Origin of the sequence: Escherichia sp. 94.0001 (genome assembly GCF_013369155.2) — a bacterium.
Taxonomy (GTDB): Bacteria; Pseudomonadota; Gammaproteobacteria; order Enterobacterales; family Enterobacteriaceae; genus Escherichia; species Escherichia coli_F.
The window spans coordinates 1-115,343 of sequence record NZ_JABWMS020000003.1 but is presented as its reverse complement, the minus strand read 5'-3'; the positions used below and the strand labels follow the sequence as shown (position 1 = coordinate 115,343).

Annotated in this window: 115 protein-coding genes, 1 tRNA gene, 1 pseudogene and 1 other annotated feature (1 of these 118 running past the window's edge); of the genes and pseudogenes, 52 read left to right on the top strand and 65 right to left on the bottom strand. The window is 50.0% G+C overall.

Translation table 11 applies throughout. From position 1 onward, the window contains the following. The 3 genes from ogt to uspE all read left to right on the top strand — a co-directional run. On the top strand, nt 1-137 hold the 3' portion of the coding sequence (gene ogt / locus HEN33_RS02690; RefSeq protein ID WP_039020832.1) for a methylated-DNA--[protein]-cysteine S-methyltransferase. 379 nt of this gene lie to the left of the window's left edge; only the last 137 of its 516 coding nucleotides appear in the window; its start codon lies beyond the left edge, outside the window; the stop codon is at nt 135-137. Nucleotides 138-331: 194 nt separating this feature from the next. Next, complete coding sequence (fnr, locus tag HEN33_RS02685; RefSeq protein ID WP_000611911.1) at nt 332-1,084, top strand: fumarate/nitrate reduction transcriptional regulator Fnr; 753 nt, start codon at nt 332-334, stop codon at nt 1,082-1,084. Between the two features lie 151 nt (nt 1,085-1,235). Continuing rightward, a complete protein-coding gene (gene uspE, locus HEN33_RS02680) occupies nt 1,236-2,186 on the top strand; it encodes a universal stress protein UspE (RefSeq protein WP_001262123.1) in 951 nt (316 codons plus the stop codon). Nucleotides 2,187-2,235: 49 nt separating this feature from the next. Here uspE and HEN33_RS02675 read toward each other — a convergent pair whose 3' ends face one another. Continuing rightward, entirely contained in the window at nt 2,236-2,493 is a 258-nt protein-coding gene (locus tag HEN33_RS02675; RefSeq protein WP_000605090.1) for a DUF2534 family protein, read from the bottom strand. Nucleotides 2,494-2,736: 243 nt separating this feature from the next. Here HEN33_RS02675 and ynaI point away from each other — a divergent pair, with 243 nt between their 5' ends. Beyond that, nucleotides 2,737-3,768 (top strand): low conductance mechanosensitive channel YnaI, encoded by a 1,032-nt coding sequence (gene ynaI / locus HEN33_RS02670; RefSeq protein WP_176262625.1) that lies wholly within the window; start codon nt 2,737-2,739, stop codon nt 3,766-3,768. Between the two features lie 45 nt (nt 3,769-3,813). On the opposite strand, the gene mppA is transcribed toward ynaI, so the two are convergent. Next, on the bottom strand, nt 3,814-5,427 hold the full coding sequence (gene mppA / locus HEN33_RS02665; protein ID WP_176262626.1) for a murein tripeptide ABC transporter substrate-binding protein MppA: 1,614 nt from the start codon (nt 5,425-5,427) through the stop codon (nt 3,814-3,816). Between the two features lie 182 nt (nt 5,428-5,609). On the opposite strand from mppA, the gene mpaA reads away from it, so the two are divergent. Next, nucleotides 5,610-6,338: a murein tripeptide amidase MpaA gene (gene mpaA, locus HEN33_RS02660; RefSeq protein WP_001353227.1), complete on the top strand. Its 729-nt coding sequence runs from the start codon at nt 5,610-5,612 to the stop codon at nt 6,336-6,338. Here mpaA and ycjG read toward each other — a convergent pair. Beyond that, on the bottom strand, nt 6,313-7,278 hold the full coding sequence (ycjG, locus tag HEN33_RS02655; RefSeq protein ID WP_176262627.1) for an L-Ala-D/L-Glu epimerase: 966 nt from the start codon (nt 7,276-7,278) through the stop codon (nt 6,313-6,315). The genes mpaA and ycjG overlap by 26 nt on opposite strands. A gap of 118 nt (nt 7,279-7,396) precedes the next feature. Between ycjG and tpx the strand changes: the two genes are divergently transcribed. Together tpx and HEN33_RS02645 are read left to right on the top strand one after the other, a co-directional pair. Then, a complete protein-coding gene (gene tpx / locus HEN33_RS02650; protein ID WP_032184040.1) occupies nt 7,397-7,900 on the top strand; it encodes a thiol peroxidase in 504 nt (167 codons plus the stop codon). Nucleotides 7,901-8,052: 152 nt separating this feature from the next. Continuing rightward, the gene (locus HEN33_RS02645; RefSeq protein ID WP_176262628.1) at nt 8,053-10,095 is read left to right on the top strand and encodes a hypothetical protein; all 2,043 of its coding nucleotides are present in this window, start codon (nt 8,053-8,055) and stop codon (nt 10,093-10,095) included. Nucleotides 10,096-10,132: 37 nt separating this feature from the next. Here the strand turns inward: HEN33_RS02645 and tyrR are convergent, their stop codons facing one another. From tyrR to HEN33_RS02630, 3 genes are all read right to left on the bottom strand, one after another. After that, on the bottom strand, nt 10,133-11,674 hold the full coding sequence (gene tyrR / locus HEN33_RS02640; protein ID WP_176262629.1) for a transcriptional regulator TyrR: 1,542 nt from the start codon (nt 11,672-11,674) through the stop codon (nt 10,133-10,135). A 147-nt stretch (nt 11,675-11,821) separates the two neighbouring features. Then, the gene (locus HEN33_RS02635; RefSeq protein ID WP_000138728.1) at nt 11,822-12,883 is read right to left on the bottom strand and encodes a YcjF family protein; all 1,062 of its coding nucleotides are present in this window, start codon (nt 12,881-12,883) and stop codon (nt 11,822-11,824) included. Beyond that, nucleotides 12,880-14,277, bottom strand: coding sequence for a YcjX family GTP-binding protein (locus tag HEN33_RS02630; RefSeq protein ID WP_176262630.1), 1,398 nt, complete (start codon nt 14,275-14,277; stop codon nt 12,880-12,882). The genes HEN33_RS02635 and HEN33_RS02630 overlap by 4 nt, the downstream gene beginning before the upstream one ends. A gap of 144 nt (nt 14,278-14,421) precedes the next feature. Between HEN33_RS02630 and HEN33_RS02625 the strand changes: the two genes are divergently transcribed. Next, entirely contained in the window at nt 14,422-15,420 is a 999-nt protein-coding gene (locus HEN33_RS02625) for a LacI family DNA-binding transcriptional regulator (RefSeq protein ID WP_176262631.1), read from the top strand. A gap of 110 nt (nt 15,421-15,530) precedes the next feature. Here the strand turns inward: HEN33_RS02625 and ompG are convergent, their stop codons facing one another. The 16 genes from ompG to pspA all read right to left on the bottom strand — a co-directional run bounded on the left by ompG (nt 15,531) and on the right by pspA (nt 30,305). Further along, nucleotides 15,531-16,436: a monomeric porin OmpG gene (ompG, locus tag HEN33_RS02620; RefSeq protein WP_000735245.1), complete on the bottom strand. Its 906-nt coding sequence runs from the start codon at nt 16,434-16,436 to the stop codon at nt 15,531-15,533. A gap of 45 nt (nt 16,437-16,481) precedes the next feature. Continuing rightward, nucleotides 16,482-17,564 carry an ABC transporter ATP-binding protein gene (locus HEN33_RS02615; RefSeq protein ID WP_000057969.1) on the bottom strand — a complete coding sequence of 361 codons (1,083 nt, stop codon included), beginning with the start codon at nt 17,562-17,564 and terminating at the stop codon, nt 16,482-16,484. A gap of 13 nt (nt 17,565-17,577) precedes the next feature. Next, nucleotides 17,578-18,237, bottom strand: a complete 660-nt coding sequence (gene pgmB / locus HEN33_RS02610; RefSeq protein WP_039020825.1) for a beta-phosphoglucomutase — start codon at nt 18,235-18,237, stop codon at nt 17,578-17,580. After that, nucleotides 18,234-20,501, bottom strand: a complete 2,268-nt coding sequence (locus HEN33_RS02605) for a glycoside hydrolase family 65 protein (protein ID WP_176262632.1) — start codon at nt 20,499-20,501, stop codon at nt 18,234-18,236. The genes pgmB and HEN33_RS02605 overlap by 4 nt, the downstream gene beginning before the upstream one ends. Continuing rightward, complete coding sequence (locus tag HEN33_RS02600) at nt 20,498-21,553, bottom strand: Gfo/Idh/MocA family oxidoreductase (RefSeq protein WP_176262633.1); 1,056 nt, start codon at nt 21,551-21,553, stop codon at nt 20,498-20,500. Before HEN33_RS02600 ends, HEN33_RS02605 begins: the two co-directional genes overlap by 4 nt. Before the next feature lie 9 nt (nt 21,554-21,562). Then, nucleotides 21,563-22,351 (bottom strand): sugar phosphate isomerase/epimerase family protein, encoded by a 789-nt coding sequence (locus HEN33_RS02595; protein ID WP_176262634.1) that lies wholly within the window; start codon nt 22,349-22,351, stop codon nt 21,563-21,565. A gap of 16 nt (nt 22,352-22,367) precedes the next feature. Further along, nucleotides 22,368-23,420: a zinc-dependent alcohol dehydrogenase gene (locus HEN33_RS02590; protein ID WP_105278515.1), complete on the bottom strand. Its 1,053-nt coding sequence runs from the start codon at nt 23,418-23,420 to the stop codon at nt 22,368-22,370. A 30-nt stretch (nt 23,421-23,450) separates the two neighbouring features. Beyond that, nucleotides 23,451-24,293, bottom strand: coding sequence for a carbohydrate ABC transporter permease (locus HEN33_RS02585; RefSeq protein ID WP_032302944.1), 843 nt, complete (start codon nt 24,291-24,293; stop codon nt 23,451-23,453). Continuing rightward, nucleotides 24,280-25,161: a carbohydrate ABC transporter permease gene (locus HEN33_RS02580; RefSeq protein ID WP_001080777.1), complete on the bottom strand. Its 882-nt coding sequence runs from the start codon at nt 25,159-25,161 to the stop codon at nt 24,280-24,282. Before HEN33_RS02580 ends, HEN33_RS02585 begins: the two co-directional genes overlap by 14 nt. 20 nt (nt 25,162-25,181) lie before the next feature. Beyond that, the gene (locus HEN33_RS02575) at nt 25,182-26,474 is read right to left on the bottom strand and encodes an ABC transporter substrate-binding protein (protein WP_176262635.1); all 1,293 of its coding nucleotides are present in this window, start codon (nt 26,472-26,474) and stop codon (nt 25,182-25,184) included. A gap of 13 nt (nt 26,475-26,487) precedes the next feature. Beyond that, a complete protein-coding gene (locus HEN33_RS02570; protein WP_176262636.1) occupies nt 26,488-28,167 on the bottom strand; it encodes a sugar phosphorylase in 1,680 nt (559 codons plus the stop codon). A gap of 213 nt (nt 28,168-28,380) precedes the next feature. Continuing rightward, a complete protein-coding gene (pspE, locus tag HEN33_RS02565; protein ID WP_000473128.1) occupies nt 28,381-28,695 on the bottom strand; it encodes a thiosulfate sulfurtransferase PspE in 315 nt (104 codons plus the stop codon). A gap of 74 nt (nt 28,696-28,769) precedes the next feature. Further along, the gene (gene pspD, locus HEN33_RS02560) at nt 28,770-28,991 is read right to left on the bottom strand and encodes a phage shock protein PspD (RefSeq protein ID WP_001295585.1); all 222 of its coding nucleotides are present in this window, start codon (nt 28,989-28,991) and stop codon (nt 28,770-28,772) included. An 8-nt stretch (nt 28,992-28,999) separates the two neighbouring features. Beyond that, nucleotides 29,000-29,359 carry an envelope stress response membrane protein PspC gene (pspC, locus tag HEN33_RS02555; protein ID WP_000907386.1) on the bottom strand — a complete coding sequence of 120 codons (360 nt, stop codon included), beginning with the start codon at nt 29,357-29,359 and terminating at the stop codon, nt 29,000-29,002. After that, nucleotides 29,359-29,583, bottom strand: coding sequence for an envelope stress response membrane protein PspB (pspB, locus tag HEN33_RS02550; RefSeq protein ID WP_001274958.1), 225 nt, complete (start codon nt 29,581-29,583; stop codon nt 29,359-29,361). Before pspB ends, pspC begins: the two co-directional genes overlap by 1 nt. A 53-nt stretch (nt 29,584-29,636) precedes the next feature. Beyond that, nucleotides 29,637-30,305 (bottom strand): phage shock protein PspA, encoded by a 669-nt coding sequence (gene pspA / locus HEN33_RS02545; protein WP_000511019.1) that lies wholly within the window; start codon nt 30,303-30,305, stop codon nt 29,637-29,639. 166 nt (nt 30,306-30,471) lie between these two features. Here pspA and pspF point away from each other — a divergent pair, with 166 nt between their 5' ends. Continuing rightward, the gene (gene pspF / locus HEN33_RS02540; protein WP_000852835.1) at nt 30,472-31,449 is read left to right on the top strand and encodes a phage shock protein operon transcriptional activator; all 978 of its coding nucleotides are present in this window, start codon (nt 30,472-30,474) and stop codon (nt 31,447-31,449) included. A gap of 119 nt (nt 31,450-31,568) precedes the next feature. Here the strand turns inward: pspF and puuE are convergent, their stop codons facing one another. From puuE to puuD, 5 genes are all read right to left on the bottom strand, one after another. After that, entirely contained in the window at nt 31,569-32,834 is a 1,266-nt protein-coding gene (puuE, locus tag HEN33_RS02535) for a 4-aminobutyrate transaminase (RefSeq protein WP_176262637.1), read from the bottom strand. 37 nt (nt 32,835-32,871) lie between these two features. Continuing rightward, nucleotides 32,872-34,152, bottom strand: a complete 1,281-nt coding sequence (gene puuB / locus HEN33_RS02530) for a gamma-glutamylputrescine oxidase (protein WP_176262638.1) — start codon at nt 34,150-34,152, stop codon at nt 32,872-32,874. A gap of 1 nt (nt 34,153) precedes the next feature. Beyond that, the gene (gene puuC, locus HEN33_RS02525) at nt 34,154-35,641 is read right to left on the bottom strand and encodes an aldehyde dehydrogenase PuuC (RefSeq protein ID WP_176262639.1); all 1,488 of its coding nucleotides are present in this window, start codon (nt 35,639-35,641) and stop codon (nt 34,154-34,156) included. Nucleotides 35,642-35,790: 149 nt separating this feature from the next. After that, nucleotides 35,791-36,348, bottom strand: a complete 558-nt coding sequence (gene puuR, locus HEN33_RS02520; RefSeq protein WP_001278727.1) for an HTH-type transcriptional regulator PuuR — start codon at nt 36,346-36,348, stop codon at nt 35,791-35,793. 26 nt (nt 36,349-36,374) lie between these two features. Further along, the gene (gene puuD / locus HEN33_RS02515) at nt 36,375-37,139 is read right to left on the bottom strand and encodes a gamma-glutamyl-gamma-aminobutyrate hydrolase (RefSeq protein ID WP_001307158.1); all 765 of its coding nucleotides are present in this window, start codon (nt 37,137-37,139) and stop codon (nt 36,375-36,377) included. Between the two features lie 211 nt (nt 37,140-37,350). Here puuD and puuA point away from each other — a divergent pair, with 211 nt between their 5' ends. The 9 genes from puuA (at nt 37,351) to sapF (ending at nt 46,431) form a co-directional block, all read left to right on the top strand. Beyond that, the gene (puuA, locus tag HEN33_RS02510) at nt 37,351-38,769 is read left to right on the top strand and encodes a glutamate-putrescine ligase (protein ID WP_176262640.1); all 1,419 of its coding nucleotides are present in this window, start codon (nt 37,351-37,353) and stop codon (nt 38,767-38,769) included. A 148-nt stretch (nt 38,770-38,917) separates the two neighbouring features. Beyond that, nucleotides 38,918-39,082, top strand: coding sequence for a YmjE family protein (locus tag HEN33_RS02505; protein ID WP_123058307.1), 165 nt, complete (start codon nt 38,918-38,920; stop codon nt 39,080-39,082). Further along, nucleotides 39,072-40,457: a putrescine/proton symporter PuuP gene (puuP, locus tag HEN33_RS02500; RefSeq protein WP_032184027.1), complete on the top strand. Its 1,386-nt coding sequence runs from the start codon at nt 39,072-39,074 to the stop codon at nt 40,455-40,457. Before HEN33_RS02505 ends, puuP begins: the two co-directional genes overlap by 11 nt. A 133-nt stretch (nt 40,458-40,590) precedes the next feature. After that, complete coding sequence (locus tag HEN33_RS02495; protein ID WP_001015099.1) at nt 40,591-40,836, top strand: YmjA family protein; 246 nt, start codon at nt 40,591-40,593, stop codon at nt 40,834-40,836. A 312-nt stretch (nt 40,837-41,148) separates the two neighbouring features. After that, nucleotides 41,149-42,792, top strand: a complete 1,644-nt coding sequence (sapA, locus tag HEN33_RS02490; RefSeq protein ID WP_088542054.1) for an ABC transporter substrate-binding protein SapA — start codon at nt 41,149-41,151, stop codon at nt 42,790-42,792. After that, nucleotides 42,789-43,754 (top strand): putrescine export ABC transporter permease SapB, encoded by a 966-nt coding sequence (gene sapB, locus HEN33_RS02485; protein WP_000583271.1) that lies wholly within the window; start codon nt 42,789-42,791, stop codon nt 43,752-43,754. The genes sapA and sapB overlap by 4 nt, the downstream gene beginning before the upstream one ends. Continuing rightward, entirely contained in the window at nt 43,741-44,631 is an 891-nt protein-coding gene (gene sapC / locus HEN33_RS02480) for a peptide ABC transporter permease SapC (protein WP_001146166.1), read from the top strand. The genes sapB and sapC overlap by 14 nt, the downstream gene beginning before the upstream one ends. Beyond that, nucleotides 44,631-45,623, top strand: a complete 993-nt coding sequence (gene sapD / locus HEN33_RS02475) for a peptide ABC transporter ATP-binding protein SapD (protein ID WP_001128858.1) — start codon at nt 44,631-44,633, stop codon at nt 45,621-45,623. Before sapC ends, sapD begins: the two co-directional genes overlap by 1 nt. A 1-nt stretch (nt 45,624) precedes the next feature. Then, nucleotides 45,625-46,431, top strand: a complete 807-nt coding sequence (gene sapF, locus HEN33_RS02470; RefSeq protein ID WP_000573407.1) for a peptide ABC transporter ATP-binding protein SapF — start codon at nt 45,625-45,627, stop codon at nt 46,429-46,431. 48 nt (nt 46,432-46,479) lie between these two features. Here sapF and HEN33_RS02465 read toward each other — a convergent pair whose 3' ends face one another. From HEN33_RS02465 to HEN33_RS02445, 5 genes are all read right to left on the bottom strand, one after another. After that, nucleotides 46,480-47,643: a multidrug effflux MFS transporter gene (locus HEN33_RS02465; protein ID WP_176262641.1), complete on the bottom strand. Its 1,164-nt coding sequence runs from the start codon at nt 47,641-47,643 to the stop codon at nt 46,480-46,482. An 8-nt stretch (nt 47,644-47,651) separates the two neighbouring features. Then, complete coding sequence (locus tag HEN33_RS02460) at nt 47,652-49,025, bottom strand: efflux transporter outer membrane subunit (RefSeq protein WP_000946226.1); 1,374 nt, start codon at nt 49,023-49,025, stop codon at nt 47,652-47,654. 3 nt (nt 49,026-49,028) lie between these two features. Further along, nucleotides 49,029-52,136, bottom strand: a complete 3,108-nt coding sequence (locus tag HEN33_RS02455; protein WP_000492814.1) for an efflux RND transporter permease subunit — start codon at nt 52,134-52,136, stop codon at nt 49,029-49,031. Next, nucleotides 52,136-53,257: an efflux RND transporter periplasmic adaptor subunit gene (locus HEN33_RS02450; RefSeq protein ID WP_000873802.1), complete on the bottom strand. Its 1,122-nt coding sequence runs from the start codon at nt 53,255-53,257 to the stop codon at nt 52,136-52,138. The genes HEN33_RS02455 and HEN33_RS02450 overlap by 1 nt, the downstream gene beginning before the upstream one ends. A gap of 148 nt (nt 53,258-53,405) precedes the next feature. After that, nucleotides 53,406-53,972, bottom strand: a complete 567-nt coding sequence (locus tag HEN33_RS02445; protein WP_000202113.1) for a TetR/AcrR family transcriptional regulator — start codon at nt 53,970-53,972, stop codon at nt 53,406-53,408. Nucleotides 53,973-54,448: 476 nt separating this feature from the next. Here HEN33_RS02445 and fabI point away from each other — a divergent pair, with 476 nt between their 5' ends. The 3 genes from fabI to rnb all read left to right on the top strand — a co-directional run bounded on the left by fabI (nt 54,449) and on the right by rnb (nt 58,510). Continuing rightward, a complete protein-coding gene (gene fabI / locus HEN33_RS02440) occupies nt 54,449-55,237 on the top strand; it encodes an enoyl-ACP reductase FabI (protein ID WP_000506490.1) in 789 nt (262 codons plus the stop codon). A 143-nt stretch (nt 55,238-55,380) separates the two neighbouring features. After that, nucleotides 55,381-56,508 carry a carboxymuconolactone decarboxylase family protein gene (locus tag HEN33_RS02435; RefSeq protein ID WP_176262642.1) on the top strand — a complete coding sequence of 376 codons (1,128 nt, stop codon included), beginning with the start codon at nt 55,381-55,383 and terminating at the stop codon, nt 56,506-56,508. A gap of 67 nt (nt 56,509-56,575) precedes the next feature. Further along, a complete protein-coding gene (gene rnb, locus HEN33_RS02430; RefSeq protein ID WP_176262643.1) occupies nt 56,576-58,510 on the top strand; it encodes an exoribonuclease II in 1,935 nt (644 codons plus the stop codon). A 76-nt stretch (nt 58,511-58,586) separates the two neighbouring features. On the opposite strand, the gene HEN33_RS02425 is transcribed toward rnb, so the two are convergent. Next, nucleotides 58,587-58,691, bottom strand: coding sequence for a hypothetical protein (locus HEN33_RS02425; RefSeq protein WP_000221855.1), 105 nt, complete (start codon nt 58,689-58,691; stop codon nt 58,587-58,589). 53 nt (nt 58,692-58,744) lie between these two features. Here HEN33_RS02425 and pdeR point away from each other — a divergent pair, with 53 nt between their 5' ends. After that, the gene (pdeR, locus tag HEN33_RS02420) at nt 58,745-60,730 is read left to right on the top strand and encodes a cyclic di-GMP phosphodiesterase (protein ID WP_176262644.1); all 1,986 of its coding nucleotides are present in this window, start codon (nt 58,745-58,747) and stop codon (nt 60,728-60,730) included. On the opposite strand, the gene ymiD is transcribed toward pdeR, so the two are convergent. Further along, the gene (gene ymiD / locus HEN33_RS26250) at nt 60,712-60,840 is read right to left on the bottom strand and encodes a protein YmiD (protein WP_213160361.1); all 129 of its coding nucleotides are present in this window, start codon (nt 60,838-60,840) and stop codon (nt 60,712-60,714) included. The genes pdeR and ymiD overlap by 19 nt on opposite strands. A 37-nt stretch (nt 60,841-60,877) precedes the next feature. Between ymiD and HEN33_RS02415 the strand changes: the two genes are divergently transcribed. From HEN33_RS02415 to osmB, 3 genes are all read left to right on the top strand, one after another. After that, entirely contained in the window at nt 60,878-61,051 is a 174-nt protein-coding gene (locus tag HEN33_RS02415; RefSeq protein ID WP_001288368.1) for a YciZ family protein, read from the top strand. Between the two features lie 89 nt (nt 61,052-61,140). Further along, nucleotides 61,141-61,890, top strand: a complete 750-nt coding sequence (gene yciT, locus HEN33_RS02410) for a DNA-binding transcriptional regulator YciT (RefSeq protein WP_001088604.1) — start codon at nt 61,141-61,143, stop codon at nt 61,888-61,890. A 268-nt stretch (nt 61,891-62,158) separates the two neighbouring features. Further along, the gene (gene osmB / locus HEN33_RS02405; RefSeq protein ID WP_000498253.1) at nt 62,159-62,377 is read left to right on the top strand and encodes an osmotically-inducible lipoprotein OsmB; all 219 of its coding nucleotides are present in this window, start codon (nt 62,159-62,161) and stop codon (nt 62,375-62,377) included. Between the two features lie 125 nt (nt 62,378-62,502). Here osmB and yciH read toward each other — a convergent pair whose 3' ends face one another. The 5 genes from yciH to pgpB all read right to left on the bottom strand — a co-directional run bounded on the left by yciH (nt 62,503) and on the right by pgpB (nt 66,155). Further along, the gene (gene yciH / locus HEN33_RS02400; protein WP_001353236.1) at nt 62,503-62,829 is read right to left on the bottom strand and encodes a stress response translation initiation inhibitor YciH; all 327 of its coding nucleotides are present in this window, start codon (nt 62,827-62,829) and stop codon (nt 62,503-62,505) included. After that, complete coding sequence (gene pyrF, locus HEN33_RS02395; RefSeq protein WP_176262648.1) at nt 62,829-63,566, bottom strand: orotidine-5'-phosphate decarboxylase; 738 nt, start codon at nt 63,564-63,566, stop codon at nt 62,829-62,831. The genes yciH and pyrF overlap by 1 nt, the downstream gene beginning before the upstream one ends. 191 nt (nt 63,567-63,757) lie before the next feature. Further along, nucleotides 63,758-64,927 carry a lipopolysaccharide assembly protein LapB gene (gene lapB / locus HEN33_RS02390; protein ID WP_000891336.1) on the bottom strand — a complete coding sequence of 390 codons (1,170 nt, stop codon included), beginning with the start codon at nt 64,925-64,927 and terminating at the stop codon, nt 63,758-63,760. 6 nt (nt 64,928-64,933) lie between these two features. Beyond that, complete coding sequence (gene lapA, locus HEN33_RS02385; RefSeq protein WP_000876284.1) at nt 64,934-65,242, bottom strand: lipopolysaccharide assembly protein LapA; 309 nt, start codon at nt 65,240-65,242, stop codon at nt 64,934-64,936. 148 nt (nt 65,243-65,390) lie between these two features. Further along, the gene (gene pgpB / locus HEN33_RS02380; protein ID WP_105288039.1) at nt 65,391-66,155 is read right to left on the bottom strand and encodes a phosphatidylglycerophosphatase B; all 765 of its coding nucleotides are present in this window, start codon (nt 66,153-66,155) and stop codon (nt 65,391-65,393) included. A gap of 169 nt (nt 66,156-66,324) precedes the next feature. Here pgpB and ribA point away from each other — a divergent pair, with 169 nt between their 5' ends. Continuing rightward, nucleotides 66,325-66,915, top strand: coding sequence for a GTP cyclohydrolase II (ribA, locus tag HEN33_RS02375; RefSeq protein ID WP_001176295.1), 591 nt, complete (start codon nt 66,325-66,327; stop codon nt 66,913-66,915). A 63-nt stretch (nt 66,916-66,978) separates the two neighbouring features. On the opposite strand, the gene acnA is transcribed toward ribA, so the two are convergent. The 6 genes from acnA to topA form a co-directional block, all read right to left on the bottom strand. Further along, nucleotides 66,979-69,654: an aconitate hydratase AcnA gene (gene acnA / locus HEN33_RS02370; RefSeq protein ID WP_176262645.1), complete on the bottom strand. Its 2,676-nt coding sequence runs from the start codon at nt 69,652-69,654 to the stop codon at nt 66,979-66,981. A 163-nt stretch (nt 69,655-69,817) separates the two neighbouring features. Further along, complete coding sequence (ymiC, locus tag HEN33_RS02365) at nt 69,818-69,913, bottom strand: small membrane protein YmiC (protein ID WP_001310756.1); 96 nt, start codon at nt 69,911-69,913, stop codon at nt 69,818-69,820. Nucleotides 69,914-70,026: 113 nt separating this feature from the next. Then, nucleotides 70,027-70,194 carry a protein YciX gene (gene yciX / locus HEN33_RS02360; protein ID WP_001353237.1) on the bottom strand — a complete coding sequence of 56 codons (168 nt, stop codon included), beginning with the start codon at nt 70,192-70,194 and terminating at the stop codon, nt 70,027-70,029. A gap of 2 nt (nt 70,195-70,196) precedes the next feature. Continuing rightward, nucleotides 70,197-70,337, bottom strand: a complete 141-nt coding sequence (locus HEN33_RS02355) for a YmiA family putative membrane protein (RefSeq protein WP_001300896.1) — start codon at nt 70,335-70,337, stop codon at nt 70,197-70,199. A 318-nt stretch (nt 70,338-70,655) separates the two neighbouring features. Further along, complete coding sequence (cysB, locus tag HEN33_RS02350) at nt 70,656-71,630, bottom strand: HTH-type transcriptional regulator CysB (protein ID WP_000776253.1); 975 nt, start codon at nt 71,628-71,630, stop codon at nt 70,656-70,658. A 209-nt stretch (nt 71,631-71,839) separates the two neighbouring features. Then, entirely contained in the window at nt 71,840-74,437 is a 2,598-nt protein-coding gene (gene topA, locus HEN33_RS02345) for a type I DNA topoisomerase (protein ID WP_176262646.1), read from the bottom strand. Between the two features lie 379 nt (nt 74,438-74,816). Here topA and HEN33_RS02340 point away from each other — a divergent pair, with 379 nt between their 5' ends. Further along, nucleotides 74,817-75,068: a YciN family protein gene (locus HEN33_RS02340; protein WP_001031527.1), complete on the top strand. Its 252-nt coding sequence runs from the start codon at nt 74,817-74,819 to the stop codon at nt 75,066-75,068. Nucleotides 75,069-75,103: 35 nt separating this feature from the next. On the opposite strand, the gene sohB is transcribed toward HEN33_RS02340, so the two are convergent. After that, nucleotides 75,104-76,153: a protease SohB gene (gene sohB / locus HEN33_RS02335; RefSeq protein ID WP_000422059.1), complete on the bottom strand. Its 1,050-nt coding sequence runs from the start codon at nt 76,151-76,153 to the stop codon at nt 75,104-75,106. 219 nt (nt 76,154-76,372) lie between these two features. On the opposite strand from sohB, the gene HEN33_RS02330 reads away from it, so the two are divergent. Continuing rightward, on the top strand, nt 76,373-77,167 hold the full coding sequence (locus HEN33_RS02330; protein ID WP_176262647.1) for a YciK family oxidoreductase: 795 nt from the start codon (nt 76,373-76,375) through the stop codon (nt 77,165-77,167). Next, a complete protein-coding gene (gene cobO / locus HEN33_RS02325; protein WP_001278877.1) occupies nt 77,164-77,754 on the top strand; it encodes a cob(I)yrinic acid a,c-diamide adenosyltransferase in 591 nt (196 codons plus the stop codon). The genes HEN33_RS02330 and cobO overlap by 4 nt, the downstream gene beginning before the upstream one ends. A gap of 52 nt (nt 77,755-77,806) precedes the next feature. On the opposite strand, the gene HEN33_RS02320 is transcribed toward cobO, so the two are convergent. From HEN33_RS02320 to rnm, 5 genes are all read right to left on the bottom strand, one after another. After that, nucleotides 77,807-78,115, bottom strand: coding sequence for a hypothetical protein (locus HEN33_RS02320; RefSeq protein WP_001000709.1), 309 nt, complete (start codon nt 78,113-78,115; stop codon nt 77,807-77,809). A gap of 11 nt (nt 78,116-78,126) precedes the next feature. Next, nucleotides 78,127-79,128: a hypothetical protein gene (locus tag HEN33_RS02315; RefSeq protein WP_183083413.1), complete on the bottom strand. Its 1,002-nt coding sequence runs from the start codon at nt 79,126-79,128 to the stop codon at nt 78,127-78,129. Nucleotides 79,129-79,297: 169 nt separating this feature from the next. Continuing rightward, nucleotides 79,298-80,173 carry a 23S rRNA pseudouridine(2605) synthase RluB gene (gene rluB / locus HEN33_RS02310; protein WP_001291206.1) on the bottom strand — a complete coding sequence of 292 codons (876 nt, stop codon included), beginning with the start codon at nt 80,171-80,173 and terminating at the stop codon, nt 79,298-79,300. Nucleotides 80,174-80,273: 100 nt separating this feature from the next. Beyond that, nucleotides 80,274-80,894: an L-threonylcarbamoyladenylate synthase gene (locus tag HEN33_RS02305; protein WP_001295575.1), complete on the bottom strand. Its 621-nt coding sequence runs from the start codon at nt 80,892-80,894 to the stop codon at nt 80,274-80,276. Then, nucleotides 80,891-81,772 (bottom strand): RNase RNM, encoded by an 882-nt coding sequence (gene rnm / locus HEN33_RS02300; RefSeq protein ID WP_176263120.1) that lies wholly within the window; start codon nt 81,770-81,772, stop codon nt 80,891-80,893. The genes HEN33_RS02305 and rnm overlap by 4 nt, the downstream gene beginning before the upstream one ends. A gap of 136 nt (nt 81,773-81,908) precedes the next feature. Here rnm and trpL point away from each other — a divergent pair, with 136 nt between their 5' ends. The 9 genes from trpL (at nt 81,909) to HEN33_RS02255 (ending at nt 90,274) form a co-directional block, all read left to right on the top strand. Further along, on the top strand, nt 81,909-81,953 hold the full coding sequence (gene trpL, locus HEN33_RS02295) for a trp operon leader peptide (protein WP_001700591.1): 45 nt from the start codon (nt 81,909-81,911) through the stop codon (nt 81,951-81,953). Next, nucleotides 81,930-82,023: a sequence feature (Trp leader region), on the top strand. (Overlaps the previous gene by 24 nt.) 21 nt (nt 82,024-82,044) lie before the next feature. Next, entirely contained in the window at nt 82,045-83,607 is a 1,563-nt protein-coding gene (gene trpE, locus HEN33_RS02290) for an anthranilate synthase component I (RefSeq protein ID WP_176263119.1), read from the top strand. Then, nucleotides 83,607-85,202 carry a bifunctional anthranilate synthase glutamate amidotransferase component TrpG/anthranilate phosphoribosyltransferase TrpD gene (gene trpD, locus HEN33_RS02285; protein WP_000763525.1) on the top strand — a complete coding sequence of 532 codons (1,596 nt, stop codon included), beginning with the start codon at nt 83,607-83,609 and terminating at the stop codon, nt 85,200-85,202. The genes trpE and trpD overlap by 1 nt, the downstream gene beginning before the upstream one ends. Continuing rightward, on the top strand, nt 85,203-86,564 hold the full coding sequence (gene trpCF / locus HEN33_RS02280; RefSeq protein WP_176263118.1) for a bifunctional indole-3-glycerol-phosphate synthase TrpC/phosphoribosylanthranilate isomerase TrpF: 1,362 nt from the start codon (nt 85,203-85,205) through the stop codon (nt 86,562-86,564). 11 nt (nt 86,565-86,575) lie between these two features. Beyond that, nucleotides 86,576-87,769: a tryptophan synthase subunit beta gene (trpB, locus tag HEN33_RS02275; RefSeq protein ID WP_000209509.1), complete on the top strand. Its 1,194-nt coding sequence runs from the start codon at nt 86,576-86,578 to the stop codon at nt 87,767-87,769. After that, a complete protein-coding gene (gene trpA, locus HEN33_RS02270; protein ID WP_176263117.1) occupies nt 87,769-88,575 on the top strand; it encodes a tryptophan synthase subunit alpha in 807 nt (268 codons plus the stop codon). Before trpB ends, trpA begins: the two co-directional genes overlap by 1 nt. A 381-nt stretch (nt 88,576-88,956) precedes the next feature. Then, the gene (locus HEN33_RS02265) at nt 88,957-89,136 is read left to right on the top strand and encodes a con-10 family general stress protein (RefSeq protein WP_000134812.1); all 180 of its coding nucleotides are present in this window, start codon (nt 88,957-88,959) and stop codon (nt 89,134-89,136) included. A gap of 85 nt (nt 89,137-89,221) precedes the next feature. Further along, complete coding sequence (locus HEN33_RS02260) at nt 89,222-89,722, top strand: YciE/YciF ferroxidase family protein (protein ID WP_001056440.1); 501 nt, start codon at nt 89,222-89,224, stop codon at nt 89,720-89,722. A 45-nt stretch (nt 89,723-89,767) separates the two neighbouring features. Next, nucleotides 89,768-90,274 carry a ferritin-like domain-containing protein gene (locus HEN33_RS02255; RefSeq protein WP_176263116.1) on the top strand — a complete coding sequence of 169 codons (507 nt, stop codon included), beginning with the start codon at nt 89,768-89,770 and terminating at the stop codon, nt 90,272-90,274. A gap of 59 nt (nt 90,275-90,333) precedes the next feature. On the opposite strand, the gene ompW is transcribed toward HEN33_RS02255, so the two are convergent. Further along, entirely contained in the window at nt 90,334-90,972 is a 639-nt protein-coding gene (gene ompW, locus HEN33_RS02250; RefSeq protein ID WP_000737226.1) for an outer membrane protein OmpW, read from the bottom strand. Nucleotides 90,973-91,209: 237 nt separating this feature from the next. On the opposite strand from ompW, the pseudogene HEN33_RS02245 reads away from it, so the two are divergent. The 4 genes and pseudogenes from HEN33_RS02245 to yciA all read left to right on the top strand — a co-directional run. Continuing rightward, nucleotides 91,210-91,299, top strand: a pseudogene (locus HEN33_RS02245) (YkgJ family cysteine cluster protein); the annotation flags it as partial. A 27-nt stretch (nt 91,300-91,326) separates the two neighbouring features. Next, nucleotides 91,327-92,070, top strand: coding sequence for a YciC family protein (locus HEN33_RS02240; RefSeq protein WP_000028542.1), 744 nt, complete (start codon nt 91,327-91,329; stop codon nt 92,068-92,070). A 29-nt stretch (nt 92,071-92,099) separates the two neighbouring features. Continuing rightward, nucleotides 92,100-92,639: a septation protein A gene (locus tag HEN33_RS02235; protein ID WP_176263115.1), complete on the top strand. Its 540-nt coding sequence runs from the start codon at nt 92,100-92,102 to the stop codon at nt 92,637-92,639. Nucleotides 92,640-92,743: 104 nt separating this feature from the next. Beyond that, nucleotides 92,744-93,142 carry an acyl-CoA thioester hydrolase YciA gene (yciA, locus tag HEN33_RS02230; RefSeq protein ID WP_000108160.1) on the top strand — a complete coding sequence of 133 codons (399 nt, stop codon included), beginning with the start codon at nt 92,744-92,746 and terminating at the stop codon, nt 93,140-93,142. A 39-nt stretch (nt 93,143-93,181) separates the two neighbouring features. Here the strand turns inward: yciA and tonB are convergent, their stop codons facing one another. Continuing rightward, a complete protein-coding gene (gene tonB / locus HEN33_RS02225) occupies nt 93,182-93,901 on the bottom strand; it encodes a TonB system transport protein TonB (protein WP_176263121.1) in 720 nt (239 codons plus the stop codon). 223 nt (nt 93,902-94,124) lie between these two features. Here tonB and HEN33_RS02220 point away from each other — a divergent pair, with 223 nt between their 5' ends. Together HEN33_RS02220 and kch are read left to right on the top strand one after the other, a co-directional pair. Next, nucleotides 94,125-94,421, top strand: coding sequence for a YciI family protein (locus HEN33_RS02220; protein WP_000967595.1), 297 nt, complete (start codon nt 94,125-94,127; stop codon nt 94,419-94,421). 300 nt (nt 94,422-94,721) lie between these two features. Next, on the top strand, nt 94,722-95,975 hold the full coding sequence (gene kch / locus HEN33_RS02215) for a voltage-gated potassium channel protein (protein WP_039020804.1): 1,254 nt from the start codon (nt 94,722-94,724) through the stop codon (nt 95,973-95,975). Nucleotides 95,976-96,029: 54 nt separating this feature from the next. On the opposite strand, the gene HEN33_RS02210 is transcribed toward kch, so the two are convergent. Further along, complete coding sequence (locus HEN33_RS02210; protein ID WP_001309467.1) at nt 96,030-96,203, bottom strand: YciY family protein; 174 nt, start codon at nt 96,201-96,203, stop codon at nt 96,030-96,032. A gap of 142 nt (nt 96,204-96,345) precedes the next feature. Here HEN33_RS02210 and cls point away from each other — a divergent pair, with 142 nt between their 5' ends. Both cls and HEN33_RS02200 read left to right on the top strand, forming a co-directional pair. Then, nucleotides 96,346-97,806 (top strand): cardiolipin synthase, encoded by a 1,461-nt coding sequence (gene cls / locus HEN33_RS02205; RefSeq protein ID WP_000214516.1) that lies wholly within the window; start codon nt 96,346-96,348, stop codon nt 97,804-97,806. A gap of 34 nt (nt 97,807-97,840) precedes the next feature. After that, nucleotides 97,841-98,170, top strand: a complete 330-nt coding sequence (locus HEN33_RS02200) for an HI1450 family dsDNA-mimic protein (protein WP_000366959.1) — start codon at nt 97,841-97,843, stop codon at nt 98,168-98,170. 52 nt (nt 98,171-98,222) lie between these two features. Here the strand turns inward: HEN33_RS02200 and oppF are convergent, their stop codons facing one another. The 5 genes from oppF to oppA form a co-directional block, all read right to left on the bottom strand. Beyond that, nucleotides 98,223-99,227: a murein tripeptide/oligopeptide ABC transporter ATP-binding protein OppF gene (gene oppF / locus HEN33_RS02195; RefSeq protein ID WP_000994905.1), complete on the bottom strand. Its 1,005-nt coding sequence runs from the start codon at nt 99,225-99,227 to the stop codon at nt 98,223-98,225. Continuing rightward, nucleotides 99,224-100,237, bottom strand: coding sequence for a murein tripeptide/oligopeptide ABC transporter ATP-binding protein OppD (gene oppD / locus HEN33_RS02190; protein ID WP_032184011.1), 1,014 nt, complete (start codon nt 100,235-100,237; stop codon nt 99,224-99,226). The genes oppF and oppD overlap by 4 nt, the downstream gene beginning before the upstream one ends. 11 nt (nt 100,238-100,248) lie before the next feature. Then, nucleotides 100,249-101,157, bottom strand: a complete 909-nt coding sequence (oppC, locus tag HEN33_RS02185; protein ID WP_000979659.1) for an oligopeptide ABC transporter permease OppC — start codon at nt 101,155-101,157, stop codon at nt 100,249-100,251. Nucleotides 101,158-101,171: 14 nt separating this feature from the next. Beyond that, entirely contained in the window at nt 101,172-102,092 is a 921-nt protein-coding gene (gene oppB, locus HEN33_RS02180) for an oligopeptide ABC transporter permease OppB (protein ID WP_000911112.1), read from the bottom strand. An 85-nt stretch (nt 102,093-102,177) separates the two neighbouring features. Beyond that, a complete protein-coding gene (gene oppA, locus HEN33_RS02175; protein WP_176263114.1) occupies nt 102,178-103,809 on the bottom strand; it encodes an oligopeptide ABC transporter substrate-binding protein OppA in 1,632 nt (543 codons plus the stop codon). Between the two features lie 418 nt (nt 103,810-104,227). Between oppA and HEN33_RS02170 the strand changes: the two genes are divergently transcribed. Beyond that, a complete protein-coding gene (locus HEN33_RS02170) occupies nt 104,228-104,389 on the top strand; it encodes a hypothetical protein (RefSeq protein WP_176263113.1) in 162 nt (53 codons plus the stop codon). A gap of 157 nt (nt 104,390-104,546) precedes the next feature. On the opposite strand, the gene ychE (HEN33_RS02165) is transcribed toward HEN33_RS02170, so the two are convergent. Both ychE (HEN33_RS02165) and ychE (HEN33_RS26245) read right to left on the bottom strand, forming a co-directional pair. Further along, the gene (ychE, locus tag HEN33_RS02165; protein WP_000616773.1) at nt 104,547-105,194 is read right to left on the bottom strand and encodes an NAAT family transporter YchE; all 648 of its coding nucleotides are present in this window, start codon (nt 105,192-105,194) and stop codon (nt 104,547-104,549) included. A gap of 30 nt (nt 105,195-105,224) precedes the next feature. Further along, nucleotides 105,225-105,278 carry a protein YchT gene (gene ychE / locus HEN33_RS26245; protein WP_211180492.1) on the bottom strand — a complete coding sequence of 18 codons (54 nt, stop codon included), beginning with the start codon at nt 105,276-105,278 and terminating at the stop codon, nt 105,225-105,227. A 392-nt stretch (nt 105,279-105,670) separates the two neighbouring features. Here ychE (HEN33_RS26245) and adhE point away from each other — a divergent pair, with 392 nt between their 5' ends. Continuing rightward, entirely contained in the window at nt 105,671-108,346 is a 2,676-nt protein-coding gene (gene adhE, locus HEN33_RS02160) for a bifunctional acetaldehyde-CoA/alcohol dehydrogenase (RefSeq protein ID WP_000301634.1), read from the top strand. Nucleotides 108,347-108,648: 302 nt separating this feature from the next. Here adhE and tdk read toward each other — a convergent pair whose 3' ends face one another. Next, nucleotides 108,649-109,266, bottom strand: a complete 618-nt coding sequence (gene tdk / locus HEN33_RS02155; protein ID WP_000068076.1) for a thymidine kinase — start codon at nt 109,264-109,266, stop codon at nt 108,649-108,651. A 603-nt stretch (nt 109,267-109,869) separates the two neighbouring features. Here tdk and hns point away from each other — a divergent pair. After that, nucleotides 109,870-110,283, top strand: coding sequence for a histone-like nucleoid-structuring protein H-NS (hns, locus tag HEN33_RS02150; RefSeq protein ID WP_001287378.1), 414 nt, complete (start codon nt 109,870-109,872; stop codon nt 110,281-110,283). A 143-nt stretch (nt 110,284-110,426) separates the two neighbouring features. Here hns and galU read toward each other — a convergent pair whose 3' ends face one another. From galU to rssA, 3 genes are all read right to left on the bottom strand, one after another. Continuing rightward, a complete protein-coding gene (gene galU / locus HEN33_RS02145; RefSeq protein ID WP_000718995.1) occupies nt 110,427-111,335 on the bottom strand; it encodes a UTP--glucose-1-phosphate uridylyltransferase GalU in 909 nt (302 codons plus the stop codon). A 201-nt stretch (nt 111,336-111,536) separates the two neighbouring features. Continuing rightward, nucleotides 111,537-112,550 (bottom strand): two-component system response regulator RssB, encoded by a 1,014-nt coding sequence (rssB, locus tag HEN33_RS02140; RefSeq protein ID WP_000193447.1) that lies wholly within the window; start codon nt 112,548-112,550, stop codon nt 111,537-111,539. A 91-nt stretch (nt 112,551-112,641) separates the two neighbouring features. Continuing rightward, nucleotides 112,642-113,547 carry a patatin-like phospholipase RssA gene (rssA, locus tag HEN33_RS02135; RefSeq protein ID WP_001226476.1) on the bottom strand — a complete coding sequence of 302 codons (906 nt, stop codon included), beginning with the start codon at nt 113,545-113,547 and terminating at the stop codon, nt 112,642-112,644. Nucleotides 113,548-113,659: 112 nt separating this feature from the next. On the opposite strand from rssA, the gene HEN33_RS02130 reads away from it, so the two are divergent. The 3 genes from HEN33_RS02130 (at nt 113,660) to HEN33_RS02120 (ending at nt 115,255) form a co-directional block, all read left to right on the top strand. After that, on the top strand, nt 113,660-114,118 hold the full coding sequence (locus HEN33_RS02130; RefSeq protein ID WP_001602321.1) for a YchJ family protein: 459 nt from the start codon (nt 113,660-113,662) through the stop codon (nt 114,116-114,118). Between the two features lie 49 nt (nt 114,119-114,167). Continuing rightward, the gene (gene purU, locus HEN33_RS02125; protein ID WP_000555849.1) at nt 114,168-115,010 is read left to right on the top strand and encodes a formyltetrahydrofolate deformylase; all 843 of its coding nucleotides are present in this window, start codon (nt 114,168-114,170) and stop codon (nt 115,008-115,010) included. Between the two features lie 160 nt (nt 115,011-115,170). After that, a tRNA-Tyr gene (locus HEN33_RS02120) sits at nt 115,171-115,255 on the top strand. Nucleotides 115,256-115,343: the final 88 nt, after the last annotated feature.

Here is a 115,343-nt window from a genome sequence, read left to right as displayed (position 1 = left end):
CTAACGGATCGAATCCCATCAGCATTGTTGTACCTTGCCATCGGGTTATTGGCCGAAACGGCACCATGACCGGATATGCAGGTGGAGTTCAGCGAAAAGAGTGGTTATTGCGCCACGAAGGTTATCTTTTGCTGTAAACATTAAACAATTTGTGCCAGCTTGTTCACACTTTTATGTAAAGTTACCCTTAACAACTTAAGGGTTTTCAAATAGATAGACATATATTTACATCTAATATCGGAATTCTCTGCTGTTAAGGTTTGCTTAGACTTACTTGCTCCCTAAAAAGATGTTAAAATTGACAAATATCAATTACGGCTTGAGCAGACCTATGATCCCGGAAAAGCGAATTATACGGCGCATTCAGTCTGGCGGTTGTGCTATCCATTGCCAGGATTGCAGCATCAGCCAGCTTTGCATCCCGTTCACACTCAACGAACATGAGCTTGATCAGCTTGATAATATCATTGAGCGAAAGAAGCCTATTCAGAAAGGCCAGACGCTGTTTAAGGCTGGTGATGAACTTAAATCGCTTTATGCCATCCGCTCCGGTACGATTAAAAGTTATACCATTACTGAGCAAGGCGACGAGCAAATCACTGGTTTCCATTTAGCTGGTGACCTGGTGGGATTTGATGCCATCGGCAGCGGTCATCACCCGAGCTTCGCGCAGGCGCTGGAAACCTCGATGGTATGTGAAATTCCGTTCGAAACGCTGGACGATTTGTCCGGTAAAATGCCGAATCTGCGTCAGCAGATGATGCGTCTGATGAGCGGTGAAATCAAAGGCGATCAGGACATGATTCTGCTGTTGTCGAAGAAAAATGCCGAGGAGCGTCTGGCTGCATTCATCTACAACCTGTCCCGTCGTTTTGCCCAACGCGGCTTCTCCCCTCGTGAATTCCGCCTGACGATGACTCGTGGCGATATCGGTAACTATCTGGGCCTGACGGTTGAAACCATCAGCCGTCTGCTGGGTCGCTTCCAGAAAAGCGGTATGCTGGCAGTCAAAGGTAAATACATCACCATCGAAAATAACGATGCGCTGGCCCAGCTTGCTGGTCACACGCGTAACGTTGCCTGATTTTTCCGCATCACTCACTATCCTTCTGTCATATCATTAAATTTTTCTGATTTATTGATCTGACAGAAGGTTCATCACTGTTTCATTCACCAGATATGGGTTAATCTTTTAATTACAAACTGCGTTGACAGTTGTTGTAAGGAGACCCTGTATGGCTATGTATCAGAACATGCTCGTTGTTATCGATCCTAACCAGGACGACCAACCAGCATTGCGGCGAGCTGTTTATTTACATCAACGGATTGGTGGCAAAATTAAAGCCTTTTTGCCGATCTATGACTTCTCATACGAAATGACCACCCTGCTCTCCCCGGACGAACGTACCGCTATGCGTCAGGGCGTCATCAGCCAGCGAACAGCCTGGATCCACGAGCAGGCAAAATATTATCTCAATGCTGGCGTTCCCATTGAAATTAAAGTGGTCTGGCATAACCGTCCATTCGAAGCCATCATTCAGGAAGTGATCAGCGGCGGGCACGATTTGGTGCTAAAAATGGCGCACCAACATGACCGTCTGGAAGCGGTGATTTTTACGCCAACGGACTGGCATCTGTTACGCAAATGCCCAAGCCCGGTGTGGATGGTGAAAGACCAGCCGTGGCCGGAAGGGGGTAAGGCGCTGGTGGCGGTGAATCTCGCCAGTGAAGAGCCGTACCATAATGCGCTCAATGAAAAACTGGTCAAAGAGACGATCGAACTGGCGGAACAAGTCAACCATACCGAAGTTCATCTGGTTGGCGCTTATCCGGTAACGCCAATTAATATCGCGATTGAACTGCCGGAATTTGATCCGAGCGTTTATAACGATGCCATTCGTGGGCAACATTTGCTGGCAATGAAAGCCCTGCGGCAGAAATTCGGTATTAATGAAAACATGACACACGTTGAAAAAGGTCTACCAGAAGAGGTGATTCCTGATTTGGCGGAGCACTTACAGGCGGGGATTGTGGTTCTGGGTACGGTCGGACGCACCGGTATTTCAGCAGCATTCCTCGGCAACACGGCGGAACAGGTGATTGATCATCTTCGCTGCGACCTGCTGGTCATTAAACCTGACCAGTATCAGACACCCGTTGAACTGGATGACGAAGAAGACGATTAACGACTCTTCAATAACTTACAAGGCCCGAGTTAACGGGCCTATTTTTTACTTACTGCTCTTCGCCGCCAAGGAAATAAATTCCCAACGGGATTGCCAGCAACACAGTAAAGACCAGGCTATAAACAAAAATCATTGATGACTGAATCACATACATTGATGTCGTCCACTCAGACAGCGGAATATTGTACTGTTCTATCACGCCGCCGATGGTCGCGCGAGTCACAACCGACGCCGCAATAATGAAAACCGCCAACAAACCAAAGAGAAATTTCTTCCCTTTCGCTGACTTCAGTTTCGCCATAATCATGATGTAATCCTTGTGCAGACAAATTTCTTGTTACCTAACCGTAACAATACCATGACATTTCACCGTTGTCTGCTCTGAAAACCTCACCTCTTAGCTGGATTTACAATCAACGCATTGATTAGTTAGCTAATGTTGCTACTTCCTTCCCTGACTATTGATGATCTGAATGAATTGTCGCGGTAAAATAGCCCCGCCAGGGGTTTCCGGCATGACGACAATTATCTGGAGGAGCCTGATAAAACAATGATCGCTGAACTGTTTACAAATAATGCGCTTAATCTGGTCATTATTTTCGGTAGCTGCGCAGCATTGATTCTGATGAGCTTTTGGTTTCGCCGCGGAAATCGTAAAAGAAAAGGATTTTTATTCCATGCGGTGCAATTTTTAATCTACACCATAATTATCAGTGCTGTTGGTAGCATCATTAATTATGTTATAGAAAACTATAAACTCAAATTTATCACCCCAGGCGTTATCGATTTTATCTGTACGTCCCTGATTGCGGTTATTCTGACGATTAAACTATTTCTGCTGATAAATCAGTTTGAAAAACAGCAGATTAAAAAAGGTCGCGATATCACCAGTGCGCGGATTATGTCGCGCATTATCAAAATCACCATTATTGTGGTGCTTGTTCTGCTTTATGGCGAACATTTCGGCATGAGCCTTTCTGGCTTGCTGACCTTTGGTGGTATTGGTGGTCTGGCTGTCGGTATGGCCGGTAAAGATATTCTGAGTAATTTCTTTTCCGGGATCATGCTCTATTTCGACCGTCCTTTCAGTATTGGCGACTGGATCCGTTCGCCGGACAGAAATATCGAAGGTACAGTAGCGGAAATTGGCTGGCGAATTACCAAAATTACGACCTTTGATAATCGTCCATTGTACGTACCGAACTCGCTGTTTTCGTCGATCAGCGTAGAAAACCCAGGACGAATGACCAACCGGCGCATTACCACGACCATTGGTTTACGTTATGAGGATGCGACAAAAGTGGGCGTTATTGTCGAAGCCGTACGTGAGATGCTGAAAAATCACCCGGCCATCGACCAGCGACAAACCTTACTGGTTTATTTCAACCAGTTTGCTGACTCGTCATTGAATATTATGGTTTATTGCTTTACCAAAACCACAGTATGGGCTGAATGGCTTGCCGCCCAGCAGGATGTTTATTTGAAGATTATCGATATTGTACAGTCACACGGCGCGGATTTCGCGTTCCCAAGCCAGACGCTGTATATGGATAACATTACACCACCAGACCAGGGTCGTTAATTCAGACATCACTGGCGTTACCCACAAGGGTAACGCCAGTTCACATCAATGTTTCACAATATACATAGTCCGGCTATACGCCACATCTTCCGGGTTATTAATGGGATAACCTTTCAGCCACGGCTTGATTAATCGTCCATTGGTATATTGATAAATTGGTGCAATCGGTGCCTGCTCCATGAGGATTTTTTCTGCCGCGTTGTAATCGGCATTACGCGCTTTAACGGTATTTTCCGTCGATGCCTGGGCCAAAACTTTGTCGTAGGCCGGGTTGTTAAAGCGTGAAATGTTGCCTGAATGCGTTGACGTTAATAATGTCAGGAAAGTGGAGGGTTCATTATAATCCCCCACCCACGAGGCGCGGATAACATCAAAATTACCTGTATTACGACTATCGATATAGGTTTTCCATTCCTGATTTTGCAGTTTGACATCTACGCCAAGGTTCTTTTTCCACATCGATGCCACAGCAATCGCAATTTTTTGATGGTTTTCTGAAGTATTATACAAAAGCGTCAGCTTCAGCGGTTTTTGCGGACCATAACCGGCTGCGCTCAACAAAGTTTTTGCCTGCGCATTCAGTTCTTCCTGACTCATTTGTTCAAACGGCGAAGGCTCCGGCGTGAATCCGGCAGTAACATCTGGCGTAAAATGCCACGCTGGTTTTTCGCCCGTCCCCAACACTTTTTCGGTCATCAGGCGGCGATCTATCGTCATACTTAATGCCAGACGAACGCGCTGATCTGCCGTCGGCCCTTTTTGCGTGTTGAACGCATAATAATAGGTCCCGAGCTGCGGCGGTGTATAAACCTGCCCCGGAATATCCTTCAACAGCTTCTGATACATATTTTTCGGGAAGGATTCGGTGATATCAATATCCCCCGCGAGGTAACGCTTAGTGGCTGCGGATTCCTGATTAATTGGCAGGAAGGTCACTTTTTGCAACACCGTTTTGGCGTTATCCCAATAATGGGTATTCGGTACCACGACCAGTTTTTCATTGACTACACGCTCTTTAAGAACATAAGCGCCATTGCCGATCAGATTTCCGGGTTTCGTCCACTCTTTACCGCTTTCTACGTTGTCTTTTTGCACCGGGAAGAAGGCAAAGTTAGCGGTTAAATTCACAAACCACGGCAACGGTTTATCAAGCTGAATTTTCAAAGTATGGGCATCAACTGCGGTGACGCCAAGCTGGTCAGGCGTAGCTTTACCATCAATAATCGCCTGTGCGTTGTTGATTCCCGCCAGCGCGGCAAACCATGCAAATGGCGATAGAGTTTTCGGGTCCACCAGACGCTGCCAGCTGTAGACAAAATCTTGCGCCGTTACCGGTGTGCCATCCGCCCATTTTGCGTTATCGCGCAGGGTAAAAGTCCAGATACGGTTGTCATTACTTTTCCACTGAGTCGCAACGCCGGGAACAATCTCCCCTTTCTCGTTCTGATTCACCAGTCCTTCAAACAGATCGCGAATGACCTGAATCTCTGGCAGGCCCACGGCTTTAGCGGGATCCAGCGACGCAGGCTCATCTTTAATGTGGCGCACCAGCTCCTGCTTCTCTGCCAGTACTGTGCCGCTCGGAACTTCTGCAGCATACGAAAGAGAAATGCTGCTGACCAACAGCGCACAACACGTGACTGAAACAGAGTGCTTCATAAGTTTCCCTCAAACCTGCGTTAATAATCATGCGTAATTATTTGTTTCGCCTTAAAGAAATGCAAACAACTTCCGGCAAAAAAGTGATACAAGATCGATAACATAGCGTTGAAGAAAAGGATTTGATAATCCGCAAAATTTGCACAACACTGCCTGTAATACTTCCTGAACCAGAGACGATCATGACCGTAACTCGCCCACGCGCCGAACGCGGCGCATTTCCGCCCGGTACAGAACATTACGGACGTTCATTATTGGGCGCGCCTTTGATCTGGTTTCCGGCCCCAGCCGCCAGTCACGAAAGTGGTTTGATTCTGGCTGGCACCCACGGTGATGAAAACTCTTCGGTCGTGACCCTCTCCTGTGCTCTGCGGACATTGACACCTTCTTTGCGCCGCCATCATGTGGTGCTGTGTGTGAATCCTGACGGCTGCCAGTTAGGGTTACGGGCCAATGCTAATGGCGTGGATTTAAATAGAAACTTTCCGGCAGCAAACTGGAAGGAAGGTGAAACAGTTTATCGCTGGAACAGCGCCGCTGAAGAACGTGATGTCGTTTTACTGACAGGTGACAAACCTGGCTCCGAACCTGAAACTCAGGCGCTGTGCCAGCTTATACATCGCATTCAACCTGCCTGGGTGGTCTCATTCCACGATCCACTGGCCTGTATTGAAGACCCCAGACACAGCGAATTAGGTGAATGGCTGGCCCAGGCGTTTGAATTGCCACTGGTCACCAGCGTCGGTTATGAAACGCCTGGCTCTTTCGGCAGTTGGTGTGCGGATCTCAACCTGCATTGCATCACCGCAGAGTTTCCGCCCATCTCCTCCGACGAAGCCAGCGAAAAATACCTCTTTGCGATGGCTAACTTGCTGCGCTGGCATCCTAAAGATGCAATGCGCCCGTCGTGAATTGAAGCGCCGGTTCCACATCTACCGCCAGCCAGGTCGGTCCGTCAAGATCAGCAAAACTGACCTGCGGCACCAGCGGTAAAGCGGCGTTAATGGCACGAGAGGTACACAACATGCAGCCCAGCATCAGACTGAAACCTTGTGCACGCGCTTCGGTCGCCAGCGCCAGCGCCTCCGTCAGGCCACCCGTTTTATCGAGCTTGATGTTAACCATCTCATAGCGCCCTTGCAGCGCCTTCAGATTGCTACGGGTATGACAACTTTCATCAGCACAAATCGGTAACGGATGAATAAAATTCTCCAGTGCCGCATCGTCCTGCGCAGGAAGCGGTTGTTCAAGCATCGCAACGCCTAAATCCGCGAGCAGTTGGCAACGCGCTGCCAACCCTTCTGCACGCCAGGATTCATTTGCATCAACGATTAGCGTCGCATCGGGTACAGCCGTGCGAATTGCTACCATCCGCTCACTGATAAGATGGTTATCCAGCTTCACTTTCAGTAATTTCGCGCCTGCCTGCCACAGTGTTGATGCACTATTGGCCATCTGATCAGGCGTACCGATGACTACCGTCTGGGCAGTGGTGACTGTCTCGGGAAGCGTTATGCCGATCAAATCAGCCAGCGATTGCTGCTGTTTTCGCGCCGCCAGATCCCACAATGCACAATCCAGCGCATTACGTGCTGCGCCGGCAGGGAGAATTTTTTGCAACTCCTCCCGTGTCAGCCCTTTCTCTAATTGCGGCACGACGCTCATAATTTGCGCAATTACCGAGGCATCACTTTCTCCATAACGCGGATACGGCGTGCATTCACCGGTGCCTTTAATACCTTCTTCTTCCAGTTCAACCACCACCACGCGCGCTTCACTACGACTTCCCCGAGCAATCACAAACGGGGTATGTAAGGGCCAGGCTTCCTCAAATACCTTAACGGTTCTCATCTTTACTCCTTGTTGTCGCGGTGGTCTGCGGATTAAGCGCAAATAGCGTTTGCTGTGTTATTGACAGTTAGCATAAACTAGGTGTGACGTTAACTATATGTAAACAGGAAAGATAATCATGTCACAAACCGTTCATTTCCAGGGCAACCCGGTTACAGTCGCCAATTCCATCCCGCTGGCGGGTAGCAAAGCGCAGACTTTTACTCTCGTGGCAAAAGATCTGTCTGACGTCACCCTCGGTCAGTTTGCGGGTAAACGCAAAGTGCTGAACATTTTCCCGAGTATTGATACCGGTGTTTGCGCCGCATCAGTACGTAAGTTTAACCAACTGGCAACCGAGATCGACAACACCGTTGTGCTGTGTATTTCTGCCGATCTGCCGTTCGCCCAGTCTCGTTTCTGCGGCGCAGAAGGTCTGAACAACGTTATCACCCTCTCCACTTTCCGTAACGCTGAATTCCTGCAAGCCTACGGTGTGGCAATTGCTGATGGCCCACTGAAAGGTCTGGCAGCGCGTGCCGTTGTGGTTATTGATGAAAATGATAATGTGATTTTCAGCCAGCTGGTGGATGAAATCACCACCGAGCCGGATTACGAAGCAGCTCTGGCTGTACTGCGCTAAACAACTGTGCCATTCACTGAATCACCACCGGTGAACGGCAGTTTTGATCTACCAGTCCCATTATTTTCCAGAGTTCCTGCCACTATTCCCCCTAACCGTTGTGCATTAAGATTGCTCTTTGCCATTATTAGCCCAGCGGAGTGATGACTATTATGGATGATAAACAAATTACGGTCTGGCTTAAACACAATTGCTGTTCAACGGACATTCCTGCCATTGCCGAGGCACTAACGAACCATGCAGAATGGCTTTTAGAGCTAGCGCCAGATCCTATTGAACAAGGTAGTTCATGTTTACCGCCGGCAGCTGCAGCCGGTATTTTTCTTGGCGCAGCGGCGATGGTTCACTGCAGCGAGGCTAGTGGTGCAGAAACCTGGCTCGAAGCAGCCATTACTGATTACCATTTCTTTAATCCAAATGGATATAGTTCATGGAGAGGCAGTACGCCTGTTTTTACAGCATTATCGCGTTACCCGGCATTAAGAATGGTGTTATTTAACGCCGCTTGCGCAATGGAAGACTGGAATAAAGCATCCGCTGTTCTTGAATCGCTTTTCCATGCCAGCGATGTCCCGGAAGATAACCCTGTCGCCCCAAATTTTACCCCTTATGCGCTGAAAGCGTTTATCGCGGATTACCACCCGTTAGGACCAGCTCATTATGATGAAACCTGGTTGCTGGCAAAACAAGCGTGGTTAATTAATGCGGGCGTTCTGGATGAGCGAACATGCAATACCTGGAAGCAATATACCCGCCATTTGCGCCATTTGATCCACAATGCACAGTTTTCCGATGCGATCTCTTTTGTACGCAGTAAAAAAGAACCATTAAATCATATCCATACCTACTCAGACTTTTATCTCTATGCGATTGGTTTATTTTCTTCTACTGATCAGCTAAGTGAAGCGCTAACCTGGGTAAAACAATTAATCCGCAACAATGATGGTCATTTCCATGATCATTTCGTTTCAACTGGCGCAAAGCGCCGAATAAAGCCTGAACTTAGTACCTTGCTGAATAATCTCTTGCACAGCGCAGAGTTTCAGGCGTTGCAGGATAAATATCTCACCGTCGGACATGATGTTGTGCATTCTGGTCCCTTCATGTCACTTTATGAAAAGGTTCTTGGCGGTAAGTCCCGAAAGCGCTGCGCGATTAGTCGAAAATTAATCTCGCCCGGCGAAGCGGTTTATGAATATCGTCAGCTGGATAGTGTGGAATATATTGCAGCAAAAGCGGCCTTTCAGACATCTGAGCTAAATAATATCGCCCACCGGCATCATAATGATAGTTATCAGTGGCATGAATTTGCTGCCCAATGGCCTCGTCGGGGTTCACTTTCTCACCCAGATATTGCCCGTTATTTGTTTGAGCGCCAGGAAGGAAAATGCTTTGATGCCGCAGAGTTTATACAACTGATTGCGGAACCGTTTGTCTTTCCGATGCGTTTCATATGGGTTGCCGGGTTGTCCTTTGAATTACATCAGTATCCGGATGCCTATTTCGTAAATGACAATATGGCGGGTGAATTTGTTAATCTCTGCTGGATGGCTATGAAATGCGGACATGCTGGCGACATTTTCAAACAACTGGCCCACGAGCCGCATGACGTTGCTGACCCTATTTACGCCATGCTCGCCACGTTTGACCGCGCTGATTGCCGTAGCGCCGCCGCCGCGCACTTTGGACAACCGGAACTACCGGAAATAATGGCACTGGCTTTCAGTTCGAGGTTATCGCTCGACAGCGTCCTTACCATCGCTGAGTTTGGTAAAAATCAGCCGCGATTTTCACATGCGCTAGCAACGGCCCTCCTGCGTTACAACCTGCACATCTACTCAAACTATATGCCGCAGGTTAACTGGTTCCTTCAGGGGCTGGAACACTATGCTTTGGCAAAAGGCGGTCAACTTTTAAATTTCTTTGTGCATATTCCAGAACAAATTCCCGTTCTGGCGACCATGCTGGAACATGGCGTATTAGTGCGTGGGATCGGTGAAGGTGCCTATGATGGTTATGATAATTCAGCAAATTCATTTCATCATGCCGCCGTGATGCACTGCCTCACGCACGCGCCGGAAAAAGTCCGCTACTGGATGGAAACACCCTGGATTCAGAACTATTTAGTGAATGCGCCGCTGCGTCAAACGGCGCGCCATGTGGAAGCCTGGCATAAAAAGTTTGGCATCAAATGAACGTTGCCGCTGCGCCTGAACGGCGCAGCCAGCACAATCACTCTTCGCTTTTCTTCTGGTTTAAGCCATATTCCCGCAACTTATTGGCAATCGCGGTATGCGAAACGCCGAGACGTTTTGCCAGTTTGCGCGTGCTGGGATAATTGCGATAAAGCTGAGTTAATACCGAGCGTTCAAAACGGCTGGTAATTTCGTCCAGCGAACCTTCCATCGCATCTTCGCCCACGGCTACCGTTGCGGCGTCATAATCCGGCAACAAAATATCCTGAGGACGCAGCTCATAGCCGTCCAGTTGTGTCAGTGCGCGATAGATAGCGTTCTTTAACTGCCGCACATTTCCCGGCCACGCATAACGCGTAAGTACAGTATTCAGGTCAGCGGCCAGTTTCGGACGCGGCACGCCCTGCTCGTCGGCAAAGCGAGCGACGAACAGTTCAGTTAACGGCATGATGTCCTGCGGACAGTCACGTAACGGCGGCAGATTGAGCGTCAACACGTTCAGACGATAATAGAGATCTTCACGGAACACGCCTTTTTGCACCAGTTCGACCAAATTCTTCTGCGTAGCGCAAATAACCCTTACATCGACATGCACTTCATGATCTTCACCAACTCGACGGAAAGTACCATCATTAAGGAAACGCAGTAATTTCGCCTGCATCCTTGGCGACATCTCGCCTATCTCATCTAACAGCACCGAACCACCGTTCGCCTGCTCAAAGAACCCTTTTTTACCTTCCGGAGCATGACCAAACAGTTCACTCTCGACCGCATCTTCCGGTATAGACGCGCAGTTCAGCGCCAGGTAAGGTTTGCCCGCTCGTGGGCTTGCCTGATGGCAGGCGTAGGCAAAGAGATCTTTACCTGTACCGGTGTCACCCGTAATCAGCAACGGCGCGCTTAGCATCGCTAGTTTCTGCGCCTGTTCGACAACATGCTTCATTTTCGGGCTGACGGCGACAATTTGACTGAAGGCACTGACGTCCTGTGCAGCGACATTCTGCAACTGACGGCCCATACGAATCGTCGAGCGCAACATCACCACCGCACCGGTCAGAACGTGTTGATCATTTTCATCCTGAAGATAAACAGGCGTAATCTCCATCAGGAAATTCTGCCCATTAATAACGACATGCTCGTTATGCGAGTCTTGCGGTTCGCTTTCCAGCCAGCGTAAAAAATTAAAGCCGTTAATTAATTGCGCGGCGGTATGGTTGCGCAGGCGATCCAATTTTTGCCCAAAAAGCTGACAGCTCGCCGGGTTCGCCATATCCACTTTGCTTTTCATATCAACAGAAAGCACAGGCTCAGGCAACGCCTCCAGTAACGCGCTCAACGCCAGATGCTCACGTTCGGAAGGCATCCACGGAACAGTGCGCACATCGGTAACACCTGAAATACGGCGTATTTCGGCCATCAGACTGCTGAAACTTTCAAATTCCAGTTCGGCAAAATTGAGGTAGATTCGCCCAATGGGGTCAATCTCAATACCGCGTAAATCAATGCCTCTCAGCACCAGTAGATCGAGTAATTCGCGGGTCAGACCAAGTCGGTCTTCACAAAAGACTTCCAGACGCATGGGAACCTTCACCTGAAAAAAGAACAATTAATATGATGATATGACACTATTTGGATAGCAGGAAGGTTTCTGTCAACAATCATTGACACAAAGACGGAAAAACGGGCACTTCGGCGTAAAGATATCCGGTCAGCACCCGATATTGCATTATTTTTCGCTGGGCGTTTTGCCTTTTTGCAGCGTCTCTTTCACCTGACCGATAAGCTGACGACGGAAATCCCCGAGGCGAGGTTTGTCATCGTCAATCCACGGCAGCGGGCGGCAAAGCTCCATAGCTTTAATCCCCAGTCGTGCCGTCAGAAGTCCAGCACCAATCCCCTGAGCTGCGCGGGTAGACAAACGCGCAGCGAGATCTTGCGACATCCAGTCCATCCCCACTTCGCGCACCAGTTCGCTGGCTCCGGCAAAAGCGATATTCAGCAATACCAGCTTAAACAGGCGCAAACGGCTGTAATATCCCAGTTCAATGCCATACAGCGTGGCGATACGATTGATCAAACGCAGATTGCGCCAGGCGATAAATGCCATATCCACCAGCGCCAGCGGGCTAACGGCGATCATTAACGTTGATTCCGCCGCTGAGCGACTGATTTCGCGCCGCGCCTGAGCATCTAAAACCGGCTGGACCAGATGAGCATACAGGCTGACCACTTCACGATCGTTCTGCGTTTCATGGATTGAGGCATACCAGCGTTGCAGCGCCGGATGGGACTGATCAATACCAGCCTGCTGCGCCAGTTTTTCGCAAAATGCGCGGCCTTTGCCCGTGCCGTGGCTGTGCAACAAATCGCGCGCTTCATCGCGTTCATGAGCACGCTGGCGCAAGCGCCATAAGCGCCGCCACTCTGTCACCACAGACCCTACGCCTGCACCAATAATCAATGCTCCTGCGGCACAGCCGCCCAAGGCCACCCAGTCCTGAGTTTGCCAGGCATTCATCGTCCACTGCACGCCCTGTCCGACAACGCTTGCACCAAACAGAGCCAACCCGCCCATCACCATTTTGCGCCACAGGCTGCGTTTCGGACGTAACGCTGCGTCCATCACCGCTTCAACTTGCCCCTCTTCTTCCTGCGCTTCGTCGAGCGTGGCCGGGGCAAAATTTTGCGCCTGATTTTCGTCAAAGGTCTGCTGCGCCCTGAATTTTGGATTCTGATCGACCTCCAGTGGACCGTCGAAATCAATACGTGGTTTTAACGGTTCGGTCATCGCAATTTATCTCCTATTAAAAATTCCAGCGCAGCATCAAGGCGAATATGCGGCAACGGTTTGTCGACATCCATCACCTGCGGGCGAAACGCCTCAAACTGGAAGCCTTGCTTATCCCAGAACGCCTGGCCAGGCAAACGTGCGGGAACTTCGCCAGGATACACAGTGAGCGGTGCGCCATCGCTGAGTCGATTACCGCGCAGCGCCGGGATTTTCTCACCGTTAACATCAATAATGCCGCTGGTGGTCGCCTGAACTGACGCCAGCCCCAGGCAGTCCATGCTGATCCCTTCGAACGCCGCATTTTGCCAGGCATCCTGAATCAGTTGTTGCAGTAATGAAACCATATTGGCGTGCTGATCGATGGTCACATGATCCGCTTTAGTGGCAGCAAACAATAGCTTATCGATAACCGGCGAAAACAAGCGCCGGAACAAGGTACGCTGCCCGTAGTGGAAGCTTTGCATCAGCTGCGTCAGCGCCAGACGCATATCATTGAATGCTTGTGGTCCACTGTTGAGAGGTTGCAGGCAATCCACCAGCACAATCTGCCGATCAAAACGCAGGAAGTGATTTTTATAGAACCCCTTCACCACTTTCTCGCAGTAATAATTAAACCGCTCGCGCAGCATTCCGGCATTGGTATGCTTACCGGCCTGCGCCAGTTTGGACTCGCCCCAGGCATCGACATCTGGCCACGGGAAGAATTGCAGCGCGGGCGCACCTGCCATATCGCCCGGCAAGACAAAACGCCCAGGCTGAATAAAGTGCAGCCCCTGCTGTTTGCAGTGGTGGAGATAATCGGTCCATGCGGCAGCAATGTCTGCAAGACGGTTTTCGTCGGCAGGTGCTAGTGGGTCCAGCCCTTCGCACATCATTCGCCATTTTGCCGACCATTCGCCGCGCTGACCATTGAGTAAGCCCGTCATCTGGCGCGACCAGCTTAAATAGTCCTGCGCCAACATCGGCAAGTCGAGTAACCATTCGCCAGGATAATCCACTATCTCCAGATACAACGTGGAAGTGTCTTTGAAGTGACGCAACAGCGAATCGTTCGATTTATAGCGTAGCGCCAGGCGAATCTCACTGACACCGCGTGTTGGGGTCGGCCAGGCGGGAGGATCGCCATATAACTGCGCCAGCCCTTCATCGTAGGTGAAGCGCGGAATGCCAAAGTCACGCTGGGGAATGCGTTTTACGCCCAGCAGGCGCTCTTCACGCACCGCACTTAATAGCGGCAAGCGTGCACCGGCATGAATATTGAGCAACTGATTGACCATCGCAGTGATAAACGCGGTTTTGCCGCTGCGGCTAAGTCCGGTTACAGCGAGGCGCAGATGTCTGTCGACACCCCGATTCACCAGCGCATTAAGTTCATTTTTAAGTCGCTTCATTGCTGTCCTGTGGACCAGAAAAAAATCATGTTTAAGAATATGAATGTGGGGGCCATGCCCTTGATTATCAACTGCCCGTGTTGTCATCTTGAGGCGAACTCCATAAGATGTGCAGCATTCACGTTCGGACGGAGTTCCTGACCTATGTCCCCTACTATTTATGATATTGCCAGGGTTGCCGGCGTATCAAAATCCACCGTATCACGCGTGCTGAATAAGCAAACCAATATCTCCCCGGAAGCGCGCGAAAAAGTGTTACGGGCCATTGAAGAATTACAGTATCAGCCAAATAAACTGGCCCGCGCGCTGACCTCTTCGGGCTTTGATGCCATTATGGTGATTTCTACCCGTTCGACTAAAACTACGGCGGGTAACCCGTTTTTCTCCGAAGTTTTGCATGCCATTACCGCCAAAGCGGAAGATGAGGGTTTCGACGTGATATTGCAGACGTCGCACAACCCGGCTGAAGACTTACAAAAATGTGAAAGCAAAATTAAGCAGAAAATGATTAAAGGCATTATTATGCTAAGTTCGCCAGCAGATGAGTCTTTTTTCGCCCAACTCGATAAATACGATATTCCGGTGGTAGTAATTGGCAAAGTTGAAGGTCAGTACGCCCATGTTTATTCTGTCGACACCGATAATTTTGGCGACAGTATTGCGCTGACCGATGCGCTAATTGAAAGTGGACATAAAAATATTGCCTGCCTGCATGCTCCGCTTGATGTCCATGTTTCGGTTGACCGCGTTAATGGTTATAAGCAGAGTCTGGAAGATCATAATATTGCAGTGCGCAATGAGTGGATCGTTGACGGCGGTTATACCCATGAGACAGCACTGCAAGCCGCGCGGGAATTATTAAGCCAGTCACCGTTGCCTGAGGCAGTGTTTGCTACTGACAGCCTGAAATTAATGAGCATTTATCGTGCGGCGGCAGAGAAAAACATTGCTATTCCGCAGCAGTTAGCGGTGGTGGGTTATAGTAATGAAACGCTGTCGTTTATATTAACGCCTGCACCGGGCGGCATCGATGTTCCGACGCAGGAGTTAGGTCAACAAAGCTGCGAGTTATTATTCCGCTTAATTGCCGGAAAACCGTCACCACAAAATATTACCGTTGCCACGCATATGTCGTTGAAATAAATGCCAGCTACGTTGCCTGAATGCCGGATGCGATGCTGGCGCATCTTATCCGGCCTACATTTATAAACCGGATAAAGTACTCGCGCCGCATCCGGCAATTTAGCACATTATCAGAACGCGTAATTCACACCGACACCTGCATAATGGAATTTATCGCTGTCGCCTTCATCGTGATCCTGCCACTCAAACGCGTATTCCAGCGAAACGGAAAGACCATTCTGGAAATCATAACCGTAAAACAAACCAAGACGGTTAAAATCATGGCCTTCACGTTCGATATCATCCTGCCAGTCCCAGTTACTCCAGCGATCCAACCCAATGCGCGTATACGGTGTTACCGAGTGATTGCCGAGCGTCAGCGGTAAATAGGCGCGAATTTCTTGCGTGGAGAATTCACCGTTATTGCGGCTGTCGTCCATATTGAAGCCGCGCTCGAGATAATAGTTCACCCGCAAGGCAACCGTTTCGTTGAAGGTATATTGCAGACCCGTTTCCGTTTCGACACGGGTATCAGCATAACCGGTCGTATTCAGATCGTTGGCAAATTTATACATCGACAGCCAACCGTTGAAACGTAAATCGTCAGTCAGTTTCACATCCCAGTCTGGCGCGATTTTCCAGCGCTGCATATTTGCCGTGTCTTTACCCGGTTCATCAACGTAGTGATAACCATAGTTACGGAAACCACCGGTCAGGCCGAAACTGAAATCATCGCTTTCGAGAAACTGATAATGCACTTCCAGTTCCGGGCGATCAAACCAGGTTCCACGTTTACCCGCGCTATAATCTACCGGCCCTTCCTGGTAATAAGCCAGCGATATTCTCCACGGCCCATTGGCAGCATTAAAATAGACGGAAGGCTCCGCCAGCCCGTCCATATCTTCGCCATAACCCTCGACGTTTTCTATTTCGTACATCGCGCCGATATTAAAGTGCCAGTCGTTTTTTTCCTCAGCCTGTGCGCAGGCCATTCCCGCACACATCACCAGTGCGGTACAGGGTAATAACTTTTTCATTATTGTTCCTTGTATTATCCTGGGGGAATGCCTTCCCCCCTGTATTTAGCGAATTGCTATTTCCGTTTCTGCATCAAAGAAATGACATTTGGTCATATCGAAATGAATAGTGACGTTTTCTCCTGCATGATAATCATTTAACGCACCGGCACGGACCACTAACTCGTGCCCCCCAACCGTGGTGTAGAGCATAAATTCCGCACCGGTTAATTCCGCCACGCTAATTTTGGCGGAAATGTTATTTTCCTCTTGCGCATCCGGATGAATATCCTCCGGGCGTATTCCCATCACAATGGGTTTATGCAAACTTTCCTGCGTTTTCAGAACCGCTAATTTATCTTCGGGAATGGTTAATTTAAGCGTTTCCGTAACGAATTTATCGCCATCGATCGTGCCGCGAATAAAATTCATTGCAGGTGACCCAATAAATCCGGCAACAAACATATTCGCCGGTTGGTTATAGACCGTTTTCGGCGCACCGACCTGCTGAACAATCCCATCCTTCATAATGACAATCCGCGTCGCCATGGTCATCGCTTCGGTCTGATCGTGGGTCACGTAGATCATGGTGGTGTTCAGTTTCTGGTGCAGCTTGCTGATTTCCGCGCGCATTTGTACGCGCAGCTTGGCATCCAGGTTAGAGAGCGGTTCATCCATCAAAAACACGCCCGCTTCGCGCACAATCGCCCGTCCGAGCGCCACACGCTGGCGTTGCCCGCCGGAAAGCGCGCCCGGCTTGCGTTTCAGGTACTCACGCAGGCCAAGGATTTGCGCCGCCCAATTAACCCGCTCATCTATCACCTCTTTGGCGATTTTTTGCATCTTCAGGCCAAACGCCATGTTGTCGTAGACCGTCATATGCGGATACAGCGCGTAGTTCTGGAACACCATCGCGATATTGCGTGCTTTGGCCGGAACGTCATTCATTCGTTTACCGTCGATCAACAGATCGCCGCCGCTAATCTCCTCAAGCCCGGCAATCATACGCAGCGTCGTCGATTTACCACAGCCCGACGGGCCGACAAATACAATGAACTCTTTATCGGCAATTTCCAGGTTGAAGTCCTTCACCACATGCACCTGGTTATCGTAGATCTTTTGAATATGTTGTAACGAAAGCTGTGCCATGTTGATTCCTTTGCTATACGTTTTGCCAGAAGGCCGATAACCGCGGCCAGGTCAGGGACTCCGTTGAGGGCAACAGTAATTGCGCCCCAGTTAAGCCCGCGCCGATCCCCACCGAGCGCATACCGCTGGCGTTAATGGCGTCAATGCCCGCCTGCGCATCTTCAATGCCGATACATGCCTGCGGCGGCACGCCCAGCCCGGCACAGGCGGCGAGAAAGATTTCCGGATCCGGTTTCGAGTGTTTAAGTTGGGAGGCGTCCGCGCAGAAGGTGAAAAACTCGCGCAGCTCCAGCGCCGCTAAAATTGTTGGGGCATTCAGAGAGACGGAAGCCAGCCCTACCGGGATGCCTTGCGCCCGAAGATCTGCCAGCAAAGGCCGAATTCCCGGCAGAACAGCGTTAACCGTCAGTTCGCGCAGTGAGTGGACGTAGAGCAGATTTTTGCGATACGCCAGTTGCGCCCGCTCTTGCACGTTAAAGTCGCCCTCTTTGCCCCCGTGTTGCAGAATGCGTCGCAGGGACTCATCGCGGCTGATCCCTTTTAACGTCTCGTTAAATTGCGCATCGATGCTGATGCCGATTTCGGCGGCAATTTGCTGCCATGCCTGGAAGTGCAGATGTGCGGTGTCGGTGATCACGCCATCCAGATCGAAAATTACCCCTTGTAGTTTCATTCATCCTCCTGATGCGTGGTAACGGTCCCATTGAAGGGCAAAATAAAATCACCCAAACAGAAAACAGATTCTTCAGTCACGGAAATAAGTTGACCGTTCAACCGCAGTGAAACGGGCGCAGAAGTTCGAATCGCAATACGCTGCGCATCGAGAGTGACCTGTAATTCGCAGCCCTGCCAGAACAGAGGGAAAGACAACTGTTGCCACTGTTCAGGTAACGCCGGATTGAGATGTAATTCACCGTCACGCACGCTGACTCCGGCAAAACCCTGAATCGCCCCCAGCCAGATAGCGCCAGTTGCGGCGGCATGGATACCGTCATCGCAGCTATGCGGATCAGCACCAAGATCGATTTCACTCCCCTCGCGCCAGAACGGGTAACTCTGCGCAAGCAAGCCACAACGCGCGGCAACAATGCCGTGGATCGCTTTACTCAATGACGAGTCGTGAATGGTGCGCGGTTCATAAAATTGCAGATTGGCGAGACACGAGGCCGCTGAAAATTGTTCCGGTAGCATGTAATTGAGCATCACCACATCGGCCTGCTTGAGGATCTGCATCTCGTTCACTTCTGCGCGTGAATAATCCAGCAGAATGGTTTGTTTGCCTGCCGCCGCTTTGTATTTCGCCAGATCTATCGCCGGTTTCGCCATAAACGAATCATCCTGCGGCAAAACGCCGTCGGGCTGAATTTCTGGCACCCACAGCTCTTTGAGGAACATGTCGGCACGATGAATAAACGCGTCGTCGCTACAGCCAAACTGGCGAGCAATATTCAGCGCCTGTTGGACGTTGTAGCAGGCCATATAACTGGTGTATGCGTTATTATTAACGTGTTCGGTATATTCGTCTGGCCCAATAACATCATGAATTTCCAGACGATCGTTAACCCTTACCGCGCGGCTAATCCAGAACTTTGCAGTCTCCAGCAGTAACGCCATGCCTTCGTGAGCAATGAAGCTTTCATCTCCCGTTACCTGCCAGTATTGAATAACCGCCCAGGCGATATCGGCAACCAGATGATGTTCCGCCTGCGCTGAGGCCACTTTTTGCCGCAGTCCGGTACGAATGTTAATGGCGGCAAATTCCGGCGTTTCTTCTTCGCCGCTACGTGCGCTCTCCCACGGAAACAGCGCGCCCTGCCAGCCATTGCGTCGCGCTTTCTCCTGCGCGCCAGGCAAGTTGTGCCAGCGATAGCGCAGTAAACTTCGGGCAATCGTCGGTTCGCTAAACAGATGGAACGGCAGCAGAAACACTTCCGTATCCCAGAAAACGTGGCCTTTGTAGCCTTCGCCGGTTAAGCCTTTCGCCGCAATGCTGCTACGCTCGTCATGGGCGGGCGTCATAATACGCAAATGATAAAGCGCATAGTCTAACGCCCGCTGATCGTGCACATCGCAACTGTTTACCGTGATACGACGTTTCTGCCACCATTGCTGCCAGTTTTCTGTCGATGCTGCAAGAAGTTGGTCATAACTCTGTTGTGTACACATTTCGAGCTGGCGAAGCGACGCACTGCCCCACTCGTCTAAAGCGGCATGTCGGTTGTCCCGCCAGTCAATCCACACCCGCTTTTGCAGGGTCAGTGTTTCACCTGTGCGAAGTTGCGCGCTGGTGTGTTGTAGCAAGCGGCGCTCTTTGGCGGTATAACACTGCTGAACGTCACCACTCGCCTGACAGTGGCAACTGATTGCCACATCACTGCGCCCATCCTGGGTGGTGTAGATCCCCTGCATCAGGTGCTGACCAAACACCCGCACCTGGGTTTCGTCCAGATGCTGGCGACCGTGGTTGGTTTGCGTGGCGTTAATGCCTGTTGAGATCAGCACTGACGCGTCGGCGTCCAGCGGGGTAATACTGATTTCCAGCGCGATCAACGGCAGTTGATCTGTCGAAACAAAGCGACGACTTGCAAGGGTAAACCCTGCGCCGTCGCTCGTGCGCCAGGTAACACTGCGGCGTAATTCTCCACTGGCAAAGTCAAGCTCACGCTGCCACGCTTCGCGGGATAACGAAAAAATCTCGCCGTTTAGGGTAATTTCCATTCCCACCACGTCTGGCAGATTCACCAGTTCGTTGATTTCACCTTTCCCGGCTCGATGATAAAGCCCCGCCAGATACATGCCGCGCGTCTGCCGCGTGTAATCTTCTTCATGGCTGGCACGAAGCCCAAGATAGCCGTTCCCCTGCGCCATTAATGAGGCATATTTATTCAGGGTATGCTGGCTGAATTGGGGTTCCGTTAATGTTACTGGCCTGGTCATAATTCCACACGCGTCCCTGTTTCTGCGGATTGATACAGCGCCGCCACCAGTTGCTGGATGATGTACCCTTGCTCGGCGTCGGCAATCATCACTGGCATGCCCTGTACGTGATTGATAAAGGCTTCCATGCTGCGCAAATGACGGTTGTCGTCGGCCAGTTCCCGTTGCATCAGCGTCATTAATTCACCGTTGTTATCGGTATAGATATGCGCCGGAAACAGCGTGGCTCCCGCTTTATCACCGCAAAAGCTGACGTTCATAATCGACTGTTCGCGGATGTTGAGTGCAAATGATGTCTCGAGCCAAAGAATGCCGCCGTTATGAAATTCAATGGTGCCAAACAGTGAATCTTCGACGCTGTAGGTTGCCGGGTCCCACTCACCAAATTGACCACAGCTCTTTTGCGGGCCGATCTTTTGAAAGCTATGCGCATTCACGCTTTTCACCGCCGGAAAGCCCAGCACATACATCGCGGCATCCAGCATATGAATGCCAATGTCGATCAGCGGGCCGCCGCCCTGCAGTTCTTTATTGGTAAACACACCCCAACCGGGAACACCGCAGCGACGCAGGGCTCGGGCGGTCGTGACGTAAATCTCACCCAAAACGCCGTTGGTCACCTGTTCACGCAGTTGTTGCGTATCAAGGGCAAAACGATGGTGAAAATCGTAGGCCAGCACCTTACCCTGTTTGCGCGCGGTATCACACATCTCCCGCGCCTGTTCTGGCGTCATGGCGGGTGGTTTCTCGCACATCACATGGCAGCCTGCCTCCAGCGCCATCAGGGTATGCTCGTAATGAAAACGGTTGGGTGAACAGACGCTTACCACGTCAGGTTTTACCGCCAGCAGCATGGCCTGCGGATCGTCCCACACGGATGCGTTCCCGTATTTCTCTGCCAACGCCTGCGCCTGGGAAAGGTGGCTGTCACAGACAGCCACCAGTTCCAGATCGTTGCGGGTGCAGTAGTACGAAGCATGAACCTTATCCGCCACCTGGCCCGCGCCTATTATCGCGACCCGCAGCGGAGAGCTTGTCATTGCACTTTTCACAAAGACCTCTTAGCAGGTGCGCAACCAGGCCAAAGAATCACGGTACGCCTGAGCAGGATCTTCTGCCCGAATGCGCCCTTCATACACCACATAGCCCTGATAGTTATCGGCGCGCAGCTGTTCAAACAGCGCGTGGAAATCGAGGGTACCGCTGCCCGGCTGATAGCGATGGTTATCGGCAATATGCACATGACCAAGCAGGTCACGGTTGTCATGCAGCGCCTGCGCCAGGTTATCCTCTTCGATGTTCATGTGATAGAAATCGCCGATAATCTGCACATGTTTAAGGTTGTTTTCGACGATGTAACGACGAGCATCGGCGAGCGTGTTGATCATGTGGTCCTGATAGCGGTTTAGCGGTTCGAGATACACCACCGTTCCGGTACGCGCGGCCACCTTTTCCAGGAAACGCAGGGAATCGCTCACCATTTGACGATCGCCGTCCAGGCTGCGCGGTGAGGTCATCGGCGGTAAGCGGAAGGTAAACATGCCCCACGCAGCCGGAACGACAATACCTTTACCGCCCACTTCCGCCAGCGCTTCGAGAATGCGTTCAATCTGCTTTAAACCATTAAGACGACGTTCTTCGAAAAAGTCGCCAATCCAGCCGTCATAGCCGCCGCAGGCGGTGGTCACCGGTAAACCGGTTTCTTTGATCGCTGCTTTGACTTCTTCGATATTGTTAACCAGCAGTTTGCCGTCAATCTCAAAGCCATCAAAACCCATCTCTTTGATATAACGAAATTTCTCCAGAATATTTTCCGGAAAGAAGGCCTGATTCTGTGTACCGATTTTCATTTTTCCGTCCTTAGAATTAAAAAGTTACGCCCATTTTGATGCTCTGTTCCGGATGCTGGTCGACATACTGCATGTAGCTTTCCGGGCTTTTAGCAAAGGTCACCACTGGGTCGATTAAATCTTCACAATTGAGATAACCGTTCATCAGCAGTTCCCAGCAGGTTTCTTCAATACGCTTGCGGCTCCAGCGCGGATAATCCGGGTTCGGTTCACTGCACGCACGAGAGAAGACAATTTTGGCGTTGTTGAAATGCGCTTCACGTCCGAGGTTGAAACCTTCGGCAAATGGTTTGGCAAATGCGACATACGAGATGGTGCCGCCATAAGCCAAGCCGCGCAGTGCCGATTGCAGCGCGTCGGCGTAGCCGCTGGTTTCGATAATCACATCGGCACCCTGCTTGCCGGTCAGCGTTTTAATCTCTTTGCCTACATCTGTGCCAATGGGGTTAAGGCAGAAATCCGCCCCGTGGCGACGGGCAATATCACAGCGATGGGCGATAGGATCGACACCAATCACCACCGACGCACCAGCGCGTTTTGCCAGTTGAATGGCAATTTGACCAATCGCGCCAAGCCCTACCACCACCACAAAATCGCCCACGCGCACGTTGGCATCGCGCACGCCGCTCATGGCAAACTGCGCCGGGTCGTAACAGACGGCGTTTTTCCACGAGCTACCTTGCGGCATCTTGCGCAGTTTGTAGTTATTCACCGCGTTAATGATGACCGTTTCGGAAAGCGGGCCGTAGCCGCATACGCTGTCGCCCACCGCGTAGTCGGTAACCTCGCTGCCGCACTCGATAATGTCGCCAACCACCATGTTGCCAAGCTGGAACTTGCCAAACTCAATGCCGCGTGGCGCATCTGCCGGACGGGGGGTGAACATCTGCCATTCGCCATTAAAGTCTTCATTAATAAACGGGCTGGCGGCGCGGAAATCGACCACTTCCGTCCCGTGTTTCGGCGCGCCGAACCGCACGCGGATCTTCACTTCATTGGCTGAAATCGCCCTGTCTTCATACTCCACCAACGCGGCAACGCGCGGTGCTGTGGCTACTAACTTTTTCATGTAAAACTCCTTGTCAAGAAACTGGCCGCTTTAGCCCTTCACGCCACCGGCGGTCAAACCACTCTTAATAAAACGTTCCGAAAGTGCATACATAATCACCACCGGCAATGCGGTCACCAGCGAGGCCGCCATCATTCGGCCCCAGATGTAATCAGGGGTACTGAACAGCGCGTTCAGGCCCACCGGTAAGGTGAAATTGCTGGCGCTGGAGAGGAAAATCGACGCAAACAGATAGTCGTTCCACGCCACCATAAAGCAGTAGACGAACACGGATATCAGGCCCGACATCGCCAGCGGTACCGTGATGCGGAAGATGATTTGCAGCCGGTTGAGGCCATCCATCATCGCCGCTTCTTCGATTTCATCGGGGATGGTGTCGAAGTAGCTTTTCAGCATAAACACGGCGGTAGGCAGGGTTTGCGTCACCATGGTGATGATCAGCGCCATCTCGGTGTCGTAAATGCCAAGCGCAGTGATGATTTTGAACAGCGGCACCACCAGCAAAATGCCGGAGAACATGTACACCGTGTAAAAGCTGGCGTTGATGGTCATTCGCCCTTTAAAGCGCAGGCGGGAAAGCGCGTAAGCCCCGAGAATGCCGAGAAATACTGCTATCACGGATGAAACTACCGACACCACCAGGCTGTTACGGAAATAATCGACAAACGGAAAAATCACCGGGTTAAAAATGTCGACGTAATGCTCCAGCGTCCACTGCTGTGGCAGCAGCGTAGGATGCAGCGAGATCGCCTCTTTCGCGCTTTTGAACGAGGTCATCAGCATCACAAAAAAGGGAAACAGCGTGATGATGAGAAACAGCGCCAGCCCGCAGTAAAAACCGATGCGACTGAGTGTGCGTTTATTTGTTGCCATTGAGGTTCACCCGTTTTCTGGTCAGCAGAATGACAGCGAAAATAATGATGAAGAGCACCACTGAGATCGCCGCCGCTTTCCCTAAGTCATTAAAGGCAAAGGCGGTTTTGTAGAGATAGACGCCGAGAATATCGACCTTGGTCGTCAGCAAGTAAACGTCAGCGAACATATAGAACATCCAGATGGTACGCAGAGTCACCACCGTCGCCAGGACCGGCATAATCGCGGGCAGCGTGACGATGCGAAACCGTTGCCAGGCATTCGCGCCGTCCATCTCTGCCGCTTCGTACAACGATTTATCAATGGTCTGCAAAATCGCCAGAAACGAGATAAAGGCATACGGGAAGTAGCGCCAGATGGCGAACAGCACCACCAGCACAAAACTACTGCCCGGGTTATCGAACCACAGCGGCGCCTGCTCATAGAGATGCAGAAGATCGACGCCGAGGTAGTTCACAATGCCGTAGCCGTTGTTGAACATGTATTTCCAGGCGAACACCAGCGAAATGGACGGCGTTACGTAGGAGAGGATTACCAACGAACGCGCGGTTTTGCGCAGGCGAAACTCGCGGTTGAAAAACATCGCCACCGCCAGGCCGAGCACGGTGCTACCTGCCACCACCAGCGCGGTATACCAGACCGTCATCCACAGCGAGTGCCAGAAGCCGGGATCGGAGAGAATACGCACATAGTTGCTCACCCCAACAAACGTTGCCTCGATGTTGGGATTGAGCGGCAGACGTAAAAAACTGATTTCGATATTCGACACCATTGGCCACGCCACCAGACCGCCCAGCAGTAATAAGCTGGGCGCGAGAAGCAGCAGCGCAAAGGGCATATCGGAACGACCTGAAAAAAGCCTGTTCATTGCGGATTCCTGTCCTGGGATTAGTGCTGTTCGATCAGTTCATCCAGCTTTTTCTGGCTCGCTTGCAGCGTGGTTGAGAGATCGGCTTTCCCCACGGTGACGTTATGCACCATTGAACTCACCACACCAGACCCCGTGACATCGCCCATGCGGGTAAAGTTTTTGTCCCCTACCGCGCCAAAGACCTGAATGTTTGGCAGTTCGCTAATCAACTGATTCGGCAAGTCTCCCAGCGCCTTAATCACGTCGTTATCTTTCCAGGTGGCAGTCGTCACAACCGCTTTGTTCACCGGCAGCGCCGCGCCTGGCGACATCATCACCCAGTCGGCAATGTTGTCTGCCTGCTCCATAAAGGTGACAAATTTTTCTGCCGCTTCCGTCTCTTCGCTCTTTTGCCCGGCGGTAATGGTCAGCGAGGTCAACATGCCGTAGACCGCCGAGTTTTTCTCGGTTGGCACCACGAAACCGACATTTTTCGGGTCACCTTCTTTAATCACAGCCGGAAGGATATAGGTGGAGTAAATCGCCATCGGCGCGGTGCCGTTCATAAAGGCGTCTTTCACTTCCATAATGTCGTTAGAACCCGGCATGGTGTTGGCAGCAAGGTCGCGGTAATAGGTCAGCACCTGCATCATCTCCGGCGTATCAAGGGTGATTTTGCCTTCGGCGTTAAAAACGTTGGCCTGATTGGATAACGCAAACTGAGAGAACGATTGTTCGGTTAGTACGCTTTCTGCCGTCGGCAGTGCAATACCGTATTTTTTATTCGCCGGATCGTTCAGTTTCTGTGCGACATCCAGCAACTGTTGCCAGTTTTTCGGCTCATCCAGCCCGGCTTTTGCCAGCACATCTTTGCGATACCAGATACCGCCAATCCATGCGCTGACAGGAACACCGGTCCAGGCGCTACCATCTTCGGTGCGCACAATCCGCAGAACGCCGTCATAAAACGCGCCTTCACCGACATTACTGATGACCGTAGCAACCGCTTTGCGATCGATAAGCTGTTCTTTGTCCATCACTTTCGCGTAGTCATGGCTGGTTTCGATCACTTCCGGCAGCGAGCCGCTACGGGAAAGGGTGATGACTTTGGTGTTATAGGCATCTTCTTCCACCGGCACTTGTTTAACAGTGATGCCTGGGTTTTCTTTTTCAAAACGCGCAATTAACTGACTAATTACCGCCTGGCGTTCCTGTTCCACCGAAGAATGCATAAACTCGATGGAAACATTCGTTTTATTTTCTTCTTTACAACCTGAAATCAGGGCGCAGGAAACCAGTGCTGATAACAGCACGATTTTTGATTTAATCATGAGATGTTCCTTTTTATTTAATCCACATAACCTGCCAGGGGCGCAGCGTTATATCATTACCCACTATATCAACTTCACTAATCAGATCCCGACCGTGCAGATCAGTAATATTTATATGCTGAATATTTTCACTGACATTAAACAAACCCGTCAGACAATCACCGGTTGCAGTGCTTCTTCGAATACGCATTACAGATGAATTAATTATATCGATGGTAAAACTATTATCCGGATGAAATTCTTTATGACGGCGACGAAGCGTAATTAAATGCGACAGCTGATGATATACTGCGTGCCTGAGTGTCGTTTCATCGTTCAGTTCACTGGCTATCTCTTCACTACGATATTTCTTACGGTTAATCGCGCGGTTATATCCCAGCTTTTCGACACCAGCGTAATCATTACGTGAACCCAGAATACTTTGAATATAGACAGCAGGCACACCGGGAAAGGTTAACAATATGGCATGAGCAAGAATAAACCGGGCACAGCGTTCTTCGTCACTGCAATCGCGATGGCTCAATGCGTCCATGTAGGTCACATTCATTTCATACGGACTGCGCGTACCATCGGGATTATTTTTCCAGTTTACTAATGCCCCTTCCTGCTGTAATGCCTCGACCAGCGCTAATATTTCGCTTTCGGGTAGCAAGCCACGCAGTGGGTTAAGCCCGATGCCATCGTGAGAGGCGAGGAAGTTAAACCAGGTGGTGATGCTGGAAGGTAGTGTCAGGTTTTGCGCCCACGCACAAAGCGCCTCAACGTTCTGTTTTTGCACCGCATGCAGCACCAGCGGCGGCAGCGAGAACTGGTACACCATATGCGCTTCGTCATCACCGTTTCCAAAGTAAGCAATGTTGTCTTTGTGCGGAACATTGGTCTCGGTAATGATCACTGTACCTGGTGCTACGTCATCAATAATCGACCGTAACAGCTTGATAATCAGATGTGTTTTTACCAGATGGATGCAGCTTGTTCCCGGCTCTTTCCACATAAAGCCAACGGCATCCAGGCGGACATACTCAGCACCTTTCTCAAGGTAACACAGTAAAACATCCACCATCGCCAGTAACACTTCAGGGCTACGGTAATTCAGGTCAATTTGATCGTCGCTAAAGGTGGTCCATAAATGGCGCGTTGAATGATCGCGCATCTGGAATGGCGTTAATAACGGTAACGCACGCGGGCGAATGACGGCGCTGAGATCGGTTTGCGGGTCAACGGCAATAAAAAAATCTTCAAAACCTGGCTGCTGTTGTAAATAGTTTTTAAACCATTCACTTTTTGCCGACATATGGTTGCAGACAAAATCAAACATTAAATGACTGCATTCACCGAGTTGCTGAATATCCTGCCACTCCCCTGCTTCACTGGCGACCTGATGATAATCAATTACCGAAAAGCCATCATCAGATGACCATGGGTAAAATGGCAACAAATGGACATGTGAAAAAATGCTTTGCAGCCAGTGATGGTAAAACTGATTAAATGTGGGTAGTGGTTTTAAATCATTACTGTGAAATTGATCGGCATAGGTAATTAACACGACATCACTTTCATCCCAGTGTTTTTTACGTCGTTGTGTAATTAATCTTTTCGCACTCTCAAGACGCGTTACAAGTTTCTGTAAATGAGTCGCGGTAAATGTTCCACCGTAGATTTCGTCCAGGTAATCCGTAATTTTCTGTTTCATGTTGCCTTTCCGTGGTAGCGATCCCATGAAGCGAGAGACTACTCCGCAGAAAATAAACTGTCAATTGAGCACAAGGGTTTTAGTCACGCAGGAAATCATTTTTTACCAGGGAAAAAGCGTATTTGTGAGCTGACGCAAATAATCTATGGGGATGTAAATAAGGTGTGACAGAAAAAGTAAACGGCGCATAAGCGCCGCTTAGGGTGGATTCTTTTAACCTTTGACCTTCGGCATTGCGATGTCTTTCAGGCCGCCAGCGTTCTCAACGTGGGTATATCCCATCTCGCTAAGGATCTCTTTTGCCTGCCCTGACTGGCGTCCGGCATTGCAATACACTTTCACGGTGTCGTTTTTATCCGGAACGGCGGTGGCAATGCGCTCTTTCACTTCCTTCAGGGGAATATTGATGGCTCCCTGAACGTGCTCTTGCTGATACTGCTCTGGAACACGAACATCGATCCAGTGTTCAGCGGCGAAAACGGGCAGTGAAAACACCAGTGTCAGAGCAAGTAAGCCTTTTTTAAACATGTAAGCGTCCTTCTATGGATGAAAATTGCCATCCATAATACGCCTTAGCTTTAACAATTTTTGCGAAACTCCCCTCACCTTTTATAACGCTGCGCCAGTTTATTGGCAGCCCGACTTAACAGCGGTTCCAGCGCCACGGCCAGCAACATTTTCAGCGGTCGGCGAGCAACTGATTTTATCGCCCAACCAGCTACACCCGCCGGGCCATAGCGCAGTGCGGTAAGAAGTACCAGCTTGCCTGCTAATTTGAAACCAGGCTTCACCTTTTGCCCGGCCTGTTGCCAGCGAGTATTCATAACTTTCCTCACAGTTGACGGAAACGGCTACGTAACGTGAAAGTATCGGAAGTGACATAACGTTCCATCTCGCGTAAACGCGTTTCACTTGCCGCCAGTTCACGGTCGACATCATCCAGCAATTCGCTGCTGGAAGGTAGCTGCTCACCAAAGGCCATGTTGTCCGGCATTGGATCAAGCGCAAATGACAAAATGATGTAAGCAACCAGGGTAAACAGCGCCAGACCGAAGAAAATCGACAGCACCACCAGGATACGCACCAGTTTTACCGGTACATCAAAATAGTTGGCAATCCCGGCGCAGACGCCGCGTACCATGCCCTGCTGTGGAATACGCCATAATTTTTTATTGAGATTAATGCCCGCCATTAGCGATCCCTCCAGTTCGGATGTTCTGCATCAAGAATGGATTCCAGTGCCTGAATACGTTCGCGCATCCGTTTTGCTTCATCAGCCAGTTGCGCTAATCGTTGCTGCTCACTTTGCGACAATTCACCGCGACCGGAACGATTGCTGTAATGCAGCCATAACCAGATCGGTAAAACAAACAGCACAAAAATGGTTAACGGAATAGCCAGAAATAGCGCGCTCATAAGTACTCCTTAGACGATGAGCGGCGGCGCGTTCAGACGCCGCCTGGATGTTATTATTGATTGTCTTGCTTCATTTTGGCTTTTAATTGTGCCAGTTGCTCGCTGATTGCATCATCGGCTTTCAGTTCGGCAAACTGATCGTCCAGCGATTTTTGTTTACCGAAGCTGTGGCTTTCTGCTTCCGCTTCCATCTGGTCAATACGACGTTCGAAAGATTCGAAACGAGCCATTGCTTCATCCAGTTTGCCACTGTCCAGTTGACGACGCACATCGCGCGACGAGTTTGCCGCCTGATGGCGTAACATCAATGCCTGCTGGCGAGCGCGTGTTTCACTCAATTTGTTTTCCAGCTCGCCGATCTCTTTCTTCATACGCACCAGCGTATCGTCCACCAGCGTCACTTCATGTTCCAGGCTCTTAATCAGATCGGTCAGTTTCTGTTTTTCAATTAACGCCGCACGCGCCAGGTCTTCTCTATCTTTCAGCAGTGCCAGTTCGGCTTTTTCCTGCCATTCAACTTCACGCGCCGACGCTTGTTCAATACGGCGAGTCAGCTGTTTCTTTTCTGCCAGCGCACGCGCCGAAGTAGAACGTACTTCAACCAGTGTATCTTCCATCTCCTGGATCATCAGACGCACCAGTTTCTGTGGATCTTCCGCTTTCTCTAACAGAGCGTTGATGTTGGCATTCACGATGTCGGCAAAGCGAGAAAAAATACCCATAATGTTGTCCTCTTTATTTCTGCGTTCAGGATTGTCCTGCTGAACTGTTAATACAATTTGCGTGCCAATTTTTTATCTTTTTGATTTATAAAGATCTGATTGAAAAATCAACAGCAACATGCCAGGATGAGTTAGCGAATTACACTAACAAGTGGCGAATTTCATCATGGCAGAATACAAAGATAATTTACTCGGTGAGGCGAACAGCTTTCTCGAAGTGCTGGAACAGGTTTCGCATCTCGCACCGCTGGACAAACCGGTGCTCATCATCGGCGAGCGCGGAACAGGTAAAGAGCTGATTGCCAGCCGTCTGCATTATCTCTCCTCCCGTTGGCAGGGGCCGTTTATTTCCCTTAACTGCGCGGCGTTAAATGAAAATCTGCTGGATTCCGAACTGTTTGGTCACGAAGCGGGCGCGTTTACCGGTGCGCAAAAACGTCATCCAGGGAGATTTGAACGTGCCGATGGCGGTACGCTATTTCTTGATGAACTCGCTACGGCACCGATGATGGTACAGGAGAAATTATTGCGCGTGATTGAGTACGGTGAACTGGAGCGCGTTGGCGGCAGCCAGCCATTGCAGGTGAATGTGCGGTTGGTATGCGCGACGAATGCCGATCTCCCGGCGATGGTCAATGAAGGTACTTTTCGCGCTGACCTGCTCGACCGGCTGGCTTTCGATGTAGTGCAACTGCCGCCCCTGCGCGAGCGCGAAAGCGACATTATGCTGATGGCAGAACACTTTGCCATTCAGATGTGTCGGGAAATCAAGCTGCCTCTGTTCCCGGGTTTTACGGAGCGCGCCAGAGAAACATTGCTGAATTATCGCTGGCCGGGAAATATTCGTGAATTGAAAAACGTGGTGGAGCGTTCAGTGTATCGCCACGGCACCAGCGATTATCCGCTTGATGACATCATTATTGATCCCTTTAAACGGCGTCCGCCTGAAGACGCTATCGCCGTTTCAGAAACCACCTCGCTTCCAACGCTGCCGCTGGATTTACGTGAGTTTCAGATGCAGCAGGAAAAAGAGTTGCTGCAACTCAGTTTGCAACAAGGGAAATATAACCAGAAGCGCGCGGCTGAATTACTGGGGTTAACCTATCATCAGTTCCGCGCGTTGTTGAAAAAGCACCAGATTTAGCGAAGTTGAGCAATACAACTTGCCGGATGCGGCGTGAACGCCTTATCCGGCATACATAATCAATACGTCGTTTGCAGGCCTGATAAGCGCAGTGCATCAGACATTATTGCGTTGGGCTATTAATCGCTCAGCGCATCCTGCAATATTTTCATTGCCGCATCGAATTGCGCATCCGGGATGGTCAGCGGATACAGGAAGCGAATCACGTTGCCGTATGCGCCACAGGTCAGCAGGAGCAGCCCCTGCGCCAGCGCGCGTTGCTGGATTTTCTGTGCAATCGCCGCTGACGGCTCGCCCGTTTGCGGATCGTTAAACTCTGCCGCAATCATCGACCCCGGACCGCGTACCGCCGCGATGGCCGGAACGCTTTCTTTGGCATCAATCAACGTATTTGTCAGACGCTGGCCCAGTTGATTAGCGCGTTCACAGAGTGATTCTTTGTCGATAATGTTGAGCACCGCGTGCGCGGCAGCCACCGCCAGCGGGTTCCCGGCGTAGGTACCACCAAGCCCGCCCGGCGCGGGCGCGTCCATAATATTCGCGTTACCGACCACGCCCGAAAGCGGCATCCCGCCCGCGAGGCTTTTCGCCATCGTCATTAAGTCCGGCTTATCGGCGTAGTGATCCATGGCAAACAGTTTACCGGTACGCGCAAAGCCGCTTTGCACTTCATCGGCAATCATCACAATACCGTGCTCGTCGCACAGGCGGCGAATGGCGGCAACCAGCTCTTTTGGCGCAACGTTGAAACCGCCTTCGCCCTGCACCGGTTCGAAAATAATCGCCGCCACCTGCTTCGCTTCAATGTCCGATTTAAACAAGCGTTCGATGGCATCGAGGGAGTCCTGCGTTGAAACGCCATGTAAATCTGACGGATAAGGTACGTGATACACCGAACCGGGGAACGGGCCGAAGCCGATTTTGTACGGCGCGACCTTTCCGGTCAGCGCCATGGTCATATATGTACGACCGTGGAAGCCGCCGCTAAACGCAATCACGCCAGGGCGTCCGGTATGGGCGCGGGCGATTTTCACCGCGTTCTCCACCGCTTCCGCACCGGTGGTGAAGAACGCAGTTTTAGCCTGCCCGCTCACCGGGGCAAGGGCGTTGATTTTCTCCGCCAGGGTGACGTAGCTTTCATACGGCACAATCTGATACGCCGTGTGGGTAAACTGTTGCAATTGCTGCTCCACCGCCGCGACCAGATCAGGGTGGCGATGCCCGGTATTCAGCACCGCAATGCCTGCGGCGAAATCGATATATTCGTTGCCCTCTACATCCTTCAGCGTGGCGTTTTCTGCCGACTGGGCGAAGAAGTTACACATCACGCCAACCCCGCGAGGGGTAGCAGAAAGACGACGCTGATGGAATTCATTGTTGCTCATGTTTCACACCTTTTGACTCTTCACTGTTAATCGGAAATTAAACGCCCAGACGATCGCGCAGGCTGTAATAAGCCGCACCCATCGCGGTAAACGGCACGCGCAGCGTGCGCCCGCCGGGGAACGGGTAATGCGGCAGATTGGCGAAGGCGTCGAAGCGTTCGGCGTCACCGCGCAGCAGTTCAGCAATCAAACGCCCGGCAAGATGGGTACAGGTGACGCCGTGGCCGCTGTAACCCTGCATGTAATAGATGTTGGTATCAAGGCGACCGAACTGCGGCATGCGCGACAAGGTCAGCAGGAAGTTGCCCGTCCAGCGGTAATCAATTTTCACGCCCTTCAGCTGCGGGAAGGTTTTCAGCAGTTTCGGCACAACAAGACGCTCAACGTCATCCGGGTCGCGCGCGCCGTAGACCACGCCGCCGCCGTACAGCAGGCGGTTATCGGCAGTCAGGCGGTAGTAATCAAGAAGATAGTTACAGTCTTCCACACAGTAGTTTTTCGGGATCAGCGAACGGGCTAAATCTTCCGACAGCCGCTCGGTGGTGATCACCTGCGTGCCGCACGGCATGCTGCGTTTCGCCAGTTCCGGCTCTACTTTATCGCCCAGATACGCGTTGCCTGCGACAATCACATACTTCGCCGTCACCTGACCATTGGCCGTGCGCACAACGGCGGGCGTGGTGTGCTGGATCTGCGTCACCGCAGAAAGTTCATACACGCGCCCGCCGTTCAGGCGGATGGCATCGCCTTCACCAATGGCGAGGTTTAGCGGATGAATATGCCCACCGCTGTGATCCAGCAGCGCACCCGTGTAGCGATCGCTGGCGACCTCGCGGCGAATAGCGTTGGCGTCCAGCAGCTCCAGCTGTTTATTGCCGTAGCGTTCCCAGTTCTCTTTCTGCTCTTCGAGTGTGGCGAGTTGTTTATCATTCATCGCCACAAACAGGCCGCCGGGGCGATAGTCGCAGTCAATCTGATAACGTTTGATACGTTCGCGGATGATCTCGCCACCCTCGAACATCATGCTGCCGAGCATACGGGCGGTATCCATGCCGTAGCTTTTTTCGATAACGTCGATGTCGCGGCTGTAGGAGTTCACAAGCTGCCCGCCGTTGCGTCCGCTTGCGCCGAAGCCGATGCGTGAGGCTTCAAGAACCACCACGTCAAAGCCCGCTTCCGCCAGATGCAGCGCGGAGGAAAGCCCGGTATAGCCGCCGCCGACCACGCAAACGTCGCAGGAAATCGACTCATTCAGCGTGTCGAATGGCGCGTATTTATTCGCACTGGCGGCGTAATAACTGCTGGTATGTTCGGTCATTTCAGGCCTCCAGGCTTATCCAGATGGTTTTCAGTTCGGTGAATTTTTCAAGGGCGTGCAGGGATTTGTCGCGACCGTTGCCGCTCTGCTTATAGCCGCCAAACGGCACGGTCATATCACCGTCGTTGTAGTTATTGACGAAGACGGAACCGGCTTTCAGGCGGCGACTCATGCGGTGCGCGCGGGAGAGGTCGCGTGTCCATACCGCCGCGCCAAGTCCGTACTGGCTGTCGTTGGCAAGCTGTAGCGCCTGTTCTTCTGATGTGAAACGCGTGACCACCAGCACCGGGCCGAAAATCTCTTCGCGGCTTAAGGACGCATTCGGGTCTACATCCACAAAGATGGTCGGGCCGATGGCGGCAGCCAGCTCGGCGTTACGACCATCCAGCAGCAGTTGCCCTGTGCTTTCGCCTTCGCGAATAAAGCTATGCACCGAGTCAGCGTGGGCGCAGTCGATTAAGGTGCCCATGGTGGTCGCGGGATCAAGCGGATGCCCCGGCTGCCAGTTTTGCGCCTGCTGTTTTAACAGGGCTAAGAACTCATCGGCGATGCTCTCTTCCAGCAACAGGCGCGTTCCGGCGATGCACACCTGGCCCTGGTTATAAAAGATGCCCGCGGCGGTGGCACTCGCTGCCTGTTGCAGATCCGGGCAGTCGGCGAAAACGATGTTGGCGCTTTTGCCGCCTGCTTCCAGCCAGACGCGTTTCATGTTGCTGTCGCCCGCATCTTTCAGCAGCTGTTTGCCGGTACGGGTCGAGCCGGTAAAGGCGATGGCATCGATATCGTTATGACGCGACAGCGCCTGCCCCGCTTCATGACCAAAACCCGTCACCACGTTCAACACGCCATCCGGCAGACCTGCTTCTTTCGCCAGCCCGGCGAGACGAATCGCACTGAGCGGTGATTTTTCAGACGGTTTTAGAATCACGCTGTTTCCCGCCGCCAGCGCCGGGCCGAGTTTCCAGCAAGTCAGCAGCAGCGGGAAGTTCCACGGCACGATGGCGGCAATCACGCCGACCGGTTCACGCACGATCATCGCCAGCTCATGGCTACTGGTGGTCGCCACTTCGCCATACACTTTGTCGATCGCTTCGGCGTACCAGCGAATGGCGCGCGCCGCGCCGGGAATATCATCACGCAGACTGTGACGAATCGGTTTGCCGGTGTCGAGAGTTTCCAGCAGTGCCAGCTCTTCGGCGTTGGCTTCCATTAAATCGGCGAGTTTATTCAGTACCGCTTTACGTTTTGCCGGAGAAGAGTGTGACCAGTCGCCGCGTTCAAATACGCCGCGTGCTGCGCTCACCGCACGGTCGATATCGACGCTCTTGCCGCGGGCAATTTTCGCCAGCGGTGCCTGGGTGACCGGATCAACGGTTTCAAAAGTTTCATTTTCCGCCGCAGCAGTATATTCACCGTTAATAAATAAGCGGGTTTCAATGGCGAGACTTAACGCTTTATCCTGCCAGTAAGCCAGATGATGAAAATTCATTATGACTCCTGTTTCACGTGTATCAGATATATGCAGTTTGTGAACGTCAGGGCGCAGAGATCCCCGGGCCGCATGCCCGCTTATTTCTGGCGACATTCTTTATGGATTGCCGGGCGCATTGCGCTTACCCGGCTTACAGAACAAAAAGATTAAAACGTGGTGGGCGTATGGGCGCTGATAATTCGGCAAATACCTGCCGACGTATTACTGAAACTGTGCGGGATGCCGGTATTAATGGCATAACTTTGCCCCGCGACGAGGTGGTAATCCTGACCATTAATCGTCAGAACAATTTCACCTTCCAGTACAGTGCCTATTTCCTCACCCTGATGCTTAATTCTTTCCCCAGTGGTTGTGCCTGGCTGGTACGTTTCAAATATCATCGCCAGCGTACGATTCGGGTTACCGTTATGAACCAGCTTCATTGACACACCCTGACTACCCATTTCAATTAAGTCGTCCTGATTAATGACGACCTGTGGCTCATCAGGTTTTTCCGGCTCGGAAAAGAATTCCGAGAGTGACAGACCATACACCTTCAGCAGCTTTTGCAGCGTACTGATGGCAGGGCTGACTTTATCTTGTTCTATCGTACTGATAGCACTGTGAGTCAGCCCGGAGAGTTCGGCGGCACGACGTTGTGAAAGCCCCTGCTGCTGGCGGATTTCCGACAAGCGTTTTCCTGGCGCCAGTCCCTCATCACTCATATTTGCATTTCCTTAAACTGTAGTGGTCAGAGTCGCTGTTTTTCAGCGATATGGTGCTGACAAGCGGTGATAAAGCCCTCGAACAATATACGCGAAAGCGCGTACTCGCTACTGTTCCATTCCGGGTGCCACTGTACGCCCAGCGCAAAAGGATGATTGATGACGCTAACCGCCTCAACTAAGCCATCCGGCGAGCGAGCTTCAACACGCAACCGTGGGCTAACGACCTTCGCCCCTTGTCCATGCAGAGAGTTTACCCAAAAGTTGCTACATTCAGGTAACAACGCAGACAGCAATCCCCCCTCTTCAACCTGAACTTCATGCGACGGTGCATATTGCTGTTCCACCGGCAGTTCGGGATCTTCCCGATGTTCCAGCAATTCAGGCTGTTCGCACAGCTTGCGATGCAACGAACCACCGGTTGCCACCACCAGTTCCTGTAAACCCCGGCAGATGGCGAAAATGGGGATGCGCCTTTCGAGTGCGGCATTAATTAACGCCATGCTCAGAAGATCACGCCCGGGATCGGCGTCAGGCTCATCGCCGTTTTCACCATATAGGTGCGGCTGCACATTGCTGGGACTACCAGGAAGATAAATACCATCGAGTTTCGGCAAAAGTTGTTCAAGTAATGACGGTTCCGCCAGCGCATGTGGCAGCGCAATTGGCAAGCCGCCTGCGTGGATGATGGCATTCAGGTACTTTTCTTGCAGAGTCTGGGTCGCATGACCCTTAAGCCTGTTCCTGCACATTACGACACCGATAACCGGATTGTTCATTATATTTTCCATGCTCAATCTCACAAAGTGGACTAAATTATCGCCATTACTGCGCTTTAAATGACCTTTATGTTCAATATTTTTTCAATCTAGCAGTGGGTTTTCATTTTTGCAAACTCAATTTAACATTTGACAAACATTTAGTTTGCATACAGATTCGAAGAGTGGTCATTATATTTTACGCTTTGATAACGAGCGGAAAACAAACCAAAGGCGAAGAATCATGGAAACCAATATCGTTGAAGTAGAAAACTTTGTTCAGCAGTCAGAAGAGAGGCGGGGTAGCGCCTTTACGCAGGAAGTGAAACGCTACCTGGAGCGCTACCCGAATACGCAATATGTTGATGTTTTACTTACCGATCTGAATGGTTGTTTTCGTGGGAAACGTATTCCTGTTTCAAGCCTGAAGAAGCTCGAGAAAGGGTGTTATTTCCCGGCCTCGGTGTTTGCAATGGATATTCTGGGCAACGTAGTAGAAGAAGCGGGCCTGGGTCAGGAAATGGGCGAGCCGGATCGTACCTGTGTTCCTGTTCTCGGTTCCTTAACCCCATCTGCTGCAGATCCTGAGTTTATCGGTCAGATGCTCCTGACCATGGTCGATGAAGATGGCGCTCCCTTTGACGTTGAGCCGCGGAACGTTCTTAACCGCCTGTGGCAGCAGCTGCGCCAGCGCGGCTTGTTCCCGGTCGTAGCGGTAGAGCTGGAGTTCTATTTACTGGATCGCCAGCGCGACGCTGAAGGGTATCTGCAACCGCCCTGCGCGCCCGGCACCGATGACCGCAATACACAAAGTCAGGTTTACTTCGTTGATAACCTCAACCACTTCGCCGACGTGCTCAATGATATTGATGAGCTGGCGCAGTTACAGCTGATTCCGGCAGATGGCGCGGTCGCCGAGGCCTCGCCAGGTCAGTTTGAAATCAATCTTTACCATACCGATAACGTGCTGGAAGCTTGCGATGATGCGCTGGCACTAAAACGCCTGGTGCGTCTGATGGCAGAAAAGCATAAGATGCACGCCACTTTTATGGCGAAGCCGTATGAAGAGCACGCGGGCAGCGGGATGCATATCCATATCAGTATGCAAAATAATCGTGGCGAGAACGTGCTTTCTGACGCGGAAGGCGAAGATTCGCCGCTGCTGAAAAAGATGCTCGCCGGGATGATTGACCTGATGCCGTCATCAATGGCGTTGCTGGCACCAAACGTGAACTCGTATCGCCGCTTCCAGCCGGGGATGTATGTACCGACGCAGGCGTCGTGGGGCCATAACAACCGCACCGTCGCCCTGCGTATTCCCTGCGGCGATCGCCATAATCACCGCGTGGAATATCGCGTGGCGGGTGCCGATGCCAACCCGTATTTGGTGATGGCAGCGATTTTTGCCGGTATTTTGCACGGTCTTGATAACGCGCTGCCGTTGCAGGAAGAAGTCGAAGGCAACGGGCTGGAGCAGGAAGGCTTACCCTTCCCGATTCGCCAGAGCGATGCCCTGGGTGAGTTTATCGAGAATGATCACCTGCGCCGCTATTTAGGCGAACGCTTCTGCCATGTCTATCACGCCTGTAAAAATGATGAGCTGTTGCAGTTTGAGCGCCTCATCACAGAAACAGAAATTGAGTGGATGTTGAAAAACGCGTAATACCCCTTGCGGGGTTGTTTCAGCGGCCTGAGCGGAGCCAGGCCTGACATTTGCTGGTAATCCAGACATTTCCCGGATGTCGCGTTATGGAGCGCAGGCGGCAACGGGCTTCCGTTAACGATTAAGACTGTGACGAGGAAATGAGATGATGCCGATGATTAAATCCCCGCATGGCGAGGGAGGCTGCGTATGCGCCCCTCCTGCGACTGACTGGACTCCGCCCCCTTTGCTTCCCTTGCTAAACAGGTTTGATTTCAGGTCGATACGACCGCAAACCTTATTACGCAGGGGAGGCAGCAATTATGGCTATTAATTCACCACTGAATATTGCTGCGCAACCCGGCAAAACCCGTCTGCGAAAATCACTGAAATTGTGGCAGGTGGTGATGATGGGTCTGGCCTATCTCACGCCGATGACTGTGTTCGATACCTTTGGCATTGTTTCCGGCATTAGCGACGGTCACGTTCCGGCGTCCTATTTGCTGGCGCTGGCGGGTGTGCTGTTTACCGCGATCAGCTACGGCAAACTGGTTCGCCAGTTTCCGGAGGCCGGTTCGGCCTATACCTACGCGCAAAAGTCGATTAACCCGCACGTCGGATTTATGGTCGGCTGGTCATCGCTGCTGGATTATCTCTTTTTGCCGATGATCAACGTTTTGTTGGCGAAAATCTATCTCTCCGCCCTCTTCCCGGAAGTGCCGCCGTGGGTGTGGGTGGTAACCTTCGTCGCCATTTTAACCGCCGCGAATCTGAAGAGCGTCAACCTGGTCGCTAACTTCAATACCTTGTTTGTACTGGTGCAAATCTCCATCATGGTGGTGTTTATCTTCCTGGTGGTTCAGGGACTACATAAAGGAGAAGGCGTTGGCACCGTCTGGTCACTTCAGCCGTTTATCAGCGAGAACGCGCACCTGATCCCGATTATTACCGGGGCGACGATTGTCTGTTTCTCGTTCCTCGGTTTCGATGCGGTGACCACGCTTTCGGAAGAGACGCCGGACGCCGCACGCGTGATCCCGAAAGCCATCTTCCTGACGGCGGTATACGGCGGCGTTATCTTTATCGCGGCGTCGTTCTTTATGCAGCTGTTCTTCCCGGATATCAGCCGCTTTAAAGATCCGGACGCCGCACTGCCGGAAATCGCACTGTACGTTGGCGGCAAGTTGTTCCAGTCGATTTTCCTCTGCACGACGTTTGTGAACACGTTAGCGTCTGGCCTGGCGTCACATGCCAGCGTGTCGCGTCTGCTGTATGTGATGGGGCGCGACAATGTGTTTCCGGAACGCGTGTTTGGCTATGTGCACCCGAAATGGCGGACTCCGGCACTGAATGTCATTATGGTCGGGATTGTCGCGTTGTCAGCGCTGTTCTTTGATTTAGTCACCGCGACAGCATTGATTAACTTCGGTGCTCTGGTGGCGTTTACCTTCGTTAACCTGTCGGTGTTTAATCATTTCTGGCGGCGTAAAGGAATGAATAAAAGCTGGAAGGAACACTTTCACTATTTGCTGATGCCGCTGGTTGGCGCGCTGACGGTGGGTGTGCTGTGGGTTAACCTCGAGTCAACGTCACTGACACTCGGTCTGGTATGGGCTTCATTAGGCGGCGCATATTTGTGGTATCTGATCCGCCGCTATCGCAAAGTGCCGTTGTATGATGGTGACAGAACGCCGGTGAGCGAAACGTAATAGTCGGATGCGCGGCGCATTATCCTGCCTGAGGGTAATGCGCCGCGCCATTAACTATAAAAAGATGTATGACCCGGATCACGAGTGCTATCATCCGCCCTTATGCTTAGCGCATTAACCCCAGGGGCAAATAATGAACCACGATATCCCGCTAAAATATTTTGATATTGCCGATGAGTACGCGACCGAATGCGCAGAGCCTGTCGCAGACGCTGAACGCACACCGCTGGCCCACTACTTCCAGTTACTGCTCACCCGTTTGATGAACAATGAAGAGATCAGCGAAGAAGCCCAACATGAAATGGCTGCTGAAGCGGGGATTAATCCCGTACGCATTGATGAGATCGCAGAGTTTTTGAATCAATGGGGTAATGAGTAATTATTTCATTGCAGACGCTCGGTCAGTATCGTTTCCCGGATAAAGCGTTCACGCCGCATCCGGCTAAAAATGACACGCACTGCAGCGTGCTTTAATGGGTTTCTCACGATCGTACCGCTCTGCTCCTCGCTAAGTTGTTCTGTGAGTTATAGTTATAGAGAAATCACGGGTACGAATGTTGAACAGATGGCGACGTCACCTGTTCAACGACCAACCACACGGCCCTCATTACGACCCCTGAACACAAACGGTAATGGCAAATGTCATTAAATATTAGTAAGATAGCCTCTTTACATAAAATCCCTTAATATTATGCGCCAGGTATTATCGTCTCTTTTGGTGATTGCTGGACTTGTGAGTGGTCAGGCAATCGCCGCGCCTGAATCCCCCCCGCATGCTGATATCCGCGACAGCGGTTTTGTCTATTGCGTCAGCGGGCAAGTCAACACCTTTAACCCATCCAAAGCGAGCAGTGGGTTAATTGTCGATACCCTTGCCGCCCAGTTTTATGATCGACTGCTGGATGTCGATCCCTATACCTATCGCCTGATGCCGGAACTTGCCGAAAGCTGGGAAGTGCTCGACAACGGCGCGACCTATCGCTTCCACCTGCGTCGCGATGTTCCGTTTCAAAAAACCGACTGGTTTACTCCCACTCGTAAAATGAATGCCGACGATGTGGTGTTTACCTTCCAGCGAATTTTTGACCGTAACAACCCGTGGCATAACGTCAACGGCAGCAACTTTCCCTACTTCGACAGCCTGCAATTTGCCGATAACGTTAAAAGCGTTCGCAAACTGGATAATCATACCGTTGAGTTCCGACTCGCCCAGCCAGATGCTTCTTTTTTGTGGCACCTGGCGACCCATTATGCATCGGTCATGTCGGCAGAATATGCCCAGAAGTTAGAGAAAGAAGATCGCCAGGAACAACTCGACCGTCAGCCGGTCGGCACTGGACCGTATCAGTTATCGGAATACCGCGCCGGGCAATTTATTCGCCTACAACGTCATGATGACTTCTGGCGCGGCAAACCGTTAATGCCGCAGGTGGTGGTGGATTTAGGCTCCGGCGGCACCGGACGTCTTTCGAAACTTCTGACAGGTGAATGCGACGTTCTGGCCTGGCCTGCTGCCAGCCAGCTATCTATTTTGCGTGACGATCCGCGCTTGCGTTTAACGCTGCGTCCGGGGATGAATGTCGCCTATCTGGCATTTAACACCGCCAAACCGCCGCTTAATAATGCCGCCGTGCGCCATGCGCTGGCTCTGGCGATCAATAACCAACGCCTGATGCAATCCATCTATTATGGTACGGCTGAAACGGCGGCCTCTATTTTACCGCGCGCCTCGTGGGCCTATGACAACGAGGCTAAAATTACTGAATACAATCCGGCGAAATCGCGCGAACAGTTGAAGGCGTTAGGGCTGGAAAACTTAACGCTGAAACTGTGGGTGCCCACACGTTCGCAGGCGTGGAACCCCAGTCCACTGAAAACCGCCGAACTGATTCAGGCGGATATGGCGCAGGTTGGCGTAAAAGTGGTGATTGTGCCGGTAGAAGGTCGTTTTCAGGAGGCGCGGTTGATGGATATGAGCCATGATCTGACGTTATCCGGTTGGGCGACAGACAGTAACGATCCGGACAGTTTCTTTCGTCCGCTACTGAGCTGCGCAGCAATACATTCCCAGACCAACCTCGCCCACTGGTGCGATCCGAAATTCGACAGCGTGTTGCGTAAGGCGCTCTCCTCGCAGCAGCTAGCGGCGCGTATTGAAGCCTATGACGAAGCGCAAAGTATTCTGGCGCAGGAATTGCCCATTTTGCCGCTGGCGTCGTCATTGCGCTTGCAAGCCTACCGTTACGATATCAAAGGGCTGGTTCTTAGCCCGTTTGGTAACGCCTCCTTTGCTGGTGTGTATCGCGAGAAACAGGATGAGGTGAAAAAACCATGATTATCTTCACCTTACGCCGCATTTTGTTATTGATTGTCACCTTGTTCCTGCTGACGTTCGTTGGCTTTAGCTTGAGCTATTTCACCCCACATGCGCCGTTACAAGGCGCGTCACTGTGGAATGCCTGGGTATTCTGGTTTAACGGCCTGATCCACTGGGATTTTGGTGTTTCCAGCATTAACGGTCAACCGATTGCCGAACAGTTAAAAGAGGTCTTCCCGGCGACGATGGAACTGTGCATCCTCGCCTTCGGTTTTGCGCTGATTGTTGGCATCCCCGTAGGAATGATTGCCGGGATTACGCGCCATAAGTGGCAGGATAACTTGATCAACGCCATCGCCTTACTGGGCTTTTCAATCCCGGTGTTCTGGCTGGCGCTTCTGTTGACGCTGTTTTGTTCACTCACGCTAGGTTGGTTGCCCGTTTCAGGGCGTTTCGATCTGCTCTACGAAGTGAAACCGATTACCGGTTTTGCGTTGATTGATGCCTGGCTTTCGGACTCACCGTGGCGGGATGAAATGATCATTAGCGCAATCCGTCATATGGTATTGCCCGTGATCACCCTGTCGGTTGCGCCAACAACTGAAGTGATCCGACTAATGCGTATCAGCACTATCGAAGTGTATGACCAGAATTATGTAAAAGCGGCGGCGACCCGCGGTTTGTCACGCTTTACTATTTTGCGTCGCCACGTTCTGCATAACGCGTTACCTCCGGTTATTCCTCGCCTGGGCTTACAGTTTTCCACCATGCTAACGCTGGCAATGATCACCGAAATGGTCTTTAGCTGGCCGGGTTTAGGGCGCTGGTTAATTAACGCCATCCGCCAGCAAGATTACGCGGCCATTTCCGCCGGAGTGATGGTGTGTGGCTCACTGGTCATTATTGTTAACGTGATTTCTGATATTTTGGGTGCCATGGCTAACCCTCTGAAACATAAGGAATGGTATGCCTTACGATAGCGTATACAGCGAAAAGCGCCCGCCGGGCACGCTGCGTACCGCCTGGCGCAAATTTTATAGTGATGCCTCTGCGATGGTCGGTCTGTACGGCTGCGCGGGACTGGCTGTACTGTGTATTTTTGGCGGCTGGTTTGCGCCTTACGGAATCGATCAGCAATTTCTCGGCTATCAATTATTGCCGCCTTCATGGTCACGCTATGGCGAAGTTTCTTTCTTCCTGGGGACTGACGACCTCGGACGCGATGTTTTAAGTCGTTTACTGAGTGGAGCTGCACCAACCGTGGGGGGGGCATTTGTGGTGACGCTTGCAGCGACAATCTGTGGCCTGGTACTTGGCACCTTTGCCGGGTCGACGCACGGTCTACGCTCAGCAGTACTAAACCATATTCTGGATACCTTACTGGCGATCCCTTCTCTGCTGCTGGCAATTATCGTTGTAGCGTTTGCCGGACCGAGTTTGTCGCACGCCATGTTTGCCGTCTGGCTGGCGCTGCTGCCTCGTATGGTACGTTCGATTTACAGCATGGTGCATGACGAACTGGAAAAAGAGTACGTTATCGCCGCCCGTCTGGATGGCGCATCAACGCTGAATATTCTCTGGTTTGCTGTGATGCCAAACATCACCGCCGGGCTGGTCACCGAAATCACCCGCGCACTGTCGATGGCAATTCTTGACATCGCCGCGCTGGGCTTTCTCGATCTCGGCGCACAACTCCCCTCACCTGAATGGGGGGCGATGCTCGGTGATGCGCTGGAACTGATTTATGTCGCCCCGTGGACGGTCATGCTGCCAGGTGCGGCAATTATGATTAGCGTACTGTTGGTAAACCTCCTGGGCGACGGTGTCCGTCGTGCGATTATTGCGGGGGTGGAATAATGCCATTACTCGATATTCGTAACCTGACCATTGAATTTAAAACCGGTGATGAGTGGGTTAAAGCCGTCGACCGCGTAAGTATGACCTTAACCGAAGGTGAGATCCGCGGTCTTGTTGGCGAATCCGGTTCCGGCAAAAGTTTGATTGCGAAAGCGATTTGTGGGGTGAATAAAGATAACTGGCGTGTTACTGCTGACCGTATGCGTTTTGATGATATCGATTTGCTGCGTCTCTCCGCACGCGAACGGCGCAAGCTGGTTGGTCACAACGTGTCGATGATTTTCCAGGAACCGCAGTCGTGTCTTGACCCTTCAGAACGTGTGGGTCGCCAGTTGATGCAAAACATCCCAGCCTGGACCTATAAAGGCCGTTGGTGGCAGCGTTTTGGCTGGCGCAAACGCCGTGCCATTGAACTACTGCACCGTGTGGGGATTAAAGATCACAAAGATGCGATGCGCAGTTTTCCCTATGAGTTGACCGAAGGTGAATGTCAGAAAGTGATGATAGCCATTGCACTGGCGAATCAACCGCGTCTGCTGATTGCTGACGAACCGACAAACTCAATGGAGCCAACAACCCAGGCGCAAATCTTTCGCCTGCTGACGCGTCTCAACCAAAACAGCAATACCACTATTTTGCTTATCAGCCATGACTTACAAATGCTTAGCCAATGGGCGGATAAAATTAACGTGCTTTACTGCGGTCAAACGGTGGAAACCGCGCCGAGTAAGGAGTTGGTGACGATGCCACACCATCCTTATACCCAGGCGCTGATCCGCGCGATACCAGACTTCGGCAGCGCGATGCCGCATAAAAGTCGCCTCAATACGCTGCCCGGCGCTATCCCGCTGCTGGAACAGTTACCGATTGGTTGTCGTCTGGGGCCACGTTGCCCGTATGCACAACGAGAATGCATTGTGACGCCACGTTTGACGGGGGCGAAAAATCATCTCTATGCCTGTCATTTCCCACTGAACATGGAGAAAGAGTGAGATGATCGAAACGCTACTTGAAGTGCGTAATTTAAGTAAAACGTTCCGCTACCGGACCGGCTGGTTTCGTCGTCAGACCGTAGAAGCGGTAAAACCCTTGAGCTTTACGCTACGTGAAGGCCAGACACTGGCGATTATCGGCGAGAATGGTTCGGGTAAATCCACGCTGGCAAAAATGCTGGCGGGAATGATAGAACCTACCAGCGGCGAGTTATTGATTGACGATCATCCGCTGCATTTTGGCGATTATTCCTTCCGCAGTCAGCGTATTCGCATGATTTTTCAGGATCCTTCGACCTCGTTGAATCCCCGTCAACGTATCTCGCAAATTCTGGATTTTCCACTGCGCCTGAACACCGACCTGGAACCGGAACAGCGTCGCAAACAGATTATTGAAACGATGCGGATGGTTGGGCTGCTACCGGATCACGTCAGTTACTATCCGCATATGTTGGCACCCGGGCAAAAACAGCGTCTGGGGCTGGCGCGCGCGCTGATATTGCGCCCAAAAGTCATTATTGCCGATGAAGCCCTCGCCTCACTGGATATGTCGATGCGTTCGCAGTTGATTAATCTGATGCTGGAATTACAGGAAAAACAGGGCATTTCGTATATTTATGTCACCCAGCATATCGGGATGATGAAGCACATTAGCGACCAGGTACTGGTGATGCATCAGGGCGAGGTTGTCGAGCGAGGCAGCACCGCCGATGTGCTGGCATCGCCGCTGCATGAACTCACCAAACGGCTTATTGCCGGTCATTTTGGCGAGGCATTGACGGCAGATGCGTGGCGTAAGGACCGTTAGTGTTTTGCACCTCATCCTGACAGGGCCCCCCTCAGGATGAGGTGTTCATTACTTTTGATTGTCGATTCTGGTGAGAGCAACCAGCAATGCCAGCGTATAACACACCGTAATTGCCAGACTCATTTTTAACAGTGTTTCTCCGCCAATTCCCGACAATGGCGCGGCTATACCGCCGAAGACAAACATGCTCATCCCCATCAACGCAGACGCCGTTCCAGATTCCTGCGTCCCTACTGCACTCATAGCCTCTGCCCCGCCAACAGTGCCGATGCCGCTACAAAATGCGATGGTGAAAAATAATGCCACCAGTGCCGGAATGGGCAATTGTACCCATGCGCATAAGACCGTGAGCAATGCACACAAAATTGCCGCTATCAGGCCACCTCGCAACAATGTCATCGCGTTAATCCGTCGCGCCAGGCGCGAGAAGATCCATGAAGCAATGATAAGTCCGATGCCGTTAAGGCCAAACACCAGGCTAAATTGTATTGGACTAAAGCCAAATTCCTTCTGCAACACGAACGACGAAGAGCCGATATACGCAAACAAACCGGCCAGCATAAAACTTTGAATCAGGCAAAAGCGCATAAAAAGGCGGTTCTGCACCACGCTTCGTCCGGTTAATAGCAATGATGAGCCCCTTTTATTTTCTGGCAAGGTCTCATTAATAAATAACAGGCAGCCCAGCAACAGTACGGTGCTAATTTCAGCCATTACCCAGAATAAAGTGCGCCAGTCAAAAGTGCTAACAATGTACCCGCCCAGCACTGGCGACAACACCGGTGCCAGGCCATTCACCGTCATTAACAGCGCAAAAAACTGGGTCAACGTTACTCCCTGATATTTGTCACGAGCAATAGAACGAGAGAGCACCGAACCACCCGCCCCCGCGATCCCTTGAATAAAACGCCAGACCACCAGCCAGTAAATATTGTTCGTTGTCGCGCACAAAATGGAAGAAACAATAAACAATAGCAACGACAAGATTAACGGACGTTTACGCCCTATTTTGTCGCTCAGAGGGCCAAATAACAGTTGTCCGACGCCAAGACCAATCAGTGATGCGGTCAGGGTTAATTGCGTTATGGCCGTGGTTGCCGCCAGTTGCTCAGACATCTCCGGCAAAGCCGGCAAATAAAGATCGGTACACATCGGGCCGATACCGGCTAAAAGACCAAGAATCAATGCCCATGAAAGAGAGACTCTAGCCATATTATTCCTTACTTGAGTGATGACATGCCGCCGCCCAGCGACTGCCAGAGCGTGATTCGGTTTGTAAAATCAGTCAGTTGCAGTGCCAGCAGCTCCTGCTGTGCGCTCCACAAGCTGCGCTGCGCCGTCAACACGGTCAGGTAATCACCAACACCCGCCTGATAGCGACGCAAGCCAACATCGACCGTTTGTTGCTCAGCTTTAACATACTGGCGCTGTGCATCCAGTTGCTCTTCAAGCGTGGTCCGCCGCGCCAGTGCGTTAGCGACATCTTTAAATGCGCTCTGAACGGTTTTTTCATAGGTGGCAATGAGCCCACGCTTTTGTGCTTCTGCGTAACGAAGCTGCGCCAGATTACTTCCGCCAGTGAACAGCGGTAATGTGACCGATGGTGCAAATGACCAGATCTGCATTCCGTGGCTGAACAACGACGACAATGCGTCACTGCCCACACCGGCACTGGCAGTCAGCGAAATCGTCGGGAAAAAGTTAGCCCGCGCCGCGCCAATATCTGCATTGGCGCTCTTCAAATTATGTTCCGCTTCCTGGATATCCGGGCGACGCAGCAGAACATCAGATGATACTCCCGCAGGAACCAGACTTATCATTTGTTCCGGCAGGCTTTCCAGTGTTCCCGGTAGCAGATTTTCCGCAAGCGTTGTACCTGCCAGTAAGTTCAGCGCATTTTTATCCTGCATCACTTGTGTCTGATAGCTGGCAACGCTGGCGCGCGCTTGCTGATAAACACTCATCGCCTCACTGACATCTGTCGCTGCCGCCGTGCCAACCTGTTGCTGGCGCTGGATAATTTTCAATGAGTTTTCTGCACTGGCCATCGTTTCTTTTGCCAGGGCCAGGTTGCTGTTATCAGCCGCCAGTGTCAGCCAGGCGGTGCTGATTTCAGCAATCAGCGTTAAACGAGTGTTCTGGGCTGTAAATTCACTGGCAAGCCAGGTTTCCCGCGCCGCCCGAGATAAACTCTGATTACGACCAAACAGATCTAACGTATAACTGGACACCGTGCCGTCAGCCTCGGCAGTTGTTCCCGTACCATTCGCCAGCGAACGACTGCGAGTCGAACTTAAGGCCGCATTCACCGTCGGAAATAACGACGCATTAGTTTGCCCATAGAGCGCCCGTGCTGAGTCAATATCAGCAATCGCTTTTTGCACATCGCGGTTACTGTTCAGTGCAATGGTTACTACCTGCTGCAATCGGGGATCGTGGATCACCTGCTGCCAGTCATGGCTGATTGCCTTCCCCTGGCCCTGTGCTCCCGGCAAGGTCGCCGGGATTGGGGATTCAGGCGTACTGTAGTGAGGATCGAGCGAGACACATCCCGCACTCAACAACACCAGAAAAATAAGAGAACGACGCAACATAACTTACTCCTGACGGCGCGGTTTACCGGCAAACAAACGTTTCACCAGTACAAAAAACAGAGGAACGAAGAAAATGGCCAGTAATGTAGCGGTCAGCGTGCCGCCAATAATGCCCGTACCAATGGCGATGCGGCTGTTCGCCCCTGCGCCGGTTGCTATCGCCAGCGGCATTACCCCCGCAATAAACGCCAGCGAGGTCATGATGATTGGGCGTAAACGAGTCTGCGCCGCGCGTAATGCCGCACGACTCAAGGAATAGCCCTCTGCAACCGCCGCTTCAGCAAATTCCACAATCAGAATGGCGTTTTTCGACGACAAGCCGATAGTAGTTAATAGCGCTACCTGGAAGTAAACGTCGTTGTTTAAATCACGCATCCAGGCCGCCAGCGCCGCGCCAAGAAGCCCCAGAGGGATCACCAGAATGACCGAGAACGGGACTGACCAGCTTTCGTACAGTGCTGCAAGGCAGAGGAAAACCACCAGAATAGAAACTGCATACAGACTTAATGCCTGACCGCTGGCCAGTTTCTCCTGCAATGACAAACCACTCCAGGCCCATGTTGTTCCCGCAGGAAGACTGTTTGCCAGTTCCTCCATTTTTGTCATTGCATCGCCGGAACTAAAGCCAGTCGCGTTTTCGCCCTGAATTTCATAGGCTGCCGAGCCGTTGTAGCGCACCAGTCTTTCCGGTCCATACAGCCAGCGGGTGGTCGCAAAAGCAGAGAATGGTGTCATGGCGTTATCGCTGCCGCGCACAAACCATTTACCTAAGTCTGACGGCGCGGAACGAAATTCGCTGTCGCCCTGAATGTAGACTTTTTTCACACGACCACGGTCAATAAAGTCATTCACATAAGTACCGCCCCACGCACTGGACAGGGTGTCGGTGACATCATTCAAACTCAACCCTAATGACACCGCTTTATTACTATCAATATCTACCTGCAATTGCGGCATTTGTGGCAAATCATTGGCGCGTACAGAATGTAACTCCGGACTTTGATTCGCTTTTTCTATCAACTGATTACGCATTTGCAGCAGTGTTTCACGATCGGTTCCACCGTTAGCTAACAATTCAAACGTAAAACCATTGCTTTGGCCCAGCCCATCAACGGCTGGCGGCGTCATCGCAAATACCGTGGCATCACGAATTGTGCCCAGCTCTTTGGTAGCCCGTAGGGCGATAGCCTGGGCGGTGTTTTCTGCCCCTTTACGTTGAGACCAGTTTTTCAACGAAACAAACGCCATCCCGGTGTTCTGTCCGCTGCCGCTAAAACTGAAACCATCAACGGTAAAGATGACATCGGTATTTGCTTTCTCATTAATCAGGAACCAGTCAACAATCTGGCGATTCACTTCTGCTGTACGGGCAGCGGTCGCCCCGGCCGGCAGCGTGTACTGCACCATGATTTCGCCCTGGTCTTCAGTGGGTAAGAAACTGCCCGGCAGTTTCCACATCATCAGGGCCATTCCACCACCCAGTACGACATAAAGCCCCATCGTTCGAGCAGCACGGCGCAGGACATAAATTACGCCTCGCTGATATTTATCTTCAGTACGGCGATAAAAGCGGTTAAATGCGCCGAAAAAGCCTTTTTTATGTGGCGGAACATGCTGGAGGACGGAACCGCACAGGGCGGGAGTCAAGGTCAATGCCACTACCACGGAAAGCAGCATTGCGGAGATAATGGTTATCGAAAACTGACGATAAATTACCCCCGTAGATCCCCCAAAGAAGGCCATAGGCAGGAATACGGCTGACAACACCAGCGCAATGGCAACCAGTGCGCCAGAAATCTCGCCCATTGATTTTTCCGTGGCTTCACGCGCGGGCAACCCTTCGTCACGCATAATGCGTTCGACGTTCTCCACCACCACAATGGCATCGTCCACCAGCAAGCCGATCGCCAGCACCATTGCAAACAACGTCAGGGTATTAATCGAATAGCCAAACAACGCAAGAACGCCGAATGTGCCCAGCAAAACGACGGGGACAGCTAACGCCGGAATCAGTGTGGCACGCAGGTTTTGCAGGAATAAATACATCACGCAAACCACCAATACGATGGCTTCAAACAGCGTCTGAATTACGTCCTCTACAGAGATTTTAATAAATTCAGTGCTGTCTTTCGGGTATGCGATGTCGTATCCCTGCGGCATGTTCCGCTGGAATTCGGCAATCTTATCCTTGACCAGCGTCGCCGTATTCAGCGCATTCGCACCGGGCGAAAGCATTACAGCAACCCCGGCAGACGGGTGACCGTTAAGTTTGCCGATAGCGGTATAATCTTCACTGCCCATCTCAACGCGAGCCACATCTTTTATACGAACAACTGCGCCGTCTGACTGGCTTTTCACGATAATATTTTTGAACTGATCCACCGTCTGCAAGCGAGACTGCGCACGTACCGTTGCGGTCAGTTGCTGAGTATTCGGTGAAGGCAATGCCCCTATTTTCCCGGCAGTAACCTGCACGTTTTGCGCTTCAATAGCACTTTGCACGTCTGAAGGCATTAGCGAGTAAGACGCCAGTTTGGCCGGGTCAAGCCAGATGCGCATAGCGTATTCCGCGCCAAAGACTTGCAGACTCCCCACACCTTCAACACGCGCCAGGGGGTCCTGAACGTTACTGACCAGCCAGTCGGCGATATCCGAACTGGAGGCTTTGTCAGTGGTGTCATACACGGCAGCAATCAGCAAAAAGTTGCTTTGTGATTTCTCCACCGTAACACCCGTTTGCTGCACTTCGCTGGGTAGGCGCGACTCCGCCTGCTGAATTTTATTCTGCACCTGAACCTGTGCAGTATCTGGATCGGTACCTTGTTCAAAGGTCACATTAATACTGACCGAACCATCAGAGCTACTGGTTGAGCTGAAATAGAGTAAATTATCAAGCCCAGTGAGTTGTTGCTCGATAACCTGAGTCACGCTGTTCTCCAGCGTTTCGGCAGAAGCACCAGTATAAGTGGCTGAAATTTTAATGGTCGGTGGCGCAACGTCAGGATATTGCGCGACGGGCAATGTGCGAATAGCCAGAATCCCCGCCAACATAATCAAAATGGCGATAACCCAGGCAAAGACCGGGCGGCGAACAAAAAAGCGCGAAAACATCAGGCGTTGCCTCCATTAGCCTGAACTTCAACAGCCTTGACGGTCTGCCCTGAAGTGACTTTGGCAGAACCTTCAACAATCAGTCGGTCGCCGTTGTGCAGGCCGTTCAGCACCAGCCATTTATCACCATACGTTTCTCCCGTTTCGAGCGTTCGCTGCTCTACTTTATTGTCTTTATTCACCACCAGCGCAGTTGCATTGCCTTTAGCATCGCGCGTGACGCCCTGTTGCGGCGCGAGAATAGCGTCTTCCATCACGCCTTCATCGACACGAGCGCGAACAAACATTCCCGGTAATAACTGCTGTTGTGGATTGGGGAAAATCGCCCGTAATGTCACCGAACCGGTAGACTCATCTACAGCGACTTCGGTGAGTTCCAGACGCCCTTTTTCGCTGTAGGTTGTGCCATCTTCCAGAATAAGTGAGACGCTCATGGTGTCACTGTTGGTCGCCAGTGACTGTTTACGCAGACGTAATAAATCGACACTGGAGCGAGTGAGGTCGACATACATTGTATCCAGACCACGAATAGTCGTTAACGCTGTATCCTGCGACGCGGTCACCAGTGCGCCAGGGGTTACCGACGAAATACCAATACGCCCCGAAATCGGTGCGGTTACCGTGGTCCAGTCAAGATTAATGCGCGCAGTTTCCAGTGCGGCTTTTTTCGCCTCTACACTGGCTTTATCTTGTGCACAGGTAGACTGAGCATCATCAGCATCCTGTTGTGAAACACCATTCTCTTTCACCAGTCGGGCATAACGCTGCGCTTTCTGGCAATCGGCTTTTACCAGTGCCTGTGCTTGTTGTAATGCTGCCCGGGCTTCATTCCATGCAGCCTGATAACTGGCCGCATCAATCTGGTAGAGAGGTTGTCCAGCCTTGACCAGATCACCTTCCTTAAATAAGCGTTTCTGGATAATTCCCCCAACCTGCGGACGTACTTCAGCACTGAGCGCAGCACTGGTGCGTCCGGTTAATTCACTGACTACCGAAACCGGTTGAGATTTGAGCGTAACAACGCCGACTTCTGTTTCTGACGGGGATGAATTGTTACTTTGCGTATTATCACAACCCGATAAGAGCAGCATTGCCACTACAGATGTTGCTATATACTTCATTATTTTCTCCAGGGTGAGAAATACCCTCCTCATTGAAATTAATGAGGATATGTCAGGGATATTCAGTTATAACGAACCCGCATCGCGAAATGAATTTCGCAATGAAATAAGGGGGATTAATATCCCCCGCTATTGGTTAATTCTGTTCTTATTTATTTATCAACATACTAACAATATCCTGATATATTTCCTGCAGATGTTGTGGATCGCTTTTTTGCGGTGTTAAACGACGATAAACCGTACCTTCCATCATGGTAGCAAACACTTCAACGCAGCAACGAATGTGCTCGTCGCTAAGATGGGGATGCATTCTTTTCATATGTGCACAACCGTTAGCGAACATTCTGGCGTCAGCTTCTTCAAGCATTGCCATAACCCGCGGGTTGCGTGTGGCTTCTGCAGCCACTTCCAGCATCAGCGCGTCGTCGTCCTCATTTAAGGATTTACGCAAGGCAAGGACTTCCGGGAAGTGATCGGTACGCGCGTCAATGTCCATTTGGGCAATACGAAAGTCGATGATACGGCGAACCATCTCTTCAATAATGGCGTCTTTGTTGGCGAAGTAGCGATATATCTGACCCACGCTAAGCTGAGCTTCACTGGCAATTTGCGACATACTGGCGGCATGAAATCCGCAGCGACGAAAACACCGACGGGCGGCGTTAATGATTTCATCCTGACGCTGTTTGTGGCGTATCTCCAGCTTGCTGGTCATTTCTGTCTCCTGGCCTATCACTTAGTGAGAATGATCATTCTCATTTTTGCTAATTATACGTTTCTCCAAAGTAATGGAAAGTATTTTTATTTATTCATGATGCATATTCTGATAATGAAGAGATTGTGGAGATTCTGTGAAGATAGTTGACAATATTAAGTTGGAGTCAATTCATCAGAAAGACAGCGACTTGTTGTCGCCAGTTCTGTTTTCATCATCAAACTTATCGGAGCTAATACGAATAGTTTCAAAGTCAGATTCTATAAGATATTTCCCCAACCTCCCCCTTGCAGGCGTCAGGAGTAGATAACGCAAAATGCTCTGTACCGCAGCTTCTCTCCGCTACAGAAAGCGCAACTATAGCCACCCACAGCCAGGTTGATTATAATAACCGTTTATCTGTTCGTACTGTTTACTAAAACGACGAATCGCCTGATTTTCAGGCACAACAAGTATCAACAATAAGGATTAAAGCTATGGGTTTTCTTTCCGGTAAGCGCATTCTGGTAACCGGTGTTGCCAGCAAACTGTCCATCGCCTACGGTATCGCTCAGGCGATGCACCGCGAAGGAGCTGAACTGGCATTCACCTACCAGAACGACAAACTGAAAGGCCGCGTAGAAGAATTTGCCGCTCAATTGGGTTCTGACATCGTTCTGCAGTGCGATGTTGCAGAAGATGCCAGCATCGACACCATGTTCGCTGAACTGGGTAAAGTATGGCCGAAATTTGACGGCTTTGTACATTCCATTGGTTTTGCACCGGGCGATCAGCTGGATGGTGACTATGTTAACGCCGTTACTCGTGAAGGCTTCAAAATTGCCCACGACATCAGCTCCTACAGCTTCGTTGCAATGGCAAAAGCTTGCCGCTCCATGCTGAATCCGGGCTCTGCCCTGCTGACCCTTTCCTACCTTGGCGCTGAGCGCGCTATCCCGAACTACAACGTTATGGGTCTGGCAAAAGCGTCTCTGGAAGCGAACGTGCGCTATATGGCGAACGCGATGGGTCCGGAAGGTGTGCGTGTTAACGCCATCTCTGCTGGTCCGATCCGTACTCTGGCGGCTTCCGGTATCAAAGACTTCCGCAAAATGCTGGCTCATTGCGAAGCCGTTACCCCGATTCGCCGTACCGTTACTATTGAAGATGTGGGTAACTCTGCGGCATTCCTGTGCTCCGATCTCTCTGCCGGTATCTCCGGTGAAGTGGTCCACGTTGACGGCGGTTTCAGCATCGCTGCAATGAACGAACTCGAACTGAAATAATCGTTCTGTTGGTCAAGATGGGCGGCGTTCTGCCGCCCGTTATCTCTGTTATACCTTTCTGATATTTGTTATCGCCGATCCGTCTTTCTCCCCTTCCCGCCTTGCGTCAGGATAACGATTTCCTTTACGACCAAGGAGCGCCCATGGAACAACGCCACATCACCGGCAAAAGCCACTGGTATCATGAAACGCAATCCAGTACTGCGGAGAATGACGTTCTGCCTCTGGTCCCGGAAGCCGCAAAGGTTCGCGATCCCTTTCTGCTCGACGTGATCCTTGATGAGGAAACGCTGGCCCCCTTCCTTTCATGGATGGTCCCGGCGCGCATTCTTGCAGCGGAGTTGTTCCCTGACCAGCTTACTGTGACCCGTTCACAGACCTTCACCGCTTATGAACGCTTGTCGACGGCCCTGACGGTTGCTCAGGTTTGCGGCGTCCAGCGGTTATGTAACTACTATTCGGCGCGACTTACGCCGCTCCCCGGTCCTGATTCCTCCAGGGAAAGTAATCATCGGTTGGCACAAATCACGCAATATGCCCGCCAACTGGCCAGCTCGCCTTCTATTATCGACAACCGATCGCGCCAACATCTGAATGACGTCGGTCTTACTGCCTGGGACTGTGTGATAATCAACCAAATAATTGGTTTTATTGGCTTTCAGGCGCGGACAATTGCGACATTTCAGGCTTATCTCGGGCATCCGGTACGCTGGTTACCCGGTCTGGAGATACAAAACTACGCCGACGCGTCACTGTTTACGGTTGAATCAATACGCTGGCGAAGCTGCTATGAGGTGGAAAAACTCCCTGAAGAACAGACAAAAAGTTCAACTGCAGAACTGTGCCAACTGGCTGAAACGCTCTCTCTCCACCCTATTTCACTTTCCCTTCTCGAAAAGTTGTTAAACAGCACACGGGTCAATACACAGCCGGATAATAAGCTTGCGGCGTTGTTATGCGCGCGTATTAATGGCAGTCCTGCTTGTTTTGCCGCCTGTATGAATTCATCAAATGAATATAAAAAAATCAGCCCCCTTCTCCGTAAGGGCGAAAATGAAATTAACCAATGGGCTGACCGTGATTCTGTTGAGCGCGCTACCGTTCAGGCGATACAATGGCTGACCCGAGCACCCGATCGCTTTAGCGCCGCCCAGTTCAGCCCATTACTCGAACACGAAAAATCATCAACGCAGATTATTAATCTGCTGGTATGGAGCGGGCTGTGTGGCTGGATAAATCGCTTAAAAATCGCGTTGGGTGAGACATATTAACCTTGCCGCGTCAGACAGATTCGCGTAAAACTGTCAGCAGCTCTAATGGCCACCAAAATAGACAATTATGTTTCAGGACAACCCGCTGCTAGCGCAGCTTAAACAGCAACTGCATTCCCAGACGCCACGCGCTGAAGGGGTGGTAAAAGCCACAGAAAAAGGCTTTGGCTTCCTGGAAGTCGACGCGCAAAAAAGTTATTTCATTCCGCCGCCGCAGATGAAAAAAGTCATGCATGGCGACCGAATTATCGCGGTGATCCACAGTGAAAAAGAACGTGAATCCGCAGAGCCAGAAGAACTGGTTGAACCGTTTCTGACTCGTTTCGTGGGTAAAGTTCAGGGCAAAAATGACCGTCTGGCCATCGTTCCTGATCATCCACTCTTAAAAGACGCCATTCCTTGCCGCGCAGCCCGTGGCCTGAACCACGAGTTTAAAGAAGGCGACTGGGCGGTTGCCGAAATGCGCCGTCATCCGTTGAAAGGCGATCGTTCTTTCTATGCTGAACTAACACAATACATCACTTTTGGTGACGACCACTTTGTACCGTGGTGGGTTACCCTGGCGCGCCATAACCTGGAAAAAGAAGCACCAGACGGCGTCGCTACAGAAATGCTTGATGAAGGTCTGGTTCGTGAAGATCTGACAGCGCTGGATTTTGTCACCATCGACAGTGCCAGCACAGAAGATATGGATGATGCCCTTTTCGCTAAGGCGTTGCCGGATGACAAACTGCAGCTGATTGTGGCGATTGCCGATCCAACCGCGTGGATTGCTGAAGGCAGCAAGCTGGACAAAACCGCGAAAATTCGCGCATTCACCAACTATCTGCCTGGCTTCAACATCCCTATGCTGCCTCGCGAGCTTTCTGACGATCTCTGCTCACTGCGCGCCAATGAAGTCCGCCCGGTGCTGGCATGCCGCATGACGCTCTCCGCTGATGGCACCATTGAAGATAATATCGAATTCTTTGCCGCCACCATCGAATCCAAAGCGAAGCTGGTGTATGACCAGGTCTCTGACTGGCTGGAAAATACCGGTGACTGGCAGCCTGAAAGTGAAGCAATTGCCGAACAAGTCCGTTTGTTAGCGCAAATTTGCCAACGCCGTGGCGAGTGGCGTAATAACCACGCACTGGTATTTAAAGATCGCCCGGATTACCGCTTTATTCTCGGTGAAAAAGGTGAAGTGCTGGATATCGTCGCCGAGCCTCGTCGCATTGCCAATCGTATCGTCGAAGAAGCGATGATTGCCGCGAACATTTGTGCGGCCCGCGTACTGCGCGATAAGCTCGGTTTTGGCATCTATAACGTGCATATGGGCTTTGATCCGGCGAATGCCGACGCGCTGGCGGCGTTGCTGAAAACCCATGGTCTGCATGTCAATGCCGAAGAAGTGCTCACGCTGGACGGTTTCTGCAAACTGCGTCGTGAACTGGATGCGCAACCAACTGGTTTCCTCGACAGCCGCATTCGTCGCTTCCAGTCATTTGCTGAAATTAGCACTGAACCCGGTCCTCACTTTGGCCTCGGTCTGGAAGCATACGCCACCTGGACTTCGCCAATCCGTAAATATGGCGACATGATCAACCACCGTCTGCTGAAAGCGGTTATCAAAGGCGAAACTGCGACGCGTCCGCAGGATGAAATCACTGTCCAAATGGCCGAGCGTCGCCGTCTCAACCGAATGGCAGAACGTGATGTTGGCGACTGGTTATACGCGCGCTTCCTGAAAGACAAAGCCGGGACTGACACCCGTTTCGCGGCGGAAATTGTCGATATCAGCCGTGGCGGCATGCGTGTGCGTTTGGTTGATAACGGCGCTATCGCCTTTATTCCAGCACCTTTCTTACACGCTGTGCGCGATGAACTGGTTTGCAGCCAGGAAAACGGCACTGTACAAATTAAAGGTGAAACGGCTTACAAAGTGACCGACGTTATTGACGTCACCATTGCCGAAGTCCGCATGGAAACCCGCAGCATTATTGCACGCCCGGTCGCGTAATCTCCTTTCACGGCCCATTCCTCATGAATGGGCCGTTTATTTCCCCGCTCCACCTTCGCCATATCCCGGCAGATTTTTAACTGACTTTCGTTTGAAAACTGGCGTTTTTCCAAAACTGGATTACAAATAAATAGATAAAAAAAACAATGCGTTTAGCCGCCGTTAATTTCATGTAAGTCATGTTGTTCCTTTTATTTAACCGCGGACTCCGCTGTTAACCGGAGGATATGCATCATGAAAACCGTTAGGGAGTCCACAACGTTGTACAACTTTCTCGGATCGCACAATCCATACTGGCGGTTGACGGAAAGCAGCGATGTTTTGCGCTTTTCTACCACCGAAACCACAGAACCTGAACGTACGTTGCAGTTATCTGCCGAACAGGCTGCTCGCATCAGGGAAATGACGGTCATCACTTCCAGCCTGATGATGAGTCTGACCGTCGATGAAAGCGATCTTTCTGTGCATCTGGTAGGACGAAAAATCAATAAACGGGAATGGGCTGGCAACGCGTCGGCATGGCATGATACACCGGCGGTTGCTCGTGATTTATCACACGGGCTTTCCTTTGCTGAGCAGGTAGTTTCTGAAGCACATTCCGCAATAGTGATTCTCGACAGTCGGGGGAATATCCAACGCTTCAATCGGTTATGTGAAGATTACACAGGGTTGAAAGAACACGACGTCATTGGGCAAAGCGTGTTTAAACTGTTTATGAGCCGTCGTGAAGCTGCGGCATCCAGGCGCAATAACCGTGTATTTTTTCGAAGCGGCAATGCATATGAAGTCGAACTGTGGATACCAACACGTAAAGGCCAGCGGCTGTTTCTGTTTCGCAATAAATTTGTCCACAGCGGCAGTGGCAAGAACGAGATTTTTTTAATCTGTTCCGGCACCGACATTACCGAAGAGCGCCGCGCTCAGGAGCGACTGCGTATTCTGGCAAATACCGACAGTATCACCGGACTGCCGAATCGTAACGCAATGCAGGAGTTAATCGATCACGCCATTAATCAGGCAGATAACAATAAAGTTGGGGTTGTGTATATTGATTTGGATAATTTTAAAAAGGTCAACGACGCTTATGGGCATTTGTTTGGTGACCAGCTATTACGCGAAGTGTCATTGGCCATTTTAAGCTGTCTCGAACATGATCAGGTGTTGGCGCGTCCAGGTGGCGATGAGTTTCTGGTACTGGCATCCAATACCTCACAAAGCGCGCTGGAAGCAATGGCATCACGAATTTTGACCCGCTTACGACTCCCATTCCGCATTGGTTTAATTGAAGTTTATACCAGCTGTTCAGTGGGTATTTCACTCTCTCCCGAACATGGTTCGGACAGCGCGGCTATTATTCGTCACGCCGACACAGCAATGTACACAGCGAAGGAAGGCGGACGAGGACAATTTTGCGTTTTTACCCCAGAAATGAATCAGCGGGTATTTGAATATCTCTGGCTGGATACCAACTTGCGTAAAGCACTGGAAAACGATCAGTTGGTTATTCACTATCAACCGAAAATCACCTGGCGTGGCGAAGTACGCAGTCTGGAAGCTTTAGTACGTTGGCAGTCACCTGAACGTGGGTTGATTCCACCGTTGGACTTTATTTCCTACGCCGAAGAGTCAGGGCTAATTGTGCCTTTAGGCCGTTGGGTGATTCTCGATGTCGTACGCCAGGTGGCGAAGTGGCGGGATAAAGGCATTAACCTGCGAGTGGCGGTAAACATTTCTGCACGTCAGCTCGCCGATCAAACCATTTTCACCGCCCTGAAACAGGTTCTCCAGGAACTCAATTTTGAATACTGCCCTATTGATGTTGAACTGACGGAGAGCTGCCTGATTGAGAATGATGAACTGGCACTGTCTGTTATTCAACAATTTAGCCAACTAGGTGCGCAAGTGCATCTGGACGATTTTGGTACCGGCTACTCTTCACTTTCGCAACTGGCGCGCTTTCCGATCGATGCGATTAAACTTGACCAGGTTTTTGTTCGAGATATTCACAAACAACCTGTATCGCAGTCGCTGGTCCGGGCGATCGTCGCTGTGGCCCAGGCATTGAATCTTCAGGTGATCGCTGAAGGAGTGGAGAGTAAAAAGGAAGATGCTTTTTTAACCAAGAACGGGATCAATGAGCGGCAAGGATTTTTGTTTGCCAAACCGATGCCCGCCGTCGCCTTCGAACGCTGGTATAAACGCTATCTGAAGCGCGCATAAGTAGATGAATATATATACTTAGCGATATATTCTGTAATTATATATCGTATTCCCGGATGATAATTAACCGTTGCTGTTAAACACTTCTCTTTTAGCGGCAATTTTTGCATTATTCATTTTCTCCCTTTTGCTATAAGGATGTCCTTGATGTCTGAATTTGATGCCCAGCGCGTTGCCGAACGTATTGATATTGTGTTAGATATCCTTGTGGCAGGCGATTACCACTCTGCGATCCATAATCTCGAGATACTTAAAGCAGAACTCTTGCGCCAGGTTGCTGAATCTACGCCAGACATCCCGAAGGCACCGTGGGAGATTTAACAATCGTGCCTTCAGGTTTTCCTATTTGAGGATGCCCGGCGCGTCAGTATTTTTTTATTAAGTATTATAACGTTATAAGAATTACAGCGATGAATTCCCGACAACAAACTATTCTACAGATGGTCATTGACCAGGGTCAGGTTAGCGTAACCGATCTGGCAAAAGCCACTGGAGTTTCTGAAGTTACCATTCGCCAGGATCTCAACACCCTCGAAAAACTGAGTTACCTCCGCCGTGCACATGGTTTTGCAGTTTCGCTTGATAGTGATGACGTCGAAACCCGTATGATGAACAACTATACGCTGAAGCGTGAACTCGCCGAGTTTGCCGCGTCACTGGTTCAACCGGGCGAAACCATCTTTATCGAAAATGGCAGCAGCAATGCCCTGCTCGCCCGGACTCTGGGCGAGCAGAAGAAAAATGTCACGATCATCACGGTCAGCAGCTACATCGCGCATTTGCTGAAAGACGCGCCTTGTGAAGTCATTTTGCTCGGTGGCGTGTACCAGAAAAAAAGCGAAAGTATGGTTGGTCCTTTGACACGCCAGTGCATCCAACAGGTGCATTTCAGCAAAGCATTTATTGGTATTGATGGCTGGCAACCTGAAACTGGGTTTACCGGTCGCGATATGATGCGTACCGATGTGGTCAATGCCGTGCTGGAAAAAGAGTGCGAAGCGATAGTCCTGACTGACAGCTCGAAATTTGGTGCTGTACATTCATACTCCATCGGCCCCGTTGAGCGATTCAATCGCGTGATTACCGATTCGAAAATACGCGCCAGCGATCTGATGCATCTTGAGCACAGTAAACTCACCGTTCACGTCGTTGACATTTAACCATTTCCCTTCTCTACGGATGATTTGCTGTTTTGCAAATCATCCGCTCTAAGATGATTCCTGGTTGATAATTAAGACTATTTACCTGTTATTAACACTCTCAAGATATAAAATTATTATCAGCGATATAACAGGAAGTCATTATCACCTGCGTGATATAACCCTGCGCGCGAGCGGATTTCACGGAATAATTTCACCAGGCTTATTCTTAGCTATTATAGTTATAGAGAGCTTACTTCCGTGAATCATAAATTCAGGAGAGAGTATTATGTTTGTAACGAGCAAAAAAATGACCGCGGCTGTTCTGGCAATTACCCTGGCAATGTCTCTGAGTGCCTGTTCTAACTGGTCTAAACGAGACCGTAACACCGCAATTGGCGCGGGCGCAGGTGCATTAGGCGGTGCAGTACTGACCGATGGCAGTACGCTGGGTACATTAGGTGGTGCAGCCGTCGGTGGTGTTATTGGTCACCAGGTCGGTAAATAATCGTAAATAAATGTCGATTATCGACTCGCAATTATAATACGCTTGATTCTGTTCAGTACGAAATAACTGAATAATACACACAGTAAAATATTCTAAAGCCACGGATATATCCGTGGCTTTTTATGTTAACCGCCGGCGAGTTTTACCTTCATCCCTTTCGCTTCAAGCAGTGATTTTAATAAATCGCGCTTATCACCCTGGATTTCAATAATTCCATCTTTAACTGCCCCGCCGCAGCCGCATTTTTTCTTCAGTTCCGCTGCCAGTTTTGTCAGTTCGGCATCATCGAGATCGACACCGGTAATCAAGCAAACGCCCTTACCTTTACGTCCACTGGTCTGACGCTGAATACGCACCACACCGTCACCTTTAGGGCGTACAGGGGCCGCTTTTGGCTCATCAATACGTCCGGTTTCCGTTGAGTAGACCAGACGGCTGTTGGAATCACTCATCATGCACTCCGCTGTAAAGAGGCGTTGATCGCTTTCAGCGTTTGCGCTGGATCTACCGATTGCGTTACCGGGCGACCAATCACCATATAATCAACACCAGCCGCCAACGCCTGTTCTGGCGTCATAATGCGGCGCTGGTCACCAGCTTCACTCCCATGCGGACGAATGCCCGGCGTAACCAGTTTGAACTCCTGACCGAATACCTGTTTAAAGCGCACAGCTTCCTGAGCAGAACACACCACACCATCAAGGCCACATTTTTGCGTCAGTGCCGCCAGACGTTCTGCATAATCTGCAGGTGACAGCGTCACGCCAAGATCGGCCAGGTCGCTGGCTTCCATGCTGGTCAACACCGTCACAGCAATCAAAAGCGGTGCATCTTTGCCAAACGGGACGAGTGCCTCACGCGCTGCGGTCATCATACGCGCCCCACCGGAGGCGTGAACATTCACCATCCACACGCCTAAGTCAGCTGCAGCAGCGACAGCGTGCGCTGCAGTGTTGGGAATATCGTGAAATTTCAGGTCGAGGAAGATATCAAAACCACGCTGTTGAAGTTCGCGTACAAATTGAGGTCCAAACAGCGTAAACATCTCTTTGCCGACTTTCAGACGACAATCGCGTGGGTCGATCTTGTCGACAAAGGCCAGCGCGGCATCACGATTATGATAATCAAGGGCAACAACCACAGGAGAATTCGTAACAGCGCGGGAAGAAGATGAAGCAGTTAACGTCATGACCAGACCTTCTTGATGATGGGCACCGGAAGTGGCGCGAAACAGGTAAACGGCGAGCATTCTACCCGTGGAAATAAAAAATTAACAGTTGCGATTTCTCCCCTGGCAGGCTTTTCTGCGCCCGAGTTACCGGAGCACAATGGAACATCAATAATTAGTATGTTGTAACTAAAGTCGGATTTTTTTAAAAATTACAGGCCATCAAGACCGCGAATCGGTTTAATGGTTGACCAGGCCCGACAAGATGGACAATGCCAGTAGAGGGTGTATGCGGTAAAACCACATTTCTGGCAGCGATAACGAGGCTTACTACGCACCTTCTCGCCAACCATGTCACGCAGCACCATCAGACTCTCTTTGGCACGCCCTTCTTCCGCTTCATTTAAGTGGTAATCCATTAGCTTATGGAACACACGCATGGTCGGATGACGCTGAAGCTGACGCGTAATATAGACCTGTGCGGCCTCACTACCGTCGCGCGCTTCGATGATGTCCGCAAGCATTAGTTCAGCATCGGCACCGGTGTTCTCTTCCACCGCGCGCTGCAGGAACTCTGCCCATTCGGCAGTTTTACCCAACTGCTGGTAGCAGGTTTGCAGCATTTCCAGCGTTTCGCTGACCAGTTCTCTGTCCTGGGATATCACGCGTTGCAAACTTTCGACGGCTTTGGCGTATTCTCCTTTCGCCATAAATACGCGCCCCATCATGATGGATACGCGGGCGCTGTTTTTATCTGCCGCCGCACCTTTTTTTAACAAGGCCATGGCACGATCGAGATCGTCGCTGGCCATATGCTGTAGGGCTATCTCGCAGTAGAAATGAGCAATTTCGACGCGCTGCTTATCTTTACCCAGCTTCACCAGGCGTTCGGCAACATCAATTGCTTTCTGCCACTCGCTGGTAGCCTGGTAGATTTGTAGCAACTGTTGCAGCGCGCCAATGCGGAAGTCAGTTTCATCGGTCAGTTGATTGAACATGTCTTCCGCGCGGTCGTATAACCCGGCGGCCATGTAATCACGCCCCAGCTGTTGAATCGCCAACAGACGCTGTTCATAGGTCAGCGAGGCGCTTTCCATTAGGGTCTGATGGATGCGAATAGCGCGATCAACTTCGCCACGCGAACGGAACAGGTTTCCGAGCGTAAGGTGGGCTTCAACGGTACCCGTATCCTCTTTAAGCATATCGAGAAACAGGTCTACCGCCTTATCCTGTTGATTACTAAGCAGAAAATTAACCCCCGCTACGTAATCACGCGACAAGCGGTTGGCTTCATCTTGCTTGTTTTGTTGCGCACTTCTGCGGCCCATATACCAGCCATAGGCAGCGGCTACAGGCAAAAGCAGAAACAACAACTCCAGCATAGAAAGTTATTCCTTCGCCGCTGACGAATGCGGCGCTACAGCCACGTCAGTCGCGGGTGAAAGCTGGTTTTCCAGTCGCTTTATTTTACGTTCAGCGCGCGCCAGGGAAACACGAACTCGCAGCCAGAACAGGCCGCAAATCAGCCAACCGATAGCAAACCCCGCAGCAAACAATACCGCCAGCAATGTGGAAATACGGTACTCCCCTTGCGCTAACAGATAATTAAACGTCACCTGTTGATCGTTCTGCGCACCTAACGTGACTGAAATCACGAAGATCGCTAACACCAGTAAGAAAATGAGTAAATATTTCACATTACTTCCCGTTATGTGGTTAGAGCGAATAAATTATGGTCAACTTACCGCAATAGCCCTTTAAAGTACCATTTTCGCGCCGTCTGCGAAATGGCAACCACGCGCATTGTTGATGATTTAAGGGCTAAATTCGGAAAATCAACCAGCGTTAACTTTCTTGTTCTCGTTGCGCAATTTCGCGATTTTCTTCCGCAGGTGGTGTTAATGGCCCACAAATTCGTTGTGCAAGCCACGTTGCTACCGCCACCAGCGCCCACGAAATCAACGTAGCTACCACCAGATCGCGTGGCCAATGCATCCCGAGCAGCAGGCGGCTTCCCATGACTCCGGTTGCCCAGACCAGCAAGATAGCAATAGTTAACGTTCGCCGACGCGGCCATAGCAAACCAACGGCCAACAGCGCCCAACTGGCAGCAAACATCGTGTGACCGGAAGGAAAGGCAAACCCCGTCTCTTTCTGCCAGTGTGAACGCAAATATTGTGGGATATTATTCTCTTCAGCCAACTGTTCTTTCACTATATTTCCGCGTTCTGCTCGCTTTAAAGTGTAGAACTCATCAACCGGAATATGATGTGTTTTTTCCAGCCAGATAACAAAAGGTCGTGGTTCCTGAACTTTGTCTTTGATCCAGGATTTAACACCTTGTCCCACAAGGATCGCCGCCGCCAGAATGGCAAATAACATAATGGCGGCCTTAATGCGAAAACGCAGACACCAGAGAAACCAGCCGAATAAAATCAGATGCGTGATGATACCCCAGGGTTGGGTAACGGTTTCAGTAACCCAAAAAGCCGCTTTTAACAGCCAACTTTGTTCTCCTGGTTGCCAACGCCAGCCAGAAATCCATACAGCTACTGGCATAACAAGCAATAGTGCAGCTCCCACTGCGGTACGTCTGGCAATCGAACGCATGGCATCTCCTTTTTGATAAGTCCCACAATCATAACTGAAAATGCCAGTTCCAGGAAAAATTGACAGATTTGTGCCATTCCGTGAACGATCGACGCGTCGTGATTAGGTGAACCCCTTCTCGTTATGGCAAAATAAGCCAATACAGAACCAGCATTATCTGGAGAATTTCATGCAGCTTAAACGTGTGGCAGAAGCCAAACTGCCAACCCCATGGGGCGATTTCCTGATGGTGGGATTTGAAGAACTGGCAACCGGACACGATCATGTCGCGCTAGTCTATGGCGATATTTCCGGGCATACCCCGGTACTTGCGCGCGTCCATTCCGAATGTCTGACCGGTGACGCCCTGTTCAGCTTGCGCTGCGATTGTGGCTTCCAGCTCGAAGCGGCACTGACGCAAATTGCCGAAGAAGGCCGTGGTATTTTGCTGTATCACCGTCAGGAAGGTCGTAACATTGGTCTACTGAATAAAATCCGCGCTTATGCACTGCAGGATCAAGGTTACGATACTGTAGAGGCTAACCACCAGTTAGGCTTCGCCGCTGATGAGCGCGACTTCACTCTTTGCGCTGATATGTTCAAACTCCTTGGCGTCAATGAAGTCCGCTTGTTAACCAACAACCCGAAAAAAGTCGAAATTCTGACCGAAGCAGGGATTAATATTGTTGAACGCGTACCGTTGATTGTAGGTCGTAACCCTAATAACGAACATTATCTCGATACCAAAGCCGAGAAAATGGGTCATTTGCTGAACAAATAACCCTCTTGCATTGTGTAATTCATTTGCTTGCCGGAAGCAAAATAACCGGCAAGCAAATACTCGTTACTTCAACATATTACGAATGACATAATGCAAAATGCCGTCGTTCTGGTAGTAGGTCAACTCCGTCGCGGTGTCGATACGACAACGGCAGGGTACGACTTCCTGGCTACCATCCGCGCGCGTAAACGTCACCGGAACCGTCGCACCGGGTTGTAGACTTTGCAGATCGACAATATCAATCTTCTCTTCCCCGATTAGCCCTAACGTTTTACGCGTCACGCCTTGCGGAAATTCCAGCGGCAGGATGCCCATGCCAATTAAATTCGAACGGTGAATTCGTTCAAACGATTCGGCAATCACAACACGAATACCAAGCAGACGCGGACCTTTTGCTGCCCAGTCACGGCTGGAGCCTGATCCATACTCTTTCCCGGCAATCACCGCCAGCGGCGTTTGCTCCTGCTTATAGCGCATCGCGGCATCATAAATAGAGACGACATCACTGTCAGGTAGATGCTGCGTCATCCCCCCTTCAACGCCAGGCACCATTTCATTACGAATGCGAATATTGGCGAAGGTGCCACGCATCATCACTTCATGGTTACCACGCCGCGAACCGTAGGAGTTAAAGTCTTTGCGCTCAACACCCCGACCTTGTAGATATCGCCCCGCCGGGCTATCGGGCTTAATACTGCCCGCCGGAGAAATGTGGTCAGTGGTAACCGAATCCCCCAGCATTGCGAGGATCCGCGCTCCGTGAATATCTTCCACAGGTGCTGGAGTTGCCTGCATTTCATCAAAGAAAGGCGATAAGCGAATATAGGTTGAATCTTCCTGCCAACCGTAGGTATCGGATCGTGTGACGTTAATTTCCTTCCACTCTGCTGTGCCTTCAAAAACTTCTGCGTACTCTTTGCGGAACATTTCTGTGGAGACTTGTTCTACCGCACGGGCAATTTCTTGTGCCGATGGCCAGATATCTTTCAGATATACCGGATCGCCTTTACGATCGTGACCAATAGGCTCAGAAGCGAGGTTAATATTCATATTTCCCGCCAGCGCATAGGCAACCACCAGCGGCGGCGAGGCCAGCCAGTTAGTTTTAACCAGCGGATGGATACGGCCTTCAAAGTTACGGTTGCCGGACAGCACCGCACCGACGGTTAAATCGCCTTTTTTGATTGCCGTTTCGATAGGATCGGGCAATGGACCAGAGTTACCAATACAGGTGGTACAACCGTATCCCACAAGGTTAAATCCCAGTTCATCCAGATACGGTGTCAGTTTCGCTTTTGCCAGATAATCAGAAACGACTTTCGAGCCTGGTGCCAGCGACGCTTTGACCCACGGTTGCCGCTTGAGGCCCAGAGTTACAGCTTTTTTCGCCAGCAAACCTGCGGCCATCAGCACACTTGGGTTAGAGGTGTTGGTGCACGACGTTATCGCAGCAATGACCACCGCGCCATCAGGTAACTGATACTGATGTCCGTTCATAACATAATCGACCGGCTGGCGATCTTTATGCGTGGCATTTACTTCCAGTTCGTTACTGGCGGCAAATGCTTTTGGTACATCGGGCAGTGCAACGCGATCCTGTGGGCGTTTTGGCCCTGCCAGGCTCGCTTCAACGTCATTCATATCCAGTTCTAACGTACTGGTAAAAATCGGTTCATCGCCCGGTTTACGCCACATGCCCTGCGCTTTGGCATATTTTTCGACCAACTTGACCTGATCTTCGCTGCGCCCGCTTAAACGCATGTAATCGAGGGTGACAGCATCGATTGGGAAGAAGCCACAGGTGGCACCATATTCTGGCGACATATTGGCAATGGTGGCGCGATCCGCCAGCGGTAGTGAATCCAGCCCATCACCATAAAATTCGACGAATTTCCCCACCACGCCATGTTTGCGCAGCATTTGGGTAACGGTGAGAACCAGGTCTGTGGCGGTAATACCTTCACGTAATTTTCCGGTGAGTTTAAAGCCCACTACGTCCGGGATAAGCATGGAAACCGGCTGGCCTAACATTGCGGCTTCGGCTTCGATCCCACCAACGCCCCACCCCAGCACGCCAAGGCCGTTGATCATGGTGGTGTGCGAGTCAGTACCAACGAGTGTATCCGGATAAGCAATCCATTCACCGTCCTGCAATTCGCTCCACACTGCTTTGCCGAGATATTCGAGGTTAACCTGATGGCAAATGCCTGTGCCTGGCGGCACGACGCTAAAGCGACTGAACGCCTGCTTTCCCCATTTCAGGAACACATAACGTTCGTGGTTGCGCTCCATTTCCAGGCGCACGTTTTCTTCAAATGCCTCATCATCACCATAACGATCGACGGTCACCGAGTGGTCAATGACCAGGTCGACCGGTGAGAGCGGGTTAACCTTTGCAGTATCGCCGCCGAGGCGTTTAACCGCTTCGCGCATTGCCGCCAGATCAACAACGGCAGGTACGCCGGTAAAGTCCTGCATCAGCACCCTTGCCGGGCGGTAGGCAATTTCACGGTCAGCATGGGCATTTTTCAGCCATCCCACCAGCGCGTAGATATCCTCTTCGGTAACCGAGTTACCATCCTGCCAGCGCAGCAGGTTTTCGAGCAAAACTTTGAGTGACTTAGGCAGACGGGTGATATCGCCCAGTGATTTGGCAGCAAGCGGCAGGCTGTAGTAGTGGTAAGTTTTATCTTTGGCCTGCAACGTATCCTTACTGGCTTCTCGTAGGGTTGACGACATAGCTCCTCCTTAATGACAGGGTTGCGAAGCCCTGATTCTCTTCAGGGTGAATATTAAAGATAACACAAACATTGCGTAACGATTTGATAACAACCCAAATTGATAAAAGAGGAGAAACCTTGTGGCAAAGCAAATGAAAACCCCGCCGCAGCGGGGTCAGGGATCAGTGAGTAATGATCCAGAGGAGTTCGGCCCAGAAGAGCATCGACAGAGAAAATGCGCCCATCCAGGACCAATATTTCATATTTGTGTTGATCATAGGCTACACCCTTAACGGTTATTACTTTGTGTTGAGATAACTTAACCTGTTATTGCTGCGGTGTATTAAAAGCCCTTTAATTCATTAAAAATGGGTAATAAGAATGATGATAATTATTGTTTCGGCTGATCATCTTCAGCAAACAGTTCTATAAAGGCTTGCTGCTGCGTTGTTAGTTGCCAGTCGTCTGGAATAACGACGGAACATTCCCGTTTCGTTACTGGTTCATTGTCACTATGCTGACATAATGGTGACGACTCCAGTTGCTCCTGACCGACCATAGTTATCCCCACACTTTCCAAATCAGCAGTGCGACAACCACCCAGAAAAGTGCAGAACCAAGAAATACCGCCAGCCAGGCTTTGCGTTTTAATTCAGGGTCCCGGCGGGGTTCCTGATTTCCAGAAGGCATTGCTAACCTCATATAATCGCCATCACTTATCAGCAAGACGTTGAACGATTGGTGTAATTAATCATACGATGAGACAAATCCTAAAGAAACTTTAGTCAAAAATCCAGCGAATTTACGAATCGTCTCCAGTGAATAATTCAATCTTTTGACCTGAAATAGATATTTGAAAACTGGAGTTTGCGAGGCGGGTAATTAGACACTACTTTACAGGTAATTTACCCTATAAATATGAGGGATAAAAATATTGTGCACGGTATACAAATAAGCAACAAAAGAGAATATATTCCGGCACCTTCGCTACATAAAAGGTGCCGAAAATAACGCAAGAAATTATTTTTCCGGCAGTTTTATATCTTTAAACATGACCTCAATTTCTTCATTAGAGCGCAATGCGACAGCCGCATCAACGACATCACGCGTTAAATGCGGTGCAAAACGCTGAATGAAATCATACATATAACTGCGCAAAAAAGTACTACGGCGAAAACCAATTTTGGTTGTACTGTGGCTGAAGATATCGTGAGCATCAACGCGCACCAGGTCGGGATCGGCGACCGGATCCACCGCCATGCTGGCAATAACCCCTACCCCCAACCCTAACCGGACGTAAGTTTTAATGACGTCAGCATCCGTTGCCGTGAAGACGATACGCGGCGTTAACCCTGCGCGGTTAAAGGCAGTATCCAGTTCTGAGCGTCCGGTAAAGCCGAAGGTATATGTCACCAACGGATATTGCGCCAGTTCTTCAATGGTAATGGCTTTTTTGCCTGCCAGCGGGTGATCCGGAGTGACTACAATAGCCCGATTCCAGTGGTAGCACGGTAACATCACTAAATCTTCATACAGATGCAGCGCTTCTGTGGCGATAGCGAAATCGGCATTGCCTTTAGAGACAGCATCAGCAATTTGTGTCGGCGAGCCCTGGTGCATATGCAAAGAAACGCGGGGATAACGCTCAATAAAGCCTTTGATGACGTTTGGTAACGCGTAGCGTGCCTGGGTATGCGTGGTGGCGATATACAGCGAGCCTTTATCCGGCCAGGTGTGCTCTCCGGCGACCGATTTTATGGCATCGACTTTCGACAGGACTTCACGAGCGATACGAATTATTTCTTGTCCTGCTGGCGTTACCTGCGTCAGGTGCTTGCCGCTTCGGGAAAAAATTTGAATGCCTAGCTCGTCTTCCAGCATTCTGACTTGTTTACTGATCCCGGGTTGTGATGTGTAAAGTCCTTCCGCCGTTGATGAGACATTCAGGTTATGATTGACCACCTCAACAATATAGCGAAGTTGTTGTAATTTCATGTTAAACCATCCACTTAGACGCCATCAGAACATCGTTTTTTCGTCACACCTGGCGGGTGACTAATACGATTTAATAATAAAAAAGGTGCTAACTATAACCACTATATCATTTATAGCCTTAGTGTATAGGTGTGAAGAAAAAATAATATGCAATAAAAAAGGGCCGCTTTCGCGACCCTTTGTTTATAAAAACCTGACAGAATTAAAGGTTATTTTTTCCCTTCAACCCATTTGCCATCAACATAAAATGCTGACCAGCCAGTCGCCTTTCCGTCTTTTTCCGAAGAGACATATTGCTGTTTGGTTTTACGGCTAAAGCGAACCATGGTCTTATTACCTTCCGGATCCTGCTGTGGCGCATCGGCCAGATAACGCAGTTTTTCCGGCAGACGGTCGCGGAAGCGATAAAGCTCTTCCACCAGTGGCGCACGTGTTTCACGCGATTTCGGGAAGGTATTGGCCGCCAGGAACACACCGGCAGCACCGTCACGCAGCACGAAATAAGCATCTGATTTTTCGCACGGCAGCTCCGGTAATGGCACCGGATCTTCCTTCGGTGGTGCCACTTCGCCGTTACGTAAAATCTTACGTGTGTTTTTACACTCTTCGTTAGTGCAGGCCATATATTTACCGAAACGCCCCATTTTCAGGTGCATTTCAGATCCACATTTTTCACACTCAACGATCGGGCCGTCATAACCTTTAATGCGGAATTCGCCCTCTTCGATCTCGTAACCGTCGCAGGTTGGGTTATTACCACAGACATGCAACTTACGTTTCGGATCGATGAGATAGCTGTCCATCGCCGTGCCGCATTTCGGGCAACGACGTTTTGCGCGCAGCGCGTTGGTTTCAGCGTCTTCACCTTCCAGCACGTTCAGCACTTCGTTTTCCGGCACCAGGTTGATGGTGGTTTTGCAACGCTCTTTCGGTGGCAGAGCGTAGCCGGAACAGCCAAGGAATACCCCGGTGCTCGCTGTGCGAATACCCATTTTGCGACCACAGGTCGGGCAGTCGATGCTGGTCAGAACCATCTGGTTCGGGCGCATACCCCCCTCTTCGGGATCTTTTTCAGCTTTATCTAACTGCTGGGTGAAATCCGAGAAGAAGTGATCCAGTACAGCTTTCCACTCTGCTTCGTGATTTGCCACCTGGTCGAGGCTGTTTTCCATCTGTGCGGTGAAGTCGTAGTTCATTAACTCACGGAAATTCTCTTCCAGGCGATCGGTGACGATTTCGCCCATTTTTTCCGCATAGAAACGACGATTTTCTACTCGCACATAGCCACGATCCTGAATGGTCGAAATGATCGACGCGTAGGTAGACGGACGACCGATACCGCGTTTTTCCAGCTCTTTAACCAGCGATGCTTCACTGAAACGGGCTGGCGGCTTGGTAAAGTGCTGGGCTGGTGTCAGTTCAACGAGCGTCAGAGCATCGCCTTTATCGACTGCCGGTAAGATACGATCTTCATCGCCTTTACGCAGCGCAGGCATCACTTTCGTCCAGCCATCAAAGCGCAAAATACGACCGCGTGCTTTCAGGCGGAAATCGCCCGCACCAACGGTCAGCGTCGTGGAGTCATATTTCGCTGGGGTCATCTGGCAGGCAACGAACTGACGCCAGATTAACTGGTACAGTTTCTGCGCATCTGCTTCCATATCCTTCAGCGATTCCGCCATCACATTGACGTCAGAAGGACGAATCGCTTCGTGCGCTTCCTGTGAGTTTTCTTTGCTGGCGTACTGATTCGGACTTTCCGGCAGATATTTCTTACCAAAATTATCGCTGATATAACCGCGAACCATATTTACTGCGTCCTGACTCAGGTTGGTGGAGTCGGTACGCATGTAAGTGATATAGCCTGCTTCATACAAACGCTGCGCCATCATCATGGTTTTATTCACGCCAAAACCAAGACGGGTGCTGGCAGCTTGTTGCAGCGTAGAGGTAATAAAAGGAGCGCCGGGTTTACTGGTTGTCGGTTTGTCTTCACGTTCCAGCACGCTGTAGCGCGCTTTTTCCAGCAGACTTACCGCAGCCTGAGTTTGTTCTTTGTTGACCGGGCGGAACGGTTTGTCGTTCTGATGAGTCACCTGCAACGCCAACGCATCACCAGATGGCGTGGTCGTGCTGGCATCGACTTCCCAGAACTCTTCCGGTACGAACGCTTTAATTTCACGCTCACGCTCGACCACCAGGCGGACCGCCACCGACTGCACACGACCTGCAGACAGACCACGAGCGATCTTTTTCCACAGCAGCGGCGAAACCATATATCCCACCACGCGGTCCATAAAGCGACGCGCCTGCTGGGCATTAACACGATCAATATTCAGCTCACCTGGTTTGTTAAATGCCTGGCGGATCGCGTTTTTAGTAATTTCGTTAAACACCACTCGGCTATAGCGCGCATCATCACCACCAATCACTTCCCGCAGGTGCCATGCAATGGCTTCCCCTTCGCGGTCAAGGTCGGTTGCGAGATAGATGTGGTCTGCTTTTTCAGCCAGTTGTTTCAGTTCAGAAACGACCTTCTCTTTACCAGGCAGCACTTCATAGTGCGCCTCCCAATTGTGCCACGGGTCAACCCCCATACGGTTGACGAGAGCGCCACGTTCATCCTTTTTAGGCTTTTTAGCCGTCTTGGTGGAGGTAGAGTCGGCACTCTTTTTGGCAGCTGAGCCACTGGTCGGCAAATCGCGGATGTGACCGACGCTGGATTTCACCACGTAGTCACTACCCAGATACTTGTTGATCGTTTTGGCTTTTGCCGGGGACTCAACGATGACAAGAGCTTTACCCATATTCACCTTACCTAATTTGATTCTTCCAGGAATGCGTCGCACGTTGATAAACCTTCCACTGGCAACGAGTTACCGATATGGACTCGTTCTCTGCGGATATCAACCCCTTGTCGTGACTCTGTTCACGAAAATTCAGGTGACTGAGTTAACAGGTCTTGGCCTACAGGCGCTATAGCACGACGGAATTTTGGTCGAATGTCAAGCAAATCTATTGCCAGATTGACGAAAGCGTCACACTGTACCTGATAAAATCCGATACGCAACTTTATTAGCATGCAAAATCCAAAGTTGCCAGTAAGGCGCTCTTGCCACCAGCGTGGTATATTTGTCTGCAAGCCATGCCTGGCGTAGACTAATGTCCTTGTTTAAGGAGTAAATAATGAACAAAGAGACACAACCCATCGACCGCGAAACGCTGTTGAAAGAGGCCAATAAAATCATTCGTGAGCATGAGGATACGCTCGCAGGGATTGAAGCCACCGGCGTCTCGCAGCGTAATGGCGTGCTGGTCTTTACCGGCGACTACTTTTTAGATGAACAAGGATTGCCAACAGCCAAAAGCACCGCGGTGTTTAATATGTTCAAACACCTGGCCCATGTGCTTTCAGAAAAATATCACCTGGTTGATTAAAGCAAAACGCGAGGTCTTACCCTCGCGTTTGTCTTTTACATCAATGGCTTTTGCCCCCGCTGCCACCAGCGTAGCAACAATCGATCGGCGCTCTCTGCCGCGCTGCCGGTGAATCGGTCAATGAGTCTTTTACGCTGCATATAGCGTACATTGACCACTTCACGGCCTTCCATCAGGCTAAGAATAACTTCATCACTGGTGTTGATTTCATCAACCAGGCCTTTCTCTACCGCCTGTTGTCCGTACCAGTGTTCACCCGTTGCCACCTGTTCAATATCCAGAGACGGACGCATACGCTTCACAAAATCTTTAAATAACTGATGCGTTTCGTTCAGCTCTTCGCGGAATTTCTCCCGCCCTTCTTCGGTGTTTTCACCCAGCAAGGTCAGCGTGCGCTTATACTGCCCGGCGGTGTGCAGTTCGATATCAATATCTTTGCTTTTCAGGAAGCGGTTAAAGTTGGGCATTTGCGCCACCACCCCAATGGAACCCACAATAGCAAACGGTGCGGAAACAATTTTGTCCGCCACACAGGCCATCATGTAACCGCCGCTGGCAGCAACTTTGTCTACCGTAACAGTTAAAGGAATGTTTTTATCACGCAGACGCTGCAGCTGCGAAGCCGCCAGCCCGTAACCATGCACCATGCCACCAGGGCTTTCCAGACGTAGCACAACCTGATCCTGCGGTTTAAATGCTGCGAGTACCGCCGTTATCTCTTCACGTAGCGAGTTCACTTCATGGGCGTCCATGCTGCCTTTAAAATCCAGCACCCAGACGCGAGGTTTACTGTCAGTTGCCACCTCGCCCAGTTTGGCTTTCGCTTTTGCGGCTTTCGCTTCTTGCTTGTGCTTTTTCTTCTGCGCTTTATGCCACTGTTTTTGCTGATGAGTGTCCATCAGCGCCGCGGCCAGTTCTTCTTTCATCTCCTTATACTGTTCGCTGAGATTGTTGACCCGTAACTCGCCACGCTGGCGTTTATTACGTTGAGCAACATTGACAATAATGGCGGCAATCGCCGCAATCGCTAGCACAACGGTAACGATTTTCGCCAAAAACAAACCATATTCAGACAACAATTCCACGAGTCCCCACCTTGGTTAAACAACGCTTTGGCTCACAGTTTACAACAGGCATGTTAAGCCGTCTCGCAGAGATGTTATTGCAGCGAAAGTATGACAAAGTATCCATTTTGCGGTGTTATCGCCCCAGGCTGATTGAAATGCCCTTCTGTTTCAGGCATAAAGCCCCAAAGTCATAAAGTACACTGGCAGCGCGACAGACAACGTCGTTGAGGAGTAGCCATGCATTACCAGCCAAAACAAGATTTACTCAATGATCGCATTATCCTGGTGACGGGAGCCAGCAATGGTATTGGTCGTGAAGCCGCGATGACGTATGCACGCTATGGTGCGACAGTGATTCTGTTGGGCCGTAATGAAGAAAAATTACGTCAGGTAGCCAGCCACATAAACGAAGAAACTGGGCGTCAGGTAGCCAGCCACATAAACGAAGAAACTGGGCGTCAGCCACAGTGGTTTATTCTCGATTTGCTGACCTGCACGTCCGAAGATTGCCAACAACTGGCACAGCGCATTGCCGTTAATTATCCGCGTCTGGATGGTGTTTTGCATAATGCCGGATTGCTCGGCGATGTTTGCCCAATGAGCGAACAAAATCCGCAGGTCTGGCAGGACGTCATGCAGGTCAACGTTAATGCCACCTTTATGCTCACCCAGGCACTGCTTCCTTTATTACTCAAATCGGACGCCGGTTCACTGGTCTTTACTTCATCAAGCGTTGGACGTCAGGGGCGTGCAAACTGGGGCGCTTATGCAGCGTCGAAATTTGCCACCGAAGGGATGATGCAGGTACTGGCCGATGAATATCAGCAGCGCCTGCGCGTCAACTGCATTAACCCAGGTGGTACGCGCACCGCAATGCGCGCAAGCGCCTTCCCGACCGAAGATCCACAGAAACTTAAAACACCCGCTGATATCATGCCGCTCTACCTCTGGCTGATGGGCGATGACAGCCGCCGTAAAACCGGCATGACCTTTGACGCCCAACCGGGCCGTAAACCAGGAATATCCCAATGAGTGATGAACGCTACCAACAGCGTCAGCAGCGTGTAAAAGATAAAGTGGATGCCCGTGTGGCCCAGGCCCAGGATGAACGCGGTATTATCATCGTATTTACCGGCAATGGAAAAGGCAAAACCACCGCAGCATTTGGTACGGCAACACGCGCAGTTGGTCACGGAAAAAAAGTGGGCGTCGTGCAGTTTATTAAAGGCACCTGGCCTAATGGCGAACGAAATCTGCTGGAACCACACGGCGTTGAATTTCAGGTGATGGCAACGGGCTTTACCTGGGATACGCAAAACCGCGAATCTGATACCGCGGCCTGCCGTGAAGTCTGGCAACATGCCAAACGAATGCTGGCCGATCCTTCACTGGATATGGTTTTGCTCGATGAGCTGACTTATATGGTGGCGTATGACTATTTGCCACTGGAAGAAGTGGTGCAGGCGTTAAATGAACGTCCACATCAACAGACGGTGATTATCACGGGTCGTGGTTGTCATCGGGATATTCTTGAACTGGCGGATACGGTAAGTGAATTACGCCCCGTCAAACATGCGTTTGATGCTGGTGTTAAGGCGCAAATCGGGATTGATTATTAAGTGAAAGCACCTCAAAAGTTCGCCTCTTGAGGTGCTTTAATCATAATTATATTCAAGCGGCAATAGCAAAACTCAGAATCCGTTTAATCTCATTCAAATGTCCCGGATATGCTTCATGATTCTCAGCGTCAACATCTTCAATAAATAATATCAGTTCAGTAATTAACGCATTAGCATCTTCATAACTGATTCCGCTTAACTCTGGCGAAGTTTCAGTACCGTAGTTAATCGTCAGATTGTTCATCACCGTGAGGATAAGGATAAAATATTTATGACAAACCTTGCATGTGGTTTTGTTGCCCAGAGTATTATACAGCATATCAAGTAATGCCAGTATTCTACGGTTTTGTACATCGTTCATAAAAAGCCCTCCTATAACATTATTCCGCTGGCAATAAGCAATTTCGCCAGCCCCTCAGACGCCTTTAACCCACTAATGACCTGTGCGCGTAATATTTCATTTAATCTTTTTTGTTCAGCTGCCGTGCGTGTTTTATTAGTGTATAAACCTTTTAGATAATCACCCTTATCTATAAAGGCATTTAAAGCTTCAATCGCGGGCATTGCAGCAGCCGATGCCTGTAGTCTGGTTTCATTCACATTGATTACTGAACTTAGAAACTCCTTCCTGTTTTTCAGAGTGTTAAACTCTGTATTCTTAGAGTTTTTAGATGCCGCATTATAATAAAGCATATTATTATGTACATTCGCAAAGGTATAATTTTCAATCTTATCGCCTTTTGTATAAATATCATTACGCAAAACAGTCATGTTTTTTATAAGTCTTACCCAATTTTTATCCGCCGTTTTACCTATTTTCCCAGCATTGACCTTTATTATATATAACTCATTGAAATAACCTACTAAATCTTTAACTGCCGCTGCCGATTCAGCTAAATCTTTGCTATGTGAAACATCAAGTAGTGTTTGCGCGTTGTTTGCGTGATCCAGAGCCTGTTTAAGTAATGTCACTTGCTGACTTTCTGTAGTTTTTATGTCTTCAGTCAAGAGCTCTACATAAGCACTCATGCTATTAATGACTTCCATTGAAGCCAGTAGTTTCTCTTTTTCGAATGGGACTAATTGTACTTTATCTGTTTTTTCTTCAGGGGGCCTGCATAATTTTCCACCCTGACCATCGTTCGCAACATCAATGGTATAATCAGGTCGCAATGCACAATCCGGATTAGTCGCATAAAAATTAACAAGGAAGTTTTCACGAGAAGCATAGTATTGTTTAAAGAAACTTGCATTCGCCGCAACCGCCTTGTTACCCGCAGTAATAACAGTTTCAGCTTGTTCATTTTTCAATGCTTCAGTTGCACAACCTGAAAGCATTAACAGCGATAGAAATAATCCACTATATCTAATCATAACCCACCTCTTGACGTTGAGTTTATCTCAGATAATTAAATAGTAATGTGGCTATTCCCTGGCATTATTCATAAGCAAGTATGAAATTAAATTAAAATACTGCGACTATTTATCATGCTTCAAATGAAGAAAAGGCCCCGCAGGGCCTTTATTTAATACTTAACTTAAATTAACCGTTATTATTACGTCCACCAGAACGACGACCGCCGCTGACCTGGCTGTGACGTTTCACCGCACGACGAATTTGATTCGCCTTCATACGACGACGGTCTTTTTCTACAGCAACTTTAGAGCTGGTTTCTGGCGGTAGTTCCACCAGCTCACGCAGATAGTTAGTCTGGGCAAGATCCAGCTCAGTCCAGCCACCGCGTGGCAGACCTTTCGGCAGTGGGATATCACCGTAACGCACGCGGATCAGACGGCTCACCTGCACACCAACAGCTTCCCAAAGACGACGAACTTCACGGTTACGGCCTTCGGTCAGAGTAACGTTGTACCACTGGTTGATCCCTTCGCCGCCGCTGAACTTAATGGTTTTAAAGGCTGCCGGACCATCTTCCAGCTGCACGCCACGACTCAAATCACGCAGTTTCGCGTCGTCAACCTGACCAAATACACGCACGGCATATTCACGTTCAACTTCACGGCTTGGATGCATTAAACGGTTTGCCAGCTCACCGTCGGTGGTGAACAGCAGCAGACCACAGGTGTTAACGTCCAGACGACCTACGGCAATCCAGCGTGCGCCACGCAGCTTTGGCAGACGGTCAAATACCGTTGGACGCCCTTCTGGATCGTTACGGGTACACAACTCACCTTCCGGTTTGTAATAGGCCAGAACGCGACAAATTTGTTCAGCGGACTCACGTACCGAAATCAGGTGACCATCGATACGGATTTTCAATCCAGGGGTAATTTCAACACGATCGCCGAGTTTAGCAATTTTGCCATCAACACTCACACGACCGGCTTCAATAATAGATTCGATTTCACGGCGAGAACCGTGGCCGGCACGCGCCAGCACTTTCTGTAGCTTTTCGCTCATAGAGCTTCCTTTTGGTGTCGCCTTCCCAGGCGTCGAACAGGAGAATCAATGGCGCAGTAGAGCGCCATTTTAAGGCCGCGTAGTATACAGAGTTAAGCACTTATAAAAAAGGCTTCACATCACCTACGCCTTCACGCACCACGACCGGCGTATCATCGGTGAGATCAATAACTGTTGTCGGTTTCTGTCCGAGATAGCCACCGTGAATAATCAAATCCACCTGTTTTTCCAGACGGTCTTTAATCTCTTCCGGATCAGACTCGGTAAATTCGCTGCCAGGTAGCATCAGTGATGTGGAAAGCATCGGTTCGCCCAATGCTTCAAGCAACGCCTGCGCAATCGGGTTAGAAGGCACACGCATACCGATGGTTTTGCGTTTTTCCTGCAACAGACGGCGTGGCACTTCCTTCGTCCCCTTCAGGATGAAAGTGTAGTTACCCGGCGTGTTGTTTTTCATCAAACGAAACGCAACGTTATCGACAAATGAATAGGTCGAGAGTTCAGAAAGATCGCGACACATCAGGGTAAAGTTGTGACCGTCCGGCAGCTGGCGAATACGACAAATACGCTCCATCGCGTTTTTATCTTCAATTTTACAGCCGAGCGCATAGCCGGAATCGGTTGGATAGACAATCACCCCCCCTTTACGCACGATCTCCACCGCCTGGTTGATCAGACGTTGCTGCGGGTTATCAGGATGAATATAAAAAAACTGGCTCATAATTCCCTCTCTGTGGTGTTCTGCGGCTGTTCCCATAGCTGCCAGACGCCTTCAACGCCTGCGGGCAGCCAGAGTTTACGACCCAGTTCGATCCACGGGCATGGCTGATGAAAATCAGATCCTTGTGATGCCCATAAATGGTACTGGCGAGCAAGCGTCGCCAGTTGGGTGCGTTCATTGGGCGATTGCTGGCACTGCGCGACTTCCATCGCGTCGCCGTGGTGTTCGGCAAAATGCGCAACCAATCTTTTCAGCCATTTAGCACTAAGATTGTACCGCCCAGGATGAGCAAGCACCGCCTTACCGCCAGAATGATGAATGACATCAATAGCTTGTTCTATTGTACACCACTGTGGTGGAACGTATCCGGTTTTCCCGCGTGCCAGATATTTTTTAAAGACATCCGCCATTGAACTGGCTTTGCCACATTCAACCAAGAAACGAGCAAAATGACCGCGCGTCACCGCACCGCCCTGCGCCAGTCGTTGCGCGCCTTCCAGCGCCCCAGGTATTTGCGCTTTTTCAAGTCTTTCGGCAATTAACTTCGCCCGCTGATTGCGCCGTTCTGTCTGCTGCGCGAGGAACTCACACATTAGCGGATGAGTAATATCAATATTCAGCCCGACAATATGAATTTCATGATTTTCCCAGACGGTGGATATTTCCACGCCAGGAATAAGATTCAGTGCCAGTCCTGAACGTGAAATTTCTTCTCTTGCTGGCGCGATTGCCGCTGTGGTGTCATGGTCGGTGATCGCCAGGGTGCCGACGCGCATCTCGACTGCACGGTGCACCAATGCTTCTGGCGTCAGGCAGCCATCGGAAGCTGTGGTATGGCTGTGCAGGTCATAAATCACTGCGTAATTCGTGTCGCTCAAGGCGCACTCCCGTTTTGGATAATGTTTTTGCGCCGACATCATAACGGTTCTGGCAAATATTCTGAAATGAGCTGTTGACAATTAATCATCGAACTAGTTAACTAGTACGCAAGTTCACGTAAAAAGGGTATCGACAATGAAAGCGATTTTCGTACTGAAAGGCTGGTGGCGCACTTCCTGAAACGGGCAGTGTATTCACCATGCGTAAAGCAACCAGATACCCAGCCCGCCTAATGAGCGGGCTTTTTTTTGAACAAAATTAGAGAATAACAATGCAAACACAAAAACCGACTCTCGAACTGTTAACCTGCGAAGGTGCTTATCGCGATAATCCGACCGCGCTTTTTCATCAGTTGTGTGGGGATCGTCCGGCGACGCTGCTGCTGGAATCCGCAGATATCGACAGCAAGGATGATTTAAAAAGCCTGCTGCTAGTGGACAGTGCGCTGCGCATTACAGCATTAGGTGACACTGTCACAATTAAGGCGCTCTCCGGCAATGGCGAAGCCTTGCTGGCATTACTGGATAACGCCCTGCCCGCGGGTGTGGAAAATGAACAATCACCAAACTGCCGCGTGCTGCGCTTCCCTCCTGTCAGTCCATTGCTGGATGAAGACGCCCGCTTATGCTCTCTTTCGGTTTTTGACGCTTTCCGCTTATTGCAGAATCTGTTGAATGTACCGAAGGAAGAACGAGAAGCAATGTTCTTCGGCGGCCTGTTCTCTTATGACCTTGTGGCGGGGTTTGAAGATTTACCGCAACTGGCAGCGGAAAATAACTGCCCTGATTTCTGTTTTTATCTCGCTGAAACGCTGATTGTTATCGATCATCAGAAAAAAAGTACCCGTATTCAGGCCAGCCTGTTTGGTCAAAATGAAGAAGAAAAACAACGTCTCACTGCTCGCCTGAACGAACTTCGCCAGCAACTGACCGAAACCGCGCCACCGCTGCCGGTAGTTTCCGTGCCGCATATGCATTGTGAATGTAATCAGAGCGATGAAGAGTTCGGTGGCGTAGTGCGTTCGTTGCAAAAAGCGATTCGCGCCGGAGAAATTTTCCAGGTCGTGCCATCTCGCCGTTTCTCACTGCCCTGCCCGTCATCGCTGGCGGCCTATTACGTGCTGAAAAAGAGTAATCCCAGCCCGTACATGTTTTTTATGCAGGATAATGATTTCACCCTGTTCGGCGCGTCGCCGGAAAGTTCGCTCAAGTATGACGCCTCCAGCCGCCAGATTGAGATCTACCCGATTGCCGGAACACGCCCACGAGGACGTCGCGCCGATGGTTCACTGGACAGAGACCTGGACAGCCGCATTGAACTGGAGATGCGTACCGACCATAAAGAGCTTTCTGAACATCTGATGCTGGTGGATCTCGCCCGTAATGATCTGGCACGCATTTGCACTCCTGGCAGCCGCTACGTAGCCGATCTCACCAAAGTTGACCGTTACTCTTACGTGATGCATCTCGTCTCCCGCGTGGTCGGTGAGCTGCGCCACGATCTTGACGCCCTGCACGCTTACCGCGCCTGTATGAATATGGGAACGTTAAGCGGTGCGCCGAAAGTGCGCGCCATGCAGTTAATTGCCGAAGCGGAAGGTCGTCGACGCGGCAGCTACGGCGGTGCGGTAGGTTATTTCACCGCACATGGCGATCTCGACACCTGCATTGTCATCCGTTCGGCGCTGGTGGAAAACGGTATCGCCACCGTGCAAGCCGGTGCTGGCGTAGTCCTTGATTCTGTTCCGCAGTCGGAAGCCGACGAAACCCGTAATAAAGCCCGCGCTGTACTGCGCGCTATCGCCACCGCGCATCATGCACAGGAGACTTTCTGATGGCTGACATTCTGCTGCTCGATAATATCGACTCTTTTACTTATAACCTGGCAGATCAGTTGCGCAGCAATGGGCATAACGTGGTGATTTACCGCAACCATATTCCGGCGCAAACCTTAATTGAACGTCTTGCGACCATGAGCAATCCGGTGCTGATGCTTTCTCCTGGCCCCGGAGTGCCGAGTGAAGCGGGTTGTATGCCGGAACTCCTCACCCGTTTGCGTGGCAAGCTGCCAATTATTGGCATTTGCCTCGGTCATCAGGCGATTGTCGAAGCTTATGGGGGGTATGTCGGTCAGGCGGGCGAAATTCTTCACGGTAAAGCGTCGAGTATTGAACATGATGGTCAGGCGATGTTTGCCGGATTAACAAACCCATTGCCGGTGGCGCGTTATCACTCGCTGGTTGGCAGTAATATTCCGGCAGGTTTAACCATCAACGCCCATTTTAATGGCATGGTGATGGCGGTGCGTCATGATGCGGATCGCGTTTGTGGATTCCAGTTCCATCCGGAATCCATTCTCACCACCCAGGGCGCTCGCCTGCTGGAACAAACGCTGGCCTGGGCGCAACAGAAGCTGGAGCCGACCAACACACTGCAACCAATTCTGGAAAAACTGTATCAGGCGCAGACGCTTAGCCAACAAGAAAGCCACCAGCTGTTTTCAGCGGTGGTGCGTGGCGAGCTGAAACCGGAACAACTGGCGGCTGCATTGGTCAGCATGAAAATTCGCGGCGAGCACCCGAACGAAATCGCCGGGGCAGCAACTGCCCTTCTGGAAAATGCTGCGCCGTTCCCACGCCCTGATTATCTGTTTGCCGATATCGTCGGCACAGGTGGTGACGGCAGCAACAGCATCAACATTTCTACTGCCAGTGCTTTTGTCGCTGCGGCCTGTGGACTGAAAGTGGCGAAACACGGTAACCGCAGCGTCTCCAGTAAATCTGGCTCGTCAGATCTGCTGGCTGCGTTCGGTATCAACCTGGATATGAATGCCGATAAATCGCGCCAGGCGCTCGACGAGTTAGGCGTCTGCTTTCTCTTTGCACCGAAATACCACACCGGATTTCGCCACGCGATGCCCGTTCGCCAGCAACTGAAAACCCGCACCCTGTTCAACGTGCTGGGGCCACTGATTAACCCGGCGCATCCGCCGCTGGCGCTAATTGGTGTCTACAGCCCGGAACTGGTGCTGCCAATTGCCGAAACCTTGCGTGTGCTGGGGTATCAACGCGCAGCGGTGGTGCACAGCGGGGGGATGGATGAAGTTTCATTACACGCGCCGACAATCGTTGCCGAACTGCATGACGGCGAAATTAAGAGCTATCAGTTGACCGCTGAAGATTTTGGCCTGACACCCTACCATCAGGAGCAACTGGCAGGCGGAACACCGGAAGAAAACCGTGACATTTTAACACGCTTGTTACAAGGTAAAGGCGACGCCGCCCATGAAGCAGCTGTCGCGGCGAATGTCGCCATGTTAATGCGCCTGCATGGCCAGGAAGATCTGCAAACCAATGCGCAAACCGTTCTTGAGGTACTGCGCAGTGGTTCCGCTTACGACAGAGTCACCGCACTGGCGGCACGAGGGTAAATGATGCAAACCGTTTTAGCGAAAATCGTCGCAGACAAGGCGATTTGGGTAGAAGCCCGCAAACAGCAGCAACCGCTGGCCAGTTTTCAGAATGAGGTTCAGCCGAGCACGCGACATTTTTATGATGCACTGCAAGGCGCACGCACGGCGTTTATTCTGGAATGCAAAAAAGCGTCGCCGTCAAAAGGCGTGATCCGTGATGATTTCGATCCGGCACGCATTGCCGCCATTTATAAACATTACGCTTCGGCAATTTCGGTGCTGACTGATGAGAAATATTTTCAGGGGAGCTTTGATTTCCTCCCCATCGTCAGCCAAATCGCCCCGCAGCCGATTTTGTGTAAAGACTTTATTATCGACCCTTACCAGATCTATCTGGCGCGCTATTACCAGGCCGATGCCTGTTTATTAATGCTGTCGGTGCTGGACGACGATCAGTATCGCCAGCTCGCTGCTGTCGCCCACAGTCTGCAGATGGGCGTGCTGACCGAAGTCAGTAATGAAGAGGAGCTGGAGCGCGCCATTGCATTGGGAGCAAAAGTCGTTGGCATTAACAACCGCGATCTGCGTGATTTGTCGATTGATCTTAACCGTACCCGCGAGCTTGCGCCGAAACTGGGGCACAACGTGACGGTGATCAGCGAATCCGGCATTAATACTTACGGCCAGGTGCGTGAGTTAAGCCACTTCGCTAACGGCTTTTTAATTGGTTCGGCGTTGATGGCCCATGACGATTTGAACGCCGCCGTGCGCCGGGTGTTGCTGGGTGAGAATAAAGTATGTGGTCTGACGCGTGGGCAAGATGCTAAAGCAGCTTATGACGCGGGTGCGATTTACGGTGGATTGATATTTGTTACAACGTCACCGCGTTGCGTCAGCATTGAAGAGGCGCAGGAAGTGATGGCTGCAGCACCGTTGCAGTATGTTGGCGTGTTCCGCAATCACGATATTGCCGATCTGGTGGACAAAGCTAAGGTGTTATCGCTGACGGCAGTGCAACTGCATGGTAATGAAGATCAGCTGTATATCGATACGCTGCGTGAGGCTCTGCCAGCAAACGTCGCCATCTGGAAGGCTTTAAGTGTCGGTGAAACTCTTCCCGCGCGCGATTTTCAGCACATCGATAAATATGTATTCGACAACGGTCAGGGCGGGAGCGGACAACGTTTCGACTGGTCACTGTTAAACGGTCAATCGCTTGGCAACGTTCTGCTGGCGGGTGGCTTAGGCGCAGATAACTGCGTGGAAGCGGCACAAACCGGCTGCGCCGGGCTTGATTTTAATTCTGCTGTAGAGTCGCAACCGGGCATCAAAGACGCACGTCTTTTGGCCTCGGTTTTCCAGACGCTGCGCGCATATTAAGGAAAGGAACAATGACAACATTACTTAACCCGTATTTTGGTGAGTTTGGCGGCATGTACGTGCCACAAATCCTGATGCCTGCTCTGCGCCAGCTGGAAGAAGCTTTTGTCAGCGCGCAAAAAGATCCTGAATTTCAGGCCCAGTTCAACGACCTGCTGAAAAACTATGCCGGGCGCCCAACCGCGCTGACCAAATGTCAGAACATTACAGCCGGGACGAACACCACGCTGTATCTGAAGCGTGAAGATTTGCTGCACGGCGGCGCGCATAAAACTAACCAGGTTCTGGGCCAGGCTTTGCTGGCGAAGCGGATGGGTAAAACCGAAATCATCGCCGAAACCGGTGCAGGTCAGCATGGCGTGGCTTCTGCGCTTGCCAGCGCCCTGCTCGGCCTGAAATGCCGTATTTATATGGGTGCCAAAGACGTTGAACGCCAGTCGCCTAACGTTTTTCGTATGCGCTTAATGGGTGCGGAAGTGATCCCGGTGCATAGCGGTTCTGCAACGCTGAAAGATGCCTGTAACGAGGCGCTGCGCGACTGGTCCGGCAGTTACGAAACCGCGCACTATATGCTGGGCACCGCAGCTGGCCCGCATCCTTACCCGACCATTGTGCGTGAGTTTCAGCGGATGATTGGCGAAGAAACGAAAGCGCAGATTCTGGAAAGAGAAGGTCGTCTGCCGGATGCCGTTATTGCCTGTGTTGGCGGCGGTTCGAATGCCATCGGCATGTTTGCTGATTTCATCAACGAAACCGACGTCGGGCTGATCGGCGTGGAGCCTGGTGGTCACGGTATCGAAACTGGCGAGCACGGCGCACCGTTAAAACATGGTCGCGTGGGCATCTATTTCGGTATGAAAGCGCCAATGATGCAAACCGAAGACGGGCAGATTGAAGAATCTTACTCGATTTCTGCCGGACTGGATTTCCCGTCAGTCGGCCCGCAACACGCTTATCTCAACAGCATTGGACGCGCTGATTATGTGTCAATCACCGATGATGAAGCACTGGAAGCCTTTAAAACGCTGTGCCTGCACGAAGGGATTATTCCGGCGCTGGAATCCTCCCACGCGCTGGCCCACGCACTGAAAATGATGCGCGAAAACCCGGAAAAAGAGCAGCTACTGGTGGTTAACCTTTCCGGTCGCGGCGATAAAGACATCTTCACCGTTCACGATATTTTGAAAGCACGAGGGGAAATCTGATGGAACGCTATGAATCTCTGTTTGCCCAACTGAAGGAGCGCAAAGAAGGCGCATTCGTTCCTTTCGTCACCCTCGGTGATCCGGGCATTGAGCAGTCGCTGAAAATTATCGATACGCTAATTGAAGCCGGTGCTGACGCGCTGGAGTTAGGTATCCCCTTCTCCGACCCACTGGCAGATGGCCCGACGATTCAAAACGCCACACTGCGTGCTTTTGCGGCGGGAGTAACCCCGGCGCAGTGCTTTGAGATGCTGGCACTCATTCGCCAGAAGCACCCGACCATTCCCATCGGCCTTTTGATGTATGCCAACCTGGTGTTTAACAAAGGCATTGATGAGTTTTATGCCGAGTGCGAGAAAGTCGGCGTCGATTCGGTGCTGGTTGCCGATGTGCCCGTGGAAGAGTCTGCGGCCTTCCGCCAGGCCGCGTTGCGCCATAACGTCGCACCTATCTTCATCTGCCCGCCGAATGCTGATGATGATTTACTGCGCCAGATTGCCTCTTACGGTCGTGGTTACACCTATTTATTGTCGCGTGCGGGTGTGACCGGAGCTGAAAACCGTGCCGCGTTACCTCTCAATCATCTGGTTGCGAAGCTGAAAGAGTACAACGCTGCGCCTCCATTGCAAGGATTTGGTATTTCCGCCCCGGGTCAGGTAAAAGCAGCGATTGATGCAGGAGCTGCGGGCGCGATTTCTGGTTCGGCAATTGTTAAAATCATCGAGCAACATATTAATGAGCCAGAGAAAATGCTGGCGGTACTGAAAGCTTTTGTACAACCGATGAAAGCAGCGACGCGCAGTTAATCCCACAGCCGCCAGTTCCGCTGGCGGCATTTTAACTATCTTTAATGAAGCAGGAAAAATCCTAAATTCATTTATTATTTATCTTTTTACCGTTTCGCTTACCCCTGACGTACGTCAACTTACGTCATTTTTCCGCCCAACTGTAATATAATCGAACAAATTAATCCCGCAACATGACACCAGTAAAATCAATAATTTTCCCTAATTCACTTATTCCTCAGGCAATTGTTAATATATCCAGAACGCTGATCAAAATATATTTTCCCTCTTCGCCTCTCGTTACGCTTAATTTGACTAATTCTCATTAGCGACTAATTTTAATGAGTGTCGACACACAACACCCATATTAATGAAACAATGCAACGCAACGGGAGAAATAACATGACCGAACATCGTGGTGGTTCAGGAAATTTCGCCGAAGACCGTGAGAAGGCATCCGACGCTGGCCGTAAAGGCGGTCAGCATAGCGGCGGTAATTTTAAAAATGATCCGCAACGCGCATCCGAAGCGGGTAAAAAAGGCGGTCAACAAAGCGGTGGTAATAAATCAGGAAAATCCTGATTCAACGTTAATTATTAATATCAGCTGAGAAAGATAATTGCATCTGCGGGCCGTATGGCTCGCAGTGATTTCACTGGAGAAAAATATGAATATGAAGTCCATTGAAGATGTATTTATTCACCTGCTTTCAGACACCTACAGTGCAGAAAAACAATTAACACGGGCACTAGCAAAACTCGCCAGAGCAACATCAAACGAAAAATTAAGTCAGGCTTTTCATGCACACCTCGAGGAAACTCATGGACAGATTGAACGTATTGATCAAGTTGTGGAATCTGAACCGAACCTGAAAATTAAGCGCATGAAATGTGTGGCAATGGAAGGTCTCATTGAAGAAGCTAATGAGGTCATCGAAAGTACCGAGAAAAACGAAGTACGTGATGCCGCACTGATTGCCGCTGCACAGAAAGTCGAGCACTATGAGATCGCCAGTTACGGGACATTAGCGACACTGGCTGAGCAATTAGGTTATCGTAAAGCAGCGAAGCTTCTGAAAGAAACTCTGGAAGAAGAAAAGGCCACCGACATGAAACTAACTGATCTGGCCCTTAATAACGTAAATAAGAAAGCAGAAAATAAAGCCTGAAATATGAACTTTAACTTTTAGTCATTTTATAAAGAGGACATTTTCATGAATCGTATTGAACATTATCATGACTGGTTACGTGACGCCCACGCAATGGAAAAGCAAGCAGAATCTATGCTTGAATCCATGGCCAGCCGCATAGATAATTATCCTGAGCTACGCGCTCGTATTGAACAACATGTTAGTGAAACCAAAAACCAGATTGTACAACTGGAAACTATTCTTGATCGTAATGACATTTCACGCTCAGTCATTAAAGATTCTATGAGTAAAATGGCTGCACTTGGGCAGTCAATCGGTGGTATATTCCCTTCTGATGAAATAGTCAAAGGCTCTATTAGCGGATATGTCTTCGAGCAATTTGAAATCGCCTGTTATATCTCACTCTTAGCAGCAGCAAAAAATGCCGGTGATACAGCCTCAATTCCGATTATCGAAGCGATTTTAAATGAGGAAAAGCAAATGGCCGACTGGCTAATTCAGCATATTCCGCAAACAACGGAGAAATTTTTAATTCGCTCTGAAACTGATGGCGTAGAAGCGAAGAAATAATACCCTTTATACCATGTCCTTATTGACCCCGTATATTACGGGGTCGTTTTTGTGCGGAATTAAAAACGATATCCTGCTGAGAACATAAACACCCACGGATCAAGACGTACGCTATCGTGTTGCTGTGCACCGCCCAGTTTATAATTGGCAGTGGTATCAATATCCATGTACCAGACTGACATGTTAACCAACCAGTCACGGTTAATCAGATAATCAACCCCCACCTGCCCGGCAGCTCCCCAGGAGTCTTTCAGACTGAGATCGGAAAGCCCCGCCTCTTTGCCATGATCGTTGAATCCATTATCAAAGAAGGTGGTGTAGTTAATACCTGCACCAACGTAAGGACGGAATTTGCTGCTGGCATCACCAAAATACCACTGCGCCATCAGTGTTGGCGGCAGATGATGAACGGTTGCAATATCACCGGTCGCCCGGGTACCGATTTTATGGCGGAACGGCGTAGCTGCCAGTAATTCCACACCAATGTTGTCGGTCGCCATATAAGTAAACGTCAGGCCCAGTTGAGTGTTATTGGTTACGCTAAATCCACCCAGACTTCCTAATGTACCACCAGCACCTTCTGTTGGACGTACAGTTGCAGAACCTGCACGCATAAAAAACTCGCCTGCTTCATGCGCAAAGGCACTGCCAGAAAGAAGAGTTGTTACTGCCAAAGCCGCCACTGTTAACTTTTTCATATCCGCTCCGTCGTTATGGTTATAAAAACGTGACGAATATACCCACATTGGAGTAACAAATGATCCTACACAGATCACATTATATATGATAATTCACCCTTTATTGATCTGGATTAATTTAGAAGTTGCACTGTGAATCCTGGTTAATGTGATTTAAATCAATTCCTATATATTTCACTACGCAAACATTAACTCGCTCGCCACTTGCTGCGGTTTGCCCATAGCTTAGACCCGCAATTACCTCCGCTTTACAAAGATATGCTTTTCCATACAAGACCTGATGCTGCCACCCGAGGCTTAACCAGGGTACAATTGCCCGCTAATTAACACCTGCATAAAACTCAAGGAGAGTGCATGTCTATCACGGCGCAGTCCGTATACCGTGACACCGGAAATTTCTTCCGTAATCAATTTATGACCATTCTGTTGGTATCGTTGCTATGTGCGTTTATCACAGTGGTGTTAGGGCATGTTTTCTCACCCAGTGATGCACAGCTTGCTCAGCTCAATGACGGCGTGCCCGTTAGCGGCAGTAGTGGGTTGTTCGACCTGGTTCAGAATATGTCACCTGAACAGCAACAAATTTTGCTGCAGGCTTCAGCGGCGTCCACTTTTTCAGGATTAATCGGTAACGCCATTCTCGCCGGAGGCGTAATATTAATTATCCAGCTGGTGTCTGCGGGTCAGAGAGTCAGTGCGCTTCGAGCTATTGGTGCCAGTGCGCCGATATTGCCAAAGTTATTTATTCTGATTTTTCTGACTACCCTTTTAGTACAGATTGGCATCATGCTGGTGGTCGTTCCGGGAATTATCATGGCCATTTTACTGGCTCTGGCACCGGTGATGTTGGTACAGGACAAAATGGGCATTTTTGCCTCGATGCGTAGCAGTATGCGGCTGACATGGGCGAATATGCGTCTGGTGGCACCCGCAGTACTGAGCTGGTTGCTGGCAAAAACACTGTTGCTGCTTTTTGCCTCTTCTTTTGCCGCATTAACCCCGGAAATTGGTGCCGTACTGGCGAACACTTTGAGCAACATGATTTCAGCCGTACTGCTCATCTATCTGTTCCGCCTGTATATGTTGATTCGCCAATAACCTTAAGCATTTGATTACGGAATCGTAAAATGAAGCAGTTTCTTGATTTTTTACCGCTGGTTGTCTTTTTCGCGTTTTACAAGATTTATGACATCTATGCGGCTACTGCGGCGCTGATCGTCGCCACGGCGATTGTGCTTATATATAGCTGGGTTCGCTTTCGTAAAGTTGAGAAGATGGCCCTGATCACTTTTATTCTGGTGGTCGTCTTCGGTGGCTTGACGCTGTTCTTCCACAATGATGAGTTTATTAAATGGAAGGTTACTGTCATTTATGCCCTGTTTGCAGGTGCCCTGTTAGTCAGCCAATGGGTGATGAAAAAGCCGCTAATTCAGCGGATGCTGGGTAAAGAACTCACGCTGCCGCAACCGGTATGGTCGAAGCTGAATCTGGCCTGGGCTGTTTTCTTTATCCTTTGCGGTCTGGCAAACATCTACATCGCATTCTGGCTGCCGCAAAATATTTGGGTCAACTTTAAAGTGTTTGGCCTGACCGCTCTTACCTTAATCTTCACATTGTTAAGCGGTATCTATATCTACCGCCACATGCCGCAGGAAGATAAATCCTAACCAGACTGCCAGTCCTTCGGGGCTGGCACTGTATCTCCTCTGTTCTCCTCAGGAAAATCATAGTAGCATCGCGCCTGTGATTTTCCTTTTAAGTCGGTTTTACCATGTCTACAACACATAACGTCCCTCAGGGCGATCTTGTTTTACGTACTTTAGCCATGCCCGCCGATACCAATGCCAATGGTGACATCTTTGGTGGTTGGTTAATGTCACAAATGGATATTGGCGGCGCTATTCTGGCGAAAGAAATTGCGCACGGTCGCGTAGTGACCGTGCGGGTTGAAGGAATGACTTTCTTACGACCGGTTGCGGTCGGCGATGTGGTGTGCTGCTATGCACGCTGTGTCCAGAAAGGGACGACATCGGTCAGCATTAATATTGAAGTGTGGGTGAAAAAAGTCGCGTCTGAACCCATCGGGCAACGCTATAAAGCGACAGAAGCATTATTTAAGTATGTCGCGGTTGATCCTGAAGGAAAACCTCGCGCCTTACCTGTTGAGTAATAGTCAAAAGCCTCCGGTCGGAGGCTTTTGACTTTCTGCTTACTGTATTTCGGTGGTGCCGTTAATTTTAAACAGGATATTCACCACAATCCCACTGCCTGGCTTACCCGGCTCATAACGCCATCTGCGCATCGCATTTTTCACCTCACGCTCAAACATGTTCGCAGGCTTGGCTGAGAGGATTTGCACGTTATCCACGCGACCATCCGACGTGACATCAAATTTAACTTTAACCTGCCCTTCAATGCGCAATGCCTGTGCTCGTGCCGGATACTGCGGCTGATTGCGACTTAATGCGCGTGGTCCTGAAGCCACACTTGTAACCGGCTTGCTGGTTGCAGCCGTCGCCGTACTTGATGTCGGGCGCGCGGGTGCCGTATTTTCAAACGGTGATGCCGGACGCGATTCTACGGGTTTGACATCGCGTTTTGGCTGCTCCTGTACCTTTTTCACCGGCTTCGGTTTTGGCTTAGGTTTCGGCTTAGGCTTTTCAATGACCACCGGTGCTTCTTTTGGCGGTTCAGGGATCGGCTCAGGTTCCGGTTCTGGCTCTACCACCGGCTCCGGTGGCGGCTGAACGGCTTGTGGCGGTTCGAGATCCGCAGGCGCAACCATCGTGACAGAAATTGGCTGCGCAGGCGCAGGTAGTTCAATAACCTGATGTACCGAGGTATAGAGCAGACCCGCCACAACAGCACCATGAATGCAGACCGAAAGTAACGTCGGCCAGGGGAAGCGGCGAGGTAAATCAAGGGTCATTGAAGTCATAATCATTTCAGTAGAAAAACCAGGCCTCGATTTTAAATGCAAATAGCAATCATATTCAATAAGGCAAGACGATCAGGATCAGTGAAAATGTCATTTTTGGCGTAATTGACCTTACTTTATGCATGGTCTTAACAAAGGCATCATCTTTCCGTTGCAGATCTTCGCCCTTTCAAATAACGTACTTTACAACTTTCCCGAACAAGGAGTTGTGCCCGTGTTGTATGTTATTTACGCTCAAGACAAAGCTGATAGCCTCGAAAAACGCCTTTCCGTTCGTCCGGCACATTTAGCACGTTTACAGTTACTGCATGATGAAGGTCGATTGTTGACCGCCGGTCCAATGCCAGCAGTAGACAGTAACGATCCAGGGGCTGCGGGATTTACTGGCTCAACTGTTATTGCTGAATTTGAATCGCTGGAAGCAGCTCAGGCCTGGGCCGATGCTGACCCGTACGTAGCGGCAGGAGTCTATGAACACGTTTCAGTGAAACCATTTAAGAAAGTGTTCTGAATAGAGATTCAATATTTAAGGGCACGGTTTTAGCAACCGTGTTCTAGTTTGGCCTTTCCTTATAGGTCGGTCAGTGCATTCACCCCCACAAGCAGATAATAACTTTATCTGTATTTCTTTATATGATGTGAGCATATTCAGGAAAAATGCCCTTTCCTGACGCAGAGTTGCTCACTCAAAACCTTTGATTACTTCAGATAAAGTCATCTACTATTGTTTAACACATTCACGTGCTGCATGTATGTTCAGAAAATGTGCACGTTGAGATAATTAAACAAAATTGTGGTTACAGAGGTATCAGTGAGTCACTGGACTACATTCAAACAAACAGCAACAAATTTATGGGTGACCCTACGGCACGACATTCTCGCGCTGGCCGTCTTTTTAAATGGATTGCTTATTTTTAAAACAATCTATGGTATGTCGGTCAATTTGCTTGATATTTTCCATATCAAAGCCTTTTCAGAGTTAGATCTCTCCTTGCTGGCAAATGCCCCACTCTTTATGCTCGGCGTCTTTCTTGTCCTGAACTCCATTGGCTTACTGTTCCGGGCAAAGCTCGCATGGGCAATCAGTATCATTTTGTTGCTGATAGCGCTAATTTACACCCTGCATTTTTATCCCTGGCTGAAATTTAGTATTGGATTTTGCATTTTTACGCTGGTGTTTTTGCTGATACTGCGCAAAGACTTCTCCCACAGTAGCGCCGCAGCCGGGACAATTTTCGCATTTATTAGTTTCACGACGTTACTGTTTTACTCCACCTACGGAGCGCTTTATTTAAGCGAAGGTTTTAATCCGCGAATAGAAAGTTTGATGACCGCGTTCTATTTTTCGATAGAAACCATGTCAACTGTCGGCTATGGCGATATTGTCCCTGTTTCTGAATCAGCACGATTGTTCACTATTTCGGTCATTATTTCCGGCATTACCGTTTTTGCCACCTCCATGACTTCAATTTTTGGTCCGCTTATCCGCGGGGGATTCAACAAACTTGTAAAAGGAAACAATCATACAATGCATCGTAAAGATCATTTTATTGTTTGCGGGCATTCGATTCTCGCCATCAATACGATTCTGCAACTGAATCAACGCGGACAAAATGTAACGGTTATCAGCAACTTGCCTGAAGATGATATCAAGCAACTTGAGCAACGCTTAGGTGATAACGCTGATGTTATCCCCGGTGACAGTAATGACAGTTCAGTATTAAAGAAAGCAGGAATCGATCGATGCCGGGCCATTCTGGCGCTGAGTGATAACGATGCTGATAACGCGTTTGTTGTACTCTCGGCAAAAGATATGAGCAGTGATGTCAAAACAGTTCTCGCCGTCAGTGATAGCAAAAACCTGAATAAGATTAAGATGGTACATCCGGATATCATTCTCTCGCCGCAACTGTTTGGCAGCGAAATTCTGGCACGAGTTTTAAATGGTGAAGAGATTAATAATGATATGCTCGTTTCAATGTTGTTGAACTCCGGTCATGGCATTTTCAGCGATAACGATGAACAAGAAACGAAAACTGACAGCAAAGAATCGGCGCAAAAATAGAGTTTGAAGACGAAAGGGCAAACTTATTGGGCACCGCAATGGTGCCCAGAACATTTAGATATTGTAGATCGCAAACAATAACGAGTTACGCTGTTTGTTTAGAATGCACTTCCTGATGCTGTGGATACGCATATTTCGGCGCGACTGCCCCTCAAGCCAACGCGATTTACGTCGGCTAGCCTGACGCTGCATGCGCCAGCGCCCCACTTCCGTTCTACTCCGCTTCATGTTAACTACTCTATGCAATAACAGAATGGTCATTATACCCCCGCCCCCGACGCTGACCAGTGCTTTTCCCGCGTTTTTATTTGCCAGATGAATCCATATGCGTAAACTCATAACAATGCGCTTTCAAAAGGATTTCTAATCTATGACAACCGTTTATACGTTGGTGAGTTGGTTGGCCATTCTGGGATACTGGTTGCTCATTGCAGGCGTAACTTTACGCATTCTAATGAAACGACGCGCAGTTCCCTCCGCGATGGCCTGGCTGTTGATTATTTACATTCTGCCGTTAGTCGGAATTATTGCCTATCTTGCCGTTGGCGAGCTCCATTTAGGCAAACGCCGCGCTGAGCGCGCCAGAGCGATGTGGCCTTCCACCGCAAAATGGCTTAACGACCTTAAAGCCTGTAAGCATATCTTCGCCGAAGAAAATAGCAGTGTCGCTGCGCCACTATTCAAGCTTTGTGAGCGTCGTCAGGGGATCGCTGGGGTCAAAGGGAATCAGCTGCAACTGATGACCGAGTCAGATGATGTGATGCAGGCGTTAATCCGCGACATCCAGCTCGCTCGCCATAATATCGAGATGGTGTTTTATATCTGGCAGCCCGGCGGCATGGCGGACCAGGTGGCTGAATCATTAATGGCCGCTGCGCGACGCGGCATTCATTGCCGATTGATGCTTGACTCCGCCGGCAGTGTGGCTTTTTTCCGCAGCCCGTGGCCCGAGCTAATGCGTAATGCCGGTATTGAAGTGGTCGAAGCCTTAAAGGTCAATCTGATGCGTGTGTTTTTACGCCGTATGGATCTGCGCCAACATCGCAAGATGATCATGATCGATAATTACATCGCGTACACCGGCAGCATGAATATGGTCGACCCTCGCTACTTCAAACAGGATGCGGGTGTAGGGCAATGGATTGATCTGATGGCGCGTATGGAAGGTCCCATCGCCACCGCGATGGGGATTATATATTCCTGCGACTGGGAGATTGAAACCGGGAAACGTATTCTGCCGCCACCACCAGATGTCAATATTATGCCGTTTGAGCAGGCCAGCGGTCACACCATTCACACAATTGCCTCTGGCCCCGGCTTTCCGGAAGATCTCATTCACCAGGCATTACTGACTGCGGCTTATTCGGCACGTGAATATTTGATCATGACGACGCCCTACTTTGTGCCCAGCGATGATTTACTTCATGCGATTTGCACGGCGGCGCAGCGCGGGGTGGATGTCAGTATTATCCTTCCGCGAAAAAATGATTCAATGCTGGTTGGCTGGGCCAGTCGCGCGTTCTTTACGGAACTGCTGGCTGCTGGGGTTAAAATTTATCAGTTTGAAGGCGGGTTATTGCATACCAAGAGCGTGCTGGTCGATGGCGAATTAAGTCTGGTTGGTACCGTTAACCTTGATATGCGTAGTCTGTGGCTGAATTTCGAGATTACCCTGGCAATCGACGATAAAGGGTTTGGTGCTGACCTCGCCGCCGTTCAGGACGATTATATTTCGCGTTCTCGTCTGCTCGATGCCCGTTTATGGCTAAAACGCCCATTATGGCAACGTGTCGCCGAGCGACTGTTTTACTTCTTCAGCCCGTTGCTGTAAAACGTCGCCAACAGAGGTTAAACAGGTAGTGACTATGGATATGGATCTAAACAATCGCCTGACTGAAGATGAAACGCTTGAGCAGGCCTACGATATTTTTCTCGAACTGGCTGCCGACAATCTCGATCCAGCTGATGTTCTGCTGTTCAATCTTCAGTTTGAAGAGCGCGGCGGCGCGGAGTTATTCGATCCGGCAGAAGACTGGCAGGAACATGTTGATTTCGATTTGAACCCGGACTTTTTTGCCGAAGTGGTGATTGGTCTGGCGGACAGTGAAGATGGTGAAATCAACGATGTTTTCGCCCGCATTCTGTTATGCCGCGAAAAAGATCACAAACTGTGCCATATCATCTGGCGGGAATAAATAATCGCTTTCGGCGTGAAAAAGGGCTGACAACTGTCAGCCCTTATTTTGTTTAAAGCGGATCGACTTTCAGGCAAGACACGGCGTGTCTGAAACTCCCCTCCAGCACAGGACGTGTTTTGGCACACTCTGGACCGGCAATCGGGCAACGGGTACGGAAAACACAACCGGAAGGCGGGTTGATCGGCGACGGTAATTCCCCTTCCAGTAACTGGATAGTTTTGTTCTTCTCCAGATCCGGATCAGGTATGGGGACTGCCGACATCAATGCCCTGGTGTAAGGATGTAGCGGATTGTGGTAGACCTCATCATAGGTCCCCAGTTCTACCGCATGGCCGAGATACATCACCAGCACACGATCGGAAATGTGTTTTACCACGGCCAGGTCGTGAGCGATAAAAATTAATGACAATCCCATCTCGCGTTGCAGCTGCTGGAGCAGGTTGACCACCTGCGCCTGAATTGACACGTCCAGCGCCGACACCGGCTCATCACAGATAATCAGCTTCGGTTCAAGAATAAGAGCACGAGCAATCCCGATACGCTGGCACTGCCCACCAGAGAACTCATGCGGATAGCGGTTAATCAGGTTAGGCAATAACCCGACTTTCAGCATCATCGCCTTCACGCGCTCGCGAACTTCCTGGCGTGACATTTTCGGATGATAAGTACGCAGTGGTTCAGCGATGATCTCGCCGATGGTCATACGCGGGTTAAGCGATGCCAATGGATCCTGGAAAATCATCTGAATATCACTGCGAACGGCACGCCATTCATCGGGCTTCATGCCCAGCAACTCTTTACCTAACCAGGCAACATGACCGTCGGTCGCTTTAACCAGGCCAATGATGGCGCGAGCAAAGGTGGACTTACCGCATCCCGACTCCCCTACCACACCTAATGTTTCCCCTTCATACAGGCGAAGAGTTACACCATCTACGGCTTTGAGCGTTTTCGGCGGTTGCCAGAACCACTGTTTGCCATCTTTGATTTCAAAGTGCACTTTCAGATCGGCGATTTCGAGGAGGACTTTTCTTCCTTCGGTTACAGCATTCATAACAGTTCCTCCACCGGTTTAAAGCAAGCACGCAAACGGCCAGGCGTAAACTCTTCCAGCGGCGGTGCGCTACTACAAATTTCCATCGCATGCGGACAACGTGGCTGGAACGGGCAACCTTTCGGTAATCGCAACAGGTTTGGCGGATTACCCGGGATGGTCAACATTGTTTCACCTTCCGCATCGAGACGCGGCACCGCGTTGAGTAAACCGATAGAATAAGGATGAACGGGTTGATAAAAGACATCGCGCGCGTTGCCATATTCCATCGTGCGCCCGGCGTACATGACCAGCACTTTGTCGCAGATCCCTGCCACCACGCCAAGATCGTGGGTGATCATAATGATGGCGGTATTAAATTCCCGCTTCAGTTCATTCAATAGCGTCATGATCTGCGCCTGTACGGTGACGTCCAACGCAGTAGTGGGTTCATCAGCAATCAGCAGCTTAGGTCGACATAGCAATGCCATCGCAATCATGACTCTTTGACGCATGCCGCCAGAAAATTCATGCGGAAACATCTTCATGCGTTTACGCGCTTCCGGCATTTTTACCGCATCGAGCATCCGCACCGACTCTTCAAACGCCTCAGATTTGCTCATGTTCTTATGCAACATCAGCACTTCCATCAACTGCTCACCGACGCGCATATAGGGATTCAACGAAGTCATCGGATCCTGAAAAATCATTGAGATTTGTTCAGCACGCAGTTTATTGAGTTCACGCTCTGGCAAATTGAGGATTTCACGCCCATTGAAGGTTGCCGATCCGCCAATACGTCCGTTGGCGGCCAGCAGGCCCATCAACGCAAATGCAGTTTGCGATTTACCCGAACCAGACTCACCTACAATGCCCAGCGTTTCTCCGGCACGTAGGGAAAAATTCAAATCATTGACCGCCGTGACGTCGCCGTCCGGGGTACTAAAGGTGACACGCAAATCTTTCACGTTCAGCAGTGCGTCAGCCTGTTGTTGTGCGAGCGGCACAGTTGCAGTTTCAATTACGCTCATGGCTGCACTCCTTAACGATCTTTCGGGTCGAGGGCATCACGCAAGCCATCGCCGATAAAGTTGAAACAAAATAGCGTCACCACGAGGAATCCCGCTGGGAACAACAGTAACCATGGAGAGACTTCCATCGAGTTCGCGCCATCACTCAGCAATGCGCCCCAGCTGCTTAACGGCTCTTGCGTCCCCAACCCCAGGAAGCTAAGGAAAGATTCAAAGAGGATCATGCTGGGCACCAGTAGCGATGCGTAGACCACCACCACACCGAGTACGTTCGGTACAATGTGGCGAATAACAATGCCCGGCGTCGATACACCGCCAACTTGTGCCGCCTCAATAAACTCTTTACGCTTCAGACTCAGGGTTTGCCCACGCACAATACGAGCCATATCCAGCCAGGAAACCATGCCAATCGCCACGAAAATCAGCAGGATGTTTTGACCGAAAAAGGTCACCAGCAAAATGACGAAGAACATGAATGGGAAGGAGTTGAGGATTTCCAGCAGACGCATCATTACCGAATCCACTTTACCGCCCAGATAACCGGAAAGCGAACCATAAAGTGTCCCCACGACCACTGCCACCAGTGCCGCAGCAACACCGACCATGAGTGAGATACGCCCGCCAATCGCAACACGCACAAGCAGGTCGCGACCGGATGAGTCAGTACCAAAGTAGTGACCGGACTCCATATCTGGGGCGCTGGACATCATCGCCCAGTCAGTATCGTCATAGGCAAACTGCGAAAGCATCGGTGCCAGGATTACAAATAACGCGATTAGCACCAGCACTATCAGACTGGCAACCGCCGCACGGTTATGCATAAAACGTCGACGTGCGTCCTGCCACAAGCTGCGCCCTTCGACCTCCAGCTTTTCACTGAAATTTTCCAGCGTCTCGCTGTTTTTCTTACTTAACATCATCGCGAGCTCCAGTATCAGTAACGGATTTTCGGGTCGATAACCGCATATAGCACATCGACAATGGCATTAAACAAAATGGTTAACGCGCCAACCAGAATGGTCAGACTTAACACTAAGGAATAGTCACGATTCAATGCGCCATTAACGAACAATTGCCCAATCCCCGGTAAACCATAAATGGTTTCGATGACCATAGAACCGGTAATAATGCCGACAAATGCAGGGCCCATATAGGAGAGCACGGGTAACAGAGCAGGTTTTAATGCGTGGCGTAAAATGATCCGCCGCATAGGTAACCCTTTCGCCCGGGCAGTACGAATAAAGTTGGAGTGTAATACTTCAATCATAGAGCCACGGGTAATACGCGCAATACTGGCGATATAGGCGAGTGACAACGCCACCATTGGCAGTATCATGAATTTAAGCGCACCACCATTCCAGCCACCGCCCGGCAGCCAATGCAAAATGATCGCAAATATCATGACTAATAATGGCGCAACCACAAAACTGGGGATAACAACCCCGGTCATTGCCAGCCCCATGACGGTATAGTCCCATTTGGTGTTTTGTTTTAATGCGGCAATAACGCCAGCACTAACACCCAGTATTACCGCAAGGAAAAATGCTGCGGCTCCCAGTTTGGCAGAAACGGGAAAACTGGATGCAACCAGGTCGTTGACCGAATAATCTTTATATTTAAACGATGGACCGAAATCGCCATGCGCCAGTTGTTTCAGGTAGCTGAAATACTGTGTCATGATCGGATCATTAAGATGATATTTCGCTTCGATATTGGCCATCACTTCTGGCGGTAAAGTACGTTCGCCGGTAAAAGGGCTTCCCGGCGCGAGGCGCATCATGAAGAACGAAATAGTAATAAGAATAAATAGCGTCGGAATCGCTTCCAGACAGCGACGTAGAATAAATTTTAACATTGCCCTACCTTCTGGCCTGTGCCTTCTGTAATGCGATAAAAATCAGACACCGTGGAGCAGGACACTCCTGCCCCACGTATTGCCATTAGTGCTTCACAATGTACATATTCCGGGTGTAGGTATTATCCAGCGGATCTTTGCCGGTATAGCCACCAACCCACGGTTTCACCAGACGCGCATTCACGTAGTAATAAACAGGAACAATGGCCGAATCCTTATCCAGCTGTTGTTCTGCTTTAGTGTACAGAGCTGTGCGCTGCGCCTCGTCAGTCGCTTTCAGCGTTTCCGCCATAATGCTGTCAAAGGCCGGGCTCTTATAATGCGCGGTATTCATCGAGCTGTTCGACAGCATGGTGTTCAGGAAGGAAGTTGGTTCGTTGTAGTCTGCACACCAGCCTGCACGGGCCACATCAAAAGTGCCCTGGTGACGGGTGTCGAGGAACGTTTTCCACTCCTGGTTAACCAGTTTGACGTTTACACCAATGTTTTTCTTCCACAATGAAGAGGCAGCAATCGCCAGCTTTTTATGCAGATCGGAGGTGTTATACAACAGGTTGATGGTCAACGGTTTGTCTGCGGTATAACCCGCTTCAGCCAGCAGTTTTTTCGCTTCTTCGTTACGTTTTTCCTGGCTCCAGCCAAACCATTCCGGCTGAGTCAATTTTGCGCCATCAGTATACGGTGGAGTGTAACCATAGGCGGGCATGTCACCCTGCGCTTTCACTTTATTAACAATGATATCGCGGTCCATACCCAGTTTCAGTGCGGTACGCACACGCACATCGTTAAATGGCGGTTTCTGGTTGTTAATTTCGTAATAATAAGTGCACAGGTATGGATCAACGTGAACTTCGTCCGGGATCTCTTTTTTCAGCTTCTGGAACAATTCGATCGGCATGTTGTTATAAGTCATGTCGATTTCACCACTACGGTAGCGATTGACATCGGTAACTTCAGAAGCAATAGGCAAATAGGTTACCTGGTTAATAACGGTTTTCGCGTTGTTCCAGTAGGTCGGGCTGCGTTCAAGAATGATTCGTTCGTTTACGACCCAATCTTTTAAGGTATAGGCACCGTTGGTGACGATATTACCAGGCTGGGTCCATTTTTCGCCGAATTTCTCGATAGCGGCTTTTGGCACCGGTGAAGTTGATGGGTGAACAAGTAATTTATAGAAGTACGGAACGGGTTCACTTAAGGTGACTTCTAGTGTGTGATCATCAATAGCTTTCACGCCGAGATCGGTAATCGGTTTTTTCCCTTCAAGAATTTCATCAATACCGGCGATATGCCCATATTGCAGATAACTGGCATACGGAGAAGCCGTGTTCGGATCAACAGAACGTTGCCAGCTATACACAAAGTCTTGTGCTGTGACTGGCGTGCCATCAGACCATTTCGCATCTTTACGCAAATGGAAGGTCCAGACTTTCGCGTCTTTATTATCCCAGGATTCAGCGACGCCAGGTGCCGGATGACCGTCAAGATCGCTGACCAGTAAGCCTTCAAACAGGTCTCGGCTGATATTAGACTCCGGAACACCTTCAATTTTATGCGGATCTAATGACTGAACTTCTGAACCATTGTTACGTACCAGCGTTTGTTTTTCCGCCAGTGTGACGCCTGCGGGTACATCAGCTGCCAGCGCGACATTCCCTGCCATAAGCGCAGCCAGAACGCCAGCTGCTACTAAACTTCTCTTGGTGATGTTGGTCATTGTTTTTTGGACTCCCTCATTATAATTACTGGTATTAACCAGCATGTGTAATCCCGGATTGGGACCCTGCACAGGCTCGGAGACTTTCTGCTGTCAGGTTACTTTATCGTTACGGATTGCTATCACCGACTTTATTTATTCTGGTGATTCAGACGATCACCTTATGTCGATTCGTACTGTGTCTCCCCTGTCGAGACACATTGATTCTTTTGCGACGCTCTTTAATTGTTAATTATTCTCATTACCAATAAAAATCGCCTGGCGGTTGGTCGGAAAGTACCAAATGCGCTTCTTACTCGCCAATACATTTTGCAAAATTGTTAAGCAATTCTCTTTTATTGACAGTGTCAGAATCTACAGCGCGCGTCCATGCTTTAACAAACATCTTTCGATTCAATCAAATAGAGAACTGTTAAGCATGTCTATCTTTTCTGGCTATAGATTAAGTCGTGAAATACACAATAATTTAACAATTGATTATTATTTAGCACTTTCCTCTACCAAAGGCAGTGGAATTACTAATATCATTTCAATTATTCTTCAGCAAGCCCAGGATTATGATGTGGCGAAAATAACATGATGGTGAGGAGAAGCAGTTAAGGAAATCCTTATAACTAACTGTAATTTGAGAAGAATATTTTTACCTATTCCTTTTGCTTTTGATAACTGCGCGGGAACAAAGTAAAAATAATGACGAAGTAAACGGAGCATGGCAGCTCCGTTTCATTTGAAAGGAATTAATTAAGCAAGCCGGGGAAAATCCCCTTAATACCAGTAACGATAAATTCAATCCCCAATGCCATCAGCAATAGCCCCATAATACGCGTAATCACGTTGATGCCGGTCTGGCGTAAAACCCGTACCAGCCACGGTGCCATGCGGAACAATCCCCAGCAACATAAAGCGAACAAAGCAATAGCCACAAAGAAACCAAACAGATAGCTAATGCTGTGATAACGCGTACCCCAGACGATGGTAGAACTGATCGCCCCTGGCCCCGCCATCAACGGCAACGCCAACGGCACCACACCAATGCTTTCACGTACCGCGGTTTCTGATTTTTCTTGCTTGTTCTGTTTATCCTCGCCAAGCTTGCCGCTGATCATCGACATCGCTATTGTCACCACCAGGATGCCACCGGCGATACGGAATGAATCAATTGATATACCAAAAAGTTGCAGAATCGTGTCGCCGAGAAAAAGCGAGATCCACAAGATAATGGCCACAGACAGGTTGGCTGTAAGGTTCGTTTTGTTTCGCGCTGCCGCTGTCTGATAACTGGTCATGCTGATAAAGACGGGAATAATCCCTACCGGGTTGACCAGCGCAAATAACCCGATGAAAAATTTGAAGTAAACGGGAAAATCAAAAAGGGTCTGAATCACGGTTAGCTCCGAAGCAAAAGCCGGATAATGTTAGCCATAAATAAGGTTAAAAAGACGCGCTGACAATACGCCTTTTGACAGCATTTTTCACCTCCTAACTACTTAAAATTGCTATCATTCGTTATTGTTATCTAGTTGTGCAAAACATGATAATGTAGCCAACAAATCATACTACAATTTATTAACTGTTAGCTATAATGGCGAAAAGCGATGCTGAAAGGTGTCAGCTTTGCAAAAATTTGATTTGGATCACGTAATCAGTACCCAGAAGTGAGTAATCTTGCTTACGCCACCTGGAAGTGACGCATTAGAGATAATAACTCTAATGTTTAAACTCTTTTAGTAAATCACAGTGAGTGTGAGCGCGAGTAAGCTTTTGATTTTCATCGGTTAAGCAAATCATCACCGCACTGACTATACTCTCGTATTCGAGCAGATGATTTACTAAAAAAGTTTAACATTATCAGGAGAGCATTATGGCTGTTACTAATGTCGCTGAACTTAACGCACTCGTAGAGCGTGTAAAAAAAGCCCAGCGTGAATATGCCAGTTTCACTCAAGAGCAAGTAGACAAAATCTTCCGCGCCGCCGCCCTGGCAGCTGCAGATGCTCGAATCCCACTCGCGAAAATGGCCGTTGCCGAATCCGGCATGGGTATCGTCGAAGATAAAGTAATCAAAAACCACTTTGCTTCTGAATATATCTACAACGCCTATAAAGATGAAAAAACCTGTGGTGTTCTGTCTGAAGACGACACTTTTGGTACCATCACTATCGCTGAACCAATCGGTATTATTTGCGGTATCGTTCCGACTACTAACCCGACTTCAACGGCTATCTTCAAATCGCTGATCAGCCTGAAGACCCGTAACGCCATTATCTTCTCCCCGCACCCGCGTGCAAAAGATGCGACCAACAAAGCAGCTGATATCGTTCTGCAGGCTGCTATCGCTGCCGGTGCTCCGAAAGACCTGATTGGCTGGATCGATCAACCTTCTGTTGAACTGTCTAACGCGCTGATGCACCACCCAGACATCAACCTGATCCTCGCGACCGGTGGTCCGGGTATGGTTAAAGCCGCATACAGCTCCGGTAAACCAGCTATCGGCGTAGGCGCGGGTAACACTCCAGTCGTTATCGATGAAACTGCTGATATCAAACGTGCAGTTGCATCTGTACTGATGTCTAAAACCTTCGACAACGGCGTAATCTGTGCTTCTGAACAATCTGTTGTTGTAGTTGACTCTGTTTATGACGCGGTACGTGAGCGTTTCGCTACCCACGGCGGTTACATACTGCAGGGCAAAGAGCTGAAAGCAGTTCAGGACGTTATCCTGAAAAACGGCGCACTGAACGCAGCTATCGTTGGTCAGCCAGCCTATAAAATTGCTGAACTGGCAGGCTTCTCTGTACCAGAAAATACCAAGATTCTGATCGGTGAAGTGACCGTTGTTGATGAAAGCGAACCGTTCGCACATGAAAAACTGTCCCCGACTCTGGCAATGTACCGTGCTAAAGATTTCGAAGACGCGGTAGAAAAAGCAGAGAAACTGGTTGCTATGGGCGGCATCGGTCATACCTCTTGCCTGTACACTGACCAGGATAACCAACCGGCTCGCGTTGCCTACTTCGGTCAGAAAATGAAAACGGCCCGTATTCTGATCAACACCCCGGCGTCTCAGGGTGGTATCGGTGACCTGTATAACTTCAAACTCGCACCTTCCCTGACTCTGGGTTGTGGTTCCTGGGGTGGTAACTCCATCTCTGAAAACGTTGGTCCGAAACACCTGATCAACAAGAAAACCGTTGCTAAGCGAGCTGAAAACATGTTGTGGCACAAACTTCCGAAATCTATCTACTTCCGCCGTGGCTCTCTGCCAATCGCGCTGGATGAAGTGATTACTGATGGCCACAAACGTGCGCTCATCGTGACTGACCGCTTCCTGTTCAACAATGGTTATGCTGATCAGATCACTTCCGTACTGAAAGCAGCAGGCGTTGAAACTGAAGTCTTCTTCGAAGTAGAAGCTGACCCGACCCTGAGCATCGTTCGTAAAGGTGCAGAACTGGCAAACTCCTTCAAACCAGACGTGATTATCGCGCTGGGTGGTGGTTCCCCGATGGACGCCGCGAAGATCATGTGGGTCATGTACGAACATCCGGAAACTCACTTCGAAGAACTGGCGCTGCGCTTTATGGATATCCGTAAACGTATCTACAAGTTCCCGAAAATGGGCGTGAAAGCGAAAATGATCGCTGTCACCACCACTTCTGGTACAGGTTCTGAAGTCACTCCGTTTGCGGTTGTAACTGACGACGCTACTGGTCAGAAATATCCGCTGGCAGACTATGCGCTGACCCCGGATATGGCGATTGTCGATGCCAACCTGGTTATGGACATGCCGAAGTCCCTGTGTGCTTTCGGTGGTCTGGACGCAGTAACTCACGCCATGGAAGCTTATGTTTCTGTACTGGCATCTGAGTTCTCTGATGGTCAGGCACTGCAGGCACTGAAACTGCTGAAAGAATATCTGCCAGCGTCCTACCACGAAGGATCTAAAAATCCGGTAGCGCGTGAACGTGTTCACAGTGCAGCAACTATCGCGGGTATCGCGTTTGCGAACGCCTTCCTGGGTGTATGTCACTCAATGGCGCACAAACTGGGTTCCCAGTTCCATATTCCGCACGGTCTGGCAAACGCCCTGCTGATTTGTAACGTTATTCGCTACAACGCGAATGACAACCCGACCAAGCAGACTGCATTCAGCCAGTATGACCGTCCGCAGGCTCGCCGTCGTTATGCTGAAATTGCTGACCACCTGGGTCTGAGCGCACCGGGCGACCGTACTGCTGCTAAGATCGAGAAACTGCTGGCATGGCTGGAAACGCTGAAAGCTGAACTGGGTATTCCGAAATCTATCCGTGAAGCTGGCGTTCAGGAAGCAGACTTCCTGGCGAATGTGGATAAACTGTCTGAAGATGCATTCGATGACCAGTGCACCGGCGCTAACCCGCGTTACCCACTGATCTCCGAGCTGAAACAGATTCTGCTGGATACCTACTACGGTCGTGATTATGTAGAAGGTGAAACTGCAGCGAAAAAAGAAGCCGCTCCGGCTAAAGCTGAGAAAAAAGCGAAGAAATCCGCTTAATAAGTAGCGCTGTCTGGCAACATAAACGGTCCCTTCTGGGGCCGTTTTTTTGTTTTACCCAAAGCAACTTTCCCATAAACCGACAGCATTTGCCTTCATCATATTTACGGCGATGTATAACGCCTACACACAGCGATATTGTACTTTACAGGTCACAAGTCAACGTCACTGTAAAAGCGATCTGTGAGGGGTATAGTGGCGTTAAAGAACTGTCGAGAAGGGTATATACACCGGATGAAGTGCGTAAAATGAACTGACAGGATAAAAGCGCCCTGCTCACCCTGTCAGTAAAGAAATTCTTATTAATCGTGGCGATGCCTTTCCTGAATAGCCGTTAATGAGCCGACTTCTAACGCCTCTTTATAGTGTTTGCGGCATACAGAAACGTAGCGTTCATTACCACCAATAACCACCTGCTCACCTTCGTTATAAGGTCTGCCTGCTTGATCAAGACGCAGCACCATGCTTGCTTTACGGCCACAAAAACAGATGGTTTTTAATTCAACCAGTTTGTCGGACCATGCCAGTAAGTATTGGCTGCCAATAAATAATTCACCTCGAAAATCGGTACGTAAACCATAACAAAGTACGGGTATATCGAGTTGATCTACAACCTCCGATAATTCATATACTTGTTGTCTGGTTAAAAACTGGCATTCATCAACCAGTACGCAATGAATTGCCTGCTGTTCATGTTCCGCACGAATCTCATCAAATAATGATGAATTTTGGTTAAATAATTTTGCAGGCGATGACAAACCTATACGCGAGCTGACTTTCCCGGCACCAAAGCGATCATCAATTTCTGCCGTATATACGACAGTGCGCATGCCGCGTTCCTGGTAATTGTATGAAGATTGCAACAATGCTGTAGACTTACCCGCATTCATTGCGGAATAGTAGAAATATAGCTGTGCCATCAGCCACAGGCCCTCAATGATATGAATTAAAGTTGGCTGGAGTTTATCATAATTCGTCAGTTTTTCAGCTCAACAGTATGCATAGAAGTGGTATATGCGTTCTCCCTTACGAAGCCTTGCATAATCCTTCTGAGCTATCATTACAACTGCCTCGCTTGTTATAAGCGGGTAAATGACTGCTGGTAACTATTCACAATCTTTAACCTGTTGCGCAAGTAATAGCCCTCTGTTGACCTCCTGGAGATAGTGCAATACTAAGTCCCTGCTCTTATTGCGACTGTTCTACTTTTCATCATTCGCTTAATAGGGAATTCTCGTAAACACGACTAATACAGAAGACTGAAAGGTCGTCAGCCTACGATAATCTCCCCATAAAATGTGACATGAATCAGGAAGTTTTAACCTCATGTGCTGCGAAATCATCGGCGCAAATAGGGCTATATGCCGCGTCTTTTCTGGCTAATTTTATGAAAAGATATTTATTGGCGGCACAAAATAAAGAACAATTTTGAATTCCTTACATTCCTGGCTATTGCACAACTGAATTTAAGGCTCTATTATTACCTCAACAAACCACCCCAATATAAGTTTGAGATTACTACAATGAGCGAAGCACTTAAAATTCTGAACAACATCCGTACTCTTCGTGCGCAGGCAAGAGAATGTACACTTGAAACGCTGGAAGAAATGCTGGAAAAATTAGAAGTTGTTGTTAACGAACGTCGCGAAGAAGAAAGCGCGGCTGCTGCTGAAGTTGAAGAGCGCACTCGTAAACTGCAACAATATCGCGAAATGCTGATCGCTGACGGTATTGACCCGAACGAACTGCTGAATAGCCTTGCTGCCGTTAAATCTGGCACCAAAGCTAAACGCGCTCAGCGTCCGGCAAAATACAGCTACGTTGACGAAAACGGCGAAACTAAAACCTGGACTGGCCAGGGTCGTACTCCAGCTGTAATCAAAAAAGCAATGGATGAGCAAGGTAAATCCCTCGACGATTTCCTGATCAAGCAATAATCTTTTGTAGATGACACTTGCTTAAAATCCCGCCATTGGCGGGATTTTTTATTGTCCGGTTTAAGACAATTTAATAAGAATAAGCTATAAAAAAACGGCGTCGATTGCTCAACGCCGTTTCGTGGATAACACCGATACGGAAGTTACTTCTTAATGCCCATCTCTTCTTCAAGCCAGGCTTTAAATTCCGTGCCAAGGGTGTTATGACGAATACCGTATTCAACGAAGGCCTGCATGTAACCTAATTTATTACCGCAGTCATGGCTCTTCCCTTTCATATGATAGGCTTCCACCGTTTCTTTTTCGATCAGCATATCAATTGCGTCGGTGAGCTGAATTTCATCACCAGCACCCGGAGGGGTTTTTGCCAGCAACGGCCAAATATCCGCGCTAAGAACGTAACGACCCACAATAGCGAGATTAGACGGCGCAACATCCGCTTTTGGTTTTTCAACCACGCCAACCATCGGTACGCTTTCACCCGGCGCTAATTCAACGCCTTTGCAATCCACAACGCCATATGCGGTCACATCAGCAACCGGTTCAACCATGATCTGGCTATGACCCGTTTCATCAAAGCGGCGGATCATCTCTGCCAGGTTATCCTGTGACAAATCGGATTCATATTCATCCAGAATAACGTCAGGCAAAATAACAGCCACAGGTTCATCACCCACTACCGGGTGAGCACACAATACCGCGTGTCCCAGGCCTTTCGCCAGCCCCTGACGAACTTGCATAATAGTCACGTGCGGCGGACAAATAGACTGCACTTCATCAAGAAGTTGACGTTTTACACGTTTTTCCAGCATTGCTTCCAGTTCAAAACTGGTATCAAAGTGGTTTTCAATAGAGTTTTTAGATGAGTGAGTAACCAGCACAATTTCAGTAATGCCAGCCGCAATACATTCATTCACGACGTATTGAATTAATGGCTTATCGACAAGTGGCAGCATCTCTTTCGGGATGGCTTTCGTCGCCGGCAACATCCTGGTTCCTAATCCCGCAACGGGGATAACGGCTTTTTTGACTTTCGTATTAATGGCAGCCATTTAAATTCTCCTGGACTGTTCGTGTTTTGAACGTGTTCATATTTCTGTATCGCATCCCAGTATATCAGCACCCCGAAGGGGCTAAGTTCTGAAAAGGAGGCGAGTTAGCATAATTAAGACAATTACTTATACGAATGGCGACGATAGTACCACCAGCCGACATTAGCAGGTAATGCAAATTTAGCCCGCGTTATCGTTTGCTCATTCTGCAGACAACATCAAGCGAAGCCGACCACCGGTTCCCCATATTTGGCATTGCCAGGCATCGCATCGCTGGCTCAATTGATTCAAATAAGCGTTACCTAAAGTGCCTAACGGAACACCATTACTGATTTGCACCTGGTGTTCGCCAGTATTTAACGTCGCATTCAGACCCGCAGAAACCAGAATGAGATTTTTCAGTTCGCGATGATAATAGCCAACTAATAGCGGAAACTGCCCCGGCAGATTGGCCTGACGGAGTAAATGGTTTACCTGCTTCAATAACGCGCCCAACTCTGGCAACCGTTGATTTTGATGTGCAAGCTGTTCCTGTAATAATCCGTTAAACAATGCGCGTAATAACAAGGCAGCAAGTACGCCATTATGTCCAGCTCTGGTGACATCAAGGCAATAAAATGCCAGATCGTTTTCCGAAAGTGCGGCAATATCAAGCACCAGGCCGGGTTTGTCCGCGGCAACCAATTGACGATAATTAACCCGGCAATGGGAAATCACCTGCTGAACCGGCGGTTGCAATTCCTGTAATAATTTCGCCGCTGCGGCAGGGTTATCAACCATTGCATCCCAGTCTCGAAAAAGCCTCTCCTCTTCCTCAACGCGGGAATTAAACATGCTGGGATAGAGACAGGCAAAAACCATCTCGCGCAAGCGATTCAGATCTTTAACTGGTTTCAGCAAAACATCTTCAACGCCCAGACGTAACGCTTTGGCAATATCTGCCATATTTTCAGTGGCAGATATCACCAGAACCGGTGTCTGGTCACCTCTGTTGCGTATATGTTCCAGCAGTTTAAGCCCGTTCATTCGTGGCATCGCGATATCACATATCATCAGGTCTGGAGTGAAACCTCCCAGCAACTCAAGGGCATCCACCCCATCAGCCGCCAGTACCGTTGTCGCTCCCAATGAGGAAAACCACGAATCCAGAAGCGAGCGAAATACCTGCTCATCTTCAACAATGAGAATCTGTTTTCCGACCAATGGCTGCGTCATGTTCTCTCCCCTGACTGGCTTTACTCAATAGTGGCATGCTATTGCCACCTGCGCCTGTCAGAATTAACTTAAGTGTAGATAAAAATTCTGGTCAAATGTTGGTGCGTACCAACGGCAAAAGTTCGTCCATTTTCTTTTCCACTGCCAGCTGCCCAGCTGCAATGGCAGCGTGCGCGCGATGGAAATCAAGCGTAGATATTTGCGGGCAAACAGGTTGAATCAGAATATCGGGCGGATCACCTGCCATGCGGTTCCTTTTAAGGCGGTTCTCCAGCACCTGGATAGAAGTGGTCATAATCTCTGTTGCCGTTGGCGCTGTCACCGCCCGACGTGTCGTTATGCTGCCCAACCTTTCTTTCAGACGCGCATGCCACGGCAGAGAATCACCATTCTCGCTATTTTCTTCACTGACATTAAAGGAGAGCAGATCTTGTTGCATCAAATGAGCATCGTGCTGCAGGTCGACCGCTATCACAATATCAGCACCCAATGCACGCGTGAGCGAAATAGGAATTGGGTTAACTACTGCCCCATCAACCAGCCAGTAGCCGTTATGCGCAACGGGTGCCATTAGTCCTGGAATACTGCATGATGCACGAATAGCAAGATGGAGATCGCCTTCAGTAAACCATAATTCGCGCCCAGTACTTAAATTGGTGGCAACAGCCGCGAAGCGACGGGAACAATTTTCGATCTCTGTTTCCGGCATTATTTCGCGATATTGATTGAAGACACGCTCGCCGCGCAGTAACCCACCGCGCTGCCAGGAGAGATCCATCAGGCGTAAAACATCCCAATAACTGAAAGAGGTTACCCAATCTTCCAGCGCAGATAATCGATCGCATGCATAGGCCGCGCCCACCAGCGAACCAATTGAGCATCCTGCAACGATATCAATTTCAATACCCACTTTTTTTAGCGCATTAATAACGCCAATATGCGACCAACCTCTCGCCGCGCCAGATCCCAGCGCCAGCCCTATTTTTATCTTTCTCATTATTCCCGCAAGATTCCCCTGGAATGCAATCGTAGCAACATCGCTACTGCTCGGTTAACATAGTGCTACTCAGGCGGTTAATACGCCGTTATTGTTTCCAGGGAGATTATTTGTGTCTCAGCTTTGTCCCTGTGGTAGTGCTGTCGAGTATAGCCTATGTTGCCACCCTTATGTGTCTGGTGAAAAGGTTGCACCTGATCCAGAACATCTCATGCGTTCGCGTTACTGCGCTTTTGTGATGCAAGACGCAGATTATTTAATAAAGACCTGGCATCCATCTTGTGGAGCGGCGGCGTTACGTGCCGAATTGATTGCCGGATTTGCGCATACTGAATGGTTGGGATTGACCGTATTTGAACATTGTTGGCAGGACGGCGACAATATCGGATTTGTCAGTTTTGTTGCTCGATTTACCGAAGGTGGCAAAACAGGTGCAATAATTGAACGTTCGCGATTTTTGAAAGAAAACGGTCAATGGTACTATATTGACGGTACACGTCCGCAGTTTGGCCGCAACGATCCCTGCCCTTGTGGTTCAGGTAAAAAATTTAAAAAGTGCTGCGGCCAATAATGGTTGACGGTACGGTTTAGCAAACACTCTCAACAAGGTTTTTCCAGCAATGCATTCACTCCAACGTAAAGTTCTGCGTACTATTTGTCCGGACCAAAAAGGTCTGATCGCACGTATTACCAATATTTGCTACAAGCACGAGTTAAATATCGTGCAGAACAATGAATTTGTTGATCACCGTACCGGGCGTTTTTTTATGCGCACGGAACTGGAAGGAATTTTTAATGATTCCACCCTGCTGGCGGATCTCGATAGCGCATTGCCAGAAGGCTCCGTGCGTGAACTGAATCCCGCCGGTCGTCGCCGGATAGTGATTCTGGTCACTAAAGAGGCGCATTGCCTTGGCGATTTGTTGATGAAAGCCAATTACGGCGGCCTGGATGTCGAAATCGCGGCAGTTATTGGTAACCACGATACTTTACGTTCTCTGGTTGAGCGTTTTGATATTCCGTTTGAGCTGGTAAGTCATGAAGGATTAAGTCGCAACGAGCACGATCAAAAGATGGCGGATGCCATTGATGCTTATCAGCCTGACTACGTGGTGCTGGCGAAGTATATGCGGGTATTAACGCCAGAGTTCGTAGCACGCTTCCCGAATAAGATCATCAATATTCACCATTCATTCCTGCCAGCGTTTATCGGCGCACGTCCTTATCACCAGGCCTATGAACGTGGCGTGAAGATTATTGGCGCAACCGCTCACTATGTGAATGACAATCTGGACGAAGGTCCAATCATCATGCAGGACGTTATTCATGTCGATCATACCTACACAGCTGAAGATATGATGCGCGCAGGTCGTGACGTCGAGAAAAACGTCTTAAGTCGCGCACTCTACAAAGTACTGGCGCAGCGCGTCTTTGTTTACGGTAATCGGACGATTATTCTTTAATCGCCAGCAAAATAGAACTGGTTGCCTTTAATCCGTTACGGATGAAAATTACGCAACCAGTTCATTTTTCTCAACGTAACCCTTTACAGCGGCGTGTCATTTGATATGATGCGCCCCGCTTCCCCACAAGGGAGCAGGCCAGTAAAAAGCATTACCCCGTGGTGGGGTTCCCGAGCGGCCAAAGGGAGCAGACTGTAAATCTGCCGTCATCGACTTCGAAGGTTCGAATCCTTCCCCCACCACCATCTCAAGCATTACATCAAAATTTGAATTATCCCTGGTGGGGTTCCCGAGCGGCCAAAGGGAGCAGACTGTAAATCTGCCGTCATCGAC

Coding starts and splice junctions, on each gene's coding strand:
- pspF (WP_000852835.1), top strand. CDS start 30,472: ATGGCAGAATACAAAGATAATTTACTCGGTGAGGCGAACAGCTTTCTC.
- pspE (WP_000473128.1), bottom strand. CDS start 28,695: ATGTTTAAAAAAGGCTTACTTGCTCTGACACTGGTGTTTTCACTGCCC.
- ompW (WP_000737226.1), bottom strand. CDS start 90,972: ATGAAAAAGTTAACAGTGGCGGCTTTGGCAGTAACAACTCTTCTTTCT.
- HEN33_RS02210 (WP_001309467.1), bottom strand. CDS start 96,203: ATGAAGCGGAGTAGAACGGAAGTGGGGCGCTGGCGCATGCAGCGTCAG.
- ribA (WP_001176295.1), top strand. CDS start 66,325: ATGCAGCTTAAACGTGTGGCAGAAGCCAAACTGCCAACCCCATGGGGC.
- sapA (WP_088542054.1), top strand. CDS start 41,149: ATGCGCCAGGTATTATCGTCTCTTTTGGTGATTGCTGGACTTGTGAGT.
- HEN33_RS02615 (WP_000057969.1), bottom strand. CDS start 17,564: ATGGCACAGCTTTCGTTACAACATATTCAAAAGATCTACGATAACCAG.
- osmB (WP_000498253.1), top strand. CDS start 62,159: ATGTTTGTAACGAGCAAAAAAATGACCGCGGCTGTTCTGGCAATTACC.
- HEN33_RS02265 (WP_000134812.1), top strand. CDS start 88,957: ATGACCGAACATCGTGGTGGTTCAGGAAATTTCGCCGAAGACCGTGAG.
- HEN33_RS02465 (WP_176262641.1), bottom strand. CDS start 47,643: ATGGCTAGAGTCTCTCTTTCATGGGCATTGATTCTTGGTCTTTTAGCC.
- HEN33_RS02590 (WP_105278515.1), bottom strand. CDS start 23,420: ATGAAAAAGTTAGTAGCCACAGCACCGCGCGTTGCCGCGTTGGTGGAG.
- lapB (WP_000891336.1), bottom strand. CDS start 64,927: ATGCTGGAGTTGTTGTTTCTGCTTTTGCCTGTAGCCGCTGCCTATGGC.
- tpx (WP_032184040.1), top strand. CDS start 7,397: ATGTCACAAACCGTTCATTTCCAGGGCAACCCGGTTACAGTCGCCAAT.
- uspE (WP_001262123.1), top strand. CDS start 1,236: ATGGCTATGTATCAGAACATGCTCGTTGTTATCGATCCTAACCAGGAC.
- yciH (WP_001353236.1), bottom strand. CDS start 62,829: ATGAGTGATTCCAACAGCCGTCTGGTCTACTCAACGGAAACCGGACGT.
- HEN33_RS02315 (WP_183083413.1), bottom strand. CDS start 79,128: ATGATTAGATATAGTGGATTATTTCTATCGCTGTTAATGCTTTCAGGT.
- puuB (WP_176262638.1), bottom strand. CDS start 34,152: ATGACCGAACATACCAGCAGTTATTACGCCGCCAGTGCGAATAAATAC.
- rluB (WP_001291206.1), bottom strand. CDS start 80,173: ATGAGCGAAAAGCTACAGAAAGTGCTGGCGCGTGCCGGCCACGGTTCT.
- HEN33_RS02645 (WP_176262628.1), top strand. CDS start 8,053: ATGGATGATAAACAAATTACGGTCTGGCTTAAACACAATTGCTGTTCA.
- HEN33_RS02630 (WP_176262630.1), bottom strand. CDS start 14,277: ATGAAGCGACTTAAAAATGAACTTAATGCGCTGGTGAATCGGGGTGTC.
- sapF (WP_000573407.1), top strand. CDS start 45,625: ATGATCGAAACGCTACTTGAAGTGCGTAATTTAAGTAAAACGTTCCGC.
- tonB (WP_176263121.1), bottom strand. CDS start 93,901: ATGACCCTTGATTTACCTCGCCGCTTCCCCTGGCCGACGTTACTTTCG.
- HEN33_RS02200 (WP_000366959.1), top strand. CDS start 97,841: ATGGATATGGATCTAAACAATCGCCTGACTGAAGATGAAACGCTTGAG.
- pspD (WP_001295585.1), bottom strand. CDS start 28,991: ATGAATACTCGCTGGCAACAGGCCGGGCAAAAGGTGAAGCCTGGTTTC.
- oppD (WP_032184011.1), bottom strand. CDS start 100,237: ATGAGCGTAATTGAAACTGCAACTGTGCCGCTCGCACAACAACAGGCT.
- HEN33_RS02675 (WP_000605090.1), bottom strand. CDS start 2,493: ATGATTATGGCGAAACTGAAGTCAGCGAAAGGGAAGAAATTTCTCTTT.
- tyrR (WP_176262629.1), bottom strand. CDS start 11,674: ATGCGTCTGGAAGTCTTTTGTGAAGACCGACTTGGTCTGACCCGCGAA.
- oppC (WP_000979659.1), bottom strand. CDS start 101,157: ATGATGTTAAGTAAGAAAAACAGCGAGACGCTGGAAAATTTCAGTGAA.
- pgpB (WP_105288039.1), bottom strand. CDS start 66,155: ATGCGTTCGATTGCCAGACGTACCGCAGTGGGAGCTGCACTATTGCTT.
- HEN33_RS02255 (WP_176263116.1), top strand. CDS start 89,768: ATGAATCGTATTGAACATTATCATGACTGGTTACGTGACGCCCACGCA.
- HEN33_RS02355 (WP_001300896.1), bottom strand. CDS start 70,337: ATGAGGTTAGCAATGCCTTCTGGAAATCAGGAACCCCGCCGGGACCCT.
- puuD (WP_001307158.1), bottom strand. CDS start 37,139: ATGGAAAATATAATGAACAATCCGGTTATCGGTGTCGTAATGTGCAGG.
- HEN33_RS02305 (WP_001295575.1), bottom strand. CDS start 80,894: ATGAGCCAGTTTTTTTATATTCATCCTGATAACCCGCAGCAACGTCTG.
- yciT (WP_001088604.1), top strand. CDS start 61,141: ATGAATTCCCGACAACAAACTATTCTACAGATGGTCATTGACCAGGGT.
- puuA (WP_176262640.1), top strand. CDS start 37,351: ATGGAAACCAATATCGTTGAAGTAGAAAACTTTGTTCAGCAGTCAGAA.
- acnA (WP_176262645.1), bottom strand. CDS start 69,654: ATGTCGTCAACCCTACGAGAAGCCAGTAAGGATACGTTGCAGGCCAAA.
- fnr (WP_000611911.1), top strand. CDS start 332: ATGATCCCGGAAAAGCGAATTATACGGCGCATTCAGTCTGGCGGTTGT.
- HEN33_RS02625 (WP_176262631.1), top strand. CDS start 14,422: ATGTCCCCTACTATTTATGATATTGCCAGGGTTGCCGGCGTATCAAAA.
- HEN33_RS02340 (WP_001031527.1), top strand. CDS start 74,817: ATGAACAAAGAGACACAACCCATCGACCGCGAAACGCTGTTGAAAGAG.
- cysB (WP_000776253.1), bottom strand. CDS start 71,630: ATGAAATTACAACAACTTCGCTATATTGTTGAGGTGGTCAATCATAAC.
- trpB (WP_000209509.1), top strand. CDS start 86,576: ATGACAACATTACTTAACCCGTATTTTGGTGAGTTTGGCGGCATGTAC.
- trpD (WP_000763525.1), top strand. CDS start 83,607: ATGGCTGACATTCTGCTGCTCGATAATATCGACTCTTTTACTTATAAC.
- trpCF (WP_176263118.1), top strand. CDS start 85,203: ATGATGCAAACCGTTTTAGCGAAAATCGTCGCAGACAAGGCGATTTGG.
- pspB (WP_001274958.1), bottom strand. CDS start 29,583: ATGAGCGCGCTATTTCTGGCTATTCCGTTAACCATTTTTGTGCTGTTT.
- sapD (WP_001128858.1), top strand. CDS start 44,631: ATGCCATTACTCGATATTCGTAACCTGACCATTGAATTTAAAACCGGT.
- yciA (WP_000108160.1), top strand. CDS start 92,744: ATGTCTACAACACATAACGTCCCTCAGGGCGATCTTGTTTTACGTACT.
- puuE (WP_176262637.1), bottom strand. CDS start 32,834: ATGAGCAACAATGAATTCCATCAGCGTCGTCTTTCTGCTACCCCTCGC.
- galU (WP_000718995.1), bottom strand. CDS start 111,335: ATGGCTGCCATTAATACGAAAGTCAAAAAAGCCGTTATCCCCGTTGCG.
- adhE (WP_000301634.1), top strand. CDS start 105,671: ATGGCTGTTACTAATGTCGCTGAACTTAACGCACTCGTAGAGCGTGTA.
- ompG (WP_000735245.1), bottom strand. CDS start 16,436: ATGAAAAAGTTATTACCCTGTACCGCACTGGTGATGTGTGCGGGAATG.
- HEN33_RS02435 (WP_176262642.1), top strand. CDS start 55,381: ATGGAACAACGCCACATCACCGGCAAAAGCCACTGGTATCATGAAACG.
- tdk (WP_000068076.1), bottom strand. CDS start 109,266: ATGGCACAGCTATATTTCTACTATTCCGCAATGAATGCGGGTAAGTCT.
- HEN33_RS02320 (WP_001000709.1), bottom strand. CDS start 78,115: ATGAACGATGTACAAAACCGTAGAATACTGGCATTACTTGATATGCTG.
- rnb (WP_176262643.1), top strand. CDS start 56,576: ATGTTTCAGGACAACCCGCTGCTAGCGCAGCTTAAACAGCAACTGCAT.
- puuP (WP_032184027.1), top strand. CDS start 39,072: ATGGCTATTAATTCACCACTGAATATTGCTGCGCAACCCGGCAAAACC.
- HEN33_RS02260 (WP_001056440.1), top strand. CDS start 89,222: ATGAATATGAAGTCCATTGAAGATGTATTTATTCACCTGCTTTCAGAC.
- pyrF (WP_176262648.1), bottom strand. CDS start 63,566: ATGACGTTAACTGCTTCATCTTCTTCCCGCGCTGTTACGAATTCTCCT.
- HEN33_RS02235 (WP_176263115.1), top strand. CDS start 92,100: ATGAAGCAGTTTCTTGATTTTTTACCGCTGGTTGTCTTTTTCGCGTTT.
- HEN33_RS02450 (WP_000873802.1), bottom strand. CDS start 53,257: ATGAAGTATATAGCAACATCTGTAGTGGCAATGCTGCTCTTATCGGGT.
- pspC (WP_000907386.1), bottom strand. CDS start 29,359: ATGGCGGGCATTAATCTCAATAAAAAATTATGGCGTATTCCACAGCAG.
- ymiD (WP_213160361.1), bottom strand. CDS start 60,840: ATGCAAAAATTGCCGCTAAAAGAGAAGTGTTTAACAGCAACGGTTAAT.
- rssA (WP_001226476.1), bottom strand. CDS start 113,547: ATGAGAAAGATAAAAATAGGGCTGGCGCTGGGATCTGGCGCGGCGAGA.
- mppA (WP_176262626.1), bottom strand. CDS start 5,427: ATGAAGCACTCTGTTTCAGTCACGTGTTGTGCGCTGTTGGTCAGCAGC.
- HEN33_RS02580 (WP_001080777.1), bottom strand. CDS start 25,161: ATGAACAGGCTTTTTTCAGGTCGTTCCGATATGCCCTTTGCGCTGCTG.
- puuC (WP_176262639.1), bottom strand. CDS start 35,641: ATGAATTTTCATCATCTGGCTTACTGGCAGGATAAAGCGTTAAGTCTC.
- mpaA (WP_001353227.1), top strand. CDS start 5,610: ATGACCGTAACTCGCCCACGCGCCGAACGCGGCGCATTTCCGCCCGGT.
- purU (WP_000555849.1), top strand. CDS start 114,168: ATGCATTCACTCCAACGTAAAGTTCTGCGTACTATTTGTCCGGACCAA.
- oppF (WP_000994905.1), bottom strand. CDS start 99,227: ATGAATGCTGTAACCGAAGGAAGAAAAGTCCTCCTCGAAATCGCCGAT.
- sapB (WP_000583271.1), top strand. CDS start 42,789: ATGATTATCTTCACCTTACGCCGCATTTTGTTATTGATTGTCACCTTG.
- cobO (WP_001278877.1), top strand. CDS start 77,164: ATGAGTGATGAACGCTACCAACAGCGTCAGCAGCGTGTAAAAGATAAA.
- HEN33_RS02445 (WP_000202113.1), bottom strand. CDS start 53,972: ATGACCAGCAAGCTGGAGATACGCCACAAACAGCGTCAGGATGAAATC.
- HEN33_RS02585 (WP_032302944.1), bottom strand. CDS start 24,293: ATGGCAACAAATAAACGCACACTCAGTCGCATCGGTTTTTACTGCGGG.
- HEN33_RS02240 (WP_000028542.1), top strand. CDS start 91,327: ATGTCTATCACGGCGCAGTCCGTATACCGTGACACCGGAAATTTCTTC.
- cls (WP_000214516.1), top strand. CDS start 96,346: ATGACAACCGTTTATACGTTGGTGAGTTGGTTGGCCATTCTGGGATAC.
- HEN33_RS02455 (WP_000492814.1), bottom strand. CDS start 52,136: ATGTTTTCGCGCTTTTTTGTTCGCCGCCCGGTCTTTGCCTGGGTTATC.
- puuR (WP_001278727.1), bottom strand. CDS start 36,348: ATGAGTGATGAGGGACTGGCGCCAGGAAAACGCTTGTCGGAAATCCGC.
- pgmB (WP_039020825.1), bottom strand. CDS start 18,237: ATGAAACTACAAGGGGTAATTTTCGATCTGGATGGCGTGATCACCGAC.
- HEN33_RS02495 (WP_001015099.1), top strand. CDS start 40,591: ATGAACCACGATATCCCGCTAAAATATTTTGATATTGCCGATGAGTAC.
- HEN33_RS02505 (WP_123058307.1), top strand. CDS start 38,918: ATGCCGATGATTAAATCCCCGCATGGCGAGGGAGGCTGCGTATGCGCC.
- HEN33_RS02595 (WP_176262634.1), bottom strand. CDS start 22,351: ATGAAAATCGGTACACAGAATCAGGCCTTCTTTCCGGAAAATATTCTG.
- trpA (WP_176263117.1), top strand. CDS start 87,769: ATGGAACGCTATGAATCTCTGTTTGCCCAACTGAAGGAGCGCAAAGAA.
- ynaI (WP_176262625.1), top strand. CDS start 2,737: ATGATCGCTGAACTGTTTACAAATAATGCGCTTAATCTGGTCATTATT.
- pdeR (WP_176262644.1), top strand. CDS start 58,745: ATGAAAACCGTTAGGGAGTCCACAACGTTGTACAACTTTCTCGGATCG.
- HEN33_RS02460 (WP_000946226.1), bottom strand. CDS start 49,025: ATGTTGCGTCGTTCTCTTATTTTTCTGGTGTTGTTGAGTGCGGGATGT.
- trpE (WP_176263119.1), top strand. CDS start 82,045: ATGCAAACACAAAAACCGACTCTCGAACTGTTAACCTGCGAAGGTGCT.
- pspA (WP_000511019.1), bottom strand. CDS start 30,305: ATGGGTATTTTTTCTCGCTTTGCCGACATCGTGAATGCCAACATCAAC.
- HEN33_RS02570 (WP_176262636.1), bottom strand. CDS start 28,167: ATGAAACAGAAAATTACGGATTACCTGGACGAAATCTACGGTGGAACA.
- HEN33_RS02605 (WP_176262632.1), bottom strand. CDS start 20,501: ATGACCAGGCCAGTAACATTAACGGAACCCCAATTCAGCCAGCATACC.
- sapC (WP_001146166.1), top strand. CDS start 43,741: ATGCCTTACGATAGCGTATACAGCGAAAAGCGCCCGCCGGGCACGCTG.
- rssB (WP_000193447.1), bottom strand. CDS start 112,550: ATGACGCAGCCATTGGTCGGAAAACAGATTCTCATTGTTGAAGATGAG.
- HEN33_RS02415 (WP_001288368.1), top strand. CDS start 60,878: ATGTCTGAATTTGATGCCCAGCGCGTTGCCGAACGTATTGATATTGTG.
- HEN33_RS02425 (WP_000221855.1), bottom strand. CDS start 58,691: ATGACTTACATGAAATTAACGGCGGCTAAACGCATTGTTTTTTTTATC.
- HEN33_RS02330 (WP_176262647.1), top strand. CDS start 76,373: ATGCATTACCAGCCAAAACAAGATTTACTCAATGATCGCATTATCCTG.
- yciX (WP_001353237.1), bottom strand. CDS start 70,194: ATGGTCGGTCAGGAGCAACTGGAGTCGTCACCATTATGTCAGCATAGT.
- ymiC (WP_001310756.1), bottom strand. CDS start 69,913: ATGATCAACACAAATATGAAATATTGGTCCTGGATGGGCGCATTTTCT.
- oppA (WP_176263114.1), bottom strand. CDS start 103,809: ATGACCAACATCACCAAGAGAAGTTTAGTAGCAGCTGGCGTTCTGGCT.
- ycjG (WP_176262627.1), bottom strand. CDS start 7,278: ATGAGAACCGTTAAGGTATTTGAGGAAGCCTGGCCCTTACATACCCCG.
- HEN33_RS02170 (WP_176263113.1), top strand. CDS start 104,228: ATGTCTATCTTTTCTGGCTATAGATTAAGTCGTGAAATACACAATAAT.
- HEN33_RS02635 (WP_000138728.1), bottom strand. CDS start 12,883: ATGACCGAACCGTTAAAACCACGTATTGATTTCGACGGTCCACTGGAG.
- fabI (WP_000506490.1), top strand. CDS start 54,449: ATGGGTTTTCTTTCCGGTAAGCGCATTCTGGTAACCGGTGTTGCCAGC.
- hns (WP_001287378.1), top strand. CDS start 109,870: ATGAGCGAAGCACTTAAAATTCTGAACAACATCCGTACTCTTCGTGCG.
- topA (WP_176262646.1), bottom strand. CDS start 74,437: ATGGGTAAAGCTCTTGTCATCGTTGAGTCCCCGGCAAAAGCCAAAACG.
- HEN33_RS02575 (WP_176262635.1), bottom strand. CDS start 26,474: ATGATTAAATCAAAAATCGTGCTGTTATCAGCACTGGTTTCCTGCGCC.
- oppB (WP_000911112.1), bottom strand. CDS start 102,092: ATGTTAAAATTTATTCTACGTCGCTGTCTGGAAGCGATTCCGACGCTA.